This window comes from Arthrobacter sp. BF1 (assembly GCF_056680215.1).
In genome coordinates this window covers 1530894-1645392 of record NZ_CM155271.1, presented here as the reverse complement: position 1 = coordinate 1645392, position 114499 = coordinate 1530894, and the positions used below count along the sequence as shown (strand labels likewise).

General features: G+C 64.3%; 98 protein-coding genes, 6 rRNA genes and 1 pseudogene. 33 read left to right on the top strand and 72 right to left on the bottom strand.

Annotated elements, in window-relative coordinates; all coding sequences use genetic code 11:
• Positions 1-5: 5 nt before the first annotated feature.
• Genes AC1MCD_RS07715 through AC1MCD_RS07700 form a run of 4 tightly spaced genes read left to right on the top strand, consistent with a single transcriptional unit; the run spans position 6 to position 4288 of the window.
• A complete protein-coding gene (locus AC1MCD_RS07715; protein ID WP_190988971.1) occupies positions 6-662 on the top strand; it encodes a GntR family transcriptional regulator in 657 nt (218 codons plus the stop codon).
• Entirely contained in the window at positions 655-2175 is a 1521-nt protein-coding gene (locus AC1MCD_RS07710; protein WP_498677353.1) for an MmgE/PrpD family protein, read from the top strand. The genes AC1MCD_RS07715 and AC1MCD_RS07710 overlap by 8 nt, the downstream gene beginning before the upstream one ends.
• 34 nt (positions 2176-2209) lie before the next feature.
• Positions 2210-3115: a methylisocitrate lyase gene (gene prpB / locus AC1MCD_RS07705; RefSeq protein WP_498677351.1), complete on the top strand. Its 906-nt coding sequence runs from the start codon at positions 2210-2212 to the stop codon at positions 3113-3115.
• Between the two features lie 33 nt (positions 3116-3148).
• The gene (locus AC1MCD_RS07700) at positions 3149-4288 is read left to right on the top strand and encodes a bifunctional 2-methylcitrate synthase/citrate synthase (RefSeq protein WP_498677350.1); all 1140 of its coding nucleotides are present in this window, start codon (positions 3149-3151) and stop codon (positions 4286-4288) included.
• Between the two features lie 73 nt (positions 4289-4361).
• On the opposite strand, the gene AC1MCD_RS07695 is transcribed toward AC1MCD_RS07700, so the two are convergent.
• The 12 genes from AC1MCD_RS07695 to AC1MCD_RS07640 all read right to left on the bottom strand — a co-directional run bounded on the left by AC1MCD_RS07695 (position 4362) and on the right by AC1MCD_RS07640 (position 15643).
• Positions 4362-4847, bottom strand: a complete 486-nt coding sequence (locus tag AC1MCD_RS07695) for an 8-oxo-dGTP diphosphatase (protein ID WP_498677349.1) — start codon at positions 4845-4847, stop codon at positions 4362-4364.
• 60 nt (positions 4848-4907) lie between these two features.
• Positions 4908-5657, bottom strand: coding sequence for a hypothetical protein (locus AC1MCD_RS07690; RefSeq protein ID WP_498677348.1), 750 nt, complete (start codon positions 5655-5657; stop codon positions 4908-4910).
• A 2-nt stretch (positions 5658-5659) separates the two neighbouring features.
• A complete protein-coding gene (locus AC1MCD_RS07685) occupies positions 5660-6163 on the bottom strand; it encodes an RNA polymerase sigma factor (RefSeq protein ID WP_498677346.1) in 504 nt (167 codons plus the stop codon).
• A gap of 122 nt (positions 6164-6285) precedes the next feature.
• Positions 6286-7290, bottom strand: coding sequence for a site-specific tyrosine recombinase XerD (xerD, locus tag AC1MCD_RS07680; RefSeq protein ID WP_498677344.1), 1005 nt, complete (start codon positions 7288-7290; stop codon positions 6286-6288).
• A complete protein-coding gene (locus AC1MCD_RS07675; RefSeq protein ID WP_498677342.1) occupies positions 7290-7952 on the bottom strand; it encodes an NUDIX domain-containing protein in 663 nt (220 codons plus the stop codon). The genes xerD and AC1MCD_RS07675 overlap by 1 nt, the downstream gene beginning before the upstream one ends.
• A gap of 25 nt (positions 7953-7977) precedes the next feature.
• Positions 7978-9738: a CTP synthase gene (gene pyrG / locus AC1MCD_RS07670; protein WP_498677340.1), complete on the bottom strand. Its 1761-nt coding sequence runs from the start codon at positions 9736-9738 to the stop codon at positions 7978-7980.
• Positions 9739-9827: 89 nt separating this feature from the next.
• Positions 9828-11567 (bottom strand): DNA repair protein RecN, encoded by a 1740-nt coding sequence (gene recN, locus AC1MCD_RS07665; RefSeq protein ID WP_498677337.1) that lies wholly within the window; start codon positions 11565-11567, stop codon positions 9828-9830.
• A gap of 3 nt (positions 11568-11570) precedes the next feature.
• The gene (locus AC1MCD_RS07660) at positions 11571-12596 is read right to left on the bottom strand and encodes an NAD kinase (protein WP_498677336.1); all 1026 of its coding nucleotides are present in this window, start codon (positions 12594-12596) and stop codon (positions 11571-11573) included.
• 13 nt (positions 12597-12609) lie between these two features.
• Positions 12610-13422, bottom strand: a complete 813-nt coding sequence (locus AC1MCD_RS07655) for a TlyA family RNA methyltransferase (protein ID WP_498677334.1) — start codon at positions 13420-13422, stop codon at positions 12610-12612.
• A gap of 2 nt (positions 13423-13424) precedes the next feature.
• Positions 13425-13655 (bottom strand): hypothetical protein, encoded by a 231-nt coding sequence (locus tag AC1MCD_RS07650; RefSeq protein ID WP_498677331.1) that lies wholly within the window; start codon positions 13653-13655, stop codon positions 13425-13427.
• Positions 13656-13672: 17 nt separating this feature from the next.
• A complete protein-coding gene (locus AC1MCD_RS07645) occupies positions 13673-14662 on the bottom strand; it encodes an HAD-IIA family hydrolase (protein WP_498677329.1) in 990 nt (329 codons plus the stop codon).
• Positions 14663-14668: 6 nt separating this feature from the next.
• Positions 14669-15643, bottom strand: a complete 975-nt coding sequence (locus AC1MCD_RS07640) for a hypothetical protein (protein WP_498677327.1) — start codon at positions 15641-15643, stop codon at positions 14669-14671.
• Here AC1MCD_RS07640 and AC1MCD_RS07635 point away from each other — a divergent pair.
• Positions 15608-16603: a hypothetical protein gene (locus AC1MCD_RS07635; protein ID WP_498677325.1), complete on the top strand. Its 996-nt coding sequence runs from the start codon at positions 15608-15610 to the stop codon at positions 16601-16603. The genes AC1MCD_RS07640 and AC1MCD_RS07635 overlap by 36 nt on opposite strands.
• 532 nt (positions 16604-17135) lie before the next feature.
• Here the strand turns inward: AC1MCD_RS07635 and rrf (AC1MCD_RS07630) are convergent.
• From rrf (AC1MCD_RS07630) to AC1MCD_RS07620, 3 genes are all read right to left on the bottom strand, one after another.
• A 5S ribosomal RNA gene (gene rrf, locus AC1MCD_RS07630) occupies positions 17136-17252 on the bottom strand.
• Between the two features lie 209 nt (positions 17253-17461).
• Positions 17462-20610: ribosomal RNA gene (locus AC1MCD_RS07625) — 23S ribosomal RNA — on the bottom strand.
• Positions 20611-21153: 543 nt separating this feature from the next.
• Positions 21154-22679: ribosomal RNA gene (locus tag AC1MCD_RS07620) — 16S ribosomal RNA — on the bottom strand.
• Together the 16S, 23S and 5S rRNA genes form the textbook arrangement of a ribosomal RNA operon.
• A gap of 1152 nt (positions 22680-23831) precedes the next feature.
• On the opposite strand from AC1MCD_RS07620, the gene AC1MCD_RS07615 reads away from it, so the two are divergent.
• The 3 genes from AC1MCD_RS07615 to AC1MCD_RS07605 all read left to right on the top strand — a co-directional run bounded on the left by AC1MCD_RS07615 (position 23832) and on the right by AC1MCD_RS07605 (position 26661).
• A complete protein-coding gene (locus AC1MCD_RS07615) occupies positions 23832-24215 on the top strand; it encodes a GNAT family N-acetyltransferase (protein WP_498677323.1) in 384 nt (127 codons plus the stop codon).
• 291 nt (positions 24216-24506) lie between these two features.
• Positions 24507-25829, top strand: coding sequence for an alpha-amylase family protein (locus AC1MCD_RS07610; RefSeq protein WP_498677321.1), 1323 nt, complete (start codon positions 24507-24509; stop codon positions 25827-25829).
• Positions 25830-26001: 172 nt separating this feature from the next.
• Positions 26002-26661, top strand: a complete 660-nt coding sequence (locus tag AC1MCD_RS07605; RefSeq protein ID WP_498677319.1) for a dihydrofolate reductase family protein — start codon at positions 26002-26004, stop codon at positions 26659-26661.
• A 49-nt stretch (positions 26662-26710) separates the two neighbouring features.
• Here the strand turns inward: AC1MCD_RS07605 and AC1MCD_RS07600 are convergent, their stop codons facing one another.
• Both AC1MCD_RS07600 and AC1MCD_RS07595 read right to left on the bottom strand, forming a co-directional pair.
• Positions 26711-27166 carry a GNAT family N-acetyltransferase gene (locus AC1MCD_RS07600; protein ID WP_498677318.1) on the bottom strand — a complete coding sequence of 152 codons (456 nt, stop codon included), beginning with the start codon at positions 27164-27166 and terminating at the stop codon, positions 26711-26713.
• A gap of 119 nt (positions 27167-27285) precedes the next feature.
• Positions 27286-27723: a VOC family protein gene (locus AC1MCD_RS07595; protein ID WP_498677316.1), complete on the bottom strand. Its 438-nt coding sequence runs from the start codon at positions 27721-27723 to the stop codon at positions 27286-27288.
• A 270-nt stretch (positions 27724-27993) separates the two neighbouring features.
• Here AC1MCD_RS07595 and AC1MCD_RS07590 point away from each other — a divergent pair, with 270 nt between their 5' ends.
• The 6 genes and pseudogenes from AC1MCD_RS07590 (at position 27994) to AC1MCD_RS07565 (ending at position 33710) form a co-directional block, all read left to right on the top strand.
• On the top strand, positions 27994-28458 hold the full coding sequence (locus AC1MCD_RS07590; protein ID WP_498677314.1) for an AAA family ATPase: 465 nt from the start codon (positions 27994-27996) through the stop codon (positions 28456-28458).
• An 892-nt stretch (positions 28459-29350) separates the two neighbouring features.
• Positions 29351-29581, top strand: coding sequence for a cold-shock protein (locus tag AC1MCD_RS07585; RefSeq protein ID WP_498677312.1), 231 nt, complete (start codon positions 29351-29353; stop codon positions 29579-29581).
• Positions 29582-29659: 78 nt separating this feature from the next.
• Complete coding sequence (locus tag AC1MCD_RS07580; protein ID WP_498677310.1) at positions 29660-30346, top strand: hypothetical protein; 687 nt, start codon at positions 29660-29662, stop codon at positions 30344-30346.
• A gap of 656 nt (positions 30347-31002) precedes the next feature.
• Entirely contained in the window at positions 31003-31473 is a 471-nt protein-coding gene (locus AC1MCD_RS07575) for a hypothetical protein (RefSeq protein ID WP_498677308.1), read from the top strand.
• Between the two features lie 1018 nt (positions 31474-32491).
• Complete coding sequence (locus AC1MCD_RS07570; protein WP_498677305.1) at positions 32492-32902, top strand: hypothetical protein; 411 nt, start codon at positions 32492-32494, stop codon at positions 32900-32902.
• Positions 32903-33160: 258 nt separating this feature from the next.
• Positions 33161-33710: pseudogene (locus AC1MCD_RS07565) on the top strand (recombinase family protein).
• Between the two features lie 165 nt (positions 33711-33875).
• On the opposite strand, the gene rrf (AC1MCD_RS07560) reads toward AC1MCD_RS07565, so the two are convergent.
• The 5 genes from rrf (AC1MCD_RS07560) to AC1MCD_RS07540 all read right to left on the bottom strand — a co-directional run bounded on the left by rrf (AC1MCD_RS07560) (position 33876) and on the right by AC1MCD_RS07540 (position 43542).
• Positions 33876-33992: ribosomal RNA gene (gene rrf / locus AC1MCD_RS07560) — 5S ribosomal RNA — on the bottom strand.
• Positions 33993-34201: 209 nt separating this feature from the next.
• Positions 34202-37350, bottom strand: a 23S ribosomal RNA gene (locus AC1MCD_RS07555).
• Positions 37351-37893: 543 nt separating this feature from the next.
• Positions 37894-39419: ribosomal RNA gene (locus AC1MCD_RS07550) — 16S ribosomal RNA — on the bottom strand.
• Between the two features lie 500 nt (positions 39420-39919).
• Positions 39920-41233: a tyrosine--tRNA ligase gene (gene tyrS / locus AC1MCD_RS07545; protein WP_498677302.1), complete on the bottom strand. Its 1314-nt coding sequence runs from the start codon at positions 41231-41233 to the stop codon at positions 39920-39922.
• An 80-nt stretch (positions 41234-41313) separates the two neighbouring features.
• Positions 41314-43542, bottom strand: coding sequence for a HelD family protein (locus AC1MCD_RS07540; protein ID WP_498677300.1), 2229 nt, complete (start codon positions 43540-43542; stop codon positions 41314-41316).
• A 156-nt stretch (positions 43543-43698) separates the two neighbouring features.
• Here AC1MCD_RS07540 and AC1MCD_RS07535 point away from each other — a divergent pair, with 156 nt between their 5' ends.
• Positions 43699-44379, top strand: a complete 681-nt coding sequence (locus tag AC1MCD_RS07535) for a GNAT family N-acetyltransferase (protein WP_498677298.1) — start codon at positions 43699-43701, stop codon at positions 44377-44379.
• Here AC1MCD_RS07535 and AC1MCD_RS07530 read toward each other — a convergent pair.
• The gene (locus AC1MCD_RS07530) at positions 44349-45011 is read right to left on the bottom strand and encodes a DNA-3-methyladenine glycosylase (RefSeq protein ID WP_498677296.1); all 663 of its coding nucleotides are present in this window, start codon (positions 45009-45011) and stop codon (positions 44349-44351) included. The genes AC1MCD_RS07535 and AC1MCD_RS07530 overlap by 31 nt on opposite strands.
• Positions 45012-45089: 78 nt before the next feature.
• Here AC1MCD_RS07530 and AC1MCD_RS07525 point away from each other — a divergent pair, with 78 nt between their 5' ends.
• On the top strand, positions 45090-46604 hold the full coding sequence (locus tag AC1MCD_RS07525; RefSeq protein WP_498677294.1) for a DNA-3-methyladenine glycosylase 2 family protein: 1515 nt from the start codon (positions 45090-45092) through the stop codon (positions 46602-46604).
• Positions 46601-47122 (top strand): methylated-DNA--[protein]-cysteine S-methyltransferase, encoded by a 522-nt coding sequence (locus AC1MCD_RS07520; RefSeq protein WP_498677292.1) that lies wholly within the window; start codon positions 46601-46603, stop codon positions 47120-47122. The genes AC1MCD_RS07525 and AC1MCD_RS07520 overlap by 4 nt, the downstream gene beginning before the upstream one ends.
• 3 nt (positions 47123-47125) lie before the next feature.
• Here the strand turns inward: AC1MCD_RS07520 and AC1MCD_RS07515 are convergent, their stop codons facing one another.
• The 9 genes from AC1MCD_RS07515 to argC form a co-directional block, all read right to left on the bottom strand.
• On the bottom strand, positions 47126-47662 hold the full coding sequence (locus AC1MCD_RS07515; RefSeq protein ID WP_498677290.1) for a pyridoxamine 5'-phosphate oxidase family protein: 537 nt from the start codon (positions 47660-47662) through the stop codon (positions 47126-47128).
• 148 nt (positions 47663-47810) lie between these two features.
• Entirely contained in the window at positions 47811-49238 is a 1428-nt protein-coding gene (gene argH, locus AC1MCD_RS07510) for an argininosuccinate lyase (protein WP_498677288.1), read from the bottom strand.
• Positions 49239-49243: 5 nt separating this feature from the next.
• Positions 49244-50449, bottom strand: coding sequence for an argininosuccinate synthase (locus AC1MCD_RS07505; RefSeq protein ID WP_491352179.1), 1206 nt, complete (start codon positions 50447-50449; stop codon positions 49244-49246).
• A gap of 56 nt (positions 50450-50505) precedes the next feature.
• The gene (locus AC1MCD_RS07500) at positions 50506-51036 is read right to left on the bottom strand and encodes an arginine repressor (protein WP_190988724.1); all 531 of its coding nucleotides are present in this window, start codon (positions 51034-51036) and stop codon (positions 50506-50508) included.
• Entirely contained in the window at positions 51036-52067 is a 1032-nt protein-coding gene (gene argF / locus AC1MCD_RS07495) for an ornithine carbamoyltransferase (protein ID WP_498677286.1), read from the bottom strand. The genes AC1MCD_RS07500 and argF overlap by 1 nt, the downstream gene beginning before the upstream one ends.
• Positions 52064-53320, bottom strand: coding sequence for an acetylornithine transaminase (locus AC1MCD_RS07490; RefSeq protein ID WP_498677284.1), 1257 nt, complete (start codon positions 53318-53320; stop codon positions 52064-52066). Before AC1MCD_RS07490 ends, argF begins: the two co-directional genes overlap by 4 nt.
• Positions 53317-54273, bottom strand: coding sequence for an acetylglutamate kinase (gene argB, locus AC1MCD_RS07485; RefSeq protein ID WP_498677282.1), 957 nt, complete (start codon positions 54271-54273; stop codon positions 53317-53319). Before argB ends, AC1MCD_RS07490 begins: the two co-directional genes overlap by 4 nt.
• Positions 54274-54303: 30 nt before the next feature.
• Entirely contained in the window at positions 54304-55470 is a 1167-nt protein-coding gene (argJ, locus tag AC1MCD_RS07480; protein WP_498677280.1) for a bifunctional glutamate N-acetyltransferase/amino-acid acetyltransferase ArgJ, read from the bottom strand.
• Positions 55467-56498 (bottom strand): N-acetyl-gamma-glutamyl-phosphate reductase, encoded by a 1032-nt coding sequence (argC, locus tag AC1MCD_RS07475; protein WP_498677277.1) that lies wholly within the window; start codon positions 56496-56498, stop codon positions 55467-55469. The genes argJ and argC overlap by 4 nt, the downstream gene beginning before the upstream one ends.
• A gap of 174 nt (positions 56499-56672) precedes the next feature.
• Between argC and AC1MCD_RS07470 the strand changes: the two genes are divergently transcribed.
• The 4 genes from AC1MCD_RS07470 (at position 56673) to AC1MCD_RS07455 (ending at position 64317) form a co-directional block, all read left to right on the top strand.
• Positions 56673-57764 (top strand): fatty acid desaturase family protein, encoded by a 1092-nt coding sequence (locus AC1MCD_RS07470; protein WP_498677275.1) that lies wholly within the window; start codon positions 56673-56675, stop codon positions 57762-57764.
• 97 nt (positions 57765-57861) lie between these two features.
• Complete coding sequence (locus AC1MCD_RS07465) at positions 57862-58824, top strand: quinone oxidoreductase family protein (protein WP_498677274.1); 963 nt, start codon at positions 57862-57864, stop codon at positions 58822-58824.
• 186 nt (positions 58825-59010) lie between these two features.
• On the top strand, positions 59011-62889 hold the full coding sequence (locus AC1MCD_RS07460; protein WP_498678229.1) for a Pls/PosA family non-ribosomal peptide synthetase: 3879 nt from the start codon (positions 59011-59013) through the stop codon (positions 62887-62889).
• A gap of 48 nt (positions 62890-62937) precedes the next feature.
• A complete protein-coding gene (locus AC1MCD_RS07455; RefSeq protein ID WP_498677272.1) occupies positions 62938-64317 on the top strand; it encodes a M1 family metallopeptidase in 1380 nt (459 codons plus the stop codon).
• A gap of 41 nt (positions 64318-64358) precedes the next feature.
• Here the strand turns inward: AC1MCD_RS07455 and AC1MCD_RS07450 are convergent, their stop codons facing one another.
• The 3 genes from AC1MCD_RS07450 to pheS form a co-directional block, all read right to left on the bottom strand.
• Complete coding sequence (locus AC1MCD_RS07450) at positions 64359-64988, bottom strand: 4'-phosphopantetheinyl transferase family protein (RefSeq protein WP_498677270.1); 630 nt, start codon at positions 64986-64988, stop codon at positions 64359-64361.
• A 107-nt stretch (positions 64989-65095) separates the two neighbouring features.
• Entirely contained in the window at positions 65096-67639 is a 2544-nt protein-coding gene (pheT, locus tag AC1MCD_RS07445) for a phenylalanine--tRNA ligase subunit beta (protein ID WP_498677268.1), read from the bottom strand.
• A 2-nt stretch (positions 67640-67641) separates the two neighbouring features.
• Positions 67642-68703: a phenylalanine--tRNA ligase subunit alpha gene (gene pheS / locus AC1MCD_RS07440; RefSeq protein ID WP_498677266.1), complete on the bottom strand. Its 1062-nt coding sequence runs from the start codon at positions 68701-68703 to the stop codon at positions 67642-67644.
• 315 nt (positions 68704-69018) lie between these two features.
• Here pheS and AC1MCD_RS07435 point away from each other — a divergent pair, with 315 nt between their 5' ends.
• The 3 genes from AC1MCD_RS07435 (at position 69019) to AC1MCD_RS07425 (ending at position 71320) form a co-directional block, all read left to right on the top strand.
• A complete protein-coding gene (locus AC1MCD_RS07435; protein WP_498678227.1) occupies positions 69019-69465 on the top strand; it encodes a hypothetical protein in 447 nt (148 codons plus the stop codon).
• A gap of 2 nt (positions 69466-69467) precedes the next feature.
• A complete protein-coding gene (locus AC1MCD_RS07430; RefSeq protein ID WP_498677264.1) occupies positions 69468-70109 on the top strand; it encodes an SIMPL domain-containing protein in 642 nt (213 codons plus the stop codon).
• A gap of 95 nt (positions 70110-70204) precedes the next feature.
• Positions 70205-71320, top strand: a complete 1116-nt coding sequence (locus AC1MCD_RS07425) for an Rv2578c family radical SAM protein (RefSeq protein ID WP_498677262.1) — start codon at positions 70205-70207, stop codon at positions 71318-71320.
• Positions 71321-71361: 41 nt separating this feature from the next.
• Here the strand turns inward: AC1MCD_RS07425 and AC1MCD_RS07420 are convergent, their stop codons facing one another.
• The gene (locus tag AC1MCD_RS07420; protein ID WP_498677260.1) at positions 71362-71814 is read right to left on the bottom strand and encodes a (deoxy)nucleoside triphosphate pyrophosphohydrolase; all 453 of its coding nucleotides are present in this window, start codon (positions 71812-71814) and stop codon (positions 71362-71364) included.
• A gap of 243 nt (positions 71815-72057) precedes the next feature.
• On the opposite strand from AC1MCD_RS07420, the gene AC1MCD_RS07415 reads away from it, so the two are divergent.
• Positions 72058-73266: an MFS transporter gene (locus AC1MCD_RS07415; protein WP_498677257.1), complete on the top strand. Its 1209-nt coding sequence runs from the start codon at positions 72058-72060 to the stop codon at positions 73264-73266.
• Between the two features lie 78 nt (positions 73267-73344).
• Here AC1MCD_RS07415 and AC1MCD_RS07410 read toward each other — a convergent pair whose 3' ends face one another.
• Positions 73345-74316 (bottom strand): cation diffusion facilitator family transporter, encoded by a 972-nt coding sequence (locus AC1MCD_RS07410; protein ID WP_498677255.1) that lies wholly within the window; start codon positions 74314-74316, stop codon positions 73345-73347.
• Positions 74317-74517: 201 nt separating this feature from the next.
• Between AC1MCD_RS07410 and AC1MCD_RS07405 the strand changes: the two genes are divergently transcribed.
• Positions 74518-74793, top strand: a complete 276-nt coding sequence (locus AC1MCD_RS07405) for a GlsB/YeaQ/YmgE family stress response membrane protein (protein WP_354217440.1) — start codon at positions 74518-74520, stop codon at positions 74791-74793.
• Between the two features lie 110 nt (positions 74794-74903).
• On the opposite strand, the gene AC1MCD_RS07400 is transcribed toward AC1MCD_RS07405, so the two are convergent.
• From AC1MCD_RS07400 to infC, 4 genes are all read right to left on the bottom strand, one after another.
• A complete protein-coding gene (locus tag AC1MCD_RS07400; RefSeq protein WP_498677253.1) occupies positions 74904-75806 on the bottom strand; it encodes a TrmH family RNA methyltransferase in 903 nt (300 codons plus the stop codon).
• 49 nt (positions 75807-75855) lie between these two features.
• Complete coding sequence (gene rplT / locus AC1MCD_RS07395) at positions 75856-76239, bottom strand: 50S ribosomal protein L20 (RefSeq protein WP_164201051.1); 384 nt, start codon at positions 76237-76239, stop codon at positions 75856-75858.
• 118 nt (positions 76240-76357) lie between these two features.
• Entirely contained in the window at positions 76358-76552 is a 195-nt protein-coding gene (gene rpmI, locus AC1MCD_RS07390; RefSeq protein WP_009358635.1) for a 50S ribosomal protein L35, read from the bottom strand.
• A gap of 115 nt (positions 76553-76667) precedes the next feature.
• Entirely contained in the window at positions 76668-77717 is a 1050-nt protein-coding gene (gene infC / locus AC1MCD_RS07385; protein WP_498677248.1) for a translation initiation factor IF-3, read from the bottom strand.
• A 386-nt stretch (positions 77718-78103) separates the two neighbouring features.
• On the opposite strand from infC, the gene AC1MCD_RS07380 reads away from it, so the two are divergent.
• On the top strand, positions 78104-78490 hold the full coding sequence (locus AC1MCD_RS07380) for a DUF1844 domain-containing protein (RefSeq protein ID WP_164201053.1): 387 nt from the start codon (positions 78104-78106) through the stop codon (positions 78488-78490).
• 93 nt (positions 78491-78583) lie between these two features.
• Here AC1MCD_RS07380 and AC1MCD_RS07375 read toward each other — a convergent pair whose 3' ends face one another.
• From AC1MCD_RS07375 to AC1MCD_RS07340, 8 genes are all read right to left on the bottom strand, one after another.
• On the bottom strand, positions 78584-79888 hold the full coding sequence (locus AC1MCD_RS07375) for an MFS transporter (protein ID WP_498677243.1): 1305 nt from the start codon (positions 79886-79888) through the stop codon (positions 78584-78586).
• 58 nt (positions 79889-79946) lie between these two features.
• Complete coding sequence (locus tag AC1MCD_RS07370; RefSeq protein ID WP_498677241.1) at positions 79947-80843, bottom strand: SseB family protein; 897 nt, start codon at positions 80841-80843, stop codon at positions 79947-79949.
• A 9-nt stretch (positions 80844-80852) separates the two neighbouring features.
• A complete protein-coding gene (priA, locus tag AC1MCD_RS07365; RefSeq protein WP_498677239.1) occupies positions 80853-81599 on the bottom strand; it encodes a bifunctional 1-(5-phosphoribosyl)-5-((5-phosphoribosylamino)methylideneamino)imidazole-4-carboxamide isomerase/phosphoribosylanthranilate isomerase PriA in 747 nt (248 codons plus the stop codon).
• A gap of 75 nt (positions 81600-81674) precedes the next feature.
• Positions 81675-81833, bottom strand: coding sequence for a CG2302 family histidine operon protein (locus tag AC1MCD_RS07360; RefSeq protein ID WP_498677237.1), 159 nt, complete (start codon positions 81831-81833; stop codon positions 81675-81677).
• On the bottom strand, positions 81834-82565 hold the full coding sequence (gene hisH, locus AC1MCD_RS07355) for an imidazole glycerol phosphate synthase subunit HisH (protein WP_498677235.1): 732 nt from the start codon (positions 82563-82565) through the stop codon (positions 81834-81836).
• Positions 82562-83188: an imidazoleglycerol-phosphate dehydratase HisB gene (hisB, locus tag AC1MCD_RS07350; protein WP_498677233.1), complete on the bottom strand. Its 627-nt coding sequence runs from the start codon at positions 83186-83188 to the stop codon at positions 82562-82564. Before hisB ends, hisH begins: the two co-directional genes overlap by 4 nt.
• 61 nt (positions 83189-83249) lie before the next feature.
• A complete protein-coding gene (locus tag AC1MCD_RS07345) occupies positions 83250-84368 on the bottom strand; it encodes a histidinol-phosphate transaminase (protein WP_498677231.1) in 1119 nt (372 codons plus the stop codon).
• A gap of 89 nt (positions 84369-84457) precedes the next feature.
• Complete coding sequence (locus tag AC1MCD_RS07340; RefSeq protein ID WP_498677228.1) at positions 84458-84856, bottom strand: LysM peptidoglycan-binding domain-containing protein; 399 nt, start codon at positions 84854-84856, stop codon at positions 84458-84460.
• A gap of 339 nt (positions 84857-85195) precedes the next feature.
• On the opposite strand from AC1MCD_RS07340, the gene lexA reads away from it, so the two are divergent.
• On the top strand, positions 85196-85942 hold the full coding sequence (gene lexA / locus AC1MCD_RS07335) for a transcriptional repressor LexA (RefSeq protein ID WP_498677227.1): 747 nt from the start codon (positions 85196-85198) through the stop codon (positions 85940-85942).
• Positions 85943-85944: 2 nt separating this feature from the next.
• On the opposite strand, the gene AC1MCD_RS07330 is transcribed toward lexA, so the two are convergent.
• Entirely contained in the window at positions 85945-88002 is a 2058-nt protein-coding gene (locus AC1MCD_RS07330; protein WP_498677224.1) for an ATP-dependent DNA helicase, read from the bottom strand.
• Positions 87995-89560: a GTPase HflX gene (gene hflX, locus AC1MCD_RS07325; protein ID WP_498677221.1), complete on the bottom strand. Its 1566-nt coding sequence runs from the start codon at positions 89558-89560 to the stop codon at positions 87995-87997. Before hflX ends, AC1MCD_RS07330 begins: the two co-directional genes overlap by 8 nt.
• 463 nt (positions 89561-90023) lie before the next feature.
• On the opposite strand from hflX, the gene AC1MCD_RS07320 reads away from it, so the two are divergent.
• A complete protein-coding gene (locus AC1MCD_RS07320; protein WP_498677220.1) occupies positions 90024-90638 on the top strand; it encodes a class I SAM-dependent methyltransferase in 615 nt (204 codons plus the stop codon).
• Here AC1MCD_RS07320 and dapF read toward each other — a convergent pair.
• From dapF to AC1MCD_RS07290, 6 genes are all read right to left on the bottom strand, one after another.
• A complete protein-coding gene (gene dapF, locus AC1MCD_RS07315) occupies positions 90619-91563 on the bottom strand; it encodes a diaminopimelate epimerase (protein ID WP_498677218.1) in 945 nt (314 codons plus the stop codon). The genes AC1MCD_RS07320 and dapF overlap by 20 nt on opposite strands.
• 58 nt (positions 91564-91621) lie before the next feature.
• Positions 91622-92518 (bottom strand): tRNA (adenosine(37)-N6)-dimethylallyltransferase MiaA, encoded by an 897-nt coding sequence (gene miaA / locus AC1MCD_RS07310; protein ID WP_498677216.1) that lies wholly within the window; start codon positions 92516-92518, stop codon positions 91622-91624.
• Positions 92519-92521: 3 nt separating this feature from the next.
• Positions 92522-94090: a tRNA (N6-isopentenyl adenosine(37)-C2)-methylthiotransferase MiaB gene (gene miaB / locus AC1MCD_RS07305; protein ID WP_498677213.1), complete on the bottom strand. Its 1569-nt coding sequence runs from the start codon at positions 94088-94090 to the stop codon at positions 92522-92524.
• Positions 94091-94132: 42 nt separating this feature from the next.
• The gene (locus AC1MCD_RS07300) at positions 94133-94672 is read right to left on the bottom strand and encodes a regulatory protein RecX (RefSeq protein WP_498677211.1); all 540 of its coding nucleotides are present in this window, start codon (positions 94670-94672) and stop codon (positions 94133-94135) included.
• 157 nt (positions 94673-94829) lie between these two features.
• Complete coding sequence (gene recA / locus AC1MCD_RS07295) at positions 94830-95885, bottom strand: recombinase RecA (protein WP_498677209.1); 1056 nt, start codon at positions 95883-95885, stop codon at positions 94830-94832.
• 214 nt (positions 95886-96099) lie between these two features.
• A complete protein-coding gene (locus tag AC1MCD_RS07290; protein ID WP_498677206.1) occupies positions 96100-96321 on the bottom strand; it encodes a DUF3046 domain-containing protein in 222 nt (73 codons plus the stop codon).
• A gap of 41 nt (positions 96322-96362) precedes the next feature.
• Here AC1MCD_RS07290 and AC1MCD_RS07285 point away from each other — a divergent pair, with 41 nt between their 5' ends.
• On the top strand, positions 96363-96941 hold the full coding sequence (locus AC1MCD_RS07285; RefSeq protein WP_498677205.1) for a MarR family winged helix-turn-helix transcriptional regulator: 579 nt from the start codon (positions 96363-96365) through the stop codon (positions 96939-96941).
• 72 nt (positions 96942-97013) lie between these two features.
• Here AC1MCD_RS07285 and AC1MCD_RS07280 read toward each other — a convergent pair whose 3' ends face one another.
• The 8 genes from AC1MCD_RS07280 to AC1MCD_RS07245 form a co-directional block, all read right to left on the bottom strand.
• On the bottom strand, positions 97014-97466 hold the full coding sequence (locus AC1MCD_RS07280; protein ID WP_190988682.1) for a helix-turn-helix domain-containing protein: 453 nt from the start codon (positions 97464-97466) through the stop codon (positions 97014-97016).
• 165 nt (positions 97467-97631) lie between these two features.
• A complete protein-coding gene (locus AC1MCD_RS07275; RefSeq protein ID WP_498677203.1) occupies positions 97632-98111 on the bottom strand; it encodes a CinA family protein in 480 nt (159 codons plus the stop codon).
• 8 nt (positions 98112-98119) lie between these two features.
• Positions 98120-98755 carry a CDP-diacylglycerol--glycerol-3-phosphate 3-phosphatidyltransferase gene (gene pgsA / locus AC1MCD_RS07270; protein WP_498677202.1) on the bottom strand — a complete coding sequence of 212 codons (636 nt, stop codon included), beginning with the start codon at positions 98753-98755 and terminating at the stop codon, positions 98120-98122.
• Between the two features lie 9 nt (positions 98756-98764).
• Entirely contained in the window at positions 98765-101695 is a 2931-nt protein-coding gene (locus AC1MCD_RS07265; RefSeq protein ID WP_498677200.1) for an FtsK/SpoIIIE family DNA translocase, read from the bottom strand.
• A 157-nt stretch (positions 101696-101852) separates the two neighbouring features.
• Positions 101853-103544, bottom strand: coding sequence for a ribonuclease J (locus AC1MCD_RS07260; protein WP_498677198.1), 1692 nt, complete (start codon positions 103542-103544; stop codon positions 101853-101855).
• Positions 103545-103585: 41 nt separating this feature from the next.
• A complete protein-coding gene (dapA, locus tag AC1MCD_RS07255) occupies positions 103586-104494 on the bottom strand; it encodes a 4-hydroxy-tetrahydrodipicolinate synthase (protein WP_498677196.1) in 909 nt (302 codons plus the stop codon).
• 75 nt (positions 104495-104569) lie between these two features.
• Complete coding sequence (locus AC1MCD_RS07250; RefSeq protein ID WP_498677194.1) at positions 104570-105316, bottom strand: carbon-nitrogen hydrolase family protein; 747 nt, start codon at positions 105314-105316, stop codon at positions 104570-104572.
• A gap of 4 nt (positions 105317-105320) precedes the next feature.
• Positions 105321-105764, bottom strand: a complete 444-nt coding sequence (locus AC1MCD_RS07245; protein WP_498677192.1) for a hypothetical protein — start codon at positions 105762-105764, stop codon at positions 105321-105323.
• A 139-nt stretch (positions 105765-105903) separates the two neighbouring features.
• On the opposite strand from AC1MCD_RS07245, the gene AC1MCD_RS07240 reads away from it, so the two are divergent.
• Complete coding sequence (locus tag AC1MCD_RS07240; RefSeq protein WP_498677191.1) at positions 105904-107139, top strand: heparan-alpha-glucosaminide N-acetyltransferase domain-containing protein; 1236 nt, start codon at positions 105904-105906, stop codon at positions 107137-107139.
• Here the strand turns inward: AC1MCD_RS07240 and AC1MCD_RS07235 are convergent.
• From AC1MCD_RS07235 to AC1MCD_RS07205, 7 genes are all read right to left on the bottom strand, one after another.
• Positions 107136-107618, bottom strand: coding sequence for a hypothetical protein (locus AC1MCD_RS07235; RefSeq protein WP_498677190.1), 483 nt, complete (start codon positions 107616-107618; stop codon positions 107136-107138). The two genes, AC1MCD_RS07240 and AC1MCD_RS07235, sit on opposite strands and share 4 nt — an antisense overlap.
• A 3-nt stretch (positions 107619-107621) precedes the next feature.
• A complete protein-coding gene (gene dapB / locus AC1MCD_RS07230; protein ID WP_498677188.1) occupies positions 107622-108392 on the bottom strand; it encodes a 4-hydroxy-tetrahydrodipicolinate reductase in 771 nt (256 codons plus the stop codon).
• An 81-nt stretch (positions 108393-108473) separates the two neighbouring features.
• Entirely contained in the window at positions 108474-108935 is a 462-nt protein-coding gene (locus tag AC1MCD_RS07225) for a molybdenum cofactor biosynthesis protein MoaE (RefSeq protein ID WP_498677186.1), read from the bottom strand.
• Positions 108925-109503 (bottom strand): MogA/MoaB family molybdenum cofactor biosynthesis protein, encoded by a 579-nt coding sequence (locus AC1MCD_RS07220; RefSeq protein ID WP_498677185.1) that lies wholly within the window; start codon positions 109501-109503, stop codon positions 108925-108927. Before AC1MCD_RS07220 ends, AC1MCD_RS07225 begins: the two co-directional genes overlap by 11 nt.
• The gene (gene moaC / locus AC1MCD_RS07215) at positions 109500-109994 is read right to left on the bottom strand and encodes a cyclic pyranopterin monophosphate synthase MoaC (protein WP_498677183.1); all 495 of its coding nucleotides are present in this window, start codon (positions 109992-109994) and stop codon (positions 109500-109502) included. Before moaC ends, AC1MCD_RS07220 begins: the two co-directional genes overlap by 4 nt.
• A complete protein-coding gene (locus AC1MCD_RS07210; RefSeq protein ID WP_498677182.1) occupies positions 109982-111274 on the bottom strand; it encodes a molybdopterin molybdotransferase MoeA in 1293 nt (430 codons plus the stop codon). Before AC1MCD_RS07210 ends, moaC begins: the two co-directional genes overlap by 13 nt.
• Positions 111271-112854, bottom strand: a complete 1584-nt coding sequence (locus AC1MCD_RS07205) for a molybdopterin-dependent oxidoreductase (RefSeq protein ID WP_498678226.1) — start codon at positions 112852-112854, stop codon at positions 111271-111273. Before AC1MCD_RS07205 ends, AC1MCD_RS07210 begins: the two co-directional genes overlap by 4 nt.
• A gap of 197 nt (positions 112855-113051) precedes the next feature.
• On the opposite strand from AC1MCD_RS07205, the gene moaA reads away from it, so the two are divergent.
• Positions 113052-114191, top strand: coding sequence for a GTP 3',8-cyclase MoaA (gene moaA, locus AC1MCD_RS07200; protein ID WP_498677180.1), 1140 nt, complete (start codon positions 113052-113054; stop codon positions 114189-114191).
• 5 nt (positions 114192-114196) lie between these two features.
• Positions 114197-114463 carry a MoaD/ThiS family protein gene (locus AC1MCD_RS07195; protein ID WP_498677177.1) on the top strand — a complete coding sequence of 89 codons (267 nt, stop codon included), beginning with the start codon at positions 114197-114199 and terminating at the stop codon, positions 114461-114463.
• Positions 114464-114499: the final 36 nt, after the last annotated feature.

The following is a 114499-nucleotide window of genomic DNA, read 5'->3' as shown; positions in this document are numbered from 1 at the left end:
CAACCTTGCGAGCCAGCGACAAAGCCTATGCGGCACTCCGCGAAGACATCATCGAATGGCGCCTCGCGCCAGGTACCGTCCTCGCCGAAGTGGAACAGTCTGAACGCCTCGGCGTGTCCCGCACCCCGGTCCGGGAGGCGCTCAGCAGGCTGAACGCAGAAGGGCTCACGACGGCGGCGGGCGGCCGCGGCGTCGTCGTCACCGATATCTCCCTGGACGACATCGACGAGATGTTCGAGCTCCGTGAGACTCTCGAGGGCAAGGCGGCGGCCCTCGCTGCCGAACGCGGCGAGCGCGCCGTGTTCGAACAGCTCCACGCCGACCTTCTGCGCGCACCCGAACTGATCAGCCAGGACGATCCCGCCCGGCATGCCTACTACGCCCTGGTGGGACGCCTCGACGAGGCGATCGACGCCGCCATCTCCAACTCCTACCTCGCCCAGGCGATGCGCAGCCTGCGGGTCCACCTGGTCCGGGTCCGCCGCCTCGCGGCCGACGACGCACCGCGCCTGAACGCGGCCGCCGTCGAACACGCAGCGATTGCCGAGGCCATCGCCGCAGGCAACGCCAGACTCGCCGAAGCAGCCACCACCCTGCATCTGCACCGCAGCCTCTCCCACGTCAAAGCCACCCACTCACCTACTGAGGAGCACCATGGTTAAGCTCAACCACGTCCGTGTCTACAAGAGCGAAGAGAACCTCGCCCGTGAAGACCAACTGGCCCACAAGATCGCAGAGGTCGCCGCCGACCCCGTCGAGGTCACCCCGGACGTCACCGAGATGGTCATCAACCGGGTCATCGACAACGCGTCCGTCGCCATCGCTTCCCTGAACCGCGGGCCCATCGTCGCCGCCCGCGCCCAGGCACTGACCCACGCACCCACCACGAACGGCAAGGGCTCCGGCGTCTTTGGCATCACCGACAGGGTCTCCCCCGAATGGGCAGCCTGGGCCAACGGCGTGGCCGTCCGCGAACTCGACTACCACGACACCTTCCTCGCGGCTGACTACTCCCACCCCGGCGACAACATCCCGCCGATCCTCGCCGTTGCACAGCACGTCGGGGCCAGCGGCCGGGACCTGATCCGCGGCATCGCCACCGGCTACGAGATCCAGGTCAACCTGGTCAAGGCCATCTGCCTGCATAAACACAAGATCGACCACGTGGCACACCTCGGCCCGTCCGCCGCTGCCGGCATCGGCACGCTCCTGGGCCTCGACGTCGAGACCATCTTCCAGTCCGTCGGCCAGGCGCTGCACACCACCACCGCCACCCGCCAGTCCCGGAAGGGCGAGATTTCCACGTGGAAGGCCCACGCTCCCGCGTTCGCCGGCAAGATGGCCGTCGAAGCCGTGGACCGCGCCATGCGCGGCCAGACCTCCCCCGTGCCGATCTACGAGGGCGAAGACGGTGTCATCGCCTGGATGCTGGACGGCCCGGAAGCGTCCTACGAGGTTCCGCTGCCCGAAGCAGGCGAAGCAAAGCGCGCCATCATGGACACCTACACCAAGGAACACTCGGCCGAATACCAGGCCCAGGCCTGGATCGACCTTGCCCGCAAGCTGCACAAGGAACACCCGGAGGCCACCGACCCCGCCAACGTGAAGTCGGTCCTGATCAAGACCAGCCACCACACCCACTACGTGATCGGTTCCGGCGCGAACGACCCCCAGAAGTACAGCCCCACGGCAAGCCGCGAAACCCTGGACCACTCCATCCCGTACATCTTCACCGTCGCCCTGCAGGACGGCTCCTGGCACCACGTTGATTCCTACGCCCCGGTGCGGGCCGGCCGGCCCGACACGGTGGAGCTGTGGCACAAGGTCACCACTGAGGAAGATCCTGAATGGACCCGCCGCTACCACTCGCTGGACATCGCAGAGAAGGCCTTCGGCGGCTCCGTGGAGATCACCCTGAACGACGGCACCGTTATTACCGATGAGATCGCCGTGGCCGACGCACACCCGCTCGGGGCCCGGCCCTTCGCCCGCCAGCAGTACATCAACAAGTTCCGCACGCTGGCGGCCGGTCTCGTCGCCGAGCAGGAAATCGAGCGTTTCCTCGCGGCCGCCGTAAGCCTCCCGGACCTGGGCCCGGGCGAGCTTGACCAGCTGAACATCACCGCCGCCCCCGGCGTGATCAACCTCAGCGACGCACCCGCAGGCCTCTTCTAGGCCTTCCTATTCCGACCTCCGACAGGGAGAACCCATGCTGTACTCCAAGACAACCCCGGAGCAGAAGCGCGTCGCACTGCGCCAGATGCTCGCCTCCGGCACCATCCAGCAGTTCCCCGGCGCCTTCAGTCCGCTCTCGGCACGGCTGATCGAGGAGAAGGGCTTCGCCGGCGTGTATGTCTCCGGTGCCGTGCTGGCCAACGACCTTGGCCTGCCGGACATCGGATTGACCACGCTCACCGAGGTGGCCACCCGTGCCGGGCAGATCGCCCGCATGACCGACCTGCCCACGCTGGTGGACGCCGACACCGGGTTCGGCGAGCCCATGAACGTGGCCCGCAGCATCCAGGAACTCGAAAACGCCGGCCTGGCCGGCTGCCACATCGAGGACCAGTTCAACCCCAAGCGCTGCGGCCATCTGGACGGCAAAAATGTGGTTGACCTGGACACCGCCACCAAGCGCATCCGCGCTGCAGCTGATGCGCGCAGGGATCCAAACTTCCTCATCATGGCCCGCACCGACATCCGGGCCGTGGACGGGATCGAGGCGGCACAGGACCGCGCCAAGGCACTGGTGGGGGCCGGCGCGGACGCCATCTTCCCGGAGGCGATGAGGGACTTGTCCGAGTTCCAGGCCATCCGCGATGCCGTGGACGTGCCGATCCTGGCCAACATGACCGAATTCGGCAAGAGCGACCTGTTCACGGTCGACCAGCTGCAGTCCGTGGGCGTCAACATGGTGATCTACCCGGTCACCCTCCTCCGCATTGCCATGGGAGCTGCAGAGCGTACGCTGGAAACAATCAAGGCAACAGGGTCGCAGCAAGCACAGGTGGAGAACATGCTCACCCGTGCGCGGCTCTATGACCTTGTGGACTATGAGGCCTACAACCACTTCGATACCGGCGTTTTCAACTTCCAGATTCCCGGCGTCCGCTAGGACCCGAATCCCGCAAGAACGAAGGAGTTCAACATGGCTGCTGAAGATATCAAGAAGGGCCTGGCCGGCGTCGTGGTGGACTACACCGCGGTCTCCAAGGTCAACCCCGACACCAACTCGCTGCTGTACCGCGGCTACCCGGTCCAGGAGCTGGCCGCAAAGTGCAGCTTCGAGGAAGTGGCCTTCCTGCTCTGGAACGGCGAACTGCCCACACCGGAGGAGCTTGCGGAATTTACCAAGCGCGAGCGCGCCGGCCGTGCCCTCGATCCGGTGGTAAAGCAGGTTATCGACGCCCTGCCCACCACCGCACACCCCATGGACGTGTGCCGGACGGCGGCGTCCGTGCTGGGCGCGCGGCATAAGCTCGCCGAGGACTCTTCACCCGAGGCGAACATGGCCAAGGCCGTGGATCTTTTTGCCGCCATGCCCGCAGTGGTCGCCTACGACCAGCGGCGCCGCCGCGGCCAGGACGTGGTGGAACCGCGGGATGACCTGGGTTACTCAGCCAACTTCCTGTGGATGGCATTTGGGGAAGACCCGGTGGACGAGGTCATTGAGGCCTTCAACGTCTCAATGATCCTGTACGCGGAGCACTCGTTCAACGCTTCGACGTTCACGGCTCGGGTGGTCACCTCGACCCTTGCTGACCTTCATTCGGCCGTGACGGCTGCCATCGGCGCCCTCAAGGGGCCCTTGCACGGCGGCGCCAACGAGGCCGTGATGCACACGTTCGACGAGATCGGCATCCGGCCCGAGGAATCGCTGGAGGAAGCCGCCGCCCGGGCGAAGACCTGGATGGAGGACGCCCTGGCGCAGAAGAAGAAAGTCATGGGCTTCGGCCACCGTGTCTACAAACACGGCGATTCCCGCGTCCCCACCATGAAGGCCGCGCTGGACAAGATGATCGCCCACTACGGGCGGCCGGAGCTGCTGGGGCTGTACAACGGGCTCGAGCAGGCCATGGACGAGGCGAAGGCCATCAAGCCGAACCTCGACTACCCGGCGGGCCCCACCTACCACCTCATGGGCTTCGATACCCCCACGTTCACGCCGCTCTTCGTGGCCAGCCGGATCACCGGGTGGACCGCGCACATTATGGAGCAGGCCGCCTCGAACTCGCTGATCCGGCCGCTGAGCGAATACAACGGTCCGGAGGAACGGCACGTGCCGTAAAAACGTTTCAGGAACGCACGACGGCGGGCCGGTCACCTTTCGGGGTGGCTGGCCCGCCGTTGGTGTGTCGGGGTCAGCGGGTTGAGTAGTCCAGCACTTCGCGGACGGTTTCGTTGTCATCGTTCAGGACCACGGTGAGGCGTAGCAAGGACCCGTCCAGCGCCAGCGGCAGCCAGTGGGCTGCGTCCTGCCACATCCGCTCAACTGGCAAGGAACCGACGTCGAACCATTCCGGCGCGATCTCCACGCTCTCGGATGGCTCCCCGTCCCAGCGCTCCGTCACGAACAGGCGGGTGGTCATGCTCCAGTCCGGCCGGGCCGGGAAGTCGAAGACCACCACACCGGCGTCGCGGAGGTCCGTTTTACGGACAACCACGCCCGCTTCCTCCTGCACTTCGCGGCAGGCAGCCTCTTCATCGGTCTCCCCCGGCTCAACATGGCCGCCAAGACCAACGATCTTGCCCATCCCAAAGCCGGTCTTCTTCGTTCCCAGCAGGACCTGGCGCATTCCGTCGGACTCGCGGGTGAGAAAGCACAGCGTGACAGGGGTGAACGTCATGCCTTCAACCTTATCGCCGAGGTGGCCGGCACCCCGACGATCCCGGTGTGGATTCGCTGCTCAGGGGACCACCACCGGGCCTTCCCCCACAAGCTGGGGCCGGAGCTCTACCGGAATCCCCTTCAGTGCGAATTCCTGGTCCATCGCTTCCTGCGCAGTCACCCGCTGGCCGTTCTGCGAGACGTCGTTGTTCAAAGCCTGGAACTTCCAGCTGAATACTGTGGACCAGGGCGCCTGTACGTCAAAAAGGAAGCGCCCGTCCTGCAGCCTGGCCACGTGGTACCAGGCGTTGCCTCCGTCGAGTTGAAGAGCCTTGGCCCCGTCGTCGGAAATTTCATACACGAGCCAGCCTTCCGCGCAACCAAGCACCGTGTAGTAATGCTGCTCAGCTTCAGGAATCGGCTTAATGGCTGGTGCCTGGGTCTGGAAAAGCTGGTCGATGTTGGCCACGATGCACGGCACTCCCCCGGTGGCCCGGACTCCCGGGGTGGCGGCGGGACTGGCCGACGGCGACGGGGCGGCTTCGGTGGTGGCGCTCTGGGACGGAGTGGCATCGGTGGTGCCGGCCGGGGCGGGCACCGGCTGCGACGCCCCCATTCCGTTGGCCACAACCACAGCGCCGACCACGGCGGCAGCGGCAAGGGTGACAACTGCCGCGCGGACAGCTGTCCGGCGGTGGGACCTGCCCCCGGAGAGTGGCACCACGTTGGGATCATCTGAAAAGGCGAGGGAAGGGGCGGCTGCCGGCGCGGTCCGTGGTTCCACCACATGTGGTTTGGCATCCTTCATGAGCTGTTCAATCCGGTCCATGACTAACCCTTCCGTTCGTTCATGAGGTGCGCGGGGGCGGCGTTGGCAAAGGCCCGGCGTGCCCGGTGCAGCCGGACGGCGGCGGTCGATGGAGAACATCCCAGCGCCTGTGCCAGCTCGGCGGCGGTCAGGTCGTCCCAGTAGCTGAGCATCAGAACCTCGCGGTTCCGCTCGTTGAGCCGGAGCAGGACATCTGCCACGGCGCCCTGTTCTTCATTGTTGGGGCCGGGGGCCTGGCTCCGTGCCTGGTCTTTGAGGCGTTCGATAAGTTCGAGGCGTCGACGGCGGCCCCTGTATTCGTTGCTGAGCACCTTCCGGGCGGTGGCCAGCAGCCAGCCTATGCCGGGAGGTTCTGCAGGCCTTTTTTCCCAGGCGATCCTGAAAACGTCCGCCGCCAGTTCCTCGGCACGTAACTGGTCGTTGATGCGATAGGCGATGTAGCGGTAGACACGGGTGAAATGTTGAGTGTGCAGGTCGATAAAGTCGTGTTCACTGGCTGCCAACATAGTGTTCCCCCGGCATCGGATGACCTTGGTGTTAACCACTAAGTGTCCCGCGGCGCCGTGATTCTTACAGTCCGGCGAAGATATTTTCGCCGGACTGGGGAATTGGGATGGATCCCCGGCTGTCAGCCCAGTGCCCGCGGGTGGGCGGCGGCATAGATTTCGCGGAGGGTGTCCGCTGTGACCAGGGTATAGACCTGGGTTGTGGTGACGGAGGCGTGGCCCAGCAGTTCCTGCACCACGCGGACATCAGCTCCGCCCTCCAGCAGGTGCGTCGCGAAGGAGTGCCTCAAGGTGTGCGGCGAAACGTCCTTGGTGATGTTGGCTTTATCAGCTGCCGCCTTCAGGATGGTCCAGGCGCTCTGCCGGCTGATCCTTCCGCCCCTCGCGTTCAGGAAGAGAGCCGGCGTGCCTTTGCCCTTTGCTGCCAGCAGCGGGCGGCCCCGCACGAGGTACGCGTCCAGGGCCCGGGCCCCGTACGAGCCGAGCGGCACCAGCCGTTCCTTGGATCCCTTGCCGAACAGCCGGACCACCGCAGGCCCTTCTTCAGGGTCCTGGAGGGAAATATCGTCCACGTCCAAGCCCACGGCCTCGCTGATCCTGGCCCCGGTGGAGTAGAGGAATTCAAGCAGTGCTCGGTCCCGCAGTCCGGTGGCGGTGTCTGTGCCGGCCGCTTCGAGGATGCGGGTGACTTCGTCCACGCTGATGGCTTTGGGCAGCCTTTTGCCCGGCATGGGCGGGTGGACGTCGCTGGCAGGATCCGTCGTCGTCAGCCCTTCCAGCGCCCAAAACTTATGCAGGCCGCGGACAGCCACCACCGTCCTGGCCGCGGACCTGACACCCAGGGCGGTGCCGCCGTCGGAACCGTCGTTGAGAGCCAGGACAAACCCTGTCACATGGTGGCGGGTGATCTGGTCCGGGCTTTCGCAGCCCTGTGCCTTTAGGTAGCGGGAGTACCGAGCCAGGTCACGACGGTACGCGGCGAGCGTGTTCGCGGCCAGCCCGCGTTCGACGCCCATGTGCTGGAGATACCCCGTGACGGCGCGGTCGATAGGACTCTGGGGAGGGACGGGTACTTCCGGAGACGCCACGTCCGGGGCCGCGGCTTCCGCTGACGGGGAGGCTGTCATCAGCGCTGGCTGGGGTGCGCTGGCCAGGATGCACCGGCGGGGCGCAGCCCGGAAAACCCGTCAGCGCGCGCTGCTGCTGCGGCCAGGACCCCGACCACGGCGGACGGGTTGTGCAGCCGTCCGGCCAGGACGCCGGCCACGGCTTCGTCGAGGGAGATCCAGTGGAATTCGATTTCCGCTTCCTCATGGGTCCGTTCGTGGCGCTCGTGGTGAGGCACTTCGGTGAGGTCGCGGGCGAGGTAGATCCTGATGGCCTCGCTGGAGGAACCCGGTGAATTGAAAAAGTCGGCCAGGACATTCCAGGTGGCCGCCGTGAGGTCTGCTTCTTCAGCCAACTCGCGGGCGGCGCCCACCACAAAATCCTCGCCTTCCACGTCCAACAGGCCGGCCGGGATTTCCCAGAGGTCCATGCCCACGGGGTGGCGGTACTGCCTGATGAGCAGGACCTCACCGGCGTCGTTCATCGGCAGAACCGCAACCGCGCCGGGGTGGTCGATGTAGTCGCGGGTCAGGGCCTCGCCGGTCTCGCTCAGTTGAAAGCTGTCGCTGACAACGTCCCAGATCCGGCCTTCATAGACCTTCTCCGTAGACAAAAGACGGCGCGGGCTCGGTGCATCCGAAACCTGCTTTGCAGCTGGAGTCGTCTCAGGTGTACCGGGCATCGCGCCGTCCTCTACTTATTCGGTTCTATTTTGCGGCAACCGTACGTGACGGCTTGGCTGCCGGTGCGTCCTGTGCGTTCTGGTTCTGTGCATTCTGGTGGTCCAGGGCGGCCTTGATCAGCCCGCTGAAGAGCGGGTGGGGGCGGGTGGGACGCGAGCTCAGTTCCGGGTGCGCCTGGGTTGCCACATAGTACGGGTGGACCTCGCGCGGCAGTTCAACGTATTCCACGAGCTTGCCGTCCGGTGACGTGCCGGAGAACACCAGACCCTGGGCCGCGATCTGCTCGCGGTACTTGTTGTTGACCTCGTAGCGGTGCCGGTGGCGTTCGCTCACGGTGGTCTTGCCGTAGGTCTCTGCGATGACGGAACCTTCGTCGAGCTTTGCCTCGTACAGGCCCAGGCGCATGGTGCCGCCGAGATCGCCCTTGCCTTCCACGATGTCCAGCTGCTCTTCCATGGTGGCGATCACCGGGTACTTGGAGTCCGGTTCGAATTCGCTGGAGGATGCACCCTCGAGGCCAACCACGTTGCGTGCATATTCGATCACCATGCACTGCAGGCCCAGGCAGAGGCCCAGGACCGGCAGCTTGGATTCGCGGGCGAACTTGAGGGCGCCCAGCTTTCCTTCGAGGCCACGGATGCCGAAGCCGCCGGGCACGCAGATGGCGTCCACGCCGTCGAGGGAGGCCACTGCGCCCTCATGCGTTTCGCATTCGTCCGACGGCACCCAGCGGATCTTGACCTTGGTGTCGTTGGCGAAGCCGCCGGCGCGCAGGGCCTCGGTCACGGACAGGTAGGCGTCCGGGAGGTCGATGTACTTACCCACCAGCGCGATTTCGACGTGGTGCTTGGGGTTGTGGACTGCTTCGAGCAGCTTGTCCCAGCTGGTCCAGTCAACGTCCTTGAACGGCAGGTCCAGGGCGCGGACTATGTAGGAGTCCAGGCCCTGCGTGTGCAGGGTCTTGGGGATGTCGTAGATGCTCGGCGCATCAGGGCAGCCGATCACGGCTTCAATGTCGACATCACACATGCGGCCGATCTTGGCCCGCATGGCTTCGGGCACTTCGCGGTCCGAGCGGATCACGATTGCCTCCGGCTGAATGCCGATGGAACGCAGGGCTGCAACCGAGTGCTGCGTCGGCTTGGTCTTCAGTTCCTGCGACGGCCCGATGTAGGGAACCAGCGAGACATGGACGAAGAAGACGTTGCCGCGGCCTACGTCCTGACGGACCTGGCGGGCTGACTCGAGGAAGGGCTGCGATTCGATGTCGCCGACGGTGCCGCCGATTTCGGTGATGATGACGTCCGGCGCGTTCTTGCCTTCAGCGGGCAGGCGCATGCGGCGCTTGATCTCATCGGTGATGTGCGGAATGACCTGGACGGTGTCGCCGAGGTATTCTCCGCGGCGTTCCTTGGCGATCACGGTGGAATAGACCTGGCCGGTGGTTACGTTGGCCGAGCCTTCGAGGTTCTCGTCGAGGAACCGCTCGTAGTGTCCGATGTCCAGGTCGGTTTCAGCGCCGTCGTCCGTGACGAAGACTTCACCGTGCTGGAAGGGGTTCATCGTGCCCGGATCCACGTTCAGATAGGGATCGAGCTTCTGCATAGTTACAGACAGGCCGCGTGCCCGCAGGAGGTGACCGAGGCTCGAAGCCGTCAGTCCCTTACCGAGCGAGGACGCCACACCACCGGTTACGAAGATGTGTTTGGTCGTCTTGGACGAGCCCGGAAACCGGGAATTTACACGGGAATTTGATCGCTGCACCACGGAATTCGAGCCTATCATCAATTGAGCCTTTCCCGGATCAGGAACTGGTTCCCCAAATGATCCAGTGTGCACGGAGTGGCCCCTTGCGATCAAGGGTTGGCCACGGGTCAGGCCCGCTGCGGCAGGAGTTTTGCGTCGTCCAGAAGCTCCTGGGCGTGCGCCTGCGCGGATTCGGAGTCCTCCTGGCCTGCGAGCATGCGGGCGAGTTCCTTGACCCGTTCCGCGCCGTCGAGGAGTCGCACATCACTGGACGTGAACCCGGTGGCGGTGCCGCCGTCGGCTCCCCTGACCGAAGTTTTGGTGACGGTGATGTGCTGGTCGGCGAAGGCCGCCACCTGAGGCAGGTGCGTGACCACCAAAACCTGCACGTGCCGGGCGAGCATGGCGAGCCGGCGGCCGATCTCGACGGCGGCCCGACCGCCGACGCCGGCGTCCACTTCGTCGAACACGAACGTGGGCACCGGGTCCACCGCTGCCAGCACCACTTCGATGGCAAGCATCACACGGGACAGCTCACCGCCGGAGGCACCCTTGCCGAGCGGCCGCGCAGGGGCCCCGGAGTGCGGCTGCAGCAGGAACGAGATCTCGTCCGCGCCGTACGGGGTTAGCTGTCCGGCAGCTTCGAGATTGATCTTCAGGGTGGCGTCGGCCATTGCCAGCGCCTTGAGCTCGGCGCTCACGCGGCCGGAGAGGTCCTTCGCTGCCTTGGCCCGGATCTTGCTGATGGCGGCGGCCTGCTTCTGCAGCTCCGCCCCGGCCCGGCCAACCTCAGCGTCCAAGGCCTCAATCCGGGTGGAATCGTCCTGCAGTTCGTCAAAGCGAACCCGGGCATTCTCCGCCCAGACCAGGACTTCATCGATGCTGGGAGCGTACTTGCGGACCAGCCTGGCCAGGGCTGCCCTGCGTTCCTCAATTTCGGCGAGCCGCTCCGGGCCCTCTGAGTCCAGGCCCGCCTGGTAGCCGGCCAGTTCGGTGGCGATGTCGTTGAGCAGGAAACCCACTTCGGCCAGGCGTGCGGCGGCGGCTCCCAGCTCGGCGTCGTGTTCAGCCACATGTTCGAGGGTCCGCTTCGCGGCGTCCACAAGGGTGGTGGCATCGCCCGCATCACCGTAATCCTCCGCGATGAGGGCCTGGTGCGCGGTGTTGGCCGCGATCCTGAGCTCCTCCACGTTGGCCAGTTTGACCGCCTCCGCTTTCAGGGATTCGTCCTCCCCCGGCTGCGGATCCACCTCGTCAATCTCGGCCAGCGCGATCTCCAGCGACTCGGCCTCGCGGAGCCGGTCGCGGGCGGCGCTGCGGAGTGCTTCCAGCTCCGCCTGGCTGGCCTTCCAGTGGCCGTACAGCGACTGGTAGGTGCCCAGCGGACCTGCCAGGGCCTCGCCGGCGAACTTGTCCAGGGCGCCGCGCTGGGCGGCCGCACCCTTCAGCCTGATCTGGTCCGACTGACCGTGGACCACCACCAGGGTTTCACCGATCTCGGCGAGGACGCCCACCGGCGCTGCTCGCCCGCCCAGGAAGGCGCGGCTGCGGCCGTCCGCACCGAGGCGGCGGGCAAGGATGAGTTCTGCGCCGCCGTCGAACTCCTCGACGTCGGCACCTGCGTCCACTGCCCGGGCAATCGCGGGGTGCCCGGCGTCGAGCTTAAGCACCGCTTCCGCGGTGGCGCTCTTCGCACCGCTGCGCACCGCCCCGGCGTCGGATCTGGCCCCCAGCAGGAGGCCGACGGCAGTGACCACCATCGTTTTGCCGGCGCCGGTTTCGCCGGTGACGACGCTCAGCCCGGGGCCCAGCGGCAGGGTGGCGTCGGTGATGACGCCCAGATCGCGGATTCTCAGTTCTTCAAGCATGGTTCACTTTGCGTTCGCGGGATCGGTTTCGTCTTCTGGCTGGTCCCTGGAGGGTACCTGAAGCGGCGGCATCGGGGAGGGCGTCCTGACCACCGGGATGGGACCGGTGTGGATGACGTCCGACTGGGGAACCGGCCCGCGCCAGCCGTGGATAGGCAGCTCGAACTTGCGGACCAGCCGGGCGGAGAACGGCGTCTGGTGGGTCCGGGCAAGCCGGACCGGAGTGGGGGACTTTGTCACTTCCACGCGCGCGCCGGGCGGGAGGTCCACGGAACGGCGGCCGTCGCACCAGAGAACGCCCTCGGCGCCGGTGCGGGTGAGGACCTCCACTGCCAGCCGCGACCGCGGCGATACCACCAAGGGCTTGGCGAAGAGCGCGTGGGCGCTGATGGGGACAATCAGCAGGGCCTCGACCTCGGGCCAGACCACGGGCCCGCCCGCGGAGAAGGCATAGGCGGTGGAGCCGGTGGGCGTGGCCAGCACCACACCGTCGCAGCCGAAGGATGACAGGGGGCGCTCATCCACTTCGGTAACCAGCTCAAGCATGCGTTCGCGGTTGCCCTTTTCGATGGCAGCCTCATTGAGGGCCCACGTGTGCCAGATCTTTTGGCCGCGGACCCAGACCTGCACGTCGATGGTCATCCGCTCTTCCACCGTGTAGTCGCGGCGGGCAATCCATTCCACGGTCTGTGCCAGGTCCGCACGCTCACTCTCGGCCAGGAACCCCACGTGCCCGAGATTCACGCCCAGCAGCGGAACGTCAACTTCCCGGACCAGCTCGGCGGCCCGCAGGATGGTGCCGTCGCCGCCCAGGACCATGACGAGCTCCACGTCCGGAAGCCGCACATGGTCGTGCAGGATTTCCACCGGCTGGGTGAGGTGGCCGAAGAATCTTTCCATGTCCGCCAACTCGGATTCCTGCATCACCGGGATGATTCCTGAGTCGTGGAGCTGGGCGCAGGCCTCCCAGGCAGCCTTCAGCGATTCCTCGCGGCCAGTGTGGGCAAGGACAAGTACTCGCCTGGTCATCAGGTTCCGCTTTCTAGTGGTTCGGCCAGATTCGTCCAAGCAAGCCGTCAAGGGCTGCCTGGCGCTCTTCGATCTTAGGCAGGTCCTGCGTCATCCTGCGCTTTATCCACAGGAAGTATTCGACGTTTCCGTCCTGGCCGGGCAGGGGGCTTGCCGCCAATCCGCAGAGGTCCAGTCCGGCGTCGAGCGCTGAATTGGCGACTTTTTCCACCGCCATCCGGCGTTCGCGTTCAGAATTCACCACCCCGGTGCGGCCCAGCCGCTCCTTGCCGATCTCGAACTGAGGCTTCACCATCAGCACCAGGTCACCGCCAGGCTGTGTGCACAGGGCCAGCGGATGGGCCACAAGGGTAAGCGAGATGAAGGAGAGGTCGGCCACCGTAATTTCGGCATGTCCGCCGATATCCGCCGGCGTCATGTAACGCACGTTCATGCCTTCGTGCACGGCTACCCTGGCATCCTCACGGAGCTGCGGCACCAGCTGGCCGTGCCCCACGTCTACCGCCACGACGTGTGCCGCACCGCGCCGCAGGAGCACTTCGGTGAAGCCGCCGGTGGACGCGCCGGCGTCCAGGCACCTTTTGCCTTCAACGACGATCTCCGGGAAAGCATCCAGCGCTCCCGCGAGTTTGTGGCCGGCGCGGCTGACGTAGCTGTCCTCTTCTGTGTGCTGGACGGCCAGGTCCCTGTCCTCCGGCACTTGGAGGGAGGCCTTGGAAAGGACCTGCCCCGCGGAGCTGACTTTGCCCTCGGCTATGAGCGCGGCGGCGTGGGTTCGTGACCTGGCGAGGCCGCGGGCCACCAGGGCCTGGTCAAGCCGTGCCATGCTCAGGCCTTTCCTTCGCTGTTGGGAGCGTCTTCGTTCAGCGCCTGAAGCAGGGCGTCGTGCAGTTCTGCGTAGACAGCCTCGTGTTCTGCGACGGGCCTGTCCGCCACTCCATCCAAAGCGCCAACGATGGCCGCGATCTCCGGATCGCTGACCGTTGACACCTCGTTCGCGGGCCAATTTGGTGTGGGCTGGGCTAGTTCACCGTTGCGCTCGCCGTTCAGCTCAGTCATTGAACCAGTCTACTTATTTACTGGGTGCGCCATTCGAGTTGGGGCGCCCGGGCCTCGGCGGTTTCCGGTACGGCGGCCCACCATGCGGCACAGGCGGCCCGCCAAGCGTTGAGGTCATCCTCACGCCCTTGGACGCTGACGGTGTCCCCGTCGGCCTGTGCCGTGGCGTCGCCGCAGCGGTACGTTCCGCCGGTGTTCTTTATCGCGGGGTAGGGCCGGTGGAGGTCGCTGAGTTCGCTGATCATGTAGTCCGGGCGTTCTGCAGTGCGCGCGGCGAGGATGGTGCTCCTGGTGTCGACGCCGGTCAGCACCGCCACCGTGGCAAAGCCTGCATTGTTGCCGCCGAGGATGTCCGTGTCCAGCCGGTCGCCCACCACCAGGGGGCGGTCGGCGGCAAGCCGTTTGGCCGCGGCGTGGAAGAGCGGGGCCTCAGGTTTACCGGCGACGAGTGGGGTCTTGCCGGTGGCTGCTGCAACTGCTGCCACCAGGGTGCCGTTGCCGGGGGCGATACCGCGTGCCTGCGGGATGGTCATGTCCGTATTGGTGGCCACCCAGAGGGCCCCTGCGGACACCACGTAGGTGGCCTCGGCCAAGTCATTCCAGCCGATCCCCGGATTGAAGCCCTGGACGACGGCCACAGGGTTCTCGTCCTGGCCGCTGACAGGGGTCAGCCCCACCAGCTCGATCTCCTGTGCAAGCGCCGGGCTGCCGGTGATCAATACCCTGGCCCCGGGGGGCAGCATCGACGACAGCAGTTCGGCCGCGGCCTGCGAGGAACTGACAACTTGGTTGTCCTCGGCCGGTGCGCCAAGTTCACGCAGGTGCGCCGCAACCTGAGCGGGCGTGCGGGACGCATTGTTGGTGACGTAGCCCAGGCCGATGCCGAGGCCTGCCAGTTGCTGCAGCGATTCCACGGCGCCGTGGATGGCGTGGGGCCCCGCGTAAACCACTCCGTCCAGGTCTGCCAGCAGGGCATCAAACAGGGAAATCAGGGGAACGTCAGTCATGGCAGGCTAGCTGTCCCGTCCTTCGGAGTGGCCGGCGTCGTCTGCGTTGCCGCCCTCAAGGTCACTGGCGTCGGCTGAATCCTCGTGGGCTGCGTCGTCGTGGATTGAGTGGTCGTGATTCGAAGCGGGCTCTTCGGAAGCACCGGATTCGAGCTCATCCGATTCGACCGAGTCCTCATCAGACTCGGCGTCATCGGACTCGAAGTAGTCGGATTCCACGTCATCGATTGCGGCGTCCACACCGGTGGATGCTGCTTTTCCTTCAGAGGACTCAGCGGTGGCTCCCGTCCCGGCGGTAGAACCGGCGGACTTGGCGTCAGAGGCTCCGGCAGCACGTTCCAGCAGACGCCTGCGCTGGGCTTCCTCGCGGGCTTCCTCTTCCTCGTCCCAACCCAGATCCACGATGTCCGGTTCTTCGTCCGTGCCGAGGCCCAGGGCATTCTCAGCAACCACGGCCTGTTTGTGCCATTTAGCGGCTTCGTCCTGGCGGCCCACCGCGGCCAGTGCGTCAGCGTAGGCGCGGAAGAGCCGGGGGCTGTAGGAAAACGCCCGGTTGATGTCCAGCTGGGCGATTTCAAGCTCTGCCACGGCAGCGTCCAGCTGGCCGAGATCTGTCCGGGCTCCTGCTGCCACAATGGCCAGCTCTGCCTTGCCCGGAGCGTCCAGGTCGTTGGCTTCCTCGGAGCGCACCACGTCGAGTGCACGGTCAGGCCGGCCCAGGCCACGTTCGCAGTCCGCCATCACAGGCAGGTGCACGTTAGAGCCGCTGATACGGCGGTAGGTCCGGAATTCGCGCAAGGCCTCGCCGTAATGTCCTGCTGCGTAAGCGGTCAGTCCAACGGCTTCACGGACGGCCGCCAGACGGCCACCTCGCCGGCTGGCGGCGAGGGCATGCTGGAAGGCAAGCTCAGGTTCTTCATCGATCAGGCGGCCAGCCATGACAAGGTGACGGGCAACCCACTCGGCGCTCTTGGCTTCCAAAGTCTTGATCTGGTGCTGGGTGGCGCGGTCAAGTTCCTTGCCCGTGACATCCTCATCGATCTCAGGGGACCGTTCACGGTCGGGACGGTTGGCGCTGCGCAGGTCACGCGCATTGGGAACACGGGCCGGGCGGTCCTCAGCACGGTCCAGTCCAAACTGGCGGGGACCGGAGTCGCCGCGGTCGAAACTGCGGGGTGCCCGGTCCTGGCGGTCGCCGAACGGCTTGCGGTTGTCGCCGCCGGAGAACCCGCGGCGTTCGCTGTCACCTTCGCGGCGTGGCCGGTCACCATAGGGCTTGTTGTCGCGGTCGCCGTAAGGCTTCCGCTCACCTCCACCACTGAACGGCTTACGCTCGCCGCCACCGCCGCCGAAGCTGCGGCGTTCGCTGTCACCTTCGCGGCGTGGCCGGTCACCATAGGGCTTGTTGTCGCGGTCGCCGTAAGGCTTCCGCTCACCTCCACCGCTGAACGGCTTACGCTCGCCGCCACCGCCGCCGAAGCTGCGGCGTTCGCTGTCACCTTCGCGGCGTGGCCGGTCACCATAGGGCTTGTTGTCGCGGTCGCCGTAAGGCTTCCGCTCACCTCCACCGCTGAACGGCTTACGCTCGCCGCCACCGCCGCCGAAGCTGCGGCGTTCGCTGTCACCTTCGCGGCGTGGCCGGTCACCATAGGGCTTGTTGTCGCGGTCGCCGTAAGGCTTCCGCTCACCTCCACCGCTGAACGGCTTACGCTCGCCGCCACCGCCGCCGAAGCTGCGGCGTTCGCTGTCACCTTCGCGGCGTGGCCGGTCACCATAGGGCTTGTTGTCGCGGTCGCCGTAAGGCTTGCGCTCGCCGCCACCGCCGCCGAAGCTGCGGCGATCGCCTTCACCTTCACGGCGCGGACGATCACCATAAGGCTTATTATCGCGGTCGCCATAGGGCTTCCGCTCACCGAAGGACTTGCGGTCACCGGAGCCTGATCCACTCTTCGGCCCCTCAGAATTCCTGTCGTCACGGGAACGGAATCCGCGCGGCACTCCGCCGGAATTGTTTGTCCCGCGGAAAGGGCCGCGGTCGTTGCCGCCGCGATTGCCGCCGTTGTGCTCAGCCATGGGGATTCCTCCTGTTGTGAGCCGACCACTTGCGCAATCGCAGCCGCTCGTTCCGTGTTTCGTTCTCCTACGCAACCCGAAATCAAGCGCTTCGAAGTCCGTACATCTCAGTCAATTCTAAGCGAGACCCCACCGGCGTATGACATAGATCCGCTTGCAGGCCCCCGTCGTGGGAATGTTCACATCTCCTGGAACGCTCCCGCAGTTGATGTGGGTTCCCGGGGAACGCTCTCTCACTTAATCCCGGTTCCCGGGGAACCCTCTCTCGGTTGGTGCGCGTTCCCCGGATGCTCTCGCAGTTGCTGCGGGGTCTGAGTGGTGGCCTGGGTTTTTGGGGTGGGTGGTTAAATGCGGGAGAGCCTCCGGACTGTGTCTGGAGGCTCTCGACCGTTTAATGGTGTTCCGGCGGTGACCTACTCTCCCACACCCTCCCGGGTGCAGTACCATCGGCGCTGTGGGTCTTAGCTTCCGGGTTCGGAATGGGACCGGGCGTTTCCCCCACGCTATGACCGCCGTAACCTTGTGTCCGCACCCTGCCGGCGTGTGGGCCGTGGGTGGGAAATCTGTGGCTACAACATTGTGGTGTTGTTATTGTGTTGTGTTTTTTGTTCCTCAAGCAACGGGTTTGTTGTTTGGGAACCACATAGTGGACGCAAGCAGTCTTGTTTCTTTTTACTCTCTTCATTGGTGTGAACCCCTTTTGAAACGGGTTCACGAAGAGAGTGTGTGGTGTAAGTTATCGGCCTATTAGTACCGGTCAGCTTCACGAGTCGTTAGTCCTCGCTTCCACATCCGGCCTATCAACCCAGTGGTCTGGCTGGGGGCCTCTCACACACAAGGTGTATGGAAATCTCATCTCGAAGCGAGCTTCCCGCTTAGATGCTTTCAGCGGTTATCCCATCCGAACGTAGCTAATCAGCGGTGCACTTGGCAGTACAACTGACACACCAGAGGTTCGTCCGTCCCGGTCCTCTCGTACTAAGGACAGCCCTTCTCAAATTTCCTGCGCGCGCAGCGGATAGGGACCGAACTGTCTCACGACGTTCTAAACCCAGCTCGCGTACCGCTTTAATGGGCGAACAGCCCAACCCTTGGGACCTACTCCAGCCCCAGGATGCGACGAGCCGACATCGAGGTGCCAAACCATGCCGTCGATATGGACTCTTGGGCAAGATCAGCCTGTTATCCCCGAGGTACCTTTTATCCGTTGAGCGACGGCCATTCCACAATGTACCGCCGGATCACTAGTCCCGACTTTCGTCCCTGCTCGAGATGTCTCTCTCACAGTCAAGCTCCCTTGTGCACTTACACTCGACACCTGATTGCCAACCAGGCTGAGGGAACCTTTGGGCGCCTCCGTTACTTTTTAGGAGGCAACCGCCCCAGTTAAACTACCCATCAGGCACTGTCCCTGACCCGGATTACGGGCCGAAGTTAGATGTCCAAAGTGACCAGAGTGGTATTTCAACGATGACTCCACCCGAACTGGCGTCCGGGCTTCAACGTCTCCCACCTATCCTACACAAGCCACTCCGAACACCAATACCAAACTATAGTAAAGGTCTCGGGGTCTTTCCGTCCTGCTGCGCGTAACGAGCATCTTTACTCGTACTGCAATTTCGCCGAGTTTATGGTTGAGACAGCGGGGAAGTCGTTACTCCATTCGTGCAGGTCGGAACTTACCCGACAAGGAATTTCGCTACCTTAGGATGGTTATAGTTACCACCGCCGTTTACTGGGGCTTAAATTCTCAGCTTCGCCCGTAAGGGCTAACCGGTCCTCTTAACCTTCCAGCACCGGGCAGGAGTCAGTCCGTATACATCGTCTTGCGACTTCGCACGGACCTGTGTTTTTAGTAAACAGTCGCTTCCCCCTGGTCTCTGCGGCCCCGATCCCCTCCCACCAGCGTGTGGTGTTCAAGGTTGGGGCCCCCCTTCTCCCGAAGTTACGGGGGCATTTTGCCGAGTTCCTTAACCATAATTCTCTCGATCGCCTTAGTATTCTCTACCTGATCACCTGTGTCGGTTTGGGGTACGGGCGGCTAAAACCTCGCGTCGATGCTTTTCTCGGCAGCATAGGATCACCAAATCCCCCCTTACGGGGGTCCCATCAGATCTCAGGCATCATGAACAGCGGATTTGCCTACCGTTCGCCCTACATCCTTAGACCGGGACAACCATCGCCCGGCTCGGCTACCTTCCTGCGTCACACCTGTTAATACGCTTGCCTCCCAGGATCAGGTCCCGCGCTCCACCAAAACCCGCACACCACAAGGGTGATTGGGCAGGTCTCGGGCGGTTAGTATCCCCTGTTCAACATGGACGGTTTTTCGCCGGTACGGGAATATCAACCCGTTGTCCATCGACTACGCCTGTCGGCCTCGCCTTAGGTCCCGACTTACCCAGGGCAGATTAGCTTGACCCTGGAACCCTTGATCATTCGGCGGACGGGTTTCTCACCCGTCTTTCGCTACTCATGCCTGCATTCTCACTCGTGTAGGCTCCACCGCTGGTTTACACCGCGACTTCACTGCCCACACGACGCTCCCCTACCACTCCAAACGCCTGAACCAACCCAACAAGTGAGCGGCTTGGCAAAAATTTGAAATCCACAACTTCGGCGGTGTACTTGAGCCCCGCTACATTGTCGGCGCGGAATCACTTGACCAGTGAGCTATTACGCACTCTTTTAAGGATGGCTGCTTCTAAGCCAACCTCCTGGTTGTCTTCGCAACTCCACATCCTTTCCCACTTAGCACACGCTTAGGGGCCTTAGTTGGTGGTCTGGGCTGTTTCCCTCTCGACTATGAAGCTTATCCCCCACAGTCTCACTGCTGCGCTCTCACTTACCGGCATTCGGAGTTTGGCTGACGTCAGTAACCTTGTAGGGCCCATTAGCCATCCAGTAGCTCTACCTCCGGTAAGAAACACGCAACGCTGCACCTAAATGCATTTCGGGGAGAACCAGCTATCACGAAGTTTGATTGGCCTTTCACCCCTACCCACAGCTCATCCCCTCCATTTTCAACTGAAGTGGGTTCGGTCCTCCACGACGTCTTACCGTCGCTTCAACCTGGCCATGGGTAGATCACTTCGCTTCGGGTCTAGATCACGCCACTGCAACGCCCTATTCAGACTCGCTTTCGCTACGGCTTCCCCACACGGGTTAACCTCGCGACGTAACACTAACTCGCAGGCTCATTCTTCAAAAGGCACGCCGTCACACCCATACAGCAAGCTGCAGATGCTCCGACGGATTGTAAGCACACGGTTTCAGGTACTGTTTCACTCCCCTCCCGGGGTACTTTTCACCTTTCCCTCACGGTACTGGTCCGCTATCGGTCATTAGGGAGTATTTAGGCTTATCAGGTGGTCCTGACAGATTCGCACGGGATTTCTCGGGCCCCGTGCTACTTGGGATACTCTCACAGGCGGCACAAAACATTTCGGTTACGGGGCTCACACCCTCTCTGGCCGGCCTTTCAAGACCGTTCACCTATGCCTGCACATCACACCCCACCAATCCGGCAGAACTGGTATGGAAAGTCCCACAACCCCGACCATGCAACGCCCGCCGGCTATCACACATGGAACGGTTTAGCCTGATCCGCGTTCGCTCGCCACTACTAACGGAATCACTATTGTTTTCTCTTCCTGCGGGTACTGAGATGTTTCACTTCCCCGCGTTCCCTCCACGCACCCTATGTGTTCAGATGCGGGTCACCAGGCAGATCGCTCCCCTGGCGGGGTTTCCCCATTCGGACACCCTGGGATCACAGTCCGGTTATCGACTCCCCCAGGCTTATCGCAGATTCCTACGTCCTTCTTCGGCTCCTAATGCCAAGGCATCCACCGTGTGCTCTTAAAAACTTGACCACAAAAGATCAATTCAGAAATTTTCGAGAGAACCACAGAAACCACTGCTCCATCCCGAAAGACAGAACAACAGATCCAGGTTCATATTCTTGGAAATTGCTTCTTATAAAAGATGCTCGCGTCCACTATGTAGTTCTCAAACAACAACCCCAAACCACACACCCCACACACACCCGCCCCCGCAAAGAGACAAGCAACCGTGTGATCGGTGCAGCCAGGAAACCAGAAACAAACAAGTACCAGGACAAGAACACACCACAGCCCGTAAGCCACAACGCATCCCACCCGGCCCTGTTGCCTCAGGACCCAACAGTGTGCCAAACACTACCCAGCGATAGAACACCGGCGAACGTTCCAGAACCACACCCCCCGAAGGGAACCATGATTCGTACTAGCCGCCGGCATGTGCCGCCAGGCACCTATTTGCTGATATTCCACCCGTGAGCACCCGCCGCAGAACTTGCGTCTGCGCAACGGGCGTACTCCTGACAACACCACCACACAGACATAACGCCTGGCAGGGTTGTTGTAGGTGCTCCTTAGAAAGGAGGTGATCCAGCCGCACCTTCCGGTACGGCTACCTTGTTACGACTTAGTCCCAATCGCCAGTCCCACCTTCGACAGCTCCCTCCCCATAAAGGGGTTAGGCCACCGGCTTCGGGTGTTACCAACTTTCGTGACTTGACGGGCGGTGTGTACAAGGCCCGGGAACGTATTCACCGCAGCGTTGCTGATCTGCGATTACTAGCGACTCCGACTTCATGGGGTCGAGTTGCAGACCCCAATCCGAACTGAGACCGGCTTTTTGGGATTAGCTCCACCTCACAGTATCGCAACCCTTTGTACCGGCCATTGTAGCATGCGTGAAGCCCAAGACATAAGGGGCATGATGATTTGACGTCGTCCCCACCTTCCTCCGAGTTGACCCCGGCAGTCTCCTATGAGTCCCCGCCATAACGCGCTGGCAACATAGAACGAGGGTTGCGCTCGTTGCGGGACTTAACCCAACATCTCACGACACGAGCTGACGACAACCATGCACCACCTGTGAACCGACCGCAAGCGGGGCACCTGTTTCCAGGTATTTCCAGTCCATGTCAAGCCTTGGTAAGGTTCTTCGCGTTGCATCGAATTAATCCGCATGCTCCGCCGCTTGTGCGGGCCCCCGTCAATTCCTTTGAGTTTTAGCCTTGCGGCCGTACTCCCCAGGCGGGGCACTTAATGCGTTAGCTACGGCGCGGAAAACGTGGAATGTCCCCCACACCTAGTGCCCAACGTTTACGGCATGGACTACCAGGGTATCTAATCCTGTTCGCTCCCCATGCTTTCGCTCCTCAGCGTCAGTTAATGCCCAGAGACCTGCCTTCGCCATCGGTGTTCCTCCTGATATCTGCGCATTTCACCGCTACACCAGGAATTCCAGTCTCCCCTACATCACTCTAGTCTGCCCGTACCCACCGCAGATCCGGAGTTGAGCCCCGGACTTTCACGGCAGACGCGACAAACCGCCTACGAGCTCTTTACGCCCAATAATTCCGGATAACGCTTGCGCCCTACGTATTACCGCGGCTGCTGGCACGTAGTTAGCCGGCGCTTCTTCTGCAGGTACCGTCACTTTCGCTTCTTCCCTACTGAAAGAGGTTTACAACCCGAAGGCCGTCATCCCTCACGCGGCGTCGCTGCATCAGGCTTTCGCCCATTGTGCAATATTCCCCACTGCTGCCTCCCGTAGGAGTCTGGGCCGTGTCTCAGTCCCAGTGTGGCCGGTCACCCTCTCAGGCCGGCTACCCGTCGTCGCCTTGGTGAGCCATTACCTCACCAACAAGCTGATAGGCCGCGAGTCCATCCAAAACCACAAAAAAGCTTTCCACCCCCCACCATGCGATGAGGAGTCATATCCGGTATTAGACCCAGTTTCCCAGGCTTATCCCAGAGTCAAGGGCAGGTTACTCACGTGTTACTCACCCGTTCGCCACTAATCCCCCCACAAGTGAGGTTCATCGTTCGACTTGCATGTGTTAAGCACGCCGCCAGCGTTCATCCTGAGCCAGGATCAAACTCTCCGTTGAAGTAAAACAAAAACGAACACAACACGGAACCACGGAAATAACGCGGAAACCGCACTGCAAAATTTGAAACCAGCTGTAAAAACCAGACCACACCACAGGGGCGGCACGATCCAGTCAATTCAACCAATTAATAATAAATTGGTATCAACAAACTTGGCACACTATTGAGTTCTCAAACAACAGACACACCCGGCACCACCACCAGCACTAAACAACCGTGGATCGCTCCGGAGCAACTTTTCAAACTTACCCGGTTTCCCGCCCCGACGCAAATCCATCTTCCAGGACCCGCACCAGCAGAAAACACCATCCCCCACCACAAATCGGCGCCTCAAAAGAGCAACCAGAACATGGTCTTGAAATTGGGGGGTTTGGCCGCCCGCGGTAACCAGCTACTCGCTGTTCCCCTCGCGGCGACTTAGAAAACAATACACCCACCCAACCCCCACCGCAAATCGACCCAAATACACGCCGCCCAGGTTCAAGAAGCGCCGATAGACAATGACCTCAACGCAGTGTCAGCCGCATGCCATGTTGAGCCATTTCGACCGCCGTATCTGAACGTCAGGGCTGCTCCTGCAGAAACAGCTACTGCGTCCAGATAGATTGTGAGCACGGAACGGCGAGCCGGGGGCAGAGTGACAGATGAACGGCGCGGCCAGCTCAGAGGCAAGTATCTGGAACTCGGAGGGGGTGAACTTGTAGCGGCTGCCATATTTGCGGCTGTCGCCGTCGGGGTAGTGATGCCGAGGATGGAGAATTCACGCGCTCATCTCGCTCTTTGGGCGGCGCTGACGCCCCTGCTCGTCATCCTGGTGCAAGCGGTATCTACTGGCTTTTGGCGAGAACGTGGGTCGAGCTGAGGCCGATGCCCGCCACCACTGCTTGCTGGTACCGAGCTGGGCGGACAGGTGATGCCTTTCTCATGGCCGCAGGCCTGGTCGGGGTCCTCGTCTGGTGGCCGGATCACATCGGCAGCGCCATAGCCGTGACAGCGGTATGGGTCCTTGGCGCATTGGAGTACATCAACTACTTTCTGATTCGGCTCGCCTATCCCCCACTCCGCTGGCTTACCGGCGTGCGCAAGCGGCGCCTCCCACAGCTCGTCCGTGACCTAAGAGCAGCCAAAGGGTGAGCGGATAGCATGCGGTCATGCCACATGCATTCCAAATCACGACGACGATAGAACCTTTGAGCATCGGAGTCAGTCCGGAACTGCTCACCTTCGAACGAGACAATCGCGCATATTTCGCCGAGTGGGTGCCGGACCGCGGGGACGACTACTTCCTACAGTTCCAGGCGCGCCACCAGGCACTCCTGGACGAACAATCAGCGGGCGACTGCTTGTTCTTTGTTGTGCGCGACGAAACAAATCGACTGGTCGGGCGCGTCAATCTGGTGGATGTCAGGGATGGTTCCGCATCCCTCGGGTACCGCATAGCGCGGGAAGCGACCGGACTTGGACATGCTGGACGCGCAGTCGGCCTGGTGAAGGCATTTGCACGCGAGCGTGGATTACAGACCTCACGGCGATAACGACGCTCGTGAATTATGGATCCCAGCGAGTCTTAGAGCGCTCCGGCTTTGGCAAGGTCGCAGGGGGCCCTGCAACGGTCCTGCAGAACGGAGTTGAGTACGAAATATTGCACTACGCACTCGACCTGAACATCTATGAATGACGCTCGTCGAGGATTGAACGTACTCGGTGCCGGAAATTTGCCACCGGCGGCGTGCTCTCGGTAGATATAGGCTGAACTGTGGCCCCGCCCGGGCCAACCCTTCGCCCTTCCGGGGCGGGCCGGGAACGGACGGAAGGGCATGATCGCCATGAACGAACCTAACTGGGTCCGGCACGCCATCTGGTGGCAGGTCTATCCCCTCGGCTTCGTCGGCGCGGAGAAGACTGCGACGCCGGAACCCGCCGCTGACCACCGGTTGCTGAACCTTGTGCCGTGGCTTGACTACGCCGTGGAAATCGGTGCGTCGGGGCTCGCCCTTGGCCCCATCTTCGCGTCGGAAACGCACGGGTACGACACCACGGATTACTTCCGGATCGACCCCCGGCTCGGATCCGAGCAGGACTTCGACACCCTGGTGTCCGAGGCACACCGTCGCGGACTGCGCATACTGCTCGACGGCGTCTTCAACCACGTCGGGCGCTCGTTCGCGCCGTTCCAGGATGTCCTCACGCATGGGCCGGACGCGGACTCCGCCTCCTGGTTCCCGCTGGAGTGGCCCCACGGCGCCGCTCCCGGCGTCGAACCCGCCTACCGCGACTTCGAGGGCCACCACCACCTCGTGGCGCTCAACCATGACGAGCCGGCTGTCGCCGATTTCGTCGTAGAGGTCATGGAGCACTGGCTGGGACGGGGTGCGGACGGCTGGCGACTCGACGCCGCCTATGCCGTCCCGTCGTCGTTCTGGGCCCCGGTCACCACTCGCGTCCGGTCATCCCATCCGAACGCGTACTTCGTGGGCGAGTACATCCACGGGGACTATGCGGCGGAGGTCCGGTCCGGCGGACTTGATTCCGCCACGCAATACGAACTCTGGAAGGCCGTCTGGAGTTCACTCAACGATGCGAACTTCTTCGAACTCGCGGCCGCCCTCGAACGACACAATGCGCTCCTGGGCTCCTACGCACCGCTCACCTTCATCGGCAACCACGACGTCACCCGCATCGCGAGCAAACTCAACGATCCAGCGCTCGTGCCGCACGCCGTCGTCGTCCTGCTCACGGTCGGCGGAACGCCGTCCGTTTACTACGGCGACGAGCAGGGCTACCGGGGAGTCAAGGAGGACAGAGCAGGGGGCGACGACGACGTGCGGCCGATCTTCCCGTCCTCCCCTGAACAGCTCTCTTCCGTGGGGCGACCCATCTTCGCGGTGCACCAGGAACTCATTGGGGTGCGGCGACGGAACCCATGGCTCCACCGGGCCACCACGGACGTCATCCAACTCTCGAACGAGGTGCTTGCGTACCGGATCGCGGTGGACGACGATGCACTCGTGGTTGCACTGAACCTCTCGCCTGACACCCAGCGGATCAGCGCGGCGGGCGCCACCGGCGTCGTCGCCGGACAGGCGACCGTCGATTTCAGTGCCGACACCGTCCTGGTGCCTCCGCGGGGGTGGGCCGTCCTCGGCTAAGGCCGCTGCGACGAGGGGCCGGGCGGCGCCGAGGACCTTGAGCGCCGCACTGATGGGGCATCCGCTACGCGGTCCCGTGTACATCCCGGCTTGTTTCTTTCCTCGCCGCTCTTGAGTCGCTGGTTCGATCACCATAAAGTGATGCGGACCGGCTAGCACTTCAGGAGATGACATGTCCCTCGCCCGCGTGCATAACTTCTCGGTCTCCCTCGACGGCTTCGGTGCCGGCGAGGGCCAGCAACTGGACGCGCCGTTCGGTCACGCAGGCTCGCGGCTAATGGAGTGGGCTATCGGGACGCGCACCTTCCGCGCGATGGGCCTCCACGGGGAATCGGAGGCATCCTTCGGCATCGACGAGGCGTTCGCCAGCCAGTGGGGTCCCGGGATCGGCGCGGAGATCATGGGACGCAACAAGTTCGGCCCTCAACGCGGTCCCTGGGAGAACGAGGAATGGAAGGGATGGTGGGGCGATAACCCTGTCTTCCACACCCCCGTGGTTGTCCTGACACATCATCCCCGGCCGGTACTGGAGATGGAAGGCGGAACAACCTTTCATTTCGTTGACGCCGACCCCGCCTCCGCGCTCCAGCGGGCTCGCGCCCTGGCCGGCGACCTCGACGTCCGGATCGGTGGCGGGGTCAGCACTGTTCGACAGTTCCTCGACGCGGATCTAATCGACCACATGCACATCGCTGTCGTGCCGATCGTCCTTGGCCGGGGCGAACGCCTCTGGGACGGACTCGAAGGACTCGAACAACGCTTTGACATCGAATCGGCCCCTTCTCCGTCCGGAGTACTCCATATGGTCTTCACTCGACGCACGGCCCGGTAATCCATTTTGGGAGCAGACGCCCTTCCGGCCGCTTACGGGACAGGAAGCTTCAGTGCGACACCTCGAACAGAACAAGCTCTGAGCGTCCGCCGTCTGCGGTGACCCCGTGGATGCTGGCAAAGCGACCGATTGGGTGGAAGCCGAACGCCTCATGCATCCTGATCGACGCGGTGTTGTGCTCATTAGCGAAGTAGTAGGCCGTTCTGGACTGAGACCAGATCCATTCCAGCCTGCTCCGGCTGAGCGCGGAGGCGACGCCATGACGGCGGTGGGCGCGCGAGACGATTACCCCTCCCAAATAATGGCCCGCGGGCGCACTTTCGTCCGGCGCCTGTTGGAAGTGAGTTTTGGCCACGCCTATTACCTGGCCTTCTCTTTGCGCGACAACCACCAGACGGTCCTGCTGCACATAGAGCATGTGCGCAGGCCAGCGTTCGCATTGACTGGCATCGCAGACATCGTGCACACCTATGATGTCCTCCGGGACTGCCTCGCGTATCAGCATTCTCCGATCCTAGGTGCAACCCCGATGGGCTGGAGGTGCCCGCCGGGGAAGTCGACATAACCCCTCAGACTTGCACACTGACGCGTGGCGGCACGTGGTGCGCAGCGCCGACCCGGCCCTCAGGGATTCTTGAGTTCCTGTGCGAGCATCACAATGATGCCGCTTGGACCGCGGACGTAGGTGAGCTTGTAGGCGTCCTTGTAAGTAGCCACGCCCCGAAGCGGACGGCAGCCGTGCCTCGCGGCTATTTCCAAGGCTTTGTCGATGTCGTCGACTGAGAACGCGACGCGGTGCATGCCAATCTCGTTGGGACGTGTGGGCTCCGACTCGATCGCTTCGGGGTGGATGTACTCGAAGAGCTCAAGGCGACCGTGACCGTCTGGCGTTTGGAGCATCGCTATGTTGGCATGGTTGCCGTCAAGGCCGACGGCGGTGTCGGTCCACTCGCCGCTGACCGTGTCGCGGCCGACGACCGTGAGACCGAGGTCGGTGAAAAAGGAGATTGTTGCTTCAAGGTCGCGAACGGCGATGCCGACGTTCTCAAATTTGATGGCCATGGGTTGCACGTTACCGAGCCGGGCCGTATAGCTCCAGTGCCGCAGGGACCCGACCGCGGCAGACTGTACCGGCCGCCGCAGCTTTGGCCAGCACTTTTTGGGCGCATAGCCGCCCGTTAGCAGCGGAGGGTCACCCGCTATGGTGATCCTTTGTCGGCTGATGACCCCCTTCCAACGTTCTGCGAGTCCCTGTCTGCCATCGAGCCTTCGCTTCGCCCCGCAGGCCGGTCTGCTTACGGGGGGCCCAGAGCACCGGCTACGCTGGCTCGCATGGCTCGAATTCTGATCACCGGCATGTCAGGGGCAGGGAAAACAACTGTGCTGAACGAGTTGGCCAAGAGAGGCTACCGAACTTTCGACACCGATTACGACGGATGGGTACTTCCCGACGGCACATGGGATGAACCACGTATGTCGGCACTTCTCGCGTCTGATTCGGCTTTCATTCTCTCCGGCACCGTGGAGAATCAAGGCCGTTTCTATGATCGCTTTGCCGCTGTTGTTCTCTTGAGCGCACCTGTGGAAGTCCTCATCGAGCGAGTCTCAGCGCGTTCAAGCAATCCCTACGGCAGTTCAGAGTCAGATCGGTCCGCAATCCGCGAATACGTACTCGATGTCGAACCGTTGCTTCGGAACGGGGCAGCCCTCGAACTCGATGGGCGCCGCCCGGTCCCAGAACTGGCGGATGAATCGAACGTCTCATCTCGGCGGTCGACCAAGCCTAACGTCCGGTAATCATGGCTGATCGCGACCTGGCTCTGAGTAGGTTTACTGCTGCTAGTGGTCGCGGCATTCTTTGGCGTACCCGCTGTGCAGGATGGGTCTGACACCGGCCACGTGTGGGGGTTCTTGGGCAGCATGCTCGTTTTTAGCTGGCAGCCCGTGATGCTAATCCCGTGGGCCACCGTTGGCCTAGCGGCAGCCATCGGCCGTTGGGCGGTCCGCAAGGACGTTCTCGTCATTAATTCTGGGGCTCCCCCCGCTTGGTATCCCACGGAAACCTTGGCATTGGTTCTGGAGAGGCACTTCGCATTCGTTCAGGGGTCCACTCGCGCTGCTCTCCCTCTTTGGGCGTAGTGACCCGAGAATCTGTCGAGCTCTCTTCTGGGAGGGCGCGCGATCGAAGAGGCATCGGCGCAGGAGTAGCGTTTCGCATTTGTTCTTCGGTGAGCGGGACGGATCTTGTGCCGCAGCTTGACGCAGTCAAAGAAGCAGCGGAAGTGGCAATCGATTCTGGTGAATTGGTTGGGAGCTGGACCGTCTCCCGACATTCGCTTCCGTCGACTACGTTTGCGCCCTCACCAGCTTCGAGGGAAGGCCCTGCAGAAGGAAGCGGTGGCTGGTGCAGAACTTCTCCCTGCCCACTATCGCCGGCATTTCCGCAGGCGGTGATGGACAAGGTGAGGACGCACGCAGCAGTAAACCCGCGGATCTCTGTCGAACGTCCCATTCCGTGATTGTCCCCAAACACGGATCACAAAAACAGGGTTCAGGCGGGTCTTTAGTTTCAACCTGATCAGGCTTCACTTTTTCGTGACGAAAAGGCTGGTGCGGGTGCTCGTCTGCGCCGTGACCAACTCCGACTGCGCAAAGTGGCCAAGAATAGGAGATGCCTATTATCAGAGGCATGGATGAACTTCTGAGCAAGGGAACCGTGAAGACCTGGCACCGCAATGAAGGGTGGGGATCTATCCGGATTGAAGGCATGGCCGAAGAATGCTTCGTCCATTTTTCTTGCATCGTACAGAGGGCGAATGAGTTTCTCGAGCTTGTCCCGGGCGAGCACGTAAGACTCACATGGCACGAGGCGCAGCAGGACGAATTCTCCTTCGTTGCCGATCGCGTCGAGCGTCCCTAGCCGAGCCTCTCCGAGACAGTTGAGGCCCGAAAGTCCAATTCCGTATACAGGCGGCCTCGTGTGGTTCATAGTCGGGGTATGAGAGTGGCTGGAATTCTCCCCGCAGACGCTCCCGACCCCCGTGCCGAATGGGCCGAGCGCCTGAAACTCATGCCCATTCCGGTGATAGGGCTTACGCCCCAACCGTCATTGGAGGATACGGACAGCGTCGGTCTGAGCTACGGCCTAGATGATCGCGGGTACAACGAAATGACGGCGAGCATCACCTACACGCTCTGGCGAAACCCGGATGACCGCGCAGACCCGGTAAACCTCGCAGACCTCGACGAGAAGACACGCAGATCGATCGAGGAAGTTCCGCCATGGCCGCGGCCCCTATGGCTGATCGAGCATGTGGAGCGACTGCGCTACCCGCAACTGTGCGAGGCCGTGCGAACCACCTGGCACCGCGTCCCATCCGAGCGCTCTTCGGTTCGAAGCCTACTGGCTGACCATGTCAACCACATCCTCATGAACCTATACCGGCAAGAGCTCTGGCCTGGCAGCAACCCGTGGGACCAACACGCACCAACAGTAACCGGCCAGATGGTCAACAGCCAGGCCAAGACCGTGATCAACGGAGTCGACATGCCCGCCGCAGAAGTCGACACGGACCCGTTCGTGTACGCCATCGGAGCCCAACTGCCAGGCGGCGGGGTGGTGACCGCTGTGCTTCCACGCACTGAGCTCAAGTACATCCAAGTCCAATTCACGACCCGGAGCTAACGGCTCCATCCCAACACAGCAACGCTAAGTTTAACGTGGTCCCAGGGGCAACCCTCTGCGGGACACTTTCTAGCCTGTCGGGTATTCGCGACAGTTCAGTCGGTAGGACGCCTCTTGCGAGGGAGCTTTATGGCACCTGTAAGCACCAACAAGATGGCAATTATTGCGCTGATGGTCAGGTCCCACCCCGGGACACGCGCGGCCCACTGACCCCCAACAGTTTGCGTATATTCGCAAGCAACCCCGAGGGGAAGCCAGGAGAAGGTCCCAATAGGTGTGACGTCAGGGGCACTCCCTGGAGGTATCGGCAGCGGGGTCACTATGCAGTAATAGTCGAGACCGGCTCGCGATTGTCCGTAAAGGATAAAGCCGATAACGGTTAGGCCGAGAAGGCCAGCGACGACCAGGAGAAATGAGAAGACGGATATTGGCCTAGGTCTGCCGGCGGCATTCGCCCTAACTTCCTGCATGCACACCCCCTGCGTCACGTCTGCCGATCTAAACCCATAGTCGTGAGAGGGTCAACAACACGGTTGCATTCGACTCTGACCTGGACTGGACTTCTCGGTGCGGTTCCGGAACCCTCTACGGGACAACTCTCAGCGCTACGTCAACTACTGCGGTCGCGTCGTGAGTCCTGGGGCTGGGCTAAGCGCATGGACACGGAGGCACCCAAAAGCGGCAACAAGTATGAATGGCAATCCTGGCCTTCCGATTCGCGAGAGGGCATGCCGCCGAAGCGACGGCGACTTGTTGTATGGGGTCTGTGGTGGTTCCTTTTTCTAGGGGTGCTGCTGGGTAGCGTTTTGGAGGCTGCCAATGTTCCGCAACCTTGGCGTACTTTATTGGCCATTGCTGGTTTAGCTGCGCTGTTCGGTCCATTGATTCGCGGGGCCATGATTGAAACCCGCAAACTCCGCGCCGAAGGCATCGTCCTGCCGTCCTATCCTGTCACCCGCAAGTCACTTATCTCCGGCGCTGTCATCACCGCTATTCTTTGGGCGACTTTCGCCTTCGTTGCCGCTACGGGCCGACCCCCGTTCCCTCTCCTGCCAATCGTCGGAACGATTTGGCTGGCGTACCAATTGCTCCGGCTTCGTTCACGGCCCATAGAGGAAGACAACTAGAGACTCCGTCTCTCACCCGCGTTGCCCAAACCCTCTACGGAATGGTCGCCAAGGAATCAGGCCAGGGCTTTCTAAGTGAGTAGCCATGAGGGCCCTTGTCAGGATTGAACAGCTCTGAGAGATTGAGCCATAACTAAAGGAATTGCCGCTTGACCGCATTATTTCCCCGATCAGCGTCCACTTATGAGGGAACACAATGAAAAGCATTCGGTTGTGGCGATGCCTGGTTCCATCCCTACTTCTCACCATGCTGCTGACATCATGCAGCGACACGATGACGGGCGGCCCGGGAACTGCCGAGCCCACGGTGAACTCCACCAGCTCGATCCCTGGTTCTACCAGCAGCCCCGTTCCAAGCGGTGGCCCCTTCGCGTGCGTTGAGTGGGTCCGGTTCGCGGCCGCTCAGGACCAATACGACAACGCCGGCTTGGTGCTCATCGGAAAGGCCTTAAGCCGGGCTGGCGAAACCAGCATTTACGGTCATATGGCCACGACCCACCTTGTAGAAGTCGAGCAGGTACTCAAAGGGAATCCCGGAGAGGGGAACCTCCACATCACCTCTACGCCCCCGACCTGCACTGTCGGAGGGTCCTACCCGGACGGCGATCCGCTCGATACAGCTGAACGAGTCATCATCTTTGCCTCCAAGCAGGGCGACGACTGGTTCACCATTACGCCAGCACAAGGAGTCCTGCCTTTCCCCCAAGGCTCAGAGCTTCCTTTCACTAGCGTGAGTCCGCGTTCCATGGCTTCGGAATCCGGAATTCGCTCTCTCAGCGAGGCACCAAGAGGACCATTCAAAATAATCAGCGGTCGTGAGCCGAACCTGAACTGGGCATCCGGTCGATCAGCAGACTTCCCGCTTTGAATGCCCGGGAAATTCAACCGCAATGGACTGGTGCCGGCTTGTCTACACCGGCAGCAGATCAGGTATCCAGCCTGCGGATGGGCGACCTACTGCTTTCCGACCCCAGCGGCATTAGTCTGAGGCAGGAGACCGCGGATCCGGGAGTGCCTTATGGAAAACTACAGTGAAGCCTATACAGTCGCATTCCCCGAGGCGAGGAAAACCAGAACGGCCAGCACTCTGGCCACAGTTTTCTTCTTGGTGTTTTGGATCCTGTGGGGTGTCGACTCATTTAGAGGCCCGGATGTTCCAGACCTGCCCTGGTTCATTATTGGGCTAATTCCGTTCGCGCTGTTCTTAGGTTTGTCCATCTATGGGTGGCGGAAGCAGAGAGAGCTTGCACTCCTAATCAATCACCGATTCGCAGACGAGTTTGCAACTCATACCCATGAGGAATATCCACAGGGAGTGGACATCCTGAAAGTTCAGCGGTCCATTGCCGTCAAGAAACCGGACGGGTCGGTACATCTCTGGGGCGTGAAGCACCATAGGGATGTCTTCAAGGTGTTTCCCCTAAAATGATCCGGGCCGTTGCCCCACGAAACTTGTCAGGTTGTCCCGGCAGCGGCCTAGCCGCTGCTCGTCCCGTAAGCCGGTCCCGCCAGCGTGTGTCGGCCTGCTGTTCTACCCCTCAGAGGGCTGTGAAGGAGGGTTCTAAAATTTGTGCAGACGACTTCTGACACTGACAACAAACTACATAGCGGCTGGTCAGCGACCATGTACGTAAAAACCGGACGAAGACATGCACGCAGCCGGTGGGATTACTGGAACCATATCCTCATGACGGGAATGAAATTCGGCTATGCCCGAGTCTCGACAAATGAACAAGACCTTAATGCGCAACGGAATGCTCTGCTTGCCCTCGGTGTTGACGAGAAGCGGGCAAACCGTGCACGCCCAGGACTTCGTGAAGCAATGGCGGCCTGCCGAGACGGGACACGCTCGTGGTGACCAAACTCGACCGGCTGGCGCGATCGCTTCCCGATGCCAGGGACATCGCGGACGAGCTTACGGATAAGGGGGTGAAGCTCAGTCTTGGCGGCAGCACATACGACCCCACAGATCCGATAGGCCGGTTGCTGTTCAACGTCTTGGGCATGGTGGCCGAGGTCGAGTCGGACCTGATACGTATGCGCACGCGCGAGGGGATGGCAGTCGCCAAGGCAAAAGGGCGGCTAAAAGGGAAGCAGGCAAAATTATCTGCGCCCCAGCGGAGCTGCTTCTACAGCTGCACAACGCCGGCGAGCATACACAGGCTGAACTGGCGGAGCTGTTCCGGGTGTCACGGACCACCAACTATCGGGAGCTCGAACGACGACGCTCCACCTGAAGACCGAGTTGGGGTCACCAAAGACTCTAAGCGCTTCTAGGTTCAAACTGGCCCACGGCGCCTTATCAGGCTTGCACTTCCTGCCTGCCTGGGTTTCGTGGGTGGGGGGTTAAATGCGGGAGAGCCTCCGGACTGTGTCTGGAGGCTCTCGACCGTTTAATGGTGTTCCGGCGGTGACCTACTCTCCCACACCCTCCCGGGTGCAGTACCATCGGCGCTGTGGGTCTTAGCTTCCGGGTTCGGAATGGGACCGGGCGTTTCCCCCACGCTATGACCGCCGTAACCTTGTGTCCGCACCCTGCCGGCGTGTGGGCCGTGGGTGGGAAATCTGTGGCTACAACATTGTGGTGTTGTTATTGTGTTGTGTTTTTTGTTCCTCAAGCAACGGGTTTGTTGTTTGGGAACCACATAGTGGACGCAAGCAGTCTTGTTTCTTTTTACTCTCTTCATTGGTGTGAACCCCTTTTGAAACGGGTTCACGAAGAGAGTGTGTGGTGTAAGTTATCGGCCTATTAGTACCGGTCAGCTTCACGAGTCGTTAGTCCTCGCTTCCACATCCGGCCTATCAACCCAGTGGTCTGGCTGGGGGCCTCTCACACACAAGGTGTATGGAAATCTCATCTCGAAGCGAGCTTCCCGCTTAGATGCTTTCAGCGGTTATCCCATCCGAACGTAGCTAATCAGCGGTGCACTTGGCAGTACAACTGACACACCAGAGGTTCGTCCGTCCCGGTCCTCTCGTACTAAGGACAGCCCTTCTCAAATTTCCTGCGCGCGCAGCGGATAGGGACCGAACTGTCTCACGACGTTCTAAACCCAGCTCGCGTACCGCTTTAATGGGCGAACAGCCCAACCCTTGGGACCTACTCCAGCCCCAGGATGCGACGAGCCGACATCGAGGTGCCAAACCATGCCGTCGATATGGACTCTTGGGCAAGATCAGCCTGTTATCCCCGAGGTACCTTTTATCCGTTGAGCGACGGCCATTCCACAATGTACCGCCGGATCACTAGTCCCGACTTTCGTCCCTGCTCGAGATGTCTCTCTCACAGTCAAGCTCCCTTGTGCACTTACACTCGACACCTGATTGCCAACCAGGCTGAGGGAACCTTTGGGCGCCTCCGTTACTTTTTAGGAGGCAACCGCCCCAGTTAAACTACCCATCAGGCACTGTCCCTGACCCGGATTACGGGCCGAAGTTAGATGTCCAAAGTGACCAGAGTGGTATTTCAACGATGACTCCACCCGAACTGGCGTCCGGGCTTCAACGTCTCCCACCTATCCTACACAAGCCACTCCGAACACCAATACCAAACTATAGTAAAGGTCTCGGGGTCTTTCCGTCCTGCTGCGCGTAACGAGCATCTTTACTCGTACTGCAATTTCGCCGAGTTTATGGTTGAGACAGCGGGGAAGTCGTTACTCCATTCGTGCAGGTCGGAACTTACCCGACAAGGAATTTCGCTACCTTAGGATGGTTATAGTTACCACCGCCGTTTACTGGGGCTTAAATTCTCAGCTTCGCCCGTAAGGGCTAACCGGTCCTCTTAACCTTCCAGCACCGGGCAGGAGTCAGTCCGTATACATCGTCTTGCGACTTCGCACGGACCTGTGTTTTTAGTAAACAGTCGCTTCCCCCTGGTCTCTGCGGCCCCGATCCCCTCCCACCAGCGTGTGGTGTTCAAGGTTGGGGCCCCCCTTCTCCCGAAGTTACGGGGGCATTTTGCCGAGTTCCTTAACCATAATTCTCTCGATCGCCTTAGTATTCTCTACCTGATCACCTGTGTCGGTTTGGGGTACGGGCGGCTAAAACCTCGCGTCGATGCTTTTCTCGGCAGCATAGGATCACCAAATCCCCCCTTACGGGGGTCCCATCAGATCTCAGGCATCATGAACAGCGGATTTGCCTACCGTTCGCCCTACATCCTTAGACCGGGACAACCATCGCCCGGCTCGGCTACCTTCCTGCGTCACACCTGTTAATACGCTTGCCTCCCAGGATCAGGTCCCGCGCTCCACCAAAACCCGCACACCACAAGGGTGATTGGGCAGGTCTCGGGCGGTTAGTATCCCCTGTTCAACATGGACGGTTTTTCGCCGGTACGGGAATATCAACCCGTTGTCCATCGACTACGCCTGTCGGCCTCGCCTTAGGTCCCGACTTACCCAGGGCAGATTAGCTTGACCCTGGAACCCTTGATCATTCGGCGGACGGGTTTCTCACCCGTCTTTCGCTACTCATGCCTGCATTCTCACTCGTGTAGGCTCCACCGCTGGTTTACACCGCGACTTCACTGCCCACACGACGCTCCCCTACCACTCCAAACGCCTGAACCAACCCAACAAGTGAGCGGCTTGGCAAAAATTTGAAATCCACAACTTCGGCGGTGTACTTGAGCCCCGCTACATTGTCGGCGCGGAATCACTTGACCAGTGAGCTATTACGCACTCTTTTAAGGATGGCTGCTTCTAAGCCAACCTCCTGGTTGTCTTCGCAACTCCACATCCTTTCCCACTTAGCACACGCTTAGGGGCCTTAGTTGGTGGTCTGGGCTGTTTCCCTCTCGACTATGAAGCTTATCCCCCACAGTCTCACTGCTGCGCTCTCACTTACCGGCATTCGGAGTTTGGCTGACGTCAGTAACCTTGTAGGGCCCATTAGCCATCCAGTAGCTCTACCTCCGGTAAGAAACACGCAACGCTGCACCTAAATGCATTTCGGGGAGAACCAGCTATCACGAAGTTTGATTGGCCTTTCACCCCTACCCACAGCTCATCCCCTCCATTTTCAACTGAAGTGGGTTCGGTCCTCCACGACGTCTTACCGTCGCTTCAACCTGGCCATGGGTAGATCACTTCGCTTCGGGTCTAGATCACGCCACTGCAACGCCCTATTCAGACTCGCTTTCGCTACGGCTTCCCCACACGGGTTAACCTCGCGACGTAACACTAACTCGCAGGCTCATTCTTCAAAAGGCACGCCGTCACACCCATACAGCAAGCTGCAGATGCTCCGACGGATTGTAAGCACACGGTTTCAGGTACTGTTTCACTCCCCTCCCGGGGTACTTTTCACCTTTCCCTCACGGTACTGGTCCGCTATCGGTCATTAGGGAGTATTTAGGCTTATCAGGTGGTCCTGACAGATTCGCACGGGATTTCTCGGGCCCCGTGCTACTTGGGATACTCTCACAGGCGGCACAAAACATTTCGGTTACGGGGCTCACACCCTCTCTGGCCGGCCTTTCAAGACCGTTCACCTATGCCTGCACATCACACCCCACCAATCCGGCAGAACTGGTATGGAAAGTCCCACAACCCCGACCATGCAACGCCCGCCGGCTATCACACATGGAACGGTTTAGCCTGATCCGCGTTCGCTCGCCACTACTAACGGAATCACTATTGTTTTCTCTTCCTGCGGGTACTGAGATGTTTCACTTCCCCGCGTTCCCTCCACGCACCCTATGTGTTCAGATGCGGGTCACCAGGCAGATCGCTCCCCTGGCGGGGTTTCCCCATTCGGACACCCTGGGATCACAGTCCGGTTATCGACTCCCCCAGGCTTATCGCAGATTCCTACGTCCTTCTTCGGCTCCTAATGCCAAGGCATCCACCGTGTGCTCTTAAAAACTTGACCACAAAAGATCAATTCAGAAATTTTCGAGAGAACCACAGAAACCACTGCTCCATCCCGAAAGACAGAACAACAGATCCAGGTTCATATTCTTGGAAATTGCTTCTTATAAAAGATGCTCGCGTCCACTATGTAGTTCTCAAACAACAACCCCAAACCACACACCCCACACACACCCGCCCCCGCAAAGAGACAAGCAACCGTGTGATCGGTGCAGCCAGGAAACCAGAAACAAACAAGTACCAGGACAAGAACACACCACAGCCCGTAAGCCACAACGCATCCCACCCGGCCCTGTTGCCTCAGGACCCAACAGTGTGCCAAACACTACCCAGCGATAGAACACCGGCGAACGTTCCAGAACCACACCCCCCGAAGGGAACCATGATTCGTACTAGCCGCCGGCATGTGCCGCCAGGCACCTATTTGCTGATATTCCACCCGTGAGCACCCGCCGCAGAACTTGCGTCTGCGCAACGGGCGTACTCCTGACAACACCACCACACAGACATAACGCCTGGCAGGGTTGTTGTAGGTGCTCCTTAGAAAGGAGGTGATCCAGCCGCACCTTCCGGTACGGCTACCTTGTTACGACTTAGTCCCAATCGCCAGTCCCACCTTCGACAGCTCCCTCCCCATAAAGGGGTTAGGCCACCGGCTTCGGGTGTTACCAACTTTCGTGACTTGACGGGCGGTGTGTACAAGGCCCGGGAACGTATTCACCGCAGCGTTGCTGATCTGCGATTACTAGCGACTCCGACTTCATGGGGTCGAGTTGCAGACCCCAATCCGAACTGAGACCGGCTTTTTGGGATTAGCTCCACCTCACAGTATCGCAACCCTTTGTACCGGCCATTGTAGCATGCGTGAAGCCCAAGACATAAGGGGCATGATGATTTGACGTCGTCCCCACCTTCCTCCGAGTTGACCCCGGCAGTCTCCTATGAGTCCCCGCCATAACGCGCTGGCAACATAGAACGAGGGTTGCGCTCGTTGCGGGACTTAACCCAACATCTCACGACACGAGCTGACGACAACCATGCACCACCTGTGAACCGACCGCAAGCGGGGCACCTGTTTCCAGGTATTTCCAGTCCATGTCAAGCCTTGGTAAGGTTCTTCGCGTTGCATCGAATTAATCCGCATGCTCCGCCGCTTGTGCGGGCCCCCGTCAATTCCTTTGAGTTTTAGCCTTGCGGCCGTACTCCCCAGGCGGGGCACTTAATGCGTTAGCTACGGCGCGGAAAACGTGGAATGTCCCCCACACCTAGTGCCCAACGTTTACGGCATGGACTACCAGGGTATCTAATCCTGTTCGCTCCCCATGCTTTCGCTCCTCAGCGTCAGTTAATGCCCAGAGACCTGCCTTCGCCATCGGTGTTCCTCCTGATATCTGCGCATTTCACCGCTACACCAGGAATTCCAGTCTCCCCTACATCACTCTAGTCTGCCCGTACCCACCGCAGATCCGGAGTTGAGCCCCGGACTTTCACGGCAGACGCGACAAACCGCCTACGAGCTCTTTACGCCCAATAATTCCGGATAACGCTTGCGCCCTACGTATTACCGCGGCTGCTGGCACGTAGTTAGCCGGCGCTTCTTCTGCAGGTACCGTCACTTTCGCTTCTTCCCTACTGAAAGAGGTTTACAACCCGAAGGCCGTCATCCCTCACGCGGCGTCGCTGCATCAGGCTTTCGCCCATTGTGCAATATTCCCCACTGCTGCCTCCCGTAGGAGTCTGGGCCGTGTCTCAGTCCCAGTGTGGCCGGTCACCCTCTCAGGCCGGCTACCCGTCGTCGCCTTGGTGAGCCATTACCTCACCAACAAGCTGATAGGCCGCGAGTCCATCCAAAACCACAAAAAAGCTTTCCACCCCCCACCATGCGATGAGGAGTCATATCCGGTATTAGACCCAGTTTCCCAGGCTTATCCCAGAGTCAAGGGCAGGTTACTCACGTGTTACTCACCCGTTCGCCACTAATCCCCCCACAAGTGAGGTTCATCGTTCGACTTGCATGTGTTAAGCACGCCGCCAGCGTTCATCCTGAGCCAGGATCAAACTCTCCGTTGAAGTAAAACAAAAACGAACACAACACGGAACCACGGAAATAACGCGGAAACCGCACTGCAAAATTTGAAACCAGCTGTAAAAACCAGACCACACCACAGGGGCGGCACGATCCAGTCAATTCAACCAATTAATAATAAATTGGTATCAACAAACTTGGCACACTATTGAGTTCTCAAACAACAGACACATTCGAATACTTTCCGAAGCAATTCAATAATTGAATTCTTTTGCTTCGTTTTTCTTCGCTGCGATGTTTATACTTTAGTTGATTCAAGTTTACTTTGCAAATCCCGGTATTTTCCGGATATTCACTTCAGTAAGCTGAATCCGCCCACCAAAAACCGAAGCATTTCATCATCTTCGTGCACTGCACATGACGAATTACTTGATTTTGAAGGGGGTTTGTCACCACTCAGCGGCGGCGACTCAGAAAACATTACACGCTCCCCCGCGGCCGTGCAAATCGGCTGCGGAGGAGCGTGCATGAGGCGGCAAGGAGCCTAAGGGACCAGTACTTCCACCGTGGCAAGGTTCTTTTTGCCGCGGCGCAGCAGCAGGTATTGCCCGTGCAGCAGTTCATCCTCGGAGATGACAGCCTCCGGATCGGACACCTTCTCGTTATTCACATAGGCACCGCCTTCGCTGACCGTGCGCCGGGCAGCAGACTTACTGTCCGACAGACCGGAAGCAACCAGCAGATCAACGATCCCAAGCCCGTCCACTTGGATCCGGGCGGACGGCAGTTCCGAAGTCGCCGCCTCAAGGGTAGGCCTGTCCAACGCGGACAGGTCACCGTTGCCAAAGAGGGCAGCCGATGCGGCTATGACTTTCTCGGTTGCTTCAACGCCATGGACCAGTGACGTAACTTCGAACGCCAGCTTCCGCTGGCCTTCCCGGGCAAATGGACGCTCGGCCACCGCAGCGGCAATCCCGTCGATCTCCGCGCGGTTCAGGAACGTGAAGACCTTCAGCCGGTCCACCACGTCAGTATCGGCAGTGTTGAGCCAGAACTGGTAGAAGGCGTACGGGCTGCACATGCCGGCGTCGAGCCAGATGGCGTTGCCTTCGCTCTTGCCAAACTTGGTGCCGTCAGAATTAGTGATCAGCGGCGTACCCAGGGCGTGGACAGTCTTGGCCTCCACCTTGCGGATCAGCTCGGTCCCGCTGGTGAGGTTGCCCCACTGGTCCGAGCCGCCGGTCTGCAGCATGCAGCCGTGGTCGCGGAAGAGCTGCAGGTAGTCCATGCCCTGCAGGATCTGGTAGCTGAATTCCGTGTAGCTGATGCCCTCATCTGAACTGAGCCGTGAGGCCACAGCATCCTTGCGGAGCATGGTGCCCACTCGGTAGTGCTTGCCAATCTCCCGCAGGAAATCAATGGCGCTGAGGGGCGCGGTCCAGTCGAGGTTGTTGACCATGCGGGCAGCATTTGCGCCGTCGAAGCTCAGGAAGCGCTGGACTTGGGCCTGCAGGTAGCCCACCCACTCGTTCACGGTGTCCTTGGTGTTCAGCGTCCGCTCGGCGGTGGGCCGCGGGTCGCCGATCAGCCCGGTGGAACCACCCACGAGTCCCAGGGGCTTGTGGCCGGCCAGCTGGAGACGGCGCATCAGGAGGAGCTGGACCAGGTTTCCCAAGTGCAGGCTCGGCGCAGTGGGATCGAACCCGCAGTAGTAGGTGATCGGTTCCCCGGCGAGGAGCTTTTCCAGTTCCGCTTCGTCGGTGGAGACGTGGACCAGGCCGCGCCACTTCAGCTCCTGCCAAACATTGGCGAAGGTGGGGTCGTTCTGCTGGGATTCAAGATCGTTGAGTTCTAACACGACTTCTAAGTTAGCAGGATCAACGACGCCCGGCCCCGTCATGAACGGGGCCGGGCGTCAGAAGGGCAAAAGCGGCCAGCTCAGCCTTCAATGCCGGCGGGAATACCTTCCGCGGCGATCAGTCGGAGCCGCTGCGTGGGACGGGTCATGGCTACGTACAAGTCACCGACGCGGCCGTGCTCATGGTTGAGCATCTCTGACGGTTCCAGCACCACTACGCCGTCGAACTCCAGGCCCTTGGCCTCACGCGGGCTTATGACCACGATGTCCTGTTCATAGCTGCCCGCCCCGTTGCCGATACGCCGGCCGTAGGCCGCGCGGAGGGCTGAGGTTGCAGCGGGAAGGAGGTCGCCGTCGGCAATAACCGCCAGCAGGCCGCCGTCGAGCGCTTCCAATTCCTCGGGGAACACCTCCACGAGGCGGCTGACCACCTGGCCCTGATCCACCTTGTCAATGACAGGCGACCAGCGTCCCTCCCGAACGGCCTTCGGGGCGGACACAACCAGCCCGGCCGCGTTGGCCATGCGGGCGGCGGCTTCGGCGATCTGCGACGGCGTTCGGTAGTTGACCGTCAGCTCCTCCAACTGCCAGCGGTCACCGAACATGGGTCCCAAAGCACCCTGCCAGGAGTTGGCCCCGGCAACGGAACTCGTCTGGGCGATATCCCCCACGATGGTGAACGACTTCAGCGGGCACCGGCGGACCAAGAGGCGCCACTGCATCGGCGAGAGCTCCTGGGCCTCATCCACCACAATGTGGCCAAAGGCCCACGTGCGGTCGGTGGTTGCCCGCTCGGCGGCCGTCAGGCGGTTCTGGCGCTCCTGGTTCTGGTCCACCAGTTCCTCGGCGGTCATCATGACATCAACGCCCATGTGCTCCATGTTCACCAGCGTCTGTTTGGCGTTGGCAAGATCGCGGGCACGGTCATGCTCCTGTTGGGCGAGCCCGCGGCCCGCAGCCGGATCGAGCTCACCAAGGAGTTCGGCCGCTTCGTCCAGCAGCGGGACGTCCGCCTCAGTCCACGGCGCATCCGCCGGGCGCAGCAGCAGCGACTGCTCCTTGAGGCTGAGGTGCGGTGTGCAGGCCGCCAGCACGGCGGGCTTGCTCAGGAGTTCGGTGATCAGCTTCTCCGGAGTCATGGGCATCCAGCACAGGTTGAGCGCGATCCGGACATCGCGGGCCGTGCGGACGTCCTCCGCCAGGTAGGAGCGGTCAGCATTGTTGCCGATACTCCCGGCCTCCACGAGCTCCGTCATCTGTTCCGTCAGCTCACGGAGCAGAATCTTGACGAACGTCAGGCGTGCCTCGTTGTGGGGCTTGCCGGTGGACCGGGCACGCTCGCGGGCGCGGCTCACCTGCCGGGACGTCAGCACCAGCTTCCGGCCATCGACCTCAAGGATGCGGTCCTCAGCCGGGATCCGCTGCCGGTTCGCCACGGCGTTGGCCACAACCTTCGCCATGTCCAGCCGCCCCTTAATGGCCGCGACGTCGGCCTCGGGTTCAGGAACGGCGTTGATGCCCGGCATCAGGCGGCCCAGGCTCGCCATGACCACGCCGGTCTCACCGAGTGAGGGAAGGACGCGTTCGATGTACTTCATGAACGACGACGACGGCCCCACCAGCAGCACGCCGGCAGTCTTCAGCCGTTCCCGGTGGGTGTACAGCAGGTATGCCGCACGGTGCAGCGCGACGGCCGTTTTGCCGGTTCCCGGACCACCCTGAACCACCAGGGCCCCGGAGATGGAGGACCTGATGATGCGGTCCTGCTCGGACTGGATGGTGCCGACGATGTCCGACATCCGGCCGGTGCGCTTGGAGTCCAGCGCGGCCAGCAGCGCGCCTTCGCCCTGCAGCGAGTCATTGTCCGCCAGCATTCCGGCGTCGAGCACGTCATCCTCGATGGCCTTGACTTCACGGCCCTGGAGGATGAGGTGCCGCCGGCGGCGGACACCCTGCCGGTCAAACGCCGTTGCCTGGTAGAAGTGCCCGGCTTCGGGCGCGCGCCAGTCCACCATGAGCCGCTGCAGGTCATCGGTGGTCAGGCCGATGCGGCCGATGTACTGGGCTTCACCGGAATCCAGATCCAGGCGGCCGAACACCAGCCGGTCATCAACAGCATCGAGCTGGGCCAAGCGGTCCTCATAGAGCGCGGCGAAGGCGTCACGTTCGGAAACATTCTGCATGGTGCCCACGGCACCGGCCCGGCGGACCTGCGCCAACTGCTGGCGCTTCTCAGCACGCAGCTCTTCGAGCCGCGTGTACAAGCCAGCGACGTAATCGCGTTCGTGGGCCAAATCGGCGTCAAGCATTAAACGTTCCCCTATCGCAAAAGACAGACCGTCCATTCTACAACCATTTCGGTTAACGTGCCCGCCTGCCCCCTCGCCCCGGATGTCATCCAATGTTCACTTTTCCGGCCGCCGCCATCTGTTTCGGCGCTGGCCCCGGACTGATTCAATACTGCAATGCACCATGAGACTGTCCTGCCCGGATACGGGCTGTCCCTCATTCCGCTGACACCGGAGCATGCCCGTGCCCTGTATGACTTCGTGGATGCCACGATGTGGGCCGGCATGGCCGCATCGCAGCCGCGCACCGCCGGGGAGCTCGCGGTCTTGTTTGAGGCGAAGATTTCCGATCCGGCCAGCCTGGCCTTCGCCGTGGCGGACCAGCGGACGGGCGCCATCCTGGGGACCACCGCCCTGAACGCTTTCGACGCCGGACAGCAACGGGTGGAGGTGGGCGGAACCTTTTTTGGCCGGCAGTTCTGGGGCAGCCACGTCAACCCTGCCAGCAAACACGCGCTGCTTACCTTCGCGTTTGAGGTTCTCCACGTCCAGCGGGTCGCCTTCCGGTGCGACGCGCGCAATGTGCGCAGCGCCGCGGCAATCGAACGCCTCGGGGCCACCTTTGAGGGGGTGCTGCGCAGTCACCGCGCGGCGCCTGACGGCACCAGGGCGGACTCTGCCGTGTTCTCGATCCTGGGGCCGGAATGGCCCGCTGTGCAGCGCAACCTACAGCGTCGGCTGGAGCCGTTCGCCCAGCAGGGCGACGGGGCACCAGATCACGCCGAACCCCGGCCGGGAAGCCCGGCCGGCCACACCGGCACTGCGATCTATACCCGCCGGACCTTCGCGGCCTTGTAGCGGGAGACGGTGGGATCCCCCGGCAGCCAGAAACGCCAGGGGTACTCGGCGGAGCCGCCGTCCCCGGAAACACCCACGCGGGGCCCGGAACTGTAAGCGGGCGCGGGCGCCGCCGGCAGCCGCAGCTCGAAGGGCTCTGCAAGCGCGTCCCGGCCGCTGTCCGCGGTGGTGAGCGCCAGGGCTGTGGCGAGCCGGGCGGGACCGCTCGCAAGGTCCAGTGGTGATTTCGACGTCGGCCGTCTCACCTGCGCCAGGTGCCGCCCCTCCACCACCTCGCCCGCGCGCAACAGCACGGCGGAGGCCGTGCCGGCAGGCCCGCAGACGATGTTGGCGCAGTAGTGCATCCCGTATGTGAAGTAGACGTACAGGTGGCCGGCCGGCCCGAACATGGGCGCGTTGCGTGGCGTCGGGCCGCGGAATGTATGGGAGCCGGGATCCGGGTGCAGGGAATCGCCGGGACCCATGTAGGCCTCCAGCTCCGTGATCCGGATGGCGACCGTTCCCTCGTGGCTGTTGTGGCTGAGGACGGCGCCCAGCAGCAGCGGAGCGATCCTCCGGGCATCACCGGAAAGCAGGTTGCGGAGCTGTTCCGGGGAATGCTCCGGCCCCGCGGGACTGCTGCTGACGGTCATCCATCGACTCTACCCAACACGCACGGCCATGTCCGATTTCCGCTAGCACACCCGAGGCCAGGCTGGCAGGATAGGGGGATGGACTTCTGGCAGCGCTACCGTGCGATCGACGCGCGGGACACCCGTTTTGACGGGCAGTTCTACACTGCTGTCCGGACCACGGGGATCTACTGCCGCCCGTCCTGCCCGGCCCGAACCCCCAAAGCGGCCAATGTCACCTTCTACGAAACCTCCGCCGCGGCCCACGACGCCGGCTACCGGGCCTGCAAGCGATGCCTCCCCGAAGCCGTCCCCGGGACACCGGCCTGGAACGTCAGGCAGGACCTGGCCGGGCGGGCCATGCGCCTGATCAACGACGGCGTGATCAACCGCGACGGCGTGGAAGGTCTGGCGGCCCGGCTGGGTTACTCCGCCCGCCAGCTCAACCGGATCCTCAGCCACGAACTCGGCGCCGGCCCGCTGTCCCTCGCCCGTGCCAGCCGTGCCCAGACCGCGCGCACCTTGCTGGTGTCCACCTCCATGAAGCTGGCAGACATCGCCTTCGCGTCCGGCTTCAGCAGCGTCCGGCAATTCAACGACACCATGGTGGAGGTTTTCGCCATGACGCCCACCGCCCTGCGCGCCACTGCCCGGCACCATGCAACCACCGCTGCGACGACCTCGCTGACACTGAGCCTGCCGTACCGCGAACCCTTCGACTCCGGCGTTTTTTCCTTCCTCGCCGTCAGGGCGATCCCCGGGATCGAGGCGGGGACACCGACGTCGTACGCCCGTACCCTGCGGCTCCCCCACGGTGACGCCCGCTTCAGTGTGAATTACGACGACGGCGCACCGGGGCGCCCGCTGACCCTCACCATCGGCGCGGTGGACCTCCGGGACCTGCCCGCGCTGCTGAGCAGGGTGCGCCGGCTGTTCGACCTCGATGCCGACCCCGTGGCGATCGACAATGCGTTGGCTGCTGATCCACGCCTCGCCCCCTCAGTGGCGCGTGTGCCCGGCATCAGGATGCCCGGGGCGGTGGACCCCCAGGAACTCCTGGTCCGGGCCATGATCGGTCAGCAGATCACGGTGGCGGCGGCACGGACCGCCCTGACGCAGTTGTCCGCCGCCGGGAGTTCCAGCATGGTTCCGGGCGAGGGACTGGACCGGTTGTTTCCCACTGCAGCCGAGATCGCCGGTTCGGGCTACTCGCTGCTGCGTGGTCCCCAGCGTCGGATTGATTCCCTTCGGTCCGCCGCGTCATCCCTCGCCGGCGGCGAGCTGGACTTCGGCTATGGCGACGACCTGCCCGGGCTGGAAGCCAAACTGCTCCCCCTGCCGGGCGTGGGACCCTGGACGGTGGGCTACGTGGCCATGCGTGTCCTCGGCGCCCCGGACATCTTCCTTGCCAACGACGCCGCCGTACGGAACGGCATCCGCGCGCTCGCCCCGGCAGCTGCCGGCTCGGGGGCCGGCTCGGGGGTGGTAACGGCGCCGGATTTCCGGGAAGTCAGCCCCTGGCGGTCCTACGCCACCATGCACCTGTGGCGGGCGGCGGCGTCGTCGAAGGCCCCCCGACGTAAGCAGAACATTCCAGAGAAAGCGATGCAATGAAAGCCCAGCTGTTGACTATGTCCACCGCGGACGGTCCGTTCACTATCCTCGCGCAGGACGGCGTGGTCCTTGCGTCCGGCTGGACCGCCGAGCTTGGCGAGCTGACCGGGCAGATCCACCCGCAGCTGCGTCCGGCCGACGTGGAGGCCGTGACCGATCTGGGTCCGATTTCCCGGGCGGTGGAAGCGTTTTATGCCGGGGATCCCGCCCCTGCCATGACCGTTGCCGTCCTGCAGAGGTCCGGGCCGTTCAGGGCACACGCCTGGGATGTGCTGAGGACGGTCCGTCCGGGGTCCCCGGTGACCTATACCGAATACGCCGAGCTGTCAGGCAACCCCAAGGCGGTCCGGGCCGCGGCCAGCGCCTGCGCCTTCAACGCGGCAGCCTTGTTTGTGCCGTGCCACCGCGTCATCCGTACCGACGGTTCCATGGGCGGCTTCCGCTGGGGCCTGGCCATCAAGGAGAGCCTGCTCGCGCGGGAGGCAAACGAAAGCCTGCTGGCCCGCGAGGCGGTGTAGCCCTCACTCAAGCGGGATTCCGTCCGGTCCGACGCGGTGCCGGATGTGCCGCCGGTCGTGGCGTGCCTGCCAGAATTCCAGTTCCGTTGGCCTGACAGCGTAGAGCTGCCACTCGGGATTGTGGCTGCCGTCCGCTGCCGGCCGCGCGTCCCAGTCTGCCGCCGACGCCTCGGCAGACAGTTCAACCACGGGTCCGGCCACCCGGACCTGCCTGCCCTGCTGCGGCCAATAGAAGTTCAGGGCCGCGGCGGCGTTGACCGCGAGTTCCCGGCCCTTCCGCGAGGTGCGGGACGTGGCGAATTGCCAGCCGCCGTCGACGATATCTTTCAGGATCAGCATCCGGGCGGACGGTTGTCCATTGTGGTCCGCCGTTGCCAGGCTGCAGGCGTGCGGTTGCAGCACGCCTGCAGCCAGCGCTTGGTCCAGCCACAGTTTGAACAGCGCCACCGGATCAGCCGGCGCCGTGGCGAGGTCGAAGTCCGGCAGGTCTGAGGGAAAATCCGGCAGGGCCCGGAGTTGGCTGCGGAAGGCGTCGTTCATGCCGCAATGGTAGCGGGGAAGTTCCGCCCGTTACCGCACAACGCTCTCTCAGTTAACGCAGGAAGAACGACAACGCTCTCTCACTTTCCTCAGGAAAGTGAGAGAGCGTTGTCAGAAAACCCGCATTAACTGAGAGAGCGTTTGACGGTTAGTTCGCGTAGTCCCGGACGCCGGCTAGCTCGGCTTCCAGCGCTACCAGCTGGCGTTCGACGGCGGCCGGTGCGGTGCCGCCCTGGGAGTTGCGGCTATTGAGCGACCCCTCCGTCGAGAGCACCGTGCGGACCTCGGGGGTGAGGTGCTCCGAGATGGCAGCGTATTCCTCATCCGTCAGGTCCCACAGCTCCACGTCGCGGCTTTCGGCCTGCTTGACCGCCGCTCCGGAGAGCTCGTGTGCCTCACGGAACGGAACACCCTGGCGGACCAGCCATTCGGCAATGTCCGTAGCCAGCGCGAAGCCCTGGGGTGCCAGGGACTCCATCCGTTCCGTGTTGAACTTCAGCGTCGCGATCATGCCCGAAACCGCCGGGAGCAGCAGCTCCAGGGTGTCGGCGGCGTCGAAGACCGGCTCCTTGTCCTCCTGCAGATCGCGGTTGTACGCGAGCGGCAAGCCTTTAAGAGTGGCCAGCAGCCCGGTCAGGTTGCCGATCAGACGTCCCGCCTTGCCGCGCGCCAACTCGGCCACGTCCGGGTTCTTCTTCTGCGGCATGATCGAGGAGCCCGTGGAGTACGAATCGTGCAGGGTAACAAAGGAGAACTCCTTAGTGGCCCACAGGATGACCTCTTCCGAAACGCGGGACAGGTCCACACCAATCATGGCCGTCACCCAGGCGAACTCGGCGAAGACGTCGCGGGAAGCGGTGCCGTCGATCGAGTTGTGGGTGGCCGAGAAGAAGCCGAGGTCCGCAGCAACTGCTTCCGGGTCCAGTCCCAGCGAGGAGCCGGCGAGGGCGCCCGAACCGTAGGGCGACACGCCCGCGCGCTTGTCCCAGTCCTGGAGCCGCTGCACATCGCGCAGCAGCGCCCAGGCGTGGGCGAGCAGGTGGTGGCTGAGCAGGACCGGCTGGGCGTGCTGCAGGTGGGTGCGTCCGGGCATGGCCACACCCTGGTGCGCCTTGGCCTGGTCCACCAGCGCCTCGATGGTGGCCAGCACGCCGCGGGCGATGATCCGGGCGTGGTCACGCAGGAACATGCGGCCCAGTGTGGCCACCTGGTCGTTGCGGGACCGCCCGGCACGGAGCTTGCCGCCCAGCTGGGTGCCGGCGCGCTCGATCAGGCCGCGTTCCAGCGAGCCGTGCACGTCCTCGTCGGACTCCGCCGGCAGGTACGCACCGGAGGCGACGTCGCCGTCCAGCCGGCTCAGGGCGTCAAGCATGCCCTCGAGTTCGGCGTCGTCCAGCAGCCCGGCCTTGTGCAGCACGCGGGCGTGGGCCTTGGAGCCGGCAATGTCGTAGCGGGCCAGCCGCCAGTCAAAGTGCGTGGACTTGCTCAGCGCGGCGAGGGCATCTGCGGGGCCGCCGGCGAACCGGCCGCCCCACAGTGCACCGGTATTCGTTGCCTCGGACTTTTGCTCAGCCACGCGGGCTACTTTCCTGCGACGCGGATATCGCGGCCGGAGGCAACCTTGGCGGACATGCCCCACAGCTCGATGAAGCCGCGCGCCATGGACTGGTCGAACGTGTCGCCGGTGTCGTACGTGGCGAGGTCGAAGTCGTACAGCGACGTCTCGGAACGGCGTCCGTTGACCACTGCCTGGCCACCGTGCAGGGTCATGCGGATGTCCCCGGACACGTACTTCTGGGTGTCCTCGATGAAGGCATCCAGGGAACGCTTCAGCGGGGAGAACCACTGACCGTCGTAGACCAGCTCGGCCCAGCGCTGGCCAACCGTGGCCTTGAAGCGGGCCTGCTCACGCTCGACGGTGATGTCCTCGAGGTGCTTGTGCGCGGTGATCAGCGCCATGGCACCCGGAGCTTCGTAGATTTCGCGGGACTTGATGCCCACGAGGCGGTCCTCGACGACGTCGATCCGGCCCACGCCCTGGGCGCCGGCACGGCGGTTGAGTTCCTTGATGGCCTGCAGCGGGGTGACCCGGACGCCGTCGATCGCTACCGGCACGCCGGCTTCGAAGGAGATGGTGACTTCATCCGGTGCCGGCGGGAATTCCGGGGTGGCGGTGTAGTCGTAGATGTCCTTAGTGGGGGCGTTCCAGATGTCCTCGAGGTAGCCGGTTTCGACGGCGCGGCCCCAGACGTTCTGGTCGATGGAGTACGGGTTCTTCTTGGTGGTCTCGATCGGCAGTCCCTTTTCCTCGGCGAAGGCGATGGCCTTGTCGCGGGTCAGGGCGAGGTCGCGGACCGGGGCGATGCACTTCAGGTCCGGGCCGAGGGTCTGGATGCCGACTTCGAAACGGACCTGGTCGTTGCCCTTGCCCGTGCAGCCGTGCGCAACGGTGGTGGCGCCGAATTCGCGGGCGGCCTTGACCAGGTGCTTGACGATCACGGGGCGCGAAATGGCGGAGACCAGGGGGTAGTGGCCCTGGTAGAGGGCGTTGGCCTTCAGGGTGGGCATGCAGTACTCGTTGGCAAACTCATCGGACGCGTCGGCCACGTAGGCTTCGACGGCGCCGCAGCCCAGGGCGCGCTGGCGGATGGTTTCCAGCGATTCGCCGCCCTGTCCGACGTCGACCGCTACCGCGATGACCTCGGCGCCGGTGGCTTCACCGATCCAGCCGATGGCTACAGATGTATCCAGACCACCGGAGTAGGCCAGAACAATACGCTCAGTCACGAAAATGCTCCTTAGTTGTTTGGTTCTTGGTTGTCTTCAAGTTTATGGCGCGAAGTTTATTGCGCGGCTTCCTCGGCCAGCTGCAGGAACCGGACGGCGAGATCCTGCCCGCCCTGCGGATCCCGGGAGACCAGCAGGACGGTGTCGTCACCGGCGATGGTCCCCAGGATGGACGGCATCACCGAGTGGTCAATGGCCAGTGCCAGGAAGTTGGCCGCGCCGGGCGGGGTCCGGAGCACAGCGATGTTGGCCGACGCTTCGGCAGTGACCAGCAGCTCGCTGCACAGCCGGGCGAGCCTGGCGTCCAGGATTTCCTGGCTCACACCGCTCTTGGCCGCGCGTTCGCCGCCTTCACCGGGCACGGCGTAGACCAGCACGCCCTCCTTGCCGCGGACGCGGACGGCGCCGAGTTCCACGAGGTCCCGGGACAGGGTTGCCTGGGTGACCTGGACGCCGTCGTCCGCCAACAGCGCGGCCAGTTCCGCCTGGGAGCGCACCGATTCACCCGTCAGGATGGCGGCGATGCGCGCCTGGCGGGCCGTTTTGGTGGCCGGGCTGGAGCCCGGCGCTGCGGACGGGACGGACATTAGAACGTGCTCTCCCCGGTGCCTTCAACCGGAGAAAGTCCCTCGACAAATGCCAGCCCGGACCGGTGCATCAACCACGCCATCAGCGCCTTCTGGGCGTGCAGCCGGTTCTCGGCCTCGTCCCACACGATGGACTGCGGGCCGTCGATGACGCCAGCGGAGATTTCATAGCCGCGGTAAGCGGGCAGGCAGTGAAGCACGACGGCGTCATCCGCCGCGTGTGCCATCGCCGCCTCATCGACGGAGTACTCCCGGAACAGCTGCAGCCGGGCTTCCTTTTCGGCTTCCTGGCCCATGGAAACCCACGTGTCAGTAGCGACGACGTCGGCTCCCTTCAGGGCTGCTGCGGCGTCAGTGGTGACCAAAACGGACCCGCCGGTCTCGGTTGCGCGTTCCTCGGCGGCAGCGATGATCTCCGCGGCCGGCAGGTAGCCTTCAGGCCCGGCGATGCGGACGTGCATCCCGGCGGTGACGCCCGCCAGCAGGTAGGAGTTGGCCATGTTGTTGGCGGCATCGCCGAGGTAGGCCATGGTGAGGCCCTTGAGCTCGCCCTTGTGTTCTTTGACGGCGAGCAGGTCCGCCAGCAGCTGGCACGGGTGGTAGTCATCGCACAGGGCGTTGATGACGGGCACCCTGGAGTTCTCCGCCATGGCCACCAGGCCGGAGTGGGCACCCGTGCGCCAGACGATGGTGGAGACCATGCGCTCCAGGACCTTGGCGGTGTCCTCGACGGATTCCTTGTGGCCGATCTGCGCTTCGCCCGGGTTGATGATCAGCGCGTTGCCGCCCATGTCCGCGATGCCGGTGGCAAACGACACCCGCGTCCGCGTGGAGGTCTTATCGAAGATGACGGCAACGGTCTTGCGGCCGTTCCCCTTGGCGGCAAACGGCTGCACGCTGTACGGCTCAGCCTTCATCCGGACAGCAAGCTCCAGGACCTCTGCCTGCTCGGCGGGGCTGAGGTCGGTGTCCTTCAGGAAGTGGCGGGTGGTGCCGGGTGCTGTACCGGCGGATGAAACTACGGGGGTCACTGCGCGTCCTTAGCTGTCTGGAGGAGGGCCGGGAGGGCGGCGAGGAACGTGCCGGCCTGTTCGATGGTGAGGACCAGCGGCGGGGCCAGCCGGATGGTGCGGGGTCCTGGACTGTTCACGATGAAGCCTGCGTCCAGTCCGGCAGTGACCACGGCGGGGGCTACGTCCGCGTCCAGGTCGAAGCCGATCAGCAGGCCTTCGCCGCGGACTTCCGTGACGCCGTCGACGCCGGACAGTCCGGCGCGGAGGTACTCCCCCACCTTCACGACGTTCTCCAAAACCCGCTGGCTTTCGATCGCATGCAGCGTGGCCAGGGCGGCCGCGGTCGCGACCGGGTTCCCGCCGAAGGTGCTGCCGTGCTGGCCGGCGGTCAGGAGCGACGACGTCTGCTCGCCGAAGGTGATCAGCGCGCCGATGGGGAAGCCACCGCCCAGGCCTTTGGCGAGGGTGATGGCGTCCGGAACGATCCCGGCGTCCTCACTGGCAAACCATTTGCCGGTGCGGCCGATGCCGGTCTGGACCTCATCCAGGATCAGCAGGGCGCCGGCCTTGGTGGTCGCTTCCCGGGCTGCCTTCAGATAGCCGGCGGGCAAGGGCCGGACGCCGGCTTCGCCCTGGATGGGTTCCAGGAAGACGGCTGCAACGGTCTCGTCGATGGCAGCTTCCAGTGCCGCAACGTCGCCGAACGGGATGTGGACCACGCCGCCGGGCAGCGGCTCGAACGGCGCCCGGTAGGCTTCCTTGGCTGTCAGGGCCAGGGCACCCATGGTGCGCCCGTGGAAGGCACCTTCGAGGGCAATGATCTTGGTCCGGGGCGCACCGTTGGGGCCGGTGCTGTTCCGCCGCGCCAGCTTGAAGGCGGCCTCCACAGCTTCCGTGCCGGAGTTGGCGAAGAAAACCTTGGAGCCTGCCGGAGCCTGCGCCAGGGCCAACAGCTTTTCGGCCAGCGCAATCTGGGTGGGGCTGGTGAAGAAGTTGGAGACGTGCCCCAGCGTGGCCAGCTGGCTGGAGATCACTGAGGTGACAAACGGGTTGGCGTGGCCCAGTGCGTTGACGGCAATGCCGCCGAGCAGATCCAGGTATTCCTTGCCGTCCGCATCCCACACCAGGCAACCGGCACCACGGACCAGGACACGCTGCGGGGTGCCAAAAACTCCCATCAGGGACGTGGAGTAGCGGGCCAGCCACTCGGCGCCGCTGGTGTGGCCAACGAGTGCGCTGGCGGCGGACTGGCTTAGTTCTGTGTTGGTCATGCCTTTACCTCTTCGTCGGGGACGACCTGCGTGCCGATGCCCGCCGTCGTGAAGGTTTCCAGGAGCATCGAGTGAGGCAGCCTGCCGTCCACGATGTGCGCGCGCTCCACTCCGCCTTCGATGGCCTTGAGGCACGCTTCCATCTTGGGGATCATGCCGGACTCGAGGGAGGGCAGCAGCTCGCGCAATTCCGACGCCGTCAGGGAGGAAATCAGCGAGGACCGGTCCGGCCAGCTGGCGTAGAGGCCTTCGACGTCGGTCAGGATCACCAGCTTGGATGCCCCGAGGGCTTCCGCCACGGCGGCCGCTGCCGTATCGGCGTTGACGTTGAGGACCTGGCCGGTGGTCTGCACCTCGCCAGCCGCTGTTTCGACGCCGTGGGATTCAATCTCCGGGGCAACCGTGGAGATGACCGGGATCCGGCCGGCGGCCAGGATGTCCAGGATTCCTTCCGGGTTCACACCAACCACTTCGCCCACCAGGCCAAGGTCCACTTCCTCGCCATCAATGACGGTTCCGGTGCGGACGGCCTGGAGCAAACCGCCGTCTTCGCCGGACATGCCCACCGCATAGGGCCCGTGGGAGTTGATGAGGCCCACCAGTTCGCGGCCCACCTGTCCGGTAAGCACCATCCGGACCACGTCCATGGCTTCGGGGGTGGTGACCCGCAGGCCGCCCTTGAACTCGGACTCGATGCCCAGCCGCGCCAGCATGGAGTTGATCTGGGGACCGCCGCCGTGGACCACTACAGGATGGATACCTACATGGTGCAGGAACACGACATCTTCCGCGAACGCCCGGCGCAGCTCCTCGTTGACCATGGCGTTGCCGCCGTACTTGATCACCATGGTGGTGCCGGCGAAGCGCTGGATCCAGGGCAGAGCCTCGATCAGCGTGCCTGCCTTGCCTTGGGCATCACTCATGGACGTGGTTTCGCGGGTCTGGGTGTTCATGCGGCGGTCTCTCCAGGGTTGCTGGCGGATCTAGCTTGAGTAGGCGCTGTTCTCGTGGACGTAATCGTGGGTGAGGTCGTTGGTCCAGATGGTGGCCTCGGCGTCACCGGACTGCAGGTCGATCTCCACCAGCACTTCGCGGGGTTCCAGGTCCACCAGGTTGCGGTCGTCCCCGATGCTCCCGTTCCGGCAGATCTGGATGCCGTTGATGGCGACGTTCAGCTGGTCCGGTTCAAAAACGGCGTCCGTGGTTCCGACTGCGGACAGCACACGGCCCCAGTTGGGGTCCTTGCCGAAAATGGCTGCCTTGAAGAGGTTAGACCGGGCCACGGAGCGGCTGACAGTTTCGGCGTCCCGCTCAGTGGCTGCGTTGAAGGTGCGGATGGCGATGTCGTGGCTGGCACCCTCGGCATCCCCGATGAGCTTGCGCGCCAGTTCTGCACACACCTGGGTCAGCCCGGTTCCGAAGGCTTCGGCGGATGGGACCGCGCCCGATGCGCCGGAGGCCAGCAGCACCACAGTGTCGTTCGTGGACATGCAGCCGTCGGAGTCCGCCCGGTCGAAGGTGACGCGCGTGGCATCGCGGAGGACGACGTCGAGCATTTCCGCTTCGACGGTGGCGTCGGTGGTGAGGACCACCAGCATGGTGGCGAGCCCGGGAGCGAGCATGCCGGCGCCCTTGGCAATCCCGCCGATGGTGAATTCCTGGCCGTCCGCATCCGTTCCGATGAACAGCGCGGACTTCGGCACGGAGTCGGTGGTCATGATGGCGTTTCCGGCGTCCGGGCCACCGTCTGTGCTGAGCGCCGCGGCGGCAGCCTCCACGCCGGGCAGGATCTTGTCCATCGGCAACTGTTCGCCGATCAGGCCGGTGGAGCACACGAACACGTCCGTGGCCGAAATGCCGAGGACCGCGGCGACCTTCTCTGCTGTGCTGTGCGTGTTCTGGAAGCCTTGGGGACCTGTGCAGGCGTTGGCGCCGCCGGAGTTGAGCACCACGGCGTCTACCCTGCCGTCCGAGACAACCTGGCGGGACCAGTGAACAGGTGCCGCTGCCACCCGGTTGCTGGTGAAGACCGCGGCCGCCGTCTTGGCCGGGCCATCGTTGACAATAAGGGCGACGTCCGGCTTCCCGGATGTCTTCAGGCCGGCGGTGACGCCTGCAGCGCGGAATCCCAAGGGGGCGGTAACGGTCACGGGGCAACTCCCTGCAGGTTGAGGCCGGCCGTTTCCGGCAGGCCAAGTGCAATGTTCATGGACTGCACGGCGCCGCCGGCAGTCCCCTTGGTGAGGTTATCAATGACGCAGGTCACGATCACGCGGCCGGTGTGTTCGTCGAAGGCCAGCTGCATGGCTGCATGGTTGGACCCCACCACGGATTTGGTGGTGGGCCATTGTCCTTCAGGGAGCAGGTGCACAAACGGTTCGTCGTCGTAGGCATCGGCCCAGGCCTGACGGAGGTCGGCGGCAGTCGTGCCGGGCTTGACCTTGGCCGTGGCCGTGGTGAGGATGCCGCGGCTCATCGGGGCCAGCGTGGGGGTAAAGGAGACGGTGACGCGTTCCCCGCCAGCGTTGGAAAGTCCCTGCTCGATCTCCGGAGTGTGCCGGTGGCCGCCGCCCACGCCGTAGGGGCTCATGGAGCCCATGACCTCAGAGCCAATCAGGTTCACTTTCGCAGCTTTGCCCGCGCCGGAGGTACCGGAGGCGGAAACAATCACGACGTCGTCGGGCTGGAGCAGTTTGGCGGCGAAACCTGGTGTCAGCGCCAGCAGGGCCGACGTCGGGTAGCAGCCGGGGACGGCGATCCGGGTGGCACCCTTGAGGGCGTCCCGCTGACCAGGGAGTTCCGGCAGCCCGTAGGGCCACGTACCTGCGTGCGCGGAGCCGTAGAACTTTTCCCACGCGGCCGGATCCTCGAGGCGGTGGTCTGCGCCGGCGTCGATCACCACGGTGCCTTCAGGAAGCTGCGCCGCAATCTCGGCGGACGCGCCGTGCGGGAGCGCCAGGAACACAACGTCGTGACCGGCCAGGTTTTCCACCGTGGTGTCTTCGAGGATGCGGCTGGCAAGCCCGTGCAGGTGCGGCTGGAGTTCGCCGAGGCGGGAGCCCGCATTGCTGTGTGCAGTGATGGCACCAATGGTCACGTCCGGATGGCCCGCGAGCAGGCGCAGGACTTCCCCTCCGGCGTAACCGCTGGCCCCGGAGACGGCAACAGAAATAGTCATAGCCATCATCTTACAGCAAAAGTATTCATGATGCCCGATATTTATGCACTCGCGGCAACTCCGCGCCCAAAGCCGTTTGGACACGTACGCGTAAGCTGGACTGAGGGTGATCCTGACCGCGCAGTCCGAATGTCGGCTGCAGCGTTGCCCGTAACTGTGACGAGGCCCCGCTTCATGTCCACCACCCTACACACCCCCGAGCGCCCTCAATCGCGCGTCCGGAAGCCTAACGCAGTTGTCCTGAGTTACTCGGAGCTGCTGAAGAGCGTTAAGGCTGAAGGCCTGCTGGAACGCCGCGTCGGCTTCTACATCACGTTGTTTTCCAGCCTTGTCCTGCTGATGACTGCGACCTGGTTCGGCTTCGCCCTGATCGGCGACAGCTGGTTCCAGCTCCTCATCGCCGCAGCTGTCGGCGTCCTCTGCACGCAGCTGAGTTTCCTGGCCCACGAGGCCGGCCACCGCCAAATCTTCGCATCACGCAGGGCCAACGACTGGACCGCACGCATCCTGGCTACCTCGGTGGCCGGCATGAGCTACTCCTGGTGGGAGCAGAAGCACGGCGCCCACCACAACCACCCCAACGTCATTTCCAAGGATCCGGACATCGCCCCCGGCCCCATTGCGTTCCACACCGAAGCGGTTGCCGACCGCCAGGGCCGGTTTTCGTTCCTGACCCGCAAGCAGGGCTGGTTTTTCTTCCCGCTCCTGTTCCTGGTGGGCCTGGGGCTGCAGATCGACTCCGTCAAGTTCGTCTTCCGCCGCGCGAAGGTCACGCACCGCTGGGTGGAGATCCCCATCCTGCTGGTCCGCCTCGGTGCCCTGCCCGTCCTGGCCTTCACGTTCCTGCCGCTGGGAATGGCGTTCGCCTTCATCGGCGTGCAGCTTGCCGTCTTCGGCTTCTACATGGGCGCATCCTTCGCGCCGAACCACAAGGGCATGCCGGTCCTGCCCGCGGACAGCCGCGTGGACTTCTTCAGCCGCCAGGTCCTGACCTCACGGAACATCTCGGGCGGGCGCTTTATGGACATCCTGCTCGGTGGCCTGAACCGCCAGGCTGAGCACCACCTCTTCCCGGACATGGCGCGCCCCCAACTGGACAAGGCCGCCAAAATCGTCCGCGAGTACTGCAAAAAGCACCAGGTTCCCTATACGGAAACCACCCTGCTCCAGTCCTACGGCATCATCGTCCGCTACCTCAACAACGTGGGACTCTCCGCCGGGCGCCACTTCGAGTGCCCCATGGCCACGGTCACCCGCCGCTACTGACCCCCTGACCCCGCAGAACTTCGTCGACGGAAGCGGCGTCCATAGGATGGTCAGAGAAGCCGGACCGGGAAATCCCCGCCCGGAGAGGAGACGTTCCATGCATGCAGTCGTTGCCCGCCAGTCCGGAGGTCCGGAAGTCCTCGAGTCCGCGGAGGTGGAGCGGCCCACCCCCGGCCCAGGTCAGTTGCTGATCAAGGTGGCGGCCACCGGGGTCAATTTCATTGAGACCTACCAGCGCGGCGGCATGTACAAGGTGTCGTATCCGTTCACCCCCGGCTCCGAGGCTGCCGGGACCGTTGAGGAAGTCGGGGAAGGCGTCGAGGGCGTCACCGTGGGCAGCCGGGTGGCAACCGCCGAGGGGCAGGAATGCTACGCCGAATACACCGTCCTGGACGCGGCGAAAGCACTTCCCGTTCCTGACGGCGTGGACCTCCACACCGCCGCAGCGCTGCCCCTCCAAGGCATGACCGCCCACTACCTCATCAACTCCTCCTTCAACGTGCAGCCCGGCCAGACGGTGCTGGTCCACGCCGGAGCCGGCGGCGTCGGACTGCTCATAACCCAGCTCCTGAAGACCCGGGGCGCCCGCGTCATCGCCACCGTCTCCACCGAGGAAAAGGAAGAACTGGCGCGCGCCGCCGGCGCCGACGAAGTACTTCGCTACGAGGGTTTCGCAGAGGCAGTCCGTCAAATCACCAACGGCGTGGGCGTCGATGTGGTGTACGACGGCGTGGGAAAAGACACGTTCGACGGCTCGCTTGCCAGCCTCCGCGCCCGGGGATTCCTCGTTTTGTTCGGAGCCGCTTCCGGCGCTGTGCCGCCGGTGGATCCGCAGCGGCTCAATGCCGGTGGCTCGCTGTCCCTGACACGGCCAAAGCTGGCTGATTTCCTCGCCAATCCCCAGGAACGGCTGTGGCGGTCCAGCGAAATTTTCGCTGCCGTGGCGGACGGAAGCCTGAACGTGCGGATCGGCGCGAGCTATCCCCTGGCCGAGGCACGGCGCGCCCACGAGGACCTCGAAGGCCGCCGCACCACGGGCAAAGTCCTGCTGGTTCCCTGACATCCGCCACGGTCCGGGTGAACGGAATGTGAACCTTCAACTAATTGAGGACACCTTCCGTTCACCTTGAGCGGGCATAATCCGACGGTGAGTGAGCACTTGTCTGACGTCGTCGCATCTCTGCCTGAAGAGTTATACCGGCCCCAGCTGCCCGGTTTGCCGCTGGCCCCGCCGGAACGGACCCTGATGGCTGTCCTGGAGGACTCGGCTGCCCGTTTCCCCGAGGCGTCGGCGCTGGACGACGGACGGCGGTCCCTGAGCTACGCCGACTTGACGGCCGCCGTGCGGGCCAAGGGCCGTGACCTGCAGGCGGCAGGCCTCGGCGCCGGGCACCGGATCGGCGTCCGCATTCCCTCCGGGACGAACGAGCTCTACATCTCGATCCTGGCCATCCTGTACATCGGCGCCGCCTACGTGCCCGTCGACGCGGACGATCCTGAGGAGCGTGCCCGGCTGGTCTTCGGTGAGGCGCGCGTCGCGGCAGTCCTCACCGGCGGGGACGCAGTCACTTTCACAGAGCCCCGGGACTCTTCCCGTCCCGCCGATGCCGGCTGCGGTGACCACAGCGCTGCCGTGCACCGCCTTGCGGAGCCGGGCGACGACGCCTGGGTCATTTTTACCTCCGGGTCCACCGGCACGCCCAAAGGCGTAGCCGTCCAGCACCGCTCCGCCGCGGCCTTTGTTGACGCCGAGGCCAGGATCTTCCTTCAGGAAGAACCGCTCGGTCCGCAGGACAGGGTCCTGGCCGGTCTTTCCGTTGCCTTCGATGCCTCCTGCGAAGAGATGTGGCTGGCCTGGCGCCACGGCTCCTGCCTGGTACCGGCCCCGCGCGCCCTCGTCCGGACCGGGACGGACCTTGGTCCTTGGCTCATCAACCACGGCATCACCGCCGTCTCCACCGTCCCCACTCTTGCCGCCCTGTGGCCGGCTGAATCCCTCGAGAACGTCCGGCTCCTCATCTTCGGCGGTGAGGCCTGCCCGCCCGAACTCGCCGAGCGCCTCGCCGTCCCCGGCCGTGAAGTCTGGAACACCTACGGCCCCACCGAGGCCACGGTGGTGGCCTGCGCTGCTCCCATGGGCGGCCCCGGCCCCGTCCGCATCGGCCTGCCGCTGGATGGCTGGGACCTGGCCGTGGTGGACACCGACGGACTGCCCGTCGGCGCAGGCGAAATCGGCGAGCTGATCATCGCCGGCGTCGGGCTGGCCCGCTACCTGGATCCGGACAAGGACCGTGAGAAGTACGCGCCGATGCCCGCCTTCGGCTGGGAGCGCGCCTACCGTTCGGGCGACCTGGTCCGCTACGAAGCCGAAGGCCTGATCTTTATGGGCCGCGCCGATGAACAGGTGAAACTGGGCGGCCGCCGGATCGAGCTGGGTGAAATTGATGCTGCCCTCCAGGCCCTCCCCCACGTCGCGGGAGCTGCGGCGGCCGTCAAGACAACCGCGGCCGGCAACCAGATCCTGGTGGGCTACCTGGCCGCAGATGCGGATCTCGACCTGGTGACCGCCCGCGAACACTTGGCCGCAAGCCTGCCTGCCCCGCTGATTCCGCTGCTGACTGTGGTGGACTCGCTGCCCACCAAAACGAGCGGCAAGGTGGACCGCCACGCGCTGCCGTGGCCGCTGACCGGGTCCGGCGCAGCCGATGCTGACGCAGCACCCTTGAACCTCCCCGAAGATGCCGCGTGGGTGGCCGAACGATGGGCCGCCGTCCTCGGCGGCCCGGTGACGAGCCTCGACGCCGATTTCTTCGCGTACGGCGGCGGCTCGCTCTCGGCCGCCCAGCTGGTTTCGGCCCTCCGGGTGCACTATCCCACCATCACTGTTGCCGACATCTACGCGACGCCCAGGATTGGGGCGCTGATTGATACTGCCCGCCAGTCCCTTCCGGAGGGAGCTGCCGGACCGGCCCCGGCGAGGACCGTCCGCCCCACTGCCTTGAAGTCGCAGATCTTCCAGACCCTGATGGGCATACCGCTGCACATCCTGGTGGGAATGCGCTGGCTGACCTACCTGATGCTGGCCAACAACCTGCTGTCCGCGTTCGCTGGCTTCAGCGCTGCCCCCACCGTGTCCTGGTGGTGGGTGGCCGCGTCCTGGCTGGTGTTCGTTTCCCCTGCCGGCCGCATGCTGATTTCCATCGCCGCGGCACGGTTCCTGCTCCGCAAGGTGGTCCCCGGCACGTACCCGCGCTCCGGGAAGATACACCTGCGCCTGTGGCTGGCTGAACAGATCCAGGATTTGGCGGGGGCGATCAGCCTGGCCAGTGCACCGTGGGTGCCGTATTACGCCCGTGCTTTGGGCGCCAAGATCGGCAATAACGTCCAACTGCACTCGCTGCCACCGGTCACCGGACTGCTGTCCCTCGGCAGCGGATCCAACGTGGAGCCCGAGGTGGATCTTTCCGGCTGGTGGATCGACGGCGATGTGGTCCACATCGGCGCCGTCCGCATCGGTGCCGGTGCCAGCGTCGGTGCGCGCAGTACGCTGATGCCCGGCGCTTCGATCGGCGCAGGCGCACAGGTGGAACCGGGCTCGGCCGTCCTCGGCAAAGTGAAGGCCGGGCACCACGTTGCCGGTTCCCCCGCCGAGCGCCGGGGCAAGGCCAAACACACCCTGCCGGACACGCCGGAAGAACACCGGCTGATTGGCCGGCTCTGGTTCGCCGGCTTCTCCCTCGCCTCGGCCACGCTGGCGCTCATTCCCTACATCTCCGCCGCGGCCGCCGCCCTCGTGATCTTCGCCTTCATCCGCGGTAGCCAATCGCTGTCCGCCGCCGTGCCTCACATCCTGGCCGCGCTGGCGCCTGCGGCCCTTGCCTGGTTCGTGGTTAACCTCCTGCTGATCCTGGGCACGACCCGGCTGCTGGGCATTGGCCTGAAAGAGGGCTACTACCGTGTCCGCAGCCGGATCGGCTGGCAGGTCTGGGCCACCGAACGGGTACTGGACCTGGCCCGTGACTTGCTCTTCCCTGTCTACGCGAGCCTCTTCACACCGGTGTGGCTTCGCCTGCTGGGGGCGAAGATCGGCAAAAACGTCGAGGCCTCCACCGTCCTCCTCATTCCCAAGATGACCACCGTGGGTGAGGGCGCCTTCCTGGCGGATGACACCATGGTGGCGTCTTACGAGCTCGACGGCGGGTGGCTGCGGATCGCTCCTGCGAAGATCGGCAAACGCTCCTTCCTGGGCAACTCCGGCATGACCGCTGCCGGCCGGAACGTGCCCAAGAACTCGCTCGTCGCGGTACTGTCCGCCACACCTGCCAAGGCAAAGTCCGGAACATCCTGGCTGGGCAGCCCGCCCGTGCGGCTCCGCCGCACGGCGATCGCCTCGGACGATACCCGCACCTATGAACCCCCGCTGCGGCTCAAGTTTGCCCGCTGCCTCTGGGAGCTGGGCCGTTTCGTCCCGGTGGTGACCACAGTAGCCATAGCCGCCGGCGTGATGCTTGCCTTTGACTGGCTGGCTGCCTCCTACAACTACGGGATTGCTGCCGCGGTGGGCGGGGTGGTCATGCTGGTGGCCGGCGCGGTGGCCGCGGGCAGCGCCGTCGTCGCCAAATGGGTCCTCGTGGGACGGATCCATAAGGGCGAGCACCCGCTGTGGAGTTCCTTTATCTGGCGGAACGAGGTGGTGGATACGTTCATCGAAATGGTCAGCGCCCCCTGGTTCGCACGGGCAGCAACCGGAACCCCCGCGTTGGTCTGGTGGCTCCGGACGCTCGGCGCAAAGATCGGCCGCGGCACGTGGTGCGAAAGCTACTGGCTCCCCGAAGCGGATCTGGTGACCCTCGGGCGGAATTCGACCGTCAACCGTGGCTGCGTAGTCCAAACCCATCTCTTTCATGACCGGGTCATGAGCCTGGACACTGTTACCCTCGAAGACGGAGCAACCATGGGACCCCACGGTGTGATCCTGCCCCAGGCAAGCATCGGCAACGGTGGAACAGTGGGACCGGCGTCGCTGGTGATGCGTGGCGAATCGGTTCCGGCCGCGACGTACTGGATGGGCAATCCGGTGAGTCCCTGGAGTGGCCCATCGAAGTCCGCGCCCAAACCGAGGTAGCCCCGTAGCACCCAACTGTCCGCCCCTCCTGACCGGAAAGTCCGTCTTATGAGTTCCCCCGCACCGAGCCCCGCGGTCGCCAGTACCGGCCCGTCACCCACCTCGGAGCAGCGCCCGTCAGCGCCGGACCCGTACGTGCCCGGCCATGGCACCAACGCCTATCGAGTGAACCGCTACGAACTGGAACTTGACTACAAGCTCAGCAGCAACCGCCTCAGCGGGCGCGCAGTCCTGCATGCTGTCACGCAGTACACCACGGCGGCCCTGGTGCTGGACCTGACCGGGCTGCGCGCCACCAAGATCCAGCTCAGCGGGCGGCGTGTGCGCAAGTACAGCCAGCGCGCGGAGCAGTTGGTCATCGTGCCTGACATTCCGCTGCCGGCCGGCGAAGTCTTCACCCTGGACATCAAGTACGAAGGCAATCCGGCTCCCCGACGGGGGTTCTGGGGCGAAGTGGGCTGGGAGGAGTTAACCGATGGAGTCCTGGTGGCGGGCCAGCCTAACGGCGCTGCGTCCTGGTTCCCGTGCAACGACCATCCCGGCGAAAAGGCCAGCTACCGCATCAGCGTGACCACCGATACCAACTACCGGGCCGTCTGCAACGGCACCCTTGTCTCCCACAGCAGCAGGTCAAGCCGCGAGACGTGGGTTTACGAGCAGCCGGAGCCCATGGCCACCTATCTTGCCACGGTCCAGATCGGCCGGTACGAGCTCCTCCGGCTGGATGCCGCCACCGCGAACGGGCAGGTCCCCCAGTATGCCGCCGTGCCGGCGCTGTTGTGTGACGCAGCCCGCGAAGGCCTGGCCAGGCAGCCGGAGATGATGCGTACCTTTGCCAGCTGCTTCGGGCCTTACCCTTTCCCGGAATACACCGTCGTGGTCACCGAAGACGAGCTGGAAATACCCCTTGAGGCGCAGACGCTCTCCATCCTGGGCCGGAACCACCTGACACAGGAGTGGGAGTCCCAGCGGCTCATCGCCCACGAGCTCGCCCATCAGTGGTTCGGCAACTCCCTCACGGCCGCATCCTGGGCGGACATCTGGCTGCACGAGGGTTTCGCCTGCTACGCAGAGTGGATCTGGTCCGAGGAAGCCGGCGTCATGCCGGTGGCCAACCGGGCCGCCGCGGCGTGGCGGAAGCTGGCGTCCGGCAGCCAGGATATCGTCATCGGTGACCCGGGTCCGGAGCTGATGTTTGATGACCGCGTGTACAAGCGCGGAGCCCTGGCCTTGCACGCCCTGCGTGTCAGGTGCGGCGATTTGGCGTTTTTCGCCCTGCTGCACGACTGGACCGCTGCCCACCGGCACGCGTCGGTGAGCACCGCTGCTTTTATTCTCGCCGCGGACCGGGCCACCGGGCTGGATACCGAGGCGGTGCTGCACCCGTGGCTCCACGAAACGGCCCTGCCGCCCCTGCCCGTTCGCTGACGGCCCGTGCGCTGACGGCCCGTGCGCTGACTGCCCGAGCGCTAAGACGACGCGGCAGCTGAAAGTGCGACGGCGGCACGGAGGTCCAGCGGCAGGCCTGCCTCCCCGGGAGCCAGGTCACGGAGCTCCGCACGATGCAGAACATCGAGGTTGTCCGGGGCGACGGTGAGGCCGCGGCCTGTCATCTTCAGCCAGGCCTCCTTGCGAACCCACAGCCGGGCGCGCTCGTCGAGGAGGGCAGGCCCGGACAGCCCGGCAAGTGCCGCGCGCTCGGCCGGCGTCAGGGCAACAGCGTCGAACCCGTCAAAGTCCAGCCGCGCCGGGTCCTCCAGGTCCACGCCGATCGTTACACCGGCAGGTGGTTCCACCACGGCACCAAGCAGGATCCAGCCGGAACTCCGGGACAGGCTCAGTGCCAGCGGCACCGGCTCTCCCCGGAACGCGTAGCCCGGCCTGCCGTGAGATACATCGGGGCCGGTACCGCACCGGCGGCAGCTGAAGTTCGTGGTGAGGTCCGACGCCGGAACGTCCAGGAGTTCTGCGGCGAGCGTTCGCAGAGCCCCCCTGCCGGCAACAAAAATGGCCCGTGGGCCCGGCGCCAGGGCTGCCGCCCGCTCCAGCTCTGCGGGGCCCAACAGCGGGAGCCAGCCGGCCGCCGTCGGGCCCTGCATAAGCCCTTCGCGCTCCGGTATCAACCCGGACTGCCCTCCCGGATAACCGGGAGGGCAGGAACGCAGGACCGGAACCACCGTTGCCGGACCTGCCACGGAGATCAGGCTTAGCGCTGCACGGCGCCGAAGCGCTCGGCGGCCAGTGCCACGGCGCTCTCGCGGGCGGCCGAAGCCTCATCTGCCGTCAGCGTCCGGTCCGTTGCACGGAACCGCAGGCCGAAAGCCAGCGACTTCTTGCCTTCCTCAATGCCCTTGCCGGCGTAGACGTCGAACAGGGCCACGTCCTCCAGCAGCTCGCCGGCGCCTTCACGCAGCGTCTCGAGAACCTGGTCGGCCGGAATATCCTGCGGCACAACCAAGGCCACGTCCTGGGTGGCTACCGGGAACGTGGAGATGTGGCGGGCCACAATGACGTCCGCGGCCGCCTCGAACAGGGCATCGGCGTTGATTTCCAGCGCCACCGAGCGGGCAGGCATGTCATGCGCGGCCAGGAGCTTCGGGTGCAGCTCGCCGGCGTAACCCACCACTTCACCGGTCCGCAGCGAGAGCTGCGCGGCCCGGCCCGGGTGGAACGCCTGGTGCGCACCCTGGCTGACCACCACCTCCACGCCCAGGACGTCCCCGGCCAGCCGGGCGATATCCAGTGCGTCGGACCAGTCCCACAGTCGCGGCGTGTGGCTGGCGGCAGCGGGTGAATCATGTCCCGTGAGGACAGCGGCGACGTACAGCGGCTGGTCAGGAACGCCGTCGTACAGTGCATCCAGGACCTCGTCGGCGGGCTTGACGCCCAGCGGCGGGATGGACGGCGTCCCCATCGTGCCGTCGGGCAGGAAGACGAGGCCCGATTCGAAGAGTGCCAGGTCGCGGAAGCCGCGGGAGTGGTTCCGCTTAGCCACCTCGATGAGCCCGGGCAGGATGGACGTCCGCAGGTAGCCGTGTTCTTCGCTGATGGGGTTGGCCAGTTTGATCGCGGGCCGGGCAGCGCCCTGCTCGGCCACGCCGAAGGTCTCATTGGCTGCCTTGGAGACGAACGGGTAGGCCAGCACTTCGGTCAGGCCGGCGTCCGCCAGCGCCTGGATGAGCCGACGGCGCTGCTGCTGCACGCGGGTCAGGCCACGTCCGGGCGGGGCCACCGGGAGGGTGGCGGGAATGTTTTCGTAGCCCACCAGCCGCGCGATTTCCTCGGTGAGGTCCTCTTTGGTTTCCAGGTCATTGCGCCAGCTGGGGGCGGTTACGGTCCAGCCGCCGTCGGTCTTCTCCACCAGGGCGCCGAGGTCCACCAGCGACGTGGTGATCTGCTCCTCGGTGAAGTCGATCCCGATCCGCCGGGCGGCGAAGTCCGCCGGCAACATGATGGTCACGGCGTCAGGTGCGGTCCCGACGTCGGTCCCCGCCTGGTCAGCGACGCCACCGGCGAGCTCCACCAAGAGGTCAACCACACGTTGGGCGGCGATGTCCGCCACGTGCCAGTCAACGCCGCGTTCGAAGCGCTTGGACGCCTCGGACGGCAGCTTGTGGCGGCGGCGGGAACGGCCAATCGACACTTCATCGAAGTGGGCAGCTTCCACCAGGATGTTCGACGTCGACTTGCTCACCTCGGTCGCGGCGCCGCCCATGACTCCGGCAATGCCGATGGCACCGGAACCGTCCGTGATGAGGAGGTCCTCGACATCGAGCGTGCGCTCTTTGTCGTCCAGGGTGGTGATTTTTTCCCCTGCCACCGCACGCCGGACCACGATGTCACCGGACAGTTTGTCCAGGTCGTAGCAGTGCGTGGGCTGGCCGAGCTCGAGCATCACGTAGTTGGAGATGTCCACCGGCAGGGAGATGGAGCGGATGCCGGCCAGCCGCAGCCGCGAGGTCATCCACGGCGGAGTGGGCCTGGCGGCATCCACGCCGCGGATGGTGCGGGCCACAAAGCGGTCGCAGCCGGGCTTGCCGTAAATGGGAGCGTCGTCGTTGAGCTTGACGCCGTAGCCGCCTGTCAGCTCGGCCGGCGCCTGCACCGTGGACGCGGGATCGGTGAACGACGTTCCGGTGGCATGCGCGTATTCACGGGCCGCTCCGCGGATGGAGAACGCGTAGCCGCGGTCCGGGGTCACATTGATTTCGGCTGCCTGGTCGTAGAGGCACAGCAGGTCCATGGCGTCCGTGCCGATTTCCGGGTCAAGCCCGATCCGGGACAGGACCAGGATGCCGTCGTGGTCCTCGCCGATGCCCAGTTCACGGACGGAGGCGATCATGCCGGCGGACAAGTGGCCGTAGGTCTTACGCGCCGAGATGTGGAAATCGCCCGGCAGCACCGCCCCCGGAAGGGTGACCACTACTTTGTCGCCCTCCACGAAGTTGTGGGCGCCGCAGATGATCCCCTGTACGCCGGAGGGGTCGATGCCCTCGCCGGTGAGGGTCTGTGCCTGGCCTTCGGGGACAACCCGGACCTGGCACCAGTTGATGGTCTTGCCGTTGGTCTGCGGTTCCTTGACGATGCTCAGCACCTGGCCCACCACAACCGGGCCCTGCAGGGTGTCCGTGGGGCGGTGGACGGCTTCTTCTTCAAAGCCGACCTTGACCAGTTCGGCCATCACGTCTTCGGCCGTTGCTCCGACCGGTACTGCTGCGAATTCACGCAGCCAGGAAAGTGGGATACGCACTGTTAGATCTCCATCCCGAAGTGCTCGCTGAAACGTACATCGCCTTCGATCATGTCGCGCATGTCGCCAACCTCGTTGCGGAACATCAGCGCGCGCTCGATGCCCATGCCGAAGGCAAAACCTGAATAGATGTCCGGGTCGATGCCCGCCGCGCGAAGCACGTTGGGGTTGACCATGCCGCAGCCGCCCCATTCAATCCAGCGCGGACCGCCCTTGGCGCCCGGGTGCCAGATGTCCAGTTCCGCGGACGGCTCGGTGAAGGGGAAGTAGTTCGGGCGCAGCCGGACGGATGCTTCGTCGCCGAACATCTGCCGGGTGAAGTGCTCCAGTGTGCCGAGGAGATCGGCCATGCTCAGGTTTTTGTCGATGGCCAGGCCCTCGAACTGGTGGAAGACCGGCGTGTGGGTGGCGTCCAGCTCGTCGGTGCGGAACACCTTGCCGGGGCACAGCACGTAGATGGGCACCTCGCGTTCCAGCATGGAACGGACCTGCACCGGGGAGGTGTGCGTCCGCATCACGAGGTGGGCCTCAGGCGGCTCAACGAAGAACGTGTCCTGCATTTCGCGGGCCGGGTGGTCCGGCTTGAAGTTCAGAGCATCGAAGTTGAACCATTCGGATTCAACCTCGGGGCCTTCGGCGATTTCCCAGCCCATGCCCACAAAGATGTCCGCCACGCGGTCCTGCAGCGTGGAGAGCGGGTGGCGTGCGCCAGCCCGACGACGGCGGGGTGCGGCAGTGACATCCACCGTTTCTTCCAGCAGGATCCGGGCGTCGTTTTGGGCTTCCAGCTCAGCTGTCCGGTCCGCGAGCGCCTTGTTGACCTTGCCGCGGGACGCGCCCATGAGTTTGCCGGCTACGGCCTTCTGGTCTTTCGGCAGGCCACCGATCTCGCGGTTGGCCAGGCTCAGAGGTGACTTCTCACCGGTATGGGCCAGCCTCACCGCCTTGAGTTCGTCAAGGGTGCCTGCGCCGGCAATGGCGGCGATGGCCTGGTCTACAGCGGCAGTGATGGCGGCTTCATCCGTAGGGTTCGGGATGGCGGCGCCCGGCAAAGTTTCAGTCATCTACTGTTCTTAGCTACGAGTCGGGGCTGCCGGTGAACGTGCAGCAGTGCGCGGTCTCCCGGCAGCGCATCCGTCACTGGCAGGTCATTTCGTGAATCCGTGCAGCACGGATGCACTCGATGACCAGGGCAGGGCCGCTGGCGAAATACCCGGTTGGAAAATTACCGGCTGAAGAATTACCGGCGGCCACTATCCATCAGTCTAATTGAACCCTCCGGCTACCATGGCCTCATGACAGAACGTCGGCGTCTGGCAGGACTATGGCCGGTGCCGCCTATGCAAAATTCGGCTGTGACGGGGCAGGCAAGGACACGCCTGACGGCCGGACAACGCGCGAGGCAGCTTGCCAACCTTGCCAACGGAACAACCCTGCTGGGCCTGGCCCTGGCGCGGGCTGCCGGAACGGCTACCACCGCGGGGCCCGCGGGGCTCATTATCGCTTCCGGCTATACGTGGCGGGCTCCCTTCGCCGGGGCGTTCACCCTGGGAAACGTCGTCATCTGCCGCGTCGCTGCCCGCCAACTGACCGCAAACCCGGCGCTTCTCGGGCATGAGGAAAAGCACTGCAGCCAGTACGCCTGGTGCCTGGGGCTGCCTTTCCTTCCGCTGTACTTCCTGGCTGCGGGTTGGTCACAGCTTCGAACCGGCAATCCGGCCTCGGCGAATTTTTTCGAGCGGCAAGCCGGGCTGGCCGCCGGCGGATACGTTGACACCCGGATACCAAGGCCGGCTCCTGGCGACGCCGGTGGAATCGAGGTCTGACCATGGCGGGCGACAGCATCAGGACCATTACCGTGACAGGAACGGGAGCCGCCGAGGCACCGCCTGACCTGCTGACCATTTCCGTGGGCGTCGAATGCCGGCGGGCCAGCGTTGGCGCCGCCTACGCTGACGCCGGCACAGCGTCGGCCGCCGTTTCGGAGGTCCTCCGGCAGAATGGCGTGGCGGACGCGGATATCCGGACGTCCGGGCTAAACGTCCGGCCGGAGCTAATCTGGCGCGAAGGCGAGGGCCAGCAGGTGGCCGGGTACGTCGCGTCCAGCATGCTCACCGTGCGGGTACGGCGGGTGGCTGCTGCTTCAGCCATTATCGCGGCCGTCGTTGACGCCGGTGGCGACGACGTGCGGCTGAACGGCCTCGAGCTCGGCTTCGCAGACGAATCCGCTGTGCTTGCCCGGGCCCGGGAAGCCGCGTGGCAGGATGCCGTTGCCGCGGCGGAGAAGTTTGCCTCCCTCGCCTCGGCACACCTCGGAGCGGTTGTGTCCGTCTCTGAGCACCCCCTCTCATCCGGGCCGGTCCCAGTGGCCAGGCTCGAGCGGGCAGTAGCCACGGACGCCATCAGCATCGAGGCCGGGCACGCGAGCATCGGCGCCAGCGTCACCGTGGTGTGGGAACTGCTCGCCTGAGGACAGTCCCTCTTGGGCTCCGAATCCCCGGCTGCCGCGCAACACTGCACCGGAGGTCCTTGACTTAAGTTCGAACATATATTCGAATGGAGTCCATGAGATGGGATGCACAAGCACTGATGCAGCGGCCCGCCGACGACGCCGGCAGCGTGGCATCACCCGCTCTGCTTCCTTTGGCCGGGCTGGTCCGCTCCATCACCACCCCCGAATTCGCCGGCATCACCTTCCATGAGGTCACCGCCAAATCGGTGCTCAACAAGGTGGTTTCCGGTTCAAAAATGCCCTTCGAGTGGACAGTAAACCCCTACCGCGGCTGCAGCCACGCCTGTGTCTACTGTTTCGCGCGCAAGAGCCATACGTATCTGGACTTCGACGCAGGACTCGATTTCGACAGCCAGGTGGTGGTCAAAGTCAACGCCGCAGAAGTCCTCCGCAAAGAACTGGCCAAGCCCTCCTGGGGCCGCCACCAAGTGGCATTGGGCACGAACACAGACCCCTACCAGCGCGCAGAGGGGCGCTACCAGCTGATGCCGGGAATCATTACAGCCCTGGCGGACTCCGGCACGCCCCTGTCCATCCTCACCAAGGGGACCCTGCTGGCCCGCGACATTCCGCTCCTGAAGCACGCTGCCACGCAGGTTCCGGTGGGCGTTGGCATTTCGCTTGCCATGACGGACGAGGCACTGTCCGAGGCTGTGGAACCGGGCACGCCAGGGCCCCGCGCCCGGCTCAAGCTCGTCTCCCGCCTGCGCGACGCAGGGCTCCCCTGCGGCGTGATGGCCATGCCCATCCTGCCGTGGCTCTCTGACAGCGACGAAGCGTTGGATGCACTCTTCGGATCGCTGGCCGCGGCGGGTGCCACGGGAGTGACAGCCGGCGCCCTGTACCTGAAGCCGGGAACCCGGGAATGGTTTATGCAGTGGATCGCCAAGAACCACCCTGAGCTCGCCGGCCGCTACCGCCGCCTCTATGGCACGGGCTCGTACGCCTCCAAGGAATACCGCACCTGGCTCGCTGCGAAAGTTCGCTATTTCAAGCAGCGGCACGGATTCACAAGCGGCCACGGGTTCAGCCACCGCGATCTGGAGGACGATCCCCGCAGCGAGGAGGCACAGTATCCGGAGGGCATCCTGCCGGTTTCCGGGCAGGCCGGCCCGGACACTGGGCATGGAGCCGGCGGTCCGGCTCTTCGCCAGCCAACCCTCTTCTGACCCGAAGTTTCTGCCCGTTCAACTTCCAGGCTGTTCTGACCTCAGCCTGTGCGGGACGGCAACGCCTGTGAGCTGAGCGCGTCCAGCAGAGCCCGCACTATGGGGAAGTCGGCCGGGATCCAGGGAAGCTCAAGAACCGCCTGATGGTCAGCCAGGGCCACCCACCGCAGTTCGTCGTGGTCCTCCAGCGGATGGGGCTCCCCCTCGGTGACTTCGGCTTGCCAAACCCGCATGCTGGCCCGCTCGTTCAGCCGCCATCCCTCGGGCGTGCCGGCAGGCAATTCGGCTCCGAGCCTGACACCGACACCAAGCTCTTCCTTGAGTTCACGGTGCAGCGCGGCATCGCACTCCTCGCCGGCTTCCACCTTGCCGCCGGGAAATTCCCAGAGTCCGGCGAACTGCTCGGGAGCCGTCCGCCGCGCCACCAGCAGGCGGGCAGGATGTTCCAACGAGTCCAGTATTGCTGCGCCAACCACCTGTATGTGTTCACTCACCGCCCCAGTCTATGAGCACTGCTCCCCTGCCCGGGAAGCACTGGCCTTGAGGCAGGTATACGGTCTCGGCGCGCGGCCTCGGTGCTGGTCCCTGGCGATGGTCCTTGGCGATAGGGGACAATGGACGGCAGGCGTTCGCCGGCGGCCGGACTGGAATACCTGCACCCGATTCGGGGTTGCGTACAGTGGCCGCGGCGGCCCATCCCCCGGCACCATCAAGCATCCTCGTTGAAAAGCAGGCACATGAGCAGCACCACCCGAACGCCCACCACGTCCAGAGTGAAGACTCCTAAGATTGGTGCGGCCATTTTCGCGTTGGCCATGGGCGGCGTTGGGATCGGCGTTACTGAATTCACCATGATGGGCTTGCTCAAGGAGGTGGAGCAGGGACTCAACATCAGCACTCCGGAAGCGGGACATCTCATTTCCGCTTACGCCCTGGGAGTGGTGGTGGGCGCGCCCCTGCTCGCCGCGGTCGGGGCAAAGCTTCCCCGCAAACACCTCGCCCTCGGCCTGATGCTGTTCTTCACCTTGGCAAACCTGACTTCATATCTTGCTCCGGACTACGGCAGCATGCTGGTTTCCCGGTTCGCAGCAGGGTTGCCACACGGTGCGTTCTTTGGCGTCGCGGCCGTGATTGCCGCTTCCCTGGTTCCTGCCAGTCGACGCGGCTGGGCCATCTCCATGGTGATGGCCGGCCTGTCAGTCTCCAACGTCATCGGCGTTCCAGCCGCCACTTGGGTGGGCCAGACTTTCGGCTGGCGGCTGCTGTTCGTCCTCGTGGGCGGCATTGGCGCCCTGACGCTGGTCCTGCTGTGGAAATACGTGCCGTTCCAGGCCCCCCATCCGGACGCCAGCATCCGCCGCGAGTTGGGTGCTCTCAAACGGTTGCAGGTCTGGCTGGCCATCCTTATCGGCATTGTGGGCTTTGGTGGCTTCTTTGCCACGTACACCTACATTGCCCACACGATGACGATGGTGGCCGGCATCCCCGCTTCACTCCTCCCCCTTGTGGTTGCGCTGTATGGGCTGGGCATGGTTGCCGGAACCGTGGTGGGCGGCAGGCTGGCTGACAAGTCGGTGATGGGGACCCTCTACTGGGTCCTGCCGGGCATCGCGGCCGCCCTGGTGACCTACGCCGTCGCGGTTCACTGGCCTTGGTCAGCCCTGGTCATGGTCTTTGTGGTGGGTGCGTCGGGGTCCCTGCTCATCCCAGCGCTGCAGACCCGCCTGCTGGACGCATCCCCGGATGCCCCTTCTCTGGCGTCCTCGCTTAACCACGCGGCGCTCAACGTTGCCAACGCTTTAGGCGCATTCCTGGGCGGCGTGGTGATCGCGTGGGGGTGGGGCTTTGTGGCGCCCGCGCTCGTGGGTGCGGTCCTGGCCCTCTTGGGCCTCGCCGTCGCTGTAACCAGCGGCCTGCTGGAGCGAAAAAGGCCGCTGGCTGCCTGATCCAGGGGGACGGGCAGCCAACGGCCTCACTGGGACAACCGGCGCAATGAGCTCAGCCCAGGGCACCCTGGGCAGGGATCAACCTTGCAGGTCCTGCGGCCGCGCCTCGGCCGGGACCTGGCCGGCGCCCTGTGCGTCGTCGCGGTGCAGATCCGGTTCCAGGTAGATCACGCGGGCAATCGGAACAGCGGTGCGAATCCTGGACTCAGCGCCGTCAATGGAAGCGGCGATATCCCTACCCGTTTCGGCGGCCCCCACGGAAATCTTTGCGGCCACCAGCAGCTCCTCCGGTCCGAGGTGAAGGGTCTTCAGGTGGATGATGCGGTTGTGCCCTCCGGCCTCGATGGCCTCGCTGATGCGGACCACATCGTCCCGCGTGGCAGACTCACCCAGCAGCAGGGACTTGGTTTCGATCGCCAGTACCACCGCAATGGCCACGAGCAGCAGGCCGATCATGCCGGTGCCGGCCGCGTCCCAAATGCCGTTGCCGGTGATGAGTGTCATGCCAACTCCAATGAGCGCGAACAACAGGCCAAGAAGCGCCCCGAAGTCCTCCAGCAGGATCACCGGCAGCTCAGGCTGTTTGGCCGTGCGCACAAAGCTCACCCAGCCCTGCTTACCACGAATGCGGTTTGACTCGATGATCGCCGTCCGGAAGGAGTAGGACTCCGCCATGATCGCCCCGATCAGCACGGCCAACGGCACCCACCAAAAGTCCCCTTCAATGCCGTGCGGATCCTGCAACTTGTTCCACGCTTCGAAGAGCGCAAAAAGACCACCCACGCTGAAGAGCACGATGGAGACGATGAAGGCGTAAATGTAGCGTTCGCGGCCGTACCCGAAAGGATGCTCAGGGCTGGCTTCCTTGCGGGCGCGCTTCCCGCCGATCAGCAGCAACAGCTGGTTACCCGAGTCGGCAAGAGAGTGGATCGATTCGGCCAGCATTGATGACGAAGCGGTCAGGATAAACGCAACAAACTTAAGGACGGCGATGGTCAGGTTGGCGGCAAGAGCCGCGACGATCGCCTTGTTACCGCCATTTGCAGCCACGGAGGCTTCACCCCTTCGGGATTACGGAACGAGCCGGATGATTCGCGACGCCGGAACGGGTGCCGCCCAAGATTACGGTACCTTTTCGGCCGAAAAATAGGCACGTGCGACAGGCACTAAGCCTGCTGACAATGGAGCGCCCTTATGTTAGCTTGAACACTAATCGGGACGATTAATCCCGACGAATATGAAGGAGGAGACATGGGTTTTCTTGCTTGGATTATTCTCGGCCTCATTGTCGGGGCCATCGTCAAGGCCGTTATGCCCGGCAGGGTCGGCGGCGGCTGGGTGACGAGCCTTGTGCTGGGTGTAGTCGGCGCGATTGTAGGCGGCTGGATTGGCAGCCTCCTGTTCGGTAAGGGCGACCTTGCCTTCTTTGATCTGGGTACCTGGATCCTCGCCATCGTTGGCGGCCTGGTAGTTGCCGGCATCTACGGCGCAATCACCGGACGTCGAGGGTCCACCCGCGCACCCTGATCCCCTCATCTGATTCATACAGCAAGGGCCCCGGAAGTGCCGGGGCCCTGCCTTTTTAAGTTGCCAAAGGGTCGTGCAGCCGGTGCTATGTCCGGAGGTAAGGTGATTAGTTAACGTGCCTGTTCCTGCTGGGACCGTGCACTTGCATAGAGGCATACCGTAGCCGCGGTACCGAGGTTTAGGCTTTCCGCAGCTCCATAGACCGGCACAGCCACGCGGTGATCCGCCAAAGACAGTTCAGCTTCTGAGAGCCCCTGTGCCTCGTTTCCGAAGAGCCACGCTGTGGGTGACTCCAACGCGTAGACGGATTCGACGCCGGAGGACGCAAGGCGACGGGCGGCGTTTTGGTCCTGGAGCGTATCCAGGTTGACGTCACCTTCGCCGTCGGCGGCCAGCACACCAATCCCCCGTGCCTGGCAGGCGGCTGTCACTGCCGCAATATCGGCACCCAGGACCACGGGCAGATGGAACAGGGAACCGGCCGTGGAACGGACCGCCTTGGGATTATAGATATCAACGCTGGATGCGGTCAGGATGACGGCGTCCGCTCCGGCCGCGTCGGCCGCCCGGAGCACGGTGCCGGCGTTCCCGGGGTCACGGACCTGACACAGCACCGCAAGCAGCCGCGGACCGGCGTCGAGGACCTGCTCGAGGCTCACGTCCAGGAAACCGCAGACCGCCAGAATCCCCTGGGGGGTGACCGTGTCCGCCATCGCGGCAAGCACTTCGTCGGTAGTAAGGAAAGCGTCAATGCCCTCGGCCAGGGACTCCAGATCCGGGTGCCGGTCGAGGCACGCCTCGCTCGCGTAGACCTCATAGACGACGCCGGGCTCCCCCGCAGCAATCCTCTTCTGGTGCAGCGTCAGGGCCTCACGGACGGCCTGCGGGCCCTCCGCCAGGAACTCGCTGCGCTTTAAACGGGCCGGGCGCCCGGCAAGTTGTGCCACCTTCCTCACCCGATCAGCTCGGGGGTTGGACAGTGGAAAATCTTGCGGGCGCCCGGTTTCGTTCATATAAGAACCTTAGTGGCTTCAGCCACCAGTCCTTGAACTGCCTTCAGTGCTACTTTGCAGCCGGAGCTGACGTGTCAGCAGGCAGGGAGTCCTTGGCGATCTTCACCAGTGCGGCGAAAGCGTTGGCGTCGGAGACGGCCAGCTCGGCCAGCATACGGCGGTCAACCTCGACCTCAGCGGCCTTCAGGCCCTGGATCAGGCGGTTGTATGTGAGGCCGTTGGCGCGGGATGCAGCGTTGATGCGCTGGATCCACAGGCGGCGGAAGTCGCCCTTCTTCTTCTTGCGGTCGCCGTAGCTGTACACAAACGAGTGCAGCAGCTGCTCTTTGGCCTTGCGGTACAGGCGTGAACGCTGTCCACGGTAGCCCTTTGCGCGTTCAAGAATAACCCGGCGCTTCTTGTGGGCGTTGACCGCCCTCTTCACACGTGCCACGTGCGTACTCCTTCGAAAATCTGATCCCAAGCATCTACTGCCGGTACAACCGGCTGGCCTGAGAAGCCTTTTTGGTAGTTGACTGCTGCCAGGTGGCATCAGTCAGAGAACTTGGAACTTAGATGCCGAGCATCTTCCGGATGACCTTTGCGTCACCCTTGAAGACAATCTTGTCGCCGGCGAGACGACGAGTCAGCCTGGAGGACTTGTGCTCGAGGTAGTGGCGGCGGTTGGCCTGCTGGCGGCGCAGCTTGCCGCTGCCGGTCAGCTTGAAGCGCTTCTTAGCACCACTGTGGGTCTTCATCTTCGGCATGGGAACCGATCTCCTTACGTGTCCGCAGACATTGTCTGCAGTTCTTTCGAGCAGCCACCCCTGCAGGCGGCGTACTGGTTGCGTACTGCTGGAGGAAACCTCCTGCAGCTGTGAACTAGGTAGTCTTCTTACCGGCCGGCTTCGGAGCTGCCTTGGGGGCAGGCCTCGCAGCAGGCTTCGGTGCTGCCGGCCGGGCAACCGGCTTGGGCATCGGTGCCGGCGGCCTCGGAGCTGCCGGAGCGGCTGCCTTGGCTGCCTCGGCGGGCTTGGCCTCGGGAGCCTTGGCCGGAGCCGGGGCTGCCTTGGGCGCCTCCCGCTTGGGAGCAGCCGCCTTCGGGGCAGCCTGCTTAGGCGCCTCCTGTGCAGCGGCTTCCTTCACCGGAGCTTCCTTCGCAGCAGCTTCCTTTACCGGGGCTTCCTTCGCAGGGGCCTCGGCTGCAGGAGCAGCAACGGGTGTCTCGGCCTTGGCGGGCGCTGCAGTTTCCGCAGCTGCCGCCTCAGTGGCCTCAGTTTCGGGGGCTTCCGCCTCGGGCTGCGTGTTGATGGCGAACCCTTCCGGAAGAAGGTCAGCCAGCGACTGGGTCAGCGGCGCCTGGTCATCACCGGTGACATCGATGCGGCCCGAAGCCTTGGCTTCGTTCTGCGCCTTGGCCTCTGCACGCTGCGATGCGCGGCGTGCCTCAGCCTTGGCCTCAGCCTTGTTCTTCAGCGGGCCCACGACCATCACCATGTTGCGGCCATCAATACGCGGGCTGGACTCAACAACGCCAACCTCGGCGACGTCGTCAGCGAAACGCTGGAGCAGGCGGATGCCCATCTCCGGACGCTGCTGCTCGCGGCCACGGAACTGGATCATGGCCTTGACCTTGTCACCTGCACCGAGGAAGCGAAGCGCATGGCCCCGCTTGGTCTCGTAGTCATGGGTGTCGATCTTCAGACGGAAGCGGATTTCCTTGAGAACCGTGTTGGTCTGGTTCTTCCGGGCTTCACGTGCCTTGACTGCGGCCTCGTACTTGTACTTGCCGAAGTCCATCAGCTTGCACACCGGAGGCTTGGCCTGAGGTGCTACTTCAACGAGATCAAGATCGGATTCAGCAGCCAAACGCAGGGCATCCTCAATACGGACGACTCCTACCTGTTCACCTGCAGGACCGACCAGCCGCACCTCGGGGACGCGGATACGCTCATTGATTCTTGGCTCGCTAATGTTAAAGCTCCTGTGATTGATGTGATAAACCCACCGGCAAATAGAGAAGGCCCCCAATTGCCGGAGCAATCGAAGGCCTCGATGATCGGATGCACGCTTCTCCGAAGAGAAACTGTGCGCAGTTTTTCGGGCCAATGCCTGATGAACTGTCCGACCGGTACCCGGCAACCTTGCTTCCCTGGAATGACTTCCGGTGGGAAAACGGCTGACGCGGGTGGGAGAGAACTCCGCTTGCAAACTGGATGCCATTCTACAGAAAAAATCCCTAACGACGCAGCGGGGCGCCGGCGGGACCTACACAGCAAAATAACGACATTCAGTCGGTCTGTGACAAGCTTACCAGTATGAGTACCCCAGACAGCAATTCACACGTTTTCGAGGCAGCCCCTGCCGAGGCTGACGTGAGCCAGCAAATCCGCGACATCTCCGAGGTGCCGGCCATCGAGGTCATCACCACCGCCGCCGTTCACCTGATGAGTGCAGCAGCAGTGAAGCTCGGCCTGGCCGCCGAGGACAACGCGGAGGAACTGAAGGACCTGGATGAGGCCCGCAAACTTATCACCGCCCTTGCCGGCCTGGTGACGGCTGCAGCCCCTGAGATCGGTTCCCAGCACGCGGGGCCGTTGCGCGATGGACTGCGTTCCCTGCAGCTTGCTTTCCGGGAAGAGTCCGTTATTCCGGACGCCCCGGGCAAGGGCCCGGGCGAGAAGTACACCGGCGCCGTCAACTAGTACCCGACGCGGCAATTCGTTCACAAGCTAAATCACGACGGCGGCGGGCGGACCACGGAGGTCCGCCCGCCGCCGTCGTTGGTTCCTGCAGCGTCAGGTGGCGACTCTGCGGCGCCGCATTGCCTGGAGCAGCAGTCCCACCAGGCAAAGCACAACGCCGGCCGCACCCACTGCCACGAACCCTCCGGACGGTCCTGTCCCGTCGATGAAGATTCCCGCGAGGGGTGCGCCCAGCGCCACACCGGCGGTCAGCGCAGAGCCGTACCAGCCCATCGCCTCGCCGCGGCGGTCCTCGGCCACCAAGTCCGCCACCTTTTCGGAAGCCGCCGAGAGCACCGGTGCGCACAAAAATCCCGGAAGAATCGAAACAAACGCCAGGGTCCACGTATCGTGCGCAAAGCCCATCGGAATGGTCAGGGCCGCCATGCCCAAGAGCAGGACGTTCGGCAGGATCGGCCGGTGCATTGCGCCGTAGACCAGTCCGCCGATCACGGACGCGGCGCACCAAAAGAGGAAAACGATGCCGATTTCGCTTTGGTGGCCGCCGGTTTCCAGGGCCGCAACAATTCCAACGTCGGTGCCACTAAGAACCATCCCGGTTCCCGCCGCAACCGCAAAGACCGCCGCAACGGTGGCCGTGAACCAGGCAAAATTGTGGACCACTTTACCGCGCAGGCCCGCGCGGCCACGGCGGGCAGTTTCGGCACCGGCCGGCACAAGGTCGGCCGCTGCTTCCTGGACGTGGGCGGGAGCCGCGCACACGACTGCCACCTCCGCAGCGTGCCGCTGGTCCGCCTCGCCTTCCTCGGTCTGCGTGGCGCTGCGCGTGGGCGGGTTGAACCACATCAGGAACAGGCCGGCCAGGGACGTGGACACACCCACCACGGTGAGACCCAGAACGGTGAAGCCGCTGGTGGCCACGACAGCGCCGGCCGCGGGTCCGATCATAAACACCACCTCAGTGGTGATCGAGTCCAAGGCAAAAGCGGTCCGCCGCTGGGTACCGTCCGCGAGGACGCCCAAGGACTGGCGGATCACGCTGAAGATCGGCAGGGTCAGCAGGCCACCGATGAACACCAACGGCAACAGCAATTCGTAGCTGACATGCGGAACGACGGACCAGATGACCGCTTCGGAAACTACTGACGGGATAAGGGCCCTGCGAAGGCCAACCGTGTCAACACGACGGCCGCGCCATGGCGCTCCCACAGCTATGCCGATGGTCATCACCGCTGCAGCTGCGCCGGCCGCGGCATAGCCCTTGTCCAGGGTGAGGACGATGTGCAAAGTCAGCAGGACGCCGGCAGCAGAGTGCGGGATGCGGGCCACCATACCCACAAGCAGGAGCCGCCTGATGGGCTCGACGGCGAGCAACTCCCGGTAGAGAGCGAAATTCACGGAGAATCCTTTGGGTCTGGCACGGGCAGCCCGAGGGGTCTCCCCCGCTGACCGTCAGCTACTGAACCGCGCGCCGCAACTTAATTTCCATCGAATCGACCCGCTCCCCAAACAATACATTCCGCGACCAGGCAGCTTGAAGTCCGGCCACGAGCCCCTGCACCGCGGCGGCATCAAGGCCATCCTCGAGGTACAGAACCACCTGCAGTTCCGGTCCGGCACCGCCCCCTGAGAGCGGGACTCCCCCGCCAGTCACGGCGGCAACCCCGGAACCTGGAAGGAGTTCGACGTTCCGGACCGCCGGGAATCCGCCTGCCGCTGAGGCCATTTCTGCTGCCAGCGCGGCATCGGTGTAGGAGGGAATCCACTCCTGCTGCTGTGCCAGTGCCCACACGGCAGGCCGCCGGACCACAACGGTTACGTCCGAGCCCGGGTCAAGGACCAGCAATTCGGCCCCTTCGGCGACGGCTGATAGCGCGGCCCGTGCCGCGTACACAGCCACGGGCCGCGCGTCAGGGTGCCAGGCGGCGAGGCGGTCAGCTGATGTGAACGCGGGCATGGCTGTCCGGCCGTCTGGTGCCTTCAGGGTGACCAGCGCCATGTCGGCCTGCTTGTCCGCGGTCAGCCCGTCCACGCCCTCCGCTTCTGCGCCGAGCTGGGCGATGATGGGGATGAAGACACGGGCAGTGGCGAGCGAAGCCACCACCGCCGCTTCGTCACCGCTGCCCTCAACCAGGGCGCCCGCGGCGGCGAGGTAACCGGCGTCGGCCGTTCCGTCGTCGTCCTCGAAGTTGTGGATCTTGGCGTCGTCCCCGGCCAGGCTCCGGCCCTCCCAGGGCCTCCCCGCCGAATCGCTGGGGCCGCCCGCACCGGCAAGGGCAGCGGCGATGTGTCCGGGAAGGTGGCGCTGGACGGGAGCCCCGCCAGCCGCTTCTGAGTTAGGCGTGCTGTCCACGGTGTCCGGCTAGCGGCGTCCGGCGACGTCGAGGGCTTCGGGCAGCGTAAACGCACCGGCGTAGAGTGCCTTACCGACGATCGCGCCCTCCACGCCCAGGGGCACCAGGGACCGGAGTACTTTCAGGTCGTCAAGGCTGGAGATGCCGCCCGAGGCGACCACCGGCTTGCCGGTCTTTTCCACCATCTGACGCAGGAGCTCCACGTTGGGGCCCTTGAGGGTGCCGTCCTTGGTGACGTCGGTGACAACATACCGGGCGCAGCCGGCCTCTTCCAGGCGGCCCAGAACCTCCCAGAGGTCCCCGCCTTCCTTGGTCCAGCCCCGGCCCGCCAGCGTTGTTCCGCGGACGTCAAGGCCGACGGCGATCCTGTCGCCGAAACGTTCGATGGCCTTGCGGGTCCATTCCGGGTTCTCCAGCGCCGCTGTCCCGAGGTTGACACGGGCCACGCCAAGACCCAGCGCCGCCTCGAGGGACTCGTCGTCCCGGAGGCCACCGGAGAGCTCCACCTTGATGTCGAGCCGGCCCACTACCTCGCGGAGCAGCTCGGCGTTGGAGCCACGTCCGAAGGCAGCGTCCAGATCCACCAGGTGCACCCACCCGGCGCCCTGCTGCTGCCAGTTGAGGGCCGCCTCCAGCGGTGTGCCGTAGCTCGTCTCGCTGCCCGCTTCCCCCTGGACCAACCGAACGGCCTGACCGTTTACGACGTCGACGGCGGGCAGCAGTTCAAGAACCGGCAGATCGGTTGAGGTAGTCATCTCAAATCCTCTTCAATGTTGTGATGCTGGTGGAGCGGAGTGTGGTGTTGCAGAGTCCGGTGGTGTGGCGGGAGCCTAGTTGCCAGGAAGCGTCAGCAGGTAGGCAGCCATCAGCGACATTCCGGCCAGGACGTAAAAACTGATCTGCGTCCACAAAGGTTTGCGCTGCTGCCGGAAGGACAAGGCCCCGCCTACCAGGAGGCCGGCCAGGCCCATCAGGACGATGGACCACATCTAGGCTGCATCCGTGGTAGCCGGCTTGCGAAGACCGTCCACCCAGTTGCGCAGCAGCCGGGCGCCGGCATCGCCGGACTTTTCCGGGTGGAACTGGGTGGCGCAGAGCGGGCCGTTTTCCACCGCGGCGATGAAGCGCGCGCCGTGCTCGGACCAGGTCACCAACGGCGCCGTCATCCGGGGCTGGATCACATCGAAGTTCCAGTCCTGGACACCGTAGGAGTGGACAAAGTAGAACCGCTCGTTCTCAACGCCGGCGAAAAGCTTTGAGCCTTCGGGCACCTCCACGGTGTTCCAGCCCATGTGCGGCACAACGTCCGCGGGAAGGAGCTCCACCTTGCCGGGCCACTCCCCCATGCCTTCGGCCTCGGTCCCGTGCTCGACCCCGGCTTCGAACATCACTTGCAGGCCCACGCAGATGGCCAAAACCGGCCGGCCGCCAGCCACGCGCCGGCCGATCAGCCGGATGCCGTCCACGGCTTTGAGCTCGCGCATCACGGTTTCAAAGGCTCCCACGCCAGGTACCACCAGGCCGTCGGCATTAAGCACGTCCTCAGGCTTGGAGCTGAGGATGACCTCGGCTCCGGCCCGTTCAAGCGCGCGCACGGCCGAGCGGACGTTGCCGGAGCCATAGTCGAGAACGGTGACGGTGGGTTTACCGTCGGGCGACACGGGCTTTTTACCGGTGGCCGGATCGATCACGGCGCCATCACGGAGGAGCTGGCCGGTCACAGGGCACCCTTGGTGGACGGAATCCCCTCAACGCGGGGGTCGGGTTCAATGGCGGCACGCAGGGCGCGGGCGAAGGCTTTGAACTGTGCTTCCACAATGTGGTGCGGGTCGCGGCCGGCAATGACGTTCATGTGCAGGCAGATGCCTGCGTGCAGCGTGATGGCCTCAAAGACGTGACGGGTCAGCGACCCGGTGAAGTGGCCGCCGATCAGGTGGTATTCCTGCCCGGCGGGCTCGCCGCCGTGTACGAGATACGGGCGGCCGGAGACATCCACCACGGCGTTCGCAAGGGCTTCGTCGAGGGGCACAGTGGCCTCACCGAACCTGCGGATGCCGGCTTTGTTGCCCAGCGCCGTGCGCAGGACCTCACCGAAGGTGATGGCGACGTCCTCCACGGTGTGGTGGACGTCAATGTGAATGTCACCGGTGGCCTTGACCGTCATGTCGATGAGCGAGTGCTTGCTCAGCGCCGTCAACATGTGGTCGTAGAACGGGACCGACGTGTCGATGTCCGATACGCCCGTGCCGTCGAGGTTGATCTCCACGAGCACTGACGATTCACTGGTGGCACGCTCCATGCGCGCGGTCCGGGGCTCGGCAGCGTTCGATCCGGTGGAACTCATGATTATCTGGTCCTTTTAACGCAGGAGTGGTAGGGCGCGCTAAGGCGCCGGTACTTCAAGTCTAGGCGGGGAGCTTCGCTTGGCTGGCCAGGATGCCCTCAAGGGAGGTCAGGAAGGCTGTGGTCTCCCTCTCAGTTCCCGCCGTGACCCGCAGGTGGCCGGGAATCCCGACGTCGCGAATCAGCACGCCCGCGTCCAGCAATTGCTGCCAGACCTCGTGCGGGCTGTCCAGGCCGCCGAAGAAGACGTAATTGGAATCCGAGGCCGCCGGCTTGAGGCCCATCCGGGTCAATTCCGTGACTATCCGGTCCCGCTGTTCCTTGATGTCCTGGACGTCCGCCATCAGGGCGGTCCGGTGCTGGAGGGCGGCCAGGGCCGCGGCCTGGGTGATCGCGGAGAGGTGGTAGGGCAGCCGGACCAGGCGGAGGGCATCCGTTACCTCCGGCGCCGCCGCCATGTAGCCGAGGCGCGCTCCGGCGAGGGCAAACGCTTTGCTCATGGTGCGGGAAACAATCAGGCGTTCCCTGCCCGGCAGCAGGGTAAGGGCACTGGGCGTGCCGTCATGGGCAAACTCGTGGTAGGCCTCGTCGACGATCACGATGGTCTGGCTGGCCTCGCCGGCGGCGTACACGGCCTCCACTACGTCCAGCCCAAGCCCTGTCCCGGTGGGGTTGTTGGGCGAACACAGGAAAACGATGTTCGGCTGAAGTTCCTTGACCTGAAGGGCGGCTGATTCGGCACTAAGTCCGTACCCTTCAGCGCGCTGACCGACGATGTATTCGGTGTCGGTGCCGCTTGCCAGCAAGGGGTACATGGAATACGTGGGCGGGAACCCGAGGGCCTTACGACCCGGGCCGCCGAATGCCTGCAAGATTTGCTGAAGGACCTCGTTGGAGCCGTTGGCGGCCCACATGTTAGTGGCATCAAGTCCGTGGCCCAGGTACTCGGCCAGCGCTTCGCGGAGCTCGGTGAATTCACGGTCCGGGTAGCGGTTGAGCCCGGTTGCTGCTTCCGTTACAGCTGCCGCGATGGCGGCCTGCACATCCGCCGGAACGCCATGGGTATTCTCATTGACGTTCAGCAGGATGGGAACATCCAGCTGCGGGGCACCGTAGGGGGTAAGCCCGCGAAGGTTGGTCCGGAGGGGAAGTCGGTTCAGACGCTCTAGCTGGTCATTCACCTGAACAGTTTAGTTCCGAAGGAGACTGCCGGAAAATGTGACGGCCACCAGCGGACCTGTCCCTGCGTCAACCGGCCCCTCGCCGGCGGCTAACGGGTGGGGACAAAGAGCTGTTGGCCCGGCACCACGCCGCCGCCCGTGAGGTTGTTCAGTTGAACAATGTCCGCAATGACGTCCCGGGCGTCGCGCTGGGGTGCTGCCGTGCCCGCAATGGCCCAGAGGGACTGTCCGGGCTGGACGGTCACCGTGATGGTGGGGGTGACGGAGAGATCAGCTGCGGAATCCGCCGCCTTTGCCGGCGAGGTGAGAAAACCAGCCAGCGAGAGAAGGAGCGCAGCAAGGAGCACCAGCGGGATGCCGATGAGGACAACCCGGCCCCTGCGGGTCAGACGGAGCGGCGGCAGGGATTCCCTGCGCTGCTGTGACGTCAGGTGCTCGACGGAAACGAACTGCGGACGGGAATCCTGTGAAGCAGATGTAGCTGACATGAGATGAGCCCTCCTGGACCATACTGTGCTGCCCGGCGTGGCCTCCACGTCGCCAATGCCCCGAGGCTCCCGCCTCCGCATTCGGCGGATATTCGAATCCGCTGGCAACGAGTCGAACACATATTCGAACTTTGCTTCCTCAGTTTTAGCACTTATCACCGAACATTGTCGAGACTCGCTAGAACAAATGTTTGAAAAAGCTATGTGGCTGGCCTACGTTTGGATCAAGGATCAACCACTCGTGTAGTTGATCAGCAGGGTCTGACATTCAAAGCAGCCCGGACATTCCGGCGAGGAACGCCGGACCGGATCCGGGGCAACCGAAAGGCATTGGCGAACATGGCAGCACCAGCCGCCGAGGGCAAGGCGACTCCGCAGGGCCGCCAGCCCCAGAGGACCCCCAAGGGGCTCACTGCCCGCCAGAAGAAGATCCTGGAAACCATCCAGCGTTCCGTCAATGACAACGGCTACCCGCCCTCCATGCGGGAAATCGGAGACACTGTCGGCCTGGCCAGCCTTTCGAGCGTCACCCATCAGCTCTCCCAGCTGGAAAAGCTGGGCTACCTCCGCCGTGACCCGAAGCGTCCGCGCGCCATGGAGGTCCTCATGCCCCTAACGCTGGACGGGGGCGCCGGCAAAAACGGTGCCTCGGTCAAATCCGCGGCCCTGCACAGCCTCGGCGGTACTGTCACCGAACTTCCCACTGCCATGGACACTGCCATGGTGCCGCTGGTTGGCCGCATCGCGGCAGGCGGACCGATCCTTGCCGATCAGGTGGTGGAGGACGTGATGCCGCTGCCCCGCCAACTTGTGGGGCAGGGTGAACTATTTATGCTGCGCGTCGCCGGCGACTCCATGGTGGACGCCGCCATCTGCGACGGCGACTGGGTAGTGGTCCGCCGCCAGGCGGACGCCGCCAACGGGGACATCGTTGCGGCCCTGTTGGACGACGAAGCCACCGTCAAGACCTTCCGCCAGCGCGACGGCCACACGTGGCTGTTGCCCCAGAACACCCAGTACGAGCCGATCCTTGGTGATCACGCCACGATCATGGGGAAGGTCGTCTCGGTCCTGCGGTCGCTGTAGCCTCAGGCGCCCTTCCCGGCCAGCCTTTCGAGTGCCGCGAATGCCGTCTTGCGGTCCGTGGTGGGCCAGAACGGCGGGAGCGCAGCGCGCAGGAAGCCGGCGTAACGCTCCGTGGCAAGACGTGAATCGAGTACGGCCACCACTCCTTTGTCCCCCGTCGAACGGATCAGCCGGCCTGCCCCCTGGGCCAGGCGGATGGCCGCGTGCGTGGCGGAAACTGCCATGAAGCCGTTGCCGCCGGCCTGCGCCACGGCGCGGGAGCGGGCGGTCATGAGCGGATCATCGGGCCGCGGGAACGGAATGCGGTCGATCACTACCAGCCGGCACGATCCACCGGGAACGTCAACACCCTGCCACAGCGACATGGTGCCGAACAGGCAAGTATCGGGCTCGTCCGCGAACTGCTTCACAAGCGCCGTCATGGTCGAGTCGCCCTGGCAAAGAATGCTGAGCCCGAGCCGCGGGCGCATCGCCTCAGCCGCCTCTTCGGCAGCACGGCGCGACGAAAAGAGGCACAACGCACCGCCGCCGGAAGCCCGGATCAGCGCCTCCAGCTCGTCCAGGGCCTCCGGTGACGCTCCGCGACCAGGTTTGGGCAGGTGCCCGGCGACATAGAGGATCCCCTGCTTGGGATAGTCGAACGGTGAGCCGACGTCGATGCCGGTCCAGCTCGGTGCGCCCTCCCCTACCAGCCCCAGGCCTCCGGCGGCCGGTTCGAACGCCGAACCGATGGCCAAAGTTGCCGAGGTGAGCACGACGGTGTGGCCTGCGAACAACCCCTCACGCAACTTACCGGCGACACTAAGCGGGGCTATGTTGATCAGCGCAGGGGCTGTCTCGTCGGGCTGCGAATAGCCCTGTTGCGGATCGAAGGAGCTGGCGCGGGAAAACCAGACGACTTCGCGGTTCTCGCGGGCAACGATGAGGCGTTCACACAGTTCAAGGATCAGCATCAGCCGCGAGCGGGCAAGCTGCCGCCCGCCGTCGGCCGTTTGGCTGCCGTCCCCCTTGGAATCTGACAGGGCGGCCCGGCAGGCCTCCCGCAACTGATCCACGCAGTCCAACTGTTCGTCGTCGAGCCCGTTGGGCAGCAGCCCGTTCGGGACGCCGGCCAGGGCGAGTTCGAGGTTGGCAGCGGCCGCATTAAGGGCATCAACAGTGATGGCGGTGTGCTTACGGGCGCCGGCCGCCGCCGCGTGGACCATGGCAACGGAGAGCTGCCCGGAGACCGCGCCGGTGACCCGGTCCTGGAGTTCGTGGGCCTCGTCCACCACCACAACGTCGTATTCGGGCAGCACGGCAAGGCCCTCAAAGGCGCTGACCGCCAGCATGGCATGGTTGGTGACCACAACGTCAGCTTCGGCCGCGTCGTGGCGCGCCAATTCGCTGAAGCATTCGGCCGCCATCGGGCACTTCTGCGCCCCCAGGCATTCCATCGACGTCACCGAGACCTGCCGCCAGGCGCGGTCGGTGACGCCGGGAAGGAGCTCATCGCGGTCTCCCGTGGTGGTTTTTTCCGCCCATTCGCGCAGGCGCACCACTTCCTTGCCCAGTTGCGACGACGGTCCGCCCATGGCGGCGGCGAAGTGCGGGACGCTGGTGTCCTCGCCGAGGGAGAAGAGTTGGCCCTCGGCGGGTTCCTCGGACGGGAACCCGCCTTCCAGCTTGTGCCGGCAAACATAGTTTGAGCGACCCTTGACCAGAGCCACCTTGACGGGGCGGTCCAGTGCAGGGGTGATGGTCTTCAGCAGCCGGGGAAGGTCCCGGCCCACAATCTGGGTCTGCAGCGCAAGGGTTGCCGTGGAAACGAGCGTGGGCTTCTCGCTCACCAGGGAATGCGCGATGAGCGGGATGAGGTAGGCGAGTGACTTGCCGGTGCCGGTGCCGGCCTGGACCAGAAGGTGGTCGCCGGTTTCGATGGCCCTCGCCACCTGCCGGGCCATTTCATGCTGGCCGGCCCGGCTTTGGCCGCCCATCCCTGCGACGGCGCGGTCGAGCAGTTCAATCACGAACTCCTCGCCGGCCGTCTCGGAGATCTCCCCTGCCACCAAGTCAGTCATTGCTGACGAAGGATTCCAGTTCAGCTGCGAGGCCCTCCCGGACCATGACCACAACGCGCGTGCCGTGCTCGCCGTGCTCGAGGCTGAGGATCTCGGCATCGGTCTCGTGCAGCTTGCTGATCAGGTCACCACGGTCGTACGGGATCAGCAGTTCGAGTTTGACGCCGGGCCGCGGAATGCCGTCGCTGATGGCCTTGAGGAGTTCAGCAATGCCCTGGCCGGTCCGGGCCGACACCACCACATGGCGGGGCTCGCGCTGCTTGAGACGCTCCACCACAAACGGGTCGGCGGCATCGGCCTTGTTGAGGACGATGATCTCAGGCACGTTGCGGGCGTCCACCTCGCTGAACACCTTGCGGACGGCAGCGATCTGGCCTTCAGGATCCGGGTGCGAAACATCCACCACGTGCAGGATCAGATCGGAGTCAGCCACTTCCTCCAGCGTGGAGCGGAACGCTTCCACCAACTGTGTGGGCAGGGACCGGACGAAACCTACAGTATCGGCCAGCGTGTACCCCAGCCCGTCCGAGGTCTCAGCTTTACGGACAGTGGGATCCAGGGTGGCGAACAGGGCGTTCTCCACCAGCACACCGGCATCGGTGAGCCGGTTGAGCAGGGAAGACTTTCCGGCGTTTGTGTACCCGGCGATTGCCACGGACGGCACCGAATTACGACGACGGTTGGCCCGCTTCGTTTCCCGTGCCGGCTTCATCGCGGCGATCTCCCGCCGCAGCTTGGCCATGCGCGTGCGGATCCGGCGGCGGTCCAGTTCGATTTTCGTCTCACCGGGTCCGCGCGAACCCATGCCGGCGCCGGCGCCACCCACCTGGCCACCGGCCTGGCGGGACATCGAGTCACCCCAGCCACGCAGGCGCGGAAGAAGGTATTCAAGCTGCGCCAGTTCAACCTGGGCCTTGCCTTCACGGCTCTTGGCGTGTTGGGCGAAGATGTCCAGGATCAAAGCCGTCCGGTCAATGACCTTGACCTTGACGATGTCCTCGAGGCTACGGCGCTGGGATGGCGCCAGTTCGGCATCGACCACCACGGTGTCCGCGCCGGTAGCCATGACGATGTCCTTGAGCTCCTGCGCCTTGCCGGAGCCAAGGAAGGTGCCGGGGTCCGGTTTGGCACGGCGCTGCACCAACCCGTCCAGGACCTCCGAGCCTGCCGTCTCGGCGAGGGCGGCGAGCTCACGGAGGGAGTTCTCAGCGTCCGCGAGGGTGCCCTCGGACCAGAGACCTGCCAGCACCACCCGTTCGAGCCGCAACTGCCGGTATTCGACTTCGGTGACGTCTTCGAGTTCCGTGGACAGGCCGGCTACGCGCCGCAGGGCCCGGCGTTCGTCGAGGTCCTGCTGGTCGCCGTCGTAGCTTGTGTGTTCGTCTTCCTGGCGGGAAATGGCCTGTGCCCTGCCCAGCACGGCCTTCTCGCCGTCGGCAGCTTTGACGTTCCTGGCAGGAACGTCCTTGGCGAGAATCCGGTCGATGACAGCTTGGATCTCCTCGGGACTCATGTCCTGGGCTGCTGGATCGGAACCGGTGTTGGGCTGGCTGGTCATGTTCTCCTTTGAAGAATCGGCACTTTCAGAATAGTGCCGTTTATTGGTGTCTGGTGAAGTATTCGCGCTGGGCTGACGGCTTGCAGTCATCCTGGCCTCCTGATCTGCCCTGCGGTCCCGTCAAAGCGGTGTCGCGCAGGTGGGTCGCATCACAGCTGATGCATGGAGTGATGGAAGTGGCGCAGGAAATCTCAGAATAGGGACCGGCGCGGCGGCTGATCACTCGAGTCTGGCCCTGCGGCAGGACAGGTTCTGGAGACCTGCCCTGTGTCGCACAGACGGAAGGTTGATACCTGCATCGCTGTGGGGCACGGGCTTGGGGACGGCGGGCCGCGGAAGGCGCAGCCCCGGTCCGGCTACTCGAAGATCAAGAACATGGGTTCAAGATTAGCAGAACCGGGACCCTCCGATTTCGCAGGGGCCGTTTCGCATTGTCCTGTGCGGCCAACTAATCTGGCCAGTTATGGAGTCCGCACACTATTTCAGCGCATCGCCCGCAGGGCCGTTCACCCGCAAGCCCCTGACGGTGGAACTGGCCGGCGAAACGCGTACCCTCCAGACTTCGGCGGGGATCTTCAGCCCCGACGGGATCGACAAGGGTACGGCGGTCCTCCTGGCCGAAGTCCCGGCGCCGTCCCCCAGCGGGAACCTTCTGGACATCGGCTGCGGCTGGGGGCCCATAGCCCTGACCCTTGCCCTGCGGGCGCCACATGCCCGGGTGTACGCCGTTGACGTCAATGAACGCTGCATCACGCTGACCAACGAAAACGCAGCCCTGCTGGGGCTGGACAACGTGGCGGCGAGCACCCCTGACGCGGTGGACCCGGACCTGCGCTTCGATACCATCTGGTCCAACCCGCCCATCCGGATCGGCAAGGACGAACTGCACAGCCTGCTCACGCTGTGGCTCCCCCGGCTGGCCCCCGGCGGCTCAGCGTGGCTGGTGGTGCAGAAGAACCTTGGTTCGGACTCGCTTCAGCGCTGGCTGTCCGCAGAACTGGACGAATCGTTCACCGTCACCCGCGAAAGCACCGCCAAGTCCTTCCGGATCCTGCGGGTCAGGAAATCGTCCCGCTAGCCACAATCACGGCGGGGCCGCTGAGTTCGACGTGCTCGTGGCCTGCCGCCCCCACGAAGAATTTGACCCCGACTACCCCGCCCGGCACGTTGACCAGCCAGGAGTCCGGCGCCTCGGCTCCGGCCCAGTGCCTGGTGGCCACCGCTGCGGCGCACGCGCCGGTGCCGCAGGACTGCGTTTCCCCAACGCCCCGTTCGTGGACACGCATGGTAACGGTGCCGACGCCGTTGTGGACGAGCGGTTCGTCGGGCACCACAAATTCGACATTGGTGCCGTTGGCGGGCAGCGGATCCACCAGCGGTGCCGTGAAGAGCCTGGCGGACTCCAATTCCGACAGTTCCGCCAGGGCCACCACGGTGTGCGGGTTGCCCATGCTGATGGACAGAGCCGGCCGGGGAACTTCCAGGCCGTCCGCGGTCACGAGGGAATCCATGGCCTTGGCAGTTGCTTCGCCGGGGAAAATGAACTCCCACGGCCCCATATCAACGGCGTAGCCCTCGCCTGTCCGGACAACTGTCTTGGCGCCGCCGCGCGTTCCGATGGTGAGCGATCCGCCGTCGGGCAGGTCAACCAAACCCTCAGCGCGCAGGAAGTGCACAAAAACGCGGACACCGTTACCGCACATTTCCGAGAGGGACCCGTCACCGTTGCGGTAGTCCATGAACCATTCCGCCCCGGGGCTGGTTTGCAGGAGCTCGCGGCCTTCGGACAAGTAGCGGGACGGAACGGCCCTGATCAGCCCGTCCCCGCCGATGCCGCGGTGCCGGTCGCACAGCGCGGCGACCTGCCCGGCGTCGATGGTCTGGACGCCGTCCGGATCAGCGATGAGCACAAAATCGTTGCCCGTGCCGTGGCCCTTGGAGAAACGAAGTCCGCCCAGCGAACGGAAGGCGGGCTCGGGGGTCTCTGTGGGGGTTGCGTCCATGCTCCTAGGTTACCGGGCAGGCATTAATCGGCTAAAACGGCCGACGGCGGCGGCGGCGTCAGTGACACAGCGCCGCGGCCTGCGCCGTGAGGTCCGGCGCCTGCCAGTCCAGCCAGCTGATGCGGGGATCCGCCCGGAACCAGGTGAGCTGGCGTCGGGCGAATTGCCGGGTGGCCACGATGGTTTCCTCGGTGGCCTCGGCGGCGGTTGCGACGCCGTCGAGCACCTTGAGGAACTGGGCATAGCCCAGTGCCCGGGGCGCGGTTTTGCCGCTGCGCAGTCCTGCCGCATCCAGCCGGCGCACTTCCGCCAGCAGGCCCTGGTCCACCATCCTGTGCACGCGCAGGGCCAGCCGTTCACGGAGTGCTTCGCGGTCCACGGCCAGCCCGACCTGAACGGCTGGCTGGTAGTACTCCCGCTGGGGCATAAAGGAGCTGAAGGGCCTGCCGGTGAGCTGGTGCACCTCCAGGGCCCTGATGATGCGCCGGGCATCGCCGACCCGGCCGGCGGACACGGGATCCACCTCCCGGAGCCGGGCGAGGAGTGCCTCCGGCCCGGACTGCTCAAGCTCCGCCTCCAGGGCGCGGCGGATTGCGGGGTCGGTACCCGGGAACTCAAGAACGTCCAGGACTGCCCGCACGTAAAGACCGGATCCGCCCGCCAGGATGGCGCGCTTGCCGCGGGCGTGGATGCCGCTGATGACCTCCCGGGCCTGCTGCTGGAAGTCAGAAACGCTCGCTTCCTGGGTGACGTCCATCGTGTCCAGGAGGTGGTGGGGCACGCCGCGCCGTTCGGTCAGGGTGATCTTGGCAGTACCGATGTCCATGCCCCGGTAGAACTGCATGGCATCGGCGTTAATCACCTCGCCATCCAGCTCGAGGGCAAGGCTGACCGCGAGATCCGACTTACCCGAGCCAGTGGGACCAACGACCGCGATGACCGGAGGCTGGGCCACCGGTCAGCGGCTCCGGACCGGCAGCGTGGGCATGCCCAGCGAGACCCCGGTCCGGCCAGCACCGCTGCTTGCGGCGCCCGGTGCAGGAGCGCCGCAGGAGTCGGCCTGCGACCTGTCCCAGGCATCGCCGGCACGGGACCGGCGGAGGCTGTAGTCCTGCAGTGCAGGGTCGGCGACGAGGTGGAAGGCGGCGGCCTCCGTGACGGTGACGGTCACCACGTCACCCGGACGTGGCGACTCGGCACCTTCGGGAACCGAGAAGTGCACCAGCCGCTGGTCCTGGGACCGGCCAGAGAGCCGGTGGGTCTCTTCAGACTTCCGGCCGGCTTGGGCAGTAACCATGACCTCCACCCGTCGGCCAAGCTGCTTGGCGTTTTCTTCGGCGGCAATCCGGTCCTGCAGCGCGGTCAGGCGTTCGAAGCGCTCCTGGACTACGGCCTTGGGCAGCTGATCGGGCAGGTCCGCAGCGGGGGTGCCCGGCCGCTTGGAGTACTGGAATGTGAAGGCGGTGGCGAAGCGCGATTTCTCCACCACGTCGAGGGTGGCCTGGAAGTCCTCTTCCGTTTCGCCGGGGAAACCCACGATGATATCGGTGGAAATGGCGGCGTGCGGGATCCTGTCCCGGACCTTGTCCAGGATGCCCAGGAACTTGGTGGACCGGTAGGACCGCTTCATGTCCTTCAGGACCTTGTCTGACCCGGACTGCAGCGGCATGTGCAGTTGCGGCATGACATTGGGCGTCTCGGCCATCGCGTCAATGACGTCGTCGGTGAAGGCGGCGGGGTGCGGGCTGGTGAACCTGACCCTTTCGAGGCCCTCGATTTCACCGCAGGCGCGCAGGAGCTTCGAAAAGGCCTGCCTGTCGCCGAATTCCACTCCATAGGAGTTAACGTTCTGCCCGAGAAGCGTGACCTCAATCGCACCATCGTCCACGAGCGCTTGGATTTCGGCCAGGACGTCGCCGGGACGGCGGTCTTTCTCCTTGCCGCGCAGGGCCGGCACGATACAGAAGGTGCAGGTGTTGTTGCAGCCCACCGAAATGGACACCCATCCTGAGTAGACCGAGTCCCGCTTGGTGGGCAGCGTGGAGGGGAAAACGTCGAGGGATTCGAGGATCTCCAACTGGGCCTCGTTGTTGTGCCGGGCCCGGTCCAGCAGCGCCGGAAGCGCACCGACGTTGTGAGTGCCGAACACGGCATCCACCCAGGGCGCCTTCTTGAGGATGGCCTCCCGGTCCTTTTGGGCCAGGCAGCCCCCCACCGCGATTTGCATTCCGGGGTTGGCGGCCTTCACGGGCGCCAGCATGCCCAGGTTCCCGTAGAGCTTGTTGTCCGCGTTCTCCCTGACGGCGCAGGTGTTGAACACCACCACGTCGGCCTGCTCACTCTGGGCCGGTACGTAACCCGCGGCCTCAAGCATGCCGGCCATCCGCTCCGAGTCATGGACGTTCATCTGGCAGCCGAAAGTGCGCACCTGATAGGTCCGGGGGTGCGGTGCACTTATCGCTTGTGCTGCGCCAGAGGCTGCGGAAGGGGCGGTGCCGGATGCGGGGGAAGGAATGGTCAAACTCACCTGTTAAGGGTACCGGCTCAGCGGAGGCCCCGCCCCGGCAGCCTAAAACCCCGGCTCATAGCCGTCGTGGCTGGCCTGGTGGCCACCCAGCCGGGCGTCGATGACCTCACCTACCACCCTGAATGCCTGGGCGGGCTGGTAGCCCTTCCGGGCGAGCATGGAGGCGAGGCGCCGCGTCATCTTGTCCCGCTCGGCCCTGTCCGACAGGTCCGAGCCGGGCCGGAGCTTACGTTCCACCAGTACCCGGGCGCCCGCTTCCTCGTCCGCGTCGGAGACCTGCTCCAACGCGGCAGCGGCGATGTCCGCGTCGATGCCCTTGTCCGACAACTCGCGGCGGAGCGCCCCTTTTGCCAGCTTTCGCGACTGGGACCGGCTGCGTACCCACATATCGGCGAAGTCGGCGTCGTCAATCAGGCGGACTTCCTCGAACCTGTCCAGGACGGCCTCGGCCACGTCCTCCGGGATGTTCCGCTCCGCAAGCTTGCGGGCCAGTTGCAGCCGGCTTTTCGCCGAACTGGTCAGCTGCCGCAGGACTATGGCGCGGGCGACAGAGGCGGGGTCAGGCTCGGCATCCGCAGCCACAGACGACTCCGGATCAGGCCCGTCCGCGCCAGCGCTGCGCCGGCCGCCCGCGCTCCTACGCCGCCCGCGCCCGGCCGCCGAGTCCCATTCACCCATAAATCCGCGGCGCCTTCGAACGCACGGCCCTATAACTCTTCAACTTTAGAAGCCGTCGCCCTTAGAAGCCGTCGACGGCCTTCAGCTTGGGCGCATCCTTGGACTCATCCGCAGCGGGCTTGACGCCCACGCCCAGCTTCTCCTTGATGAGGCGCTCCAGCTCAGCGGCAAGTTCGGGGTTGTCGCGCAGGAAACGGCGGGAGTTCTCCATGCCCTGACCCAGCTGGTCGCCGTCGTACGTGAACCATGAACCGGACTTCTTGATGATGCCGTGCTCAACGCCCATGTCGATGATGCCGCCCTCACGGGAAATGCCCTGGCCATAGATGATGTCGAACTCGGCGATCTTGAAGGGCGGCGCCATCTTGTTCTTGACGATCTTGGCCTTGGTGCGGTTACCGACAGAGTCGGCACCTTCCTTAAGGGTCTGGATCCGGCGGACGTCGATGCGGATGGAGGCGTAGAACTTCAGGGCCTTACCGCCAGTGGTGGTCTCCGGGGAGCCGAAGAACACGCCGATCTTTTCACGGAGCTGGTTGATGAAGATGGCAGTGGTCTTGGTCTGGCTGAGGCGGCCGGTGATCTTACGCAGCGCCTGGCTCATCAGGCGGGCCTGCAGGCCAACGTGGCTGTCACCCATGTCACCCTCGATTTCCGCGCGCGGCACCAGGGCGGCAACGGAGTCGATGACGATAACGTCCAGCGAGCCGGAACCGATCAGCATGTCCATGATTTCCAAGGCCTGTTCACCGGTGTCAGGCTGGGAGACCAGGAGGGCGTCGGTGTCGACACCCAGTTTGGCAGCATATTCCGGGTCCAGAGCGTGCTCGGCGTCGATGAACGCGGCAATGCCGCCCAGGCGCTGGGCGTTTGCGACGGCGTGCAGGGCCACTGTGGTTTTACCGGAGGACTCCGGGCCATAGATCTCTACGACGCGGCCGCGGGGCAGGCCGCCAATTCCCAGGGCCACGTCCAGGGCGATGGAGCCGGTGGGGATGACCTCGATGGGGGCACGGACTTCGTCCCCCAGGCGCATGACCGATCCTTTGCCGAACTGCTTGTCAATCTGGGCCAGCGCTGCTTCCAACGCTTTTGCACGATCCGGGGCTGCCGCCATGGTTCACACCTCTAATGCTTTCTCGCTTTGGAGTGGCCTCAGGGGCCTTTATTGGTCATCTCTGACGCTAATGGCACCCTCCGACATTCCAGCCGGGCGACATCGCGTATGTGGATAACCCACTACAAAAAGCATAGCTTTACCCGAACAGATATTCGAACAGATCCGACGGCGTGTCAGCCGCAGAGACCTGCAGTGGGTCAGCAGAGGGAATTCAGTTGCGGGGCTTGACGTCGCGGCCCAGGCGCCGGTCAGGCGGCACGTCCTGCACCTCGCACACGGCGAGCCAAACGTTCCGGGGGCTCACGCCGGCGCTGAGTGCCTGGTCAGCCGTGCGCCCGCCGACTCCGGCGAGAACGAGGGTGCTGCTGAGGACCCGGGAGTACCCTGCCCCGAATTCGTCGTCCATAAGCCGCCAATAGTCACTGATCCGCACCAATAGAGTCTCTCATGATCCCGGACCCTAGAATTGTTGCCATGAGCAACTCAGCCGATGGCCGTCCACTGGAAGCACCTGCTGATGCAGCCGCTCCTGATACGGGTGCCCGCGGGGACACCCTCGACGAGACGCTCAACACGGTGGAACATCAGATCAGTCTTTTTTGGCGGCGTGCGCGTTCGGTATCCCAGCAGCTTTCGCGCCAGGTTCATCCGGACATGGAGCCGGCAGCGTACGGGCTGCTGGCAGTCATCCGGCGTGAGGGCCCCATCCGTCTGACCGACCTTGCCCAGAACATCGGCGTGGGCAAGCCGTCGGTCAGCCGCCAAATCGCGTTCCTGGAAAGCATCGGGCTGGTCTCCAAGGAAGCCGATCCCCTGGACGGTCGGGCGCAGTCGATCCGCCTTACCGAAAAGGGGGAAGAGAAGATGCACCAGGTCCAGGACGCACGCCGGCGGGACTTCCGTGAACGCTTGGGGGAATGGCCGGTGGAGGAACTGCAGACGCTCGCCGAATACATGGCCAAGCTCAACTCGATCTTTGACCTGGACGTCCTCGGCAAAGACGCAGCCGCCCGGGGCGGCGCGACGAACCGGGCAGCCAGCACCACCAGGTAGCAGGACAGAACACAGCCTCCGGCCAGTGGCCGGAGGCTTCGTCTTTAATGCTTTAGATCCCTGCGGACCTGCTTACCGTGCGCCGGAAAGGAGGCCCGTGGAGAGTTCGTTGGTGAGTTCAGCATTGAGGTCGCGGTCAAGATCGCGGCCGTAGCGCTGTGAGAATTCCTGGGGAACGGTGTCTGGAACGGCAACGCCCTCAGCGACGGCTACGCGGTCGCTGACTTCACGGAGCATGATGGACAACGGCACGTCCAAGGCCGAGCAGATCGACGACAGGAGCTCTGACGATGCTTCCTTCTGTCCCCGCTCCACCTCGCTGAGGTAGCCCAGGGATACACGCGCACTGTGCGAAACTTCGCGGAGCGTACGCCCCTGGCGCTGGCGGACATCGCGCAGGACATCACCGATTTCGTGGCGAAGTACAACCATTTTGCGCTCCTTCTGTTCGCTCTTAGCCTGATCGGCGAGGCCCACATCCTTCCAGCGGACAACGCCGTTTACGGATACGGGCTGCTTTACCATCTGTATCGCCTTGCTCCTTCATATGTCCGGCTCACCATGCGATACCGGAGTTGTTATTTATCCTAGGCGCCTCGGCTCTGCCAAAGCGACACAATGTAATAACTAATAGGTTCGGGGATTTGTTCCCGGCAACTTTACGCCCGGTAGCTTTGACGCGATAGGGCCTCAGGAAGACAGAGCTGTGAGCAGCCTTTCCAGCGCTGCGCCGCACGCTTGCCCGCGGATATCGGCGCGGTTCCCGGTGAAAGTGTAGTGGAAGGCGGAGGCGCCTTCGGCGGTTGCCACACCGATGAAGACCGTTCCCACCGCTTTGCCGTCATGTTCCTCGGGGCCGGCCACGCCTGTGGTGGCGACGCCAATGTCCGCGCCCAGCGCAGACCGGACACCCGTGGCCATGGCCGCAGCGACGTCGCCGTCCACCGAGCCGACCGTGGCCAGCAGTTCAGCCGAGACGCCCAGGACGTCAACCTTCACGGAGTTCTGGTACGCCACCACCCCGCCTTGCAGCATGCCCGAGGCCCCGGCAGTATCGGCCAGGACGGCGGTGACCATCCCCGCAGTAAGTGACTCCGCGGCAGCAACGGTGCGGCCGGTTTCCAAGGCATTCCTGACTGCCTGTTCGGCCAGATGGTGAAGATTTGTCACGTCAGCTCCTAGGTGCCAAGCGTTGTGTTTCGGGACCGTTTTCCCCGCGCCCGCAGACGCAGGGCTTCCACCACATATTCGACGCCGGTCCATACCGTGATGAGTACGGCCACCATCATGACTGCAAAAGCCACCCAGACCAGCCAGGGTACCAGCGCGCCCAGCGGCAGCAGATACAGGAAGATCGCGGCAGTCTGCACCACGGTCTTGAGCTTCCCGCCGCGCGATGCCGGGATGACGCCATAGCGGATGACAAAGAAGCGGAGTGCAGTTATGCCCCATTCCCGGACAAGGATCACGATGGTGACCCACCATGGCAGCTCACCGAGCACGCACAACATGACCAGCGCAGAGCCGATCAGGAGCTTGTCTGCGATGGGATCGGCGATCTTGCCGAAATTGGTGACGAGCCCGCGGCTTCTGGCAATGTCGCCGTCGAGCTTGTCCGTATAGATTGCGACGGCGAACGCCACCACCGCCGCCCATCGCCACGGACCTGACTCGCTGCGCAGGCCGGGGGCATCGAGGAGGAGGAACCAGACGAAGAACGGTACCAGAGCGATGCGCAGCATGGTCAGGATGTTGGGAAGATTCCAGATCCCGGGGCTGCTGGAGCCGGCGGCAGTTGCTTCGGTGCTAGTCACCCTTCTAGGCTACCGTCCGGTGAGTGACCAGGCGTCTTCGGACCCGTCTTCGTCGTCGCCATTGGAGCCGGTATCTGCTCCGTCGAAGTATTCGACGCTCTGGCTTCGCTGGTCCAGGTCGGCCTGGACCAGGTCCTCAGCGTAGCCGCCCTGGGCGATATTGGCGTTGGCGTTGTCGCTCAGCGCCGCAGTCTTGGAATCCGCAACGGCCGGCGCGTCCTGACCCTTCATGGCTGCCAGCACGGCAGCCAGATCGTCCGGCTTGACCAGGACGTCCCGGGCCTTGGAACCTTCCGACGGGCCAACCACTCCCCTGGACTCCAGCAGGTCCATGAGCCGGCCGGCCTTTGCGAAGCCGACACGGAGCTTGCGCTGAAGCATCGACGTCGAACCAAACTGGGTGGTGACCACGAGTTCGGTGGCCTGCAGCAGTACGTCGAGATCATCCCCTATGTCGTCGTCGATCTGCTTCTTTTGTGCCTCGGGTGCCACGTCATCGCGGTAGACGGCCTTCAGCTGGCCCTTGACGTGTTCCACCACCTTGTGGATTTCCGATTCGGTGACCCAGGCGCCCTGGACGCGCATGGCCTTGGAGGCGCCCATTGGCAGGAACAGGGCATCACCTTGGCCGATGAGCTTCTCTGCGCCGGGCTGGTCGAGGACCACCCGTGAGTCAGTGACGGAGGAGGTGGCAAACGCCATGCGGGACGGCACGTTGGCCTTGATCAGACCGGTAACGACGTCAACGGAGGGACGCTGGGTTGCCAGGACGAGGTGGATGCCGGCCGCACGCGCCAGCTGGGTGATGCGGACAATGGAGTCCTCGACGTCGCGGGGGGCCACCATCATGAGGTCGGCGAGCTCGTCAACGATCACCAGCAGGTAAGGGTACGGCCGGACGACGCGCTTGGAACCTTCGGGCGGGATGACCTTGCCGGCCCGGACGGCCTTGTTGAAGTCGTCAATATGTTTGAACCCGTAGTTCGCGAGGTCGTCGTAGCGGGCGTCCATTTCCCGGACCACCCACTGCAGGGCCTCGGCGGCCTTCTTCGGGTTGGTGATGATGGGTGTGATCAGGTGGGGCACACCCTCATAGGCGGTCAGCTCCACGCGCTTGGGGTCCACCATAACCATCCGGACCTCATCGGGGGTGGCCCGCATCAGGATGGACGTGATCATGGAGTTCACGAAGGAGGACTTGCCCGCACCGGTGGCACCGGCGACGAGCAGGTGGGGCATCTTCGCGAGGTTGGCTACGACGTAGCCGCCTTCGACGTCCTTGCCCACGCCCATCACCATCGGGTGCTCGGTCCTGCGCGCGTTCTGGCTGCGGAGGACGTCGCCCAGGGAGACCGTCTCGCGGTCGGTGTTGGGGATCTCAATGCCGATGGCGGATTTACCGGGAATGGGGCTAAGGATGCGGACGTCACTGGAAGCCACCGCGTAGGAGATGTTCTTGGACAGGGCAGTGACCCGCTCCACCTTGGTCCCCGAGGCCAGTTCGATCTCGTAGCGGGTCACCGTGGGGCCGCGGCTGAAGCCTGTGACCGTGGCGTCCACATTGAACTGCTGGAGGGTGTCGGTGAGGGCGGCGACGACGGCGTCGTTGGCCTCCGTGCGTTCCTTGGGGATGGAACCGGGGGTGAGAACGTCCGACGACGGCAGGGTGTACGTGACGTCGCCGGCGAGTGAGAGCTGCTCGGTCCGCTGCGGGATGGGCGTGGGCAGCGGTACGGGAGTGACGGGTTTGGCCGGCACCTGCGCGACGGCGGGAGGAGCAGGGTTGAGCGAGCCTGCGGCCACCATGCCGGGGGTGACAAGCGGAATGGCCTCGGTGGCGTTGTCCGCCGGGCTGTGTCCTGCACCTCCAAGGCCCTGGGCGGCCTTGATCTTTTCGACGGCGATTTCCGCCTGCGTGGGACGGCGCACCCCGGGGGCAGGGCGGGCTCCGCGGCCTGTTTGCCCGCCTTCGGCCTCCTCGTCATCGATGACCGCATGCTCAAAGGCCTCGTCACCGACGTAGCCTTCCAGCCCGGCGTCGGAGTCTTGGTCCTTGCCAAAGAGGCGCCGCTTCTTTTTCTTCGGGGCCGCGGCGGCGCGCGTTTCCTCAAGGTAGCTGCGGTCGTGACGGTCGCCGGCGTCGACTGGCTCCTGCAGGTCAATGCCCATCAGGTGTTCGTAGGCTGAGTGAAGCCGGCGTGGAATGGCCCCGAAGGGTGTGGCAGTGATGATCAGCAGTGAGATGAAGGCCAGGACGCCATACAGCACAAGGGGTACCACGGCGTGGATGGCGGCTAGCGGCGATGCCGCCAGGAAGCCGAGCATGCCGCCCGCCTGGCGGAGGCCGTCGAAGCCATCGGCGACGGTGGGCTGACCACCCAGCACGTGCGCGAGGCCGCAGCCTGCGAAGGTCATGATGAGGAAGCCGATGCCCACCCGGTTGTTTCCGCGGCCGTCGTCGGGCTGCCGGAACAGCCGGAAGGCACACGCAAAAAGCATCAGCGGCAATACCAGCGACATCCAGCCGAAGGTGCCGTTGACCACGCTGTAGACGGCGTCCGGGAACCAGCCCGTCAGCCCCCACCACGCGAACGTGGCGATAAAGACGCCCAGCGCGAGGTTGAACAGGGCAGCACCGTCGCGGCGCTCCTCCGCCGGCAGGTCACTGACGTCGGAACCGATCCTGCGGACTCCCCCGCCCACCAGGTGCCCTACGCCCAGCCATGCGCCACCGACCACACGCAGGAGCCAAGGCTGCCGCGGTTCGACGGCGGGAAGCTGCCGGGTGCGCGCGGCCCCGGCCGAAGATCCCGCCCTTCCGCTGGTGCCGCCGCCTTTGGACGCTGTTGAGCCTGTGCCGCGGCCCGCGGAGCTGCCGGATTTGGCGGTGTTCGTGCCTCGGGCGGTGCCTTTGGGCGCGGGGGTAGTACGAGTGGCCATACTTGCCACGGTACCGGAACTGGTCCGGTATTCCGCGGATTTCCGCCTGATTCGAGGCTTCCATGTTGCCCATCCGAGCCCGATCTTGTCCCCGGCACAGCGAAAGGCCCGGTTCCGAAGAACCGGGCCTTGGGGCTCCCGCGAGGTTCGGGCGCGGTTACGCCTCGAGGACCACCGGAATGATCATGGGCTTGCGGCGCAGCTTACGGTTGACCCACGTGCCCACCACACGCCGGACAACCTGCTGGAGCTGGTGCGTGGTGTGGTCCGTGCGGTTGAGCACGGCTTCTTCCAGGGCGGCGTTGATCTTCGGGATGATTTCGTCGAAGACTGAGTCGTCTTCGGCCACACCGCGGGCGTGGATCTCCGGTCCCGAGACCACCTTGCCGGTGGCACGGTGGATGACGGTGATGATGGAGATGAAGCCTTCATCACCGAGCGTCTGGCGGTCCTTGAGGTCAGCTTCCGTGACCTCACCGACGCTGGAGCCATCGACATAGACAAAGCCCACTTCGACCTGGCCCACCACGTCTGCGCGGTGGTCCTTGAGGTCGATGACGGTGCCGTTGTCGGCAAGGATGACGCTGGCGGTGGGAACGCCGGACTCGATGGCGATCTTGCCGTTGGCGATCAGGTGCCTGGTCTCGCCGTGCACCGGCATGGCATTGAGCGGCTCAAGGATGTTGTAGCAGTACAGCAGTTCACCGGCGGCTGCGTGTCCCGAGACGTGGACCTTGGCGTTGCCCTTATGGATGACATCCGCACCCAGTTTCAGCAAGCCATTGATGATCCGGAACACAGCGTTCTCGTTACCCGGGATCAGGCTGGACGCCAGGATCACGGTATCGCCGTCACCTACCACCACGCGGTGGTCCCCGTTGGCCATGCGGGAAAGCGCGGCCATAGGTTCGCCCTGCGAACCGGTGGACATCAGCACAACGCGGTTGTCCGGCAGGTTGTCGATGTTCTTGATGTCCACGAGGAGGCCATCGGGGACGTCGAGGTAGCCAAGTTTTGCGGCAATAGCCATGTTGCGGACCATGGAGCGGCCCACAAAAGCCACCTTGCGGTTGTGCTTGGCCGCTGCGTCAAGGACCTGCTGGACGCGGTGGACGTGCGAGGAGAAGGACGCCACAATGATGCGCTTGCTGGCCTGGCCGAAAAGCCGTTCCAGCGTTGGGCCGATTTCCTTCTCGGCGGTGGTGAAGCCCGGGACGTCGGCGTTGGTGGAGTCGGACATAAAGAGGTCAACACCCTCTTCACCCAGTTTGGCGAAGTGCCGGAGGTCGGTGATCCGGCCGTCCAGGGGCAGCTGGTCCATCTTGAAGTCGCCCGTATGCAGGACGGTGCCACCGGCCGTGCGGATGAACACTGCCAAAGCGTCGGGGATGGAGTGGTTGACGGCGACAAACTCGCATTCGAAGGGGCCAAACTTTTCGACCTGGCCCTCTTCAACGGTCATCGTGTACGGACGGATCCGGTGTTCCTGCAGTTTGGCCTCGATGAGGGCCAGTGTCAGCTGCGAGCCCACCAGCGGGATGTCGGCGCGCAGCCGCAGGAGGTAGGGAACTGCGCCGATGTGGTCCTCGTGACCGTGGGTCAGGACAACGGCCACGATGTCGTCCAGCCGGTCCTGGATGTAGGAGAAATCGGGCAGGATCAGGTCAACGCCGGGCTGGGTTTCCTCCGGGAAGAGGACACCGCAGTCGACGATCAGCAGCTTGCCGTCGATCTCGAACACGGCCATGTTCCGGCCGATCTCCCCCAGCCCGCCAAGCGGAACAATGCGGAGTGTGCCTTGCGGAAGGCGTGGGGGCGTGACAAGGCCGGGAAGGGCGGTTTGGGTCATAGTGCACTACTTTCCAGGCGGAAGGGTGCCGGTCTTAGCCCTCAGGAAAAGACCAGCCCCGCTTCCGCCAAGTCCTCGCGGATGGTTTCGATCTCGGTTTCGTCCGGCTCCACGAGGGGCAAACGGACAATCGAGTTGGGCAGGACTCCCTGCCATTTAAGAATTTGTTTGGCTGCAACGGCTCCCTGGACGCGGGTCATCGTTGCCCTCACTACGGGCAGCAGCTCGAAGTTGATCTTACGCGCGGTTTCGAGGTCGTTCACGTTAATGGCGTCGATCAGTTCGCGGAACCGGCGCGTTGCGATGTGGGTTGTGACACCCACCAGTCCGACGGCGCCCAAGGACATCCACGGAAGGGTCAGTCCGTCGTCGCCGGAGTAGAAGTACAGGTCCGTCTCTGCCATCACGCGGCTGGCCGCCATGAAGTCGGCTTTGGCATCCTTGACGGCGACGATGTTCGGGTGCTGCGCCAGGCTGATCATGGTCTCGGGTTCGATCGCGATGGAGGAGCGGCCCGGGATGTCATAAAGCATGACCGGCACATCGGTGGAAGACGCGACCGTTTCGAAGTGTGCGCGGACGCCTGCCTGGCTGGGCTTGTTGTAGTACGGCGTGACGAGCAGCAGGCCGTCGACGCCGAGCGCTGCCGCCTGCTGGGAGAGGTGCACCGAGTGCGCGGTGTCGTTGGTTCCGGTGCCGGCGATGATGGCTGCACGGTCCCCCACAGCCTCCTTGACGGCGCGGAACATGCCAAGGTTTTCTTCATCCGAAAGGGTGGATGTTTCGCCGGTTGTCCCCGTGACGACCAGACCGTCACAGCCATCGTCCACAAGTTTGGTAGCCAGTTCGGCCGCCTGCTTGTAGTCCACGGCGCCATCCTTGGTGAAGGGCGTGACCATGGCGGTCAGGAGCGTACCAAGGGCAGGAGCGGTGGCGGATGTGTGAGGCATGGAAAAAACGTTACCCTGTCCGCCACCGGTTAGGACAATGGCGGCAGGGTGATAAGCGTCAAATAGCTGCCCCCGTCAGCGGAATTTGCGCAAAGCACCTCGCTGTAGGACTGCGGTAATGACCTCGGTGCCGGTTCCGGCCGCGTGTTCCATCCTGTGGCCATCAGGTCCCCAAAATCCGCTCAGTCCGCAGGAAAGGCCCAACGGCGTGGCTCCGCCCATGTTCGCCAGGACGCCGAACATCCGGTTGTCCATGGCCCTGGCCCCTAAGTGCAGGGCAAGCCGTCGCTCCTCCTCCACCGTGTAGACCGCCGACACCGCATAGATGTCAGCGCCTGCCAGTGCCGCCTCGGTGGAGTGGGCGGGAACCGAAGCATCCGCGCAGATGGCCAGTGCCACCTGCCAGCCGTCCAACTCGAGGAGGAAGGCACCGTCGCCTGCGGTGAAGAGGTCCTTTTCCGCCCCGCGAAGGTGGGTCTTGAACCCGAAATCGATAGTGCCGTCCGGGTGGATGGCGAGGCATGCGAGCCGCGGCGTGCCTCCGGGCTCCCGGTAGGCGGCCCCTGCCACAGCAGTAATCCCGGTCCTGCGGCAGATTTCGTGGAGGCCACCCAGCCGCGGATCCTCCGGCCTAAGCCAGGCCTCATCAGCAGATAGCAACGCCATGTGGTAACCGGTCAACGACATTTCCGGGAAGATCACCAGCCTCGCACCGTGGGATTCGGCGTCTTCGATCAGCCGGATGTGCTCCTCGACATTCGGCATGATCCCGCCGTCCAGCGCCTGGTACTGGATGGCGGATACTGTCAGGGCCTCGGTCACCCCTTCATCCTAGGCAACCACCCTGCAGCCGCGCACCAGGCAGTTTTGCATCCTGTACTTCGGCGTCCTGCACCTCGCCCGGCTGGCAGTATCTCTGGACCGCGGCCTCCCGCAATCCTTCGGCCCAGGCCGCCAGGCGCTGGGCGGACCGGACGTAGTGGAACAGTTCGGTGGGCGTGAGCGCATCAAGGTCAGTCTCGGCCAGCCGGCGCGCCAGTTCGGCTCCGGGCGGCTGCGCGGTCAGGGCAATACCTTCCTGCTGCCACTGGATGTCCTCGGCGGACCGTCCCGCCACAAGCTGGCGGAAGAGGAAGTCGACTACCCCCGGGCTCATGGCCCTCATCAACCCCGTGGGCTGCAACGCGGTGCTGGCGTCAGGCGCGGGCCACACGTGGCCACCAGCGGCTGGAGGTTCCGGGAACTGCTGCGGCTCGAATGGAGTGTGCATAACGCCATGTTATTAGAACATATATTCGAACACAAGTGAGGATTGGGCAGTCTTTTTTGCCAGCGGGTTTTTCTACCAGCAGGAGCTGTTGGTGACATGTTGACTGGGGACGGGCGGGTCGGTGTGAGAACATCGCCTCATGACGTCCCGAGCCACAGCGAGACCCTCGCGGGCGCCCCGACCTTTTCCCCCGGCCAGCCGTCTCCGTGGAATCGATGCAGCCAGGGGACTCGCGCTCCTGGGCATGATGGCCACGCACCTGCTGCCGACGTTCGAGGCCAATGCAGACCTGACTCCAACCTGGATCGGCCTGACGTTTTCGGGCCGGGCGGCTGCCCTGTTCGCCGTACTGGCGGGCGTCGGACTGGCGCTTTCCACCGGCAAGCAGGTGCCGCCGGAAGGAACTGCCCTCAGCGCTGCCCAACGCGGTGTCGCCTTGCGCGCACTGGTGATTGCCGCCGTAGGACTCTCCCTGGGCGGGCTGGAAGTCAACCTTGCGATCATCTTGGTCCACTATGCCCTGCTGTTTCTGTGCGTCCTGCCGTTCCTGGGACTGAAGCTGAAAGCGCTCTGCGCGTGGGCCATGGGCTGGATCGTGCTTTCACCAGTGCTCGCCTACCTGCTGCGCCCGTGGCTGATGGCAGCGGACCCGCCCCTGCACCTGGGGCACAACCCGTCCTGGGAGGACCTGTCGACGCCCCTGCCCCTGCTGGGTGACCTGTTCCTGACCGGCTACTACCCTGCCTTCCAATGGCTGGCGTATCTGCTGGTTGGCCTGGTGATAGGCCGGCTGCCGCTCACCAAGGCGATGGTTCCGGTCCTGCTGCTGACCGGCGGCACAGCCGTGGCCGCATTCGCCAAGGCCCTGGGGACGGCAGCCATGGAGAACTGGGGTGGCCGGGCAGCGCTGGAGCAAATGCTGAACGCCCCGGGCTACCCGCTTGATAGCGTGCTCCAGGTCAACCTCACCGGAATCCGGCAGGAAGGATCGTGGTGGTGGCTGGCGTCCGCTGCACCGCATTCCGCCACACCCCTGGACCTGGCGCACACTTCAGGGGTGGCCGCAGCGGTGGTTGGCGCGTGCCTCCTGCTCGGCAGGCTGGCGGACTGGCTGGACCTGGACCTGCTGCTGCCGCTGCGCGGGGCGGGCGCCATGACGCTGACGCTCTACTCGGCGCACGTCTGGGTGGTGTCGGGGTTCTACCTCAAGCCCCTGCCAGCCGGCTGGACGGAGGACGGTATGTACTTTGCGCAGGCCGCCATAGCCATCCTCGTCGGAATCGTGTTTGTGCTGTTGAAATGGCGTGGGCCGCTGGAGTACCTGGGACACAGCGCCAACCAGCTCGGCCGCAGCGGACGGCTCAGCGCACCCTAGCTGGCAGGAACGTTTCCCCGGAAGAGCCGGCCGGCGTCCCGCATGGAGGCGCGGGCGCGCTTGCGGTCCCCGGCGGCGTCGTACGCGCAGCTCAGGCGGAACCAGGAGCGCCAGTCCTCGGGAGCAGCTTCAGCCTCGGCCCGGTACTTCTCAAATTCCTGATCAGCCGCCGACCGGATGATCCGGCCCGCGGGAGTCCGCGGGAGGTCGTCCACGGGCAGCCCGCCCTCGGCTTCCAGGATCCGGGCCATCTTTTCCGTGCGGGCCCCGAACATCAGTTCCCGGATGAGGGCCCAGGCGCCGACGATCGGCAGCACCAGATACGCGGCGCCGATGGCTTTGGCCGCAAGGTTGTTGTCCGTGAGCAGCAAAATCGAGCGCTGGAAAGACACCACCAAGTAGAAGACCAGCAGCAGCGTGACGGCTCCCACCCAGAGCTTGGTGCGGTTCTTCCGGAACGCGGCGAGGAAGGCGCCCACGGCCTAAAGCCCCAGGTCCAGGTAGCCGTCCAGGCCGACCGTCAGCCCCGGGTTCGCCGCCACCTTGCGGACGCCCAGCAGCACACCGGGCATGAAGGAGGCGCGGTCAAAGGAGTCGTGCCGGATGGTCAGCTGCTCCCCCGGCCCGCCGAGCAGGACTTCCTGGTGTGCCACGAGTCCGCGAAGCCTGACGCTGTGGACGCGCACTCCGTCCACGTCGCAGCCCCGGGCGCCGGCGAGTTCACTGGTGGTCGCGTCAGGGCTGGCCGGCACGTTTGCCGCTGCCCGTTCCGTGGCGATGAGCTGGGCGGTGCGGACGGCGGTTCCGGAGGGTGCGTCCACCTTGTCCGGATGGTGCAGTTCGATGATCTCCACGGATTCAAAGTACTGGGCGGCCTTGGCGGCGAACGCCGAGGCCAGCACCGAACCGAGGGCGAAGTTGGGGGCGATGAGCACGCCCGTTTCGGGGTGTTCCGCGAGAAGGGCTTTGAGGGCGTCGAGCCGGGTGGAATCCCACCCGGTGGTTCCCACCACGGCGTGCATGCCGTGCTCGACGGCGTACCGTACGTTTGCTTCGGTGCTCTCGGGAACGGTGAGATCGACGACGAATTCAGCTCCGGAGGCGGGCAGCTGATCGAGCGAATCGCCGCGCCCCAGGGCGGCTACAAGCGTCATATCTGCGGCGGCTTCAACAGCCTTGACGGCTTCGGCGCCCATGCGCCCGTTGGCGCCAAGGACAGCCACACGGCTGGGAGCGGGGTGTTGTTCGGTCATGCCTTTAACCCTACCGTCGGGCCGGGCGCGGGACGGAACCTGCGGACGTGCGTTACCTCGCATGCGTGGCGCGCGCCGCAGTCAGCTGCCCGCGCCCACCCATTCGACCGTGCCGTCGGTGAAGAACTGTTCCTTCCAAATGGGAACCTGGTCCTTGATCCGGTCCACCAACTCGGAGCACACCGCAAAAGCCTGGCCCCGGTGGGCGGCTGAGACGGCGCATACCAGTGCCGGATCACCAATTTCCAGCATGCCGATGCGGTGGGCAGCCCAGATCCGTACAGGCTGCGCGCCGGACGAATCCTCAGAATGCTCTGCGACAAGGGCAGCGACGACGTCGGCCATCACCTGGTGCGCTGTGGGGTGCGCACTGTAACTGAGCCGCTCGACTGCCTTGCCGTCGTCGTGATTCCTGACCACCCCGCTGAAGCTGACAACGGCGCCGGCGGTTTCCGACTCGACCGCGGCGATGGCCTGTTCCACGGAAATTGGCTCCGCACTCAAGACCGCGTGGACAACTTCAAAAACTGATTCAGTGCCCATTCCGGCCCTCCAGCTGGTCGCAAAGGTGCCCGATCACAGGGTCCAGGACGGAGAGCCCGTCCATCACCCCTTTCGGCGAACCGGGCAGGTTGACAATGAAGGTACGCCCAGTGGCCCCGGCGTAGCCGCGGCTCAGCACGGCAAGCGGCGTCTTGGCGGCCCCGGCATGCCTGATGGCTTCCATAATTCCGGGGATCTCCCGGTCCAGCAGGGGCAGTGTCACGTCAGGGGTCCGGTCATCCGGGCTGAGCCCTGTCCCGCCGCTGGTGATGACGACGGCGGGGTGCTGGGTCAGGAGCGCGCGGATCGCCGCGCCGACGGGCTCGCCGTCCGGCACCACCATGGCCGGGTATGGCTCGAAGCCGTGCTCGGTGAGCCAGTCGATGATCACGGGGCCGGTCTCATCCTCGTAAATGCCGGCCGCGGCCCGCGTGGAGGCAATGACAACCCCGGCTTTCCGGCCCTGCACCTCGCCGTGAGTGTGGTTCCCGTGAGTGTGCGGCTCTGGCTTGTGCGGCTCAGACGTATCCGGTTCAGGCAGGAAAGTGTCTTCGGTGGTTCCGCTCATAGTGTCCAGTCCCCGCTCTTGCCGCCGCTTTTCGCCAGCACTCTGATGTCCGTCAGTACAGCGTGCTTGTCGACGGCCTTGATCATGTCGTACACGCTGAGGGCCGCCACGGACGCCGCCGTGAGCGCTTCCATTTCAACTCCGGTAACACCGCGGGTCTTCACCGTGGCAAGGATGTCCACGGACTCCGCCCCCAGCTCAAAGTCGACGGTGACTTTGGAGAGCGGCAGCGGGTGGCACAGCGGGATGAGTTCCGGCGTCTTTTTGGCCGCCATGATCCCGGCGACGCGCGCCACGGCCAGGGCGTCACCTTTGGGCAGTCCGCCGGAGCCGAGCAGGCCCAGCACTTCGCTCGTTGTGCGGACGGTGGCTGTGGCGGTGGCTTCCCGGGTGGTTTCGGCCTTGTTCGACACGTCCACCATCTGGGCGCTGCCATCCTGGCGCAGGTGGGTCAGTGCCGGCGGGGTTTGTTCTGGATTCACAGCATCCATACTTCCACCTCGTCGCCCTCGGCGAGCGCCGAGACTCCCGCCGGTACATGAACCAGCGCGTTGGAGCCGGCCAGGGCGTGCATGAGGTGGGAGCTCTCGCCCCCTTCCAGGCGGACCGTGCCGTCAGGCTGGTAGGTTCCACGGCGGACCTGGTGTTTGTGTTCCGGAGACGTCAGGCCGTGGGCAAGCCGCGCGGGAATGGCGGTCCGGGGAGCGGGTGAGCCAAGCATTCCGGACAGCACCGGCCGCAGGAACATCTCGAAGGACACCAGACAGCTCACGGGGTTTCCGGGAAACCCCAGGAAGGACACCCCGTCGAACGTCCCGATACCCTGCGGGCCACCAGGCTGCATTGCGACGTGCACGAACTCGGCGGCCTGCCCGTCCATCGCCTGCCGGACCACTTCATAGGCTCCCTTGCTGACCCCGCCGGTGGTGACAATCAGGTCCACGGAGCCGGCGTGGCTGCGCAGCAGTGCCCGTAGTTCTTCTGGCCGGTCAGAGGCGATGGCCGTGCGCACCACAGCCAGGCCGGCCTGCCGCAGGGCGCTCTCCAGGAGGGTTCCGTTGGAGTCGTAGATCTTGCCGGCAGGCAGCGGCCGGCCGGGCTCAACCACTTCGTCACCGGTGGTGGCCAGCAGAACCGTCACGGTCCGATGCACGGTCACCTCCGCGATGCCCAGGGCAGCGAGCAAACCCAGCTGTGCCGGGCCGAGGAACGTTCCGGCTGCCAGCGCCCGCTCCCCTGCCTCAATGTCGCTGCCGGCGGTGCGCACGAAGGTGCCGGCCGGCGTGGTCGGCAACCAAACCGTGCTTGCCACTCCTGGCGTGGGGAACCGGTCCGGAACGGCACGTTCCACGGGCACGACGGCGTCAGAACCGGCAGGAATCATGGCGCCGGTCATGATGGGGGCGGCGGTGCCGCGCTCAAGGGCTGCGGGCGTGGCACCTGCAGGAACCGGATCAACCACCCTGAGCTCCGCACCGCCGTCGGGCACGTCAGCACTGTTAATGGCGAAGCCGTCCATTTGGGAGTTCGCGAACGGCGGGAGGCTCAGGGGCGCCGCGATGTCGTGGGCCAGGCCCTTCCCCAGAGCGTCGCGCAGCGCCAGAGTTTCCGCCCGTGCTTCGGTCAGCAGCGGAGCCAACAGTTCGGCGACGGCGGCGCGGTGCCGGGCAATGGACCGCGCCCCGTGCGGGGCGCTGCCGTGCTGGTGCAGGGCGCCGCCGTGCTCGTGCGGGGAGCTGTGCATGGTCCTGCCTTCGGTGGGCGCCGTCATGGATTCACGTCCACTCTAATGGTGTGGAAGCCTGTGGCTCCGTCCGGCGCAACGGGCCGGCGTTCTTCAGCCTGCGCATCGCCGTTGAGGTCCTTGGCGCGGACCTGGACCTCATATTGGCCCGGCGTCAGCTGGATGCCCAGCTGCCACTGGTACCACGTGTCCTTTGAAATCCCCGGTGCGAGGTCAGCTGCCTGCCATGGACCGCGGTTGACCCGCAGTTCCACTTTGCCAACGCCGGTGTGCTGCGACCAGGCCACTCCGCCGAACTTCACTGTGCCGGCGCTGACTCGCCTGCCTGAGCGGGGCACATCGATACGGGACGCTGTTTTGATGGGGCCGCGTTCGGACCAGCCCCGTGGGGTCCAATAGCCTTCGTCGTTGGCGAATTTGGTGAGGCGGAGCTCCGTCAGCCACTTGGTGGCGGAAACATAGCCGTAGAGGCCGGGCACAATCATCCGGACGGGAAAGCCGTGTTCAAGCGGCAGCGGTTCGCCATTCATTCCGACCGCCAGCAAGGCGTCCCGGGTGTCGGTGAGGACCTCCAGCGGTGTGCCTGCAGTCCAGCCGTCAGAGCTGCGCGTCAGCACCATGTCTGCACCGGCCTGCGGACGCGCCAAGGCGAGCAGTTCCCGCACCGGCCACCCCAGCCAGCGCGCATTGCCGATCAGGTCACCACCCACTTCGTTGGACACGCAGGCGATGGTGACGTGGCGTTCGATAAGCGGCTTGGCCAGCAGGTCGGCCAGGTTCAGTTCGATCGCCTGCTCCACCATCCCCGTCACCCGGAGTGTCCAGGTATCGGGGTCGATGACCGGGACGATCAGGGCGGTGTCAATCCGGTAGAAATCCCTGTTCGGCGTGACCAGCGGCTGCATGCCGTCCAGGCTTACTTCTGCACCCGCCGGAATCGCAGGAGCCTCTGATGCTGCGGCGGGCAGCTTCAATTTCTCGCGGGCGCTGCTGATGCCCGCCGCCGCGCCCCGCCAGACTCCGGCAATGATCCCGCCAACAGCCGTCACCGCGGCACTGGTTGCCAGGACCTGCAGGAACGTTCGCCGCCCAGTACCGGGCGCTCCTTCTGGGTCTGACTCGGCCGCTGGCCCTGCCGCGTCTCCCGGCACAACCTCCCGGAGCCTGCGGATCAGGAACCGCAACAGGAGTGCGCCGGCTACCGCTGCGGCTAGCGGAACCGGAACGGCGGCTGGAGTCAGCTGTGCGCGGCTCAGGACGGCAGCGAGCCCCACGAGCCCAAAAACGGCAATCACGGCCGCACCGGCGAAGCGCCTTCGCTGTTCCAGGATTCCGGCGAGACCCCCAACAGCTGCGATAACGATGAGCATGCCGGTGACGAATACCGCCTTGTCTGCCGTGCCGAACAGGCTGACGGCCCACTCCTTCACGCCCGGCGGAAGAGCGTCGATCAAGGCCCCGCCCACGGCCGTCAGCGGTGACAGGGAGGGGCTCAGCAGTCCGGCGAGCAGCTCGCCCGCCACCACGGCCGCGACGGTGGAAACCATCCCCGACGCAGCGGCCCAGCGGCGGCTGCCTTGAGCGGCACGCGGGCTGCCTGGCCGCATTCCGGAGCTCGCGCCGTCGTCGGCGGTTTCCTCCACGGGCTGGTACCTGTTCACTCCTCCAGCATAGGTTCGCGGCAGCCTGGCGGCACCGGACTTTGCCGCATATCGGCAGGAGGCGGGCCCCGTCCCGGACGCTGTCTCCGATGCCGGGCGTCACGGGGGTAATGCCCGGGGCAAACGTGGCGTAGCCTGAATCCATGAGCGTTCAGCTAGGCATGCCGCAACCCCGGGACGGCGCAGGTCCCGGCCTCCCGCCTGCCCGGCCGGCGGACGCGCCGGCGGGGCTGGCCGATCGGTTTGGCCGCCGCGCCACGGACATGCGGCTGTCGCTGACGGATAAATGCAATCTGCGTTGCACTTACTGCATGCCTGCCGAAGGGCTTGAGTGGCTCGCCAAGCAGGCAGTGATGACTGCGGACGAGATCGTGCGCATTGTCCGTATCGGCGTGGAACTGCTGGGTGTGCGGGAACTTCGCCTGACGGGCGGGGAACCCCTGGTGAGGGCAGACCTGGTGGACATCATCGCCGCGCTCCGCAGCAATCATCCCGAGCTGCCGATCTCCATGACCACTAACGGGGTCGGGCTGGACAAAAAGGCCGCCGCGCTCAAGGCTGCCGGCCTGACCCGCATCAATGTTTCCCTGGATTCGCTGCACGAAGAGACGTTCACCAAGCTCACCCGACGCCCGTTCCTGGACCGTGTGCTCGCAGGGGTAGACGCCGCGTGGGCGGCCGGGCTGGGTCCCGTCAAGCTCAACGCCGTGCTGATGCGGGGCATCAACGACGCCGAGTCACCTTCCCTGCTCGCCTGGGCTTTGGACCGTGGCTACGAGCTGCGGTTCATCGAACAGATGCCGTTGGACGCCGACCATGGCTGGACCCGCCGGAACATGATCACGGCGGCCGAAATCCGTTCCCTGCTCTCCGATGACTATGTCCTGAGCCCGGACCCGCGCGCCCGCGACGGCGCCCCTGCCGAGCGCTTTGAAGTACGACGGCGGCTGGCTGGGTCAGCGGGGGCCTCTGGGTCTGCGCCGGGCGCTGAGGGGCCGGTACTGGGTACCGTGGGGATCATCGCCTCAGTCACCGAGCCGTTCTGCGCGGATTGCCGGCGCACGCGGATTACCGCCGAGGGCAAGATCATGAGCTGCCTGTTCTCGCGTGAGGAGTTTGACCTGCTGGGCCTAGTTCGCCAAGGGGCCAGCGATGAAGCCCTGGCGGAACGCTGGCAGGACGCCATGTGGGTCAAGCCCAAGGCGCACGGAATGGACCACACGGGTCTCGGCGCGGCGGACTTCGTCCAGCCGGACCGCAGCATGAGCGCCATCGGAGGCTGAATTTCTTGAACGTTCGATACTTCGCTGCCGCGCGCGCCGCCGCCGGCGTGGAAGAGGAAGGCTTCGACCTGCCGTCCGGAGCCACTGTGGCTGACTTGCTGCAGGCTGTCCTGGCCGTGGACCGGGCCGAACCGCCTGTCGGCACTCCTCCCCTTCAGCGCATCCTCTCCCGGAGCAGTTTCCTCCTCAACGAGGTGGCTGTCCGGGACCGCGCCACTGTGTTGACTCCGGGCGACGTGGTCGACGTATTGCCGCCGTTCGCCGGCGGGTAAGCAATTCTTCAGGTTATCCACATAGCCGCGTAGCCC

Excerpts from the sequence above, each read along its gene's own strand:
- moaC (WP_498677183.1), bottom strand. The coding sequence starts at position 109,994 with ATGGATGCTGTGAATCCAGAACAAACCCCGCCGGCACTGACCCACCTG.
- AC1MCD_RS07710 (WP_498677353.1), top strand. The coding sequence starts at position 655 with ATGGTTAAGCTCAACCACGTCCGTGTCTACAAGAGCGAAGAGAACCTC.
- AC1MCD_RS07690 (WP_498677348.1), bottom strand. The coding sequence starts at position 5,657 with ATGGACCGGATTGAACAGCTCATGAAGGATGCCAAACCACATGTGGTG.
- dapF (WP_498677218.1), bottom strand. The coding sequence starts at position 91,563 with ATGGACGCAACCCCCACAGAGACCCCCGAGCCCGCCTTCCGTTCGCTG.
- AC1MCD_RS07645 (WP_498677329.1), bottom strand. The coding sequence starts at position 14,662 with ATGACTGACGTTCCCCTGATTTCCCTGTTTGATGCCCTGCTGGCAGAC.
- AC1MCD_RS07520 (WP_498677292.1), top strand. The coding sequence starts at position 46,601 with ATGAAAGCCCAGCTGTTGACTATGTCCACCGCGGACGGTCCGTTCACT.
- AC1MCD_RS07535 (WP_498677298.1), top strand. The coding sequence starts at position 43,699 with ATGCACCATGAGACTGTCCTGCCCGGATACGGGCTGTCCCTCATTCCG.
- AC1MCD_RS07650 (WP_498677331.1), bottom strand. The coding sequence starts at position 13,655 with ATGACTGAGCTGAACGGCGAGCGCAACGGTGAACTAGCCCAGCCCACA.
- AC1MCD_RS07320 (WP_498677220.1), top strand. The coding sequence starts at position 90,024 with ATGGAGTCCGCACACTATTTCAGCGCATCGCCCGCAGGGCCGTTCACC.
- AC1MCD_RS07590 (WP_498677314.1), top strand. The coding sequence starts at position 27,994 with ATGGCTCGAATTCTGATCACCGGCATGTCAGGGGCAGGGAAAACAACT.
- pyrG (WP_498677340.1), bottom strand. The coding sequence starts at position 9,738 with ATGATAGGCTCGAATTCCGTGGTGCAGCGATCAAATTCCCGTGTAAAT.
- recN (WP_498677337.1), bottom strand. The coding sequence starts at position 11,567 with ATGCTTGAAGAACTGAGAATCCGCGATCTGGGCGTCATCACCGACGCC.
- AC1MCD_RS07595 (WP_498677316.1), bottom strand. The coding sequence starts at position 27,723 with ATGGCCATCAAATTTGAGAACGTCGGCATCGCCGTTCGCGACCTTGAA.
- AC1MCD_RS07610 (WP_498677321.1), top strand. The coding sequence starts at position 24,507 with ATGAACGAACCTAACTGGGTCCGGCACGCCATCTGGTGGCAGGTCTAT.
- moaA (WP_498677180.1), top strand. The coding sequence starts at position 113,052 with ATGAGCGTTCAGCTAGGCATGCCGCAACCCCGGGACGGCGCAGGTCCC.
- AC1MCD_RS07205 (WP_498678226.1), bottom strand. The coding sequence starts at position 112,854 with ATGCGGCCAGGCAGCCCGCGTGCCGCTCAAGGCAGCCGCCGCTGGGCC.
- AC1MCD_RS07605 (WP_498677319.1), top strand. The coding sequence starts at position 26,002 with ATGTCCCTCGCCCGCGTGCATAACTTCTCGGTCTCCCTCGACGGCTTC.
- hisB (WP_498677233.1), bottom strand. The coding sequence starts at position 83,188 with ATGAGTTCCACCGGATCGAACGCTGCCGAGCCCCGGACCGCGCGCATG.
- AC1MCD_RS07415 (WP_498677257.1), top strand. The coding sequence starts at position 72,058 with ATGAGCAGCACCACCCGAACGCCCACCACGTCCAGAGTGAAGACTCCT.
- AC1MCD_RS07430 (WP_498677264.1), top strand. The coding sequence starts at position 69,468 with ATGGCGGGCGACAGCATCAGGACCATTACCGTGACAGGAACGGGAGCC.
- AC1MCD_RS07570 (WP_498677305.1), top strand. The coding sequence starts at position 32,492 with ATGGAAAACTACAGTGAAGCCTATACAGTCGCATTCCCCGAGGCGAGG.
- AC1MCD_RS07515 (WP_498677290.1), bottom strand. The coding sequence starts at position 47,662 with ATGAACGACGCCTTCCGCAGCCAACTCCGGGCCCTGCCGGATTTTCCC.
- AC1MCD_RS07265 (WP_498677200.1), bottom strand. The coding sequence starts at position 101,695 with ATGGCCACTCGTACTACCCCCGCGCCCAAAGGCACCGCCCGAGGCACG.
- AC1MCD_RS07600 (WP_498677318.1), bottom strand. The coding sequence starts at position 27,166 with ATGCTGATACGCGAGGCAGTCCCGGAGGACATCATAGGTGTGCACGAT.
- AC1MCD_RS07615 (WP_498677323.1), top strand. The coding sequence starts at position 23,832 with ATGCCACATGCATTCCAAATCACGACGACGATAGAACCTTTGAGCATC.
- AC1MCD_RS07525 (WP_498677294.1), top strand. The coding sequence starts at position 45,090 with ATGGACTTCTGGCAGCGCTACCGTGCGATCGACGCGCGGGACACCCGT.
- AC1MCD_RS07455 (WP_498677272.1), top strand. The coding sequence starts at position 62,938 with ATGAGTTCCCCCGCACCGAGCCCCGCGGTCGCCAGTACCGGCCCGTCA.
- AC1MCD_RS07695 (WP_498677349.1), bottom strand. The coding sequence starts at position 4,847 with ATGACGTTCACCCCTGTCACGCTGTGCTTTCTCACCCGCGAGTCCGAC.
- AC1MCD_RS07425 (WP_498677262.1), top strand. The coding sequence starts at position 70,205 with ATGAGATGGGATGCACAAGCACTGATGCAGCGGCCCGCCGACGACGCC.
- AC1MCD_RS07500 (WP_190988724.1), bottom strand. The coding sequence starts at position 51,036 with ATGTCCGTCCCGTCCGCAGCGCCGGGCTCCAGCCCGGCCACCAAAACG.
- AC1MCD_RS07240 (WP_498677191.1), top strand. The coding sequence starts at position 105,904 with ATGACGTCCCGAGCCACAGCGAGACCCTCGCGGGCGCCCCGACCTTTT.
- AC1MCD_RS07450 (WP_498677270.1), bottom strand. The coding sequence starts at position 64,988 with ATGCAGGGCCCGACGGCGGCCGGCTGGCTCCCGCTGTTGGGCCCCGCA.
- AC1MCD_RS07660 (WP_498677336.1), bottom strand. The coding sequence starts at position 12,596 with ATGACCAGGCGAGTACTTGTCCTTGCCCACACTGGCCGCGAGGAATCG.
- AC1MCD_RS07460 (WP_498678229.1), top strand. The coding sequence starts at position 59,011 with ATGGCTGTCCTGGAGGACTCGGCTGCCCGTTTCCCCGAGGCGTCGGCG.
- rpmI (WP_009358635.1), bottom strand. The coding sequence starts at position 76,552 with ATGCCGAAGATGAAGACCCACAGTGGTGCTAAGAAGCGCTTCAAGCTG.
- AC1MCD_RS07220 (WP_498677185.1), bottom strand. The coding sequence starts at position 109,503 with ATGAGCGGAACCACCGAAGACACTTTCCTGCCTGAACCGGATACGTCT.
- AC1MCD_RS07470 (WP_498677275.1), top strand. The coding sequence starts at position 56,673 with ATGTCCACCACCCTACACACCCCCGAGCGCCCTCAATCGCGCGTCCGG.
- AC1MCD_RS07675 (WP_498677342.1), bottom strand. The coding sequence starts at position 7,952 with ATGCCCGGTACACCTGAGACGACTCCAGCTGCAAAGCAGGTTTCGGAT.
- AC1MCD_RS07360 (WP_498677237.1), bottom strand. The coding sequence starts at position 81,833 with ATGTGGTCCATCGTCCTGATGGGCCTGGCCGGCCTCCTGGTAGGCGGG.
- pheS (WP_498677266.1), bottom strand. The coding sequence starts at position 68,703 with ATGACTGAAACTTTGCCGGGCGCCGCCATCCCGAACCCTACGGATGAA.
- priA (WP_498677239.1), bottom strand. The coding sequence starts at position 81,599 with ATGACTACCTCAACCGATCTGCCGGTTCTTGAACTGCTGCCCGCCGTC.
- AC1MCD_RS07400 (WP_498677253.1), bottom strand. The coding sequence starts at position 75,806 with ATGAACGAAACCGGGCGCCCGCAAGATTTTCCACTGTCCAACCCCCGA.
- AC1MCD_RS07575 (WP_498677308.1), top strand. The coding sequence starts at position 31,003 with ATGGACACGGAGGCACCCAAAAGCGGCAACAAGTATGAATGGCAATCC.
- AC1MCD_RS07285 (WP_498677205.1), top strand. The coding sequence starts at position 96,363 with ATGAGCAACTCAGCCGATGGCCGTCCACTGGAAGCACCTGCTGATGCA.
- AC1MCD_RS07380 (WP_164201053.1), top strand. The coding sequence starts at position 78,104 with ATGAGTACCCCAGACAGCAATTCACACGTTTTCGAGGCAGCCCCTGCC.
- AC1MCD_RS07340 (WP_498677228.1), bottom strand. The coding sequence starts at position 84,856 with ATGTCAGCTACATCTGCTTCACAGGATTCCCGTCCGCAGTTCGTTTCC.
- argC (WP_498677277.1), bottom strand. The coding sequence starts at position 56,498 with ATGACTATTTCTGTTGCCGTCTCCGGGGCCAGCGGTTACGCCGGAGGG.
- AC1MCD_RS07330 (WP_498677224.1), bottom strand. The coding sequence starts at position 88,002 with ATGACTGACTTGGTGGCAGGGGAGATCTCCGAGACGGCCGGCGAGGAG.
- argB (WP_498677282.1), bottom strand. The coding sequence starts at position 54,273 with ATGAACACCCAGACCCGCGAAACCACGTCCATGAGTGATGCCCAAGGC.
- AC1MCD_RS07655 (WP_498677334.1), bottom strand. The coding sequence starts at position 13,422 with ATGGCACGGCTTGACCAGGCCCTGGTGGCCCGCGGCCTCGCCAGGTCA.
- prpB (WP_498677351.1), top strand. The coding sequence starts at position 2,210 with ATGCTGTACTCCAAGACAACCCCGGAGCAGAAGCGCGTCGCACTGCGC.
- AC1MCD_RS07280 (WP_190988682.1), bottom strand. The coding sequence starts at position 97,466 with ATGGTAAAGCAGCCCGTATCCGTAAACGGCGTTGTCCGCTGGAAGGAT.
- AC1MCD_RS07405 (WP_354217440.1), top strand. The coding sequence starts at position 74,518 with ATGGGTTTTCTTGCTTGGATTATTCTCGGCCTCATTGTCGGGGCCATC.
- AC1MCD_RS07490 (WP_498677284.1), bottom strand. The coding sequence starts at position 53,320 with ATGACCAACACAGAACTAAGCCAGTCCGCCGCCAGCGCACTCGTTGGC.
- recA (WP_498677209.1), bottom strand. The coding sequence starts at position 95,885 with ATGGCGGCAGCCCCGGATCGTGCAAAAGCGTTGGAAGCAGCGCTGGCC.
- AC1MCD_RS07685 (WP_498677346.1), bottom strand. The coding sequence starts at position 6,163 with ATGTTGGCAGCCAGTGAACACGACTTTATCGACCTGCACACTCAACAT.
- AC1MCD_RS07260 (WP_498677198.1), bottom strand. The coding sequence starts at position 103,544 with ATGACCCAAACCGCCCTTCCCGGCCTTGTCACGCCCCCACGCCTTCCG.
- AC1MCD_RS07530 (WP_498677296.1), bottom strand. The coding sequence starts at position 45,011 with ATGACCGTCAGCAGCAGTCCCGCGGGGCCGGAGCATTCCCCGGAACAG.
- AC1MCD_RS07245 (WP_498677192.1), bottom strand. The coding sequence starts at position 105,764 with ATGCACACTCCATTCGAGCCGCAGCAGTTCCCGGAACCTCCAGCCGCT.
- xerD (WP_498677344.1), bottom strand. The coding sequence starts at position 7,290 with ATGACAGCCTCCCCGTCAGCGGAAGCCGCGGCCCCGGACGTGGCGTCT.
- AC1MCD_RS07585 (WP_498677312.1), top strand. The coding sequence starts at position 29,351 with ATGGATGAACTTCTGAGCAAGGGAACCGTGAAGACCTGGCACCGCAAT.
- AC1MCD_RS07580 (WP_498677310.1), top strand. The coding sequence starts at position 29,660 with ATGAGAGTGGCTGGAATTCTCCCCGCAGACGCTCCCGACCCCCGTGCC.
- dapB (WP_498677188.1), bottom strand. The coding sequence starts at position 108,392 with ATGACCGAACAACACCCCGCTCCCAGCCGTGTGGCTGTCCTTGGCGCC.
- AC1MCD_RS07465 (WP_498677274.1), top strand. The coding sequence starts at position 57,862 with ATGCATGCAGTCGTTGCCCGCCAGTCCGGAGGTCCGGAAGTCCTCGAG.
- AC1MCD_RS07540 (WP_498677300.1), bottom strand. The coding sequence starts at position 43,542 with ATGCTTGACGCCGATTTGGCCCACGAACGCGATTACGTCGCTGGCTTG.
- AC1MCD_RS07700 (WP_498677350.1), top strand. The coding sequence starts at position 3,149 with ATGGCTGCTGAAGATATCAAGAAGGGCCTGGCCGGCGTCGTGGTGGAC.
- AC1MCD_RS07225 (WP_498677186.1), bottom strand. The coding sequence starts at position 108,935 with ATGGGCACTGAATCAGTTTTTGAAGTTGTCCACGCGGTCTTGAGTGCG.
- AC1MCD_RS07210 (WP_498677182.1), bottom strand. The coding sequence starts at position 111,274 with ATGACGGCGCCCACCGAAGGCAGGACCATGCACAGCTCCCCGCACGAG.
- lexA (WP_498677227.1), top strand. The coding sequence starts at position 85,196 with ATGGCAGCACCAGCCGCCGAGGGCAAGGCGACTCCGCAGGGCCGCCAG.
- dapA (WP_498677196.1), bottom strand. The coding sequence starts at position 104,494 with ATGCCTCACACATCCGCCACCGCTCCTGCCCTTGGTACGCTCCTGACC.
- hflX (WP_498677221.1), bottom strand. The coding sequence starts at position 89,560 with ATGACCAGCCAGCCCAACACCGGTTCCGATCCAGCAGCCCAGGACATG.